This is a genomic window from Lentisphaera araneosa HTCC2155 (genome assembly GCF_000170755.1).
GTDB classification, from domain to species: domain Bacteria; phylum Verrucomicrobiota; class Lentisphaeria; order Lentisphaerales; family Lentisphaeraceae; genus Lentisphaera; species Lentisphaera araneosa.
This window is the reverse complement of the sequence record NZ_ABCK01000018.1, coordinates 1-115,343: the sequence shown is the minus strand read 5'-3', so window position 1 is coordinate 115,343 and position 115,343 is coordinate 1. Positions and strand designations below refer to the sequence as shown.

Annotated in this window: 100 protein-coding genes, 1 tRNA gene, 3 rRNA genes and 2 pseudogenes (1 of these 106 running past the window's edge); 60 read left to right on the top strand and 46 right to left on the bottom strand. The window is 42.6% G+C overall.

The features are described 5' to 3' along the window. The 8 genes and pseudogenes from plsX to LNTAR_RS26005 all read left to right on the top strand — a co-directional run. Positions 1-937, top strand: part of the annotated coding region (gene plsX, locus LNTAR_RS17120) for a phosphate acyltransferase PlsX (protein WP_007280002.1) (this coding region is incomplete at its 5' end). The annotated region extends 89 nt beyond the left edge of the window; 937 of its 1,026 annotated nt are in view. Between the two features lies 1 nt (position 938). After that, positions 939-1,921 (top strand): annotated as a pseudogene (locus LNTAR_RS17115) (beta-ketoacyl-ACP synthase III). 19 nt (positions 1,922-1,940) lie between these two features. After that, the gene (gene fabG / locus LNTAR_RS17110; RefSeq protein WP_007279999.1) at positions 1,941-2,684 is read left to right on the top strand and encodes a 3-oxoacyl-[acyl-carrier-protein] reductase; all 744 of its coding nucleotides are present in this window, start codon (positions 1,941-1,943) and stop codon (positions 2,682-2,684) included. Between the two features lie 75 nt (positions 2,685-2,759). Beyond that, a complete protein-coding gene (locus LNTAR_RS17105) occupies positions 2,760-2,993 on the top strand; it encodes an acyl carrier protein (protein ID WP_007279998.1) in 234 nt (77 codons plus the stop codon). 27 nt (positions 2,994-3,020) lie between these two features. Further along, the gene (fabF, locus tag LNTAR_RS17100; RefSeq protein WP_007279997.1) at positions 3,021-4,262 is read left to right on the top strand and encodes a beta-ketoacyl-ACP synthase II; all 1,242 of its coding nucleotides are present in this window, start codon (positions 3,021-3,023) and stop codon (positions 4,260-4,262) included. After that, complete coding sequence (locus LNTAR_RS27290; RefSeq protein ID WP_007279996.1) at positions 4,259-4,435, top strand: hypothetical protein; 177 nt, start codon at positions 4,259-4,261, stop codon at positions 4,433-4,435. Before fabF ends, LNTAR_RS27290 begins: the two co-directional genes overlap by 4 nt. Positions 4,436-4,465: 30 nt before the next feature. After that, positions 4,466-4,948 (top strand): rRNA maturation RNase YbeY, encoded by a 483-nt coding sequence (ybeY, locus tag LNTAR_RS17095; RefSeq protein ID WP_007279995.1) that lies wholly within the window; start codon positions 4,466-4,468, stop codon positions 4,946-4,948. After that, positions 4,948-6,204 carry a hemolysin family protein gene (locus LNTAR_RS26005; RefSeq protein ID WP_007279994.1) on the top strand — a complete coding sequence of 419 codons (1,257 nt, stop codon included), beginning with the start codon at positions 4,948-4,950 and terminating at the stop codon, positions 6,202-6,204. Before ybeY ends, LNTAR_RS26005 begins: the two co-directional genes overlap by 1 nt. Here LNTAR_RS26005 and LNTAR_RS17085 read toward each other — a convergent pair. Together LNTAR_RS17085 and fdhD are read right to left on the bottom strand one after the other, a co-directional pair. Then, positions 6,201-8,414, bottom strand: coding sequence for an FdhF/YdeP family oxidoreductase (locus LNTAR_RS17085; protein WP_007279993.1), 2,214 nt, complete (start codon positions 8,412-8,414; stop codon positions 6,201-6,203). The two genes, LNTAR_RS26005 and LNTAR_RS17085, sit on opposite strands and share 4 nt — an antisense overlap. A gap of 10 nt (positions 8,415-8,424) precedes the next feature. Next, on the bottom strand, positions 8,425-9,207 hold the full coding sequence (fdhD, locus tag LNTAR_RS17080) for a formate dehydrogenase accessory sulfurtransferase FdhD (protein ID WP_007279992.1): 783 nt from the start codon (positions 9,205-9,207) through the stop codon (positions 8,425-8,427). A 243-nt stretch (positions 9,208-9,450) separates the two neighbouring features. On the opposite strand from fdhD, the gene LNTAR_RS17070 reads away from it, so the two are divergent. Next, positions 9,451-10,845, top strand: a complete 1,395-nt coding sequence (locus tag LNTAR_RS17070) for a phosphohexomutase domain-containing protein (protein ID WP_007279991.1) — start codon at positions 9,451-9,453, stop codon at positions 10,843-10,845. 125 nt (positions 10,846-10,970) lie between these two features. Further along, positions 10,971-11,438: a hypothetical protein gene (locus tag LNTAR_RS17065; RefSeq protein ID WP_007279990.1), complete on the top strand. Its 468-nt coding sequence runs from the start codon at positions 10,971-10,973 to the stop codon at positions 11,436-11,438. Here LNTAR_RS17065 and LNTAR_RS17060 read toward each other — a convergent pair. Genes LNTAR_RS17060 through LNTAR_RS17050 form a run of 3 tightly spaced genes read right to left on the bottom strand, consistent with a single transcriptional unit; the run spans position 11,435 to position 14,171 of the window. Beyond that, the gene (locus LNTAR_RS17060) at positions 11,435-11,713 is read right to left on the bottom strand and encodes a peptidylprolyl isomerase (protein ID WP_007279989.1); all 279 of its coding nucleotides are present in this window, start codon (positions 11,711-11,713) and stop codon (positions 11,435-11,437) included. The two genes, LNTAR_RS17065 and LNTAR_RS17060, sit on opposite strands and share 4 nt — an antisense overlap. 2 nt (positions 11,714-11,715) lie before the next feature. Then, complete coding sequence (locus tag LNTAR_RS17055) at positions 11,716-12,150, bottom strand: hypothetical protein (RefSeq protein ID WP_007279988.1); 435 nt, start codon at positions 12,148-12,150, stop codon at positions 11,716-11,718. Then, the gene (locus tag LNTAR_RS17050) at positions 12,147-14,171 is read right to left on the bottom strand and encodes an ABC transporter ATP-binding protein (RefSeq protein WP_007279987.1); all 2,025 of its coding nucleotides are present in this window, start codon (positions 14,169-14,171) and stop codon (positions 12,147-12,149) included. The genes LNTAR_RS17055 and LNTAR_RS17050 overlap by 4 nt, the downstream gene beginning before the upstream one ends. An 89-nt stretch (positions 14,172-14,260) precedes the next feature. On the opposite strand from LNTAR_RS17050, the gene gshB reads away from it, so the two are divergent. The 7 genes from gshB to htpG all read left to right on the top strand — a co-directional run bounded on the left by gshB (position 14,261) and on the right by htpG (position 19,727). Further along, positions 14,261-15,250, top strand: coding sequence for a glutathione synthase (gshB, locus tag LNTAR_RS17045; RefSeq protein WP_007279986.1), 990 nt, complete (start codon positions 14,261-14,263; stop codon positions 15,248-15,250). Then, a complete protein-coding gene (locus tag LNTAR_RS17040) occupies positions 15,243-15,479 on the top strand; it encodes a glutaredoxin family protein (protein ID WP_007279985.1) in 237 nt (78 codons plus the stop codon). Before gshB ends, LNTAR_RS17040 begins: the two co-directional genes overlap by 8 nt. Then, a complete protein-coding gene (locus tag LNTAR_RS17035; RefSeq protein WP_007279984.1) occupies positions 15,479-15,733 on the top strand; it encodes a BolA family protein in 255 nt (84 codons plus the stop codon). Before LNTAR_RS17040 ends, LNTAR_RS17035 begins: the two co-directional genes overlap by 1 nt. 9 nt (positions 15,734-15,742) lie before the next feature. Next, positions 15,743-16,060, top strand: coding sequence for a Grx4 family monothiol glutaredoxin (grxD, locus tag LNTAR_RS17030; protein ID WP_007279983.1), 318 nt, complete (start codon positions 15,743-15,745; stop codon positions 16,058-16,060). After that, positions 16,060-16,455 carry a phosphoribosyl-AMP cyclohydrolase gene (gene hisI / locus LNTAR_RS17025; RefSeq protein ID WP_007279982.1) on the top strand — a complete coding sequence of 132 codons (396 nt, stop codon included), beginning with the start codon at positions 16,060-16,062 and terminating at the stop codon, positions 16,453-16,455. Before grxD ends, hisI begins: the two co-directional genes overlap by 1 nt. Positions 16,456-16,593: 138 nt before the next feature. Further along, a complete protein-coding gene (locus LNTAR_RS17020; RefSeq protein ID WP_007279981.1) occupies positions 16,594-17,685 on the top strand; it encodes a mechanosensitive ion channel family protein in 1,092 nt (363 codons plus the stop codon). 149 nt (positions 17,686-17,834) lie between these two features. Next, complete coding sequence (gene htpG, locus LNTAR_RS17015; protein ID WP_007279980.1) at positions 17,835-19,727, top strand: molecular chaperone HtpG; 1,893 nt, start codon at positions 17,835-17,837, stop codon at positions 19,725-19,727. A gap of 180 nt (positions 19,728-19,907) precedes the next feature. Here the strand turns inward: htpG and ltrA are convergent, their stop codons facing one another. From ltrA to LNTAR_RS17000, 4 genes are all read right to left on the bottom strand, one after another. After that, positions 19,908-21,248 (bottom strand): group II intron reverse transcriptase/maturase, encoded by a 1,341-nt coding sequence (gene ltrA / locus LNTAR_RS17010; RefSeq protein WP_007277055.1) that lies wholly within the window; start codon positions 21,246-21,248, stop codon positions 19,908-19,910. A gap of 2 nt (positions 21,249-21,250) precedes the next feature. After that, positions 21,251-21,427, bottom strand: coding sequence for a hypothetical protein (locus LNTAR_RS27285; RefSeq protein WP_007276686.1), 177 nt, complete (start codon positions 21,425-21,427; stop codon positions 21,251-21,253). Positions 21,428-21,967: 540 nt separating this feature from the next. After that, positions 21,968-22,327: a hypothetical protein gene (locus LNTAR_RS17005; RefSeq protein ID WP_007279979.1), complete on the bottom strand. Its 360-nt coding sequence runs from the start codon at positions 22,325-22,327 to the stop codon at positions 21,968-21,970. After that, positions 22,327-23,637, bottom strand: coding sequence for a hypothetical protein (locus tag LNTAR_RS17000; protein ID WP_007279978.1), 1,311 nt, complete (start codon positions 23,635-23,637; stop codon positions 22,327-22,329). The genes LNTAR_RS17005 and LNTAR_RS17000 overlap by 1 nt, the downstream gene beginning before the upstream one ends. A 267-nt stretch (positions 23,638-23,904) precedes the next feature. Here LNTAR_RS17000 and cmoB point away from each other — a divergent pair, with 267 nt between their 5' ends. Genes cmoB through tsaB form a run of 6 tightly spaced genes read left to right on the top strand, consistent with a single transcriptional unit; the run spans position 23,905 to position 30,893 of the window. Next, complete coding sequence (gene cmoB, locus LNTAR_RS16995) at positions 23,905-24,861, top strand: tRNA 5-methoxyuridine(34)/uridine 5-oxyacetic acid(34) synthase CmoB (RefSeq protein WP_007279977.1); 957 nt, start codon at positions 23,905-23,907, stop codon at positions 24,859-24,861. Then, entirely contained in the window at positions 24,862-27,441 is a 2,580-nt protein-coding gene (locus LNTAR_RS16990) for an O-antigen ligase family protein (RefSeq protein ID WP_007279976.1), read from the top strand. It abuts the gene before it with no gap. Positions 27,442-27,444: 3 nt separating this feature from the next. Continuing rightward, on the top strand, positions 27,445-28,908 hold the full coding sequence (locus LNTAR_RS16985) for a methylenetetrahydrofolate reductase (protein WP_007279975.1): 1,464 nt from the start codon (positions 27,445-27,447) through the stop codon (positions 28,906-28,908). Beyond that, positions 28,901-29,800 carry a thiamine-phosphate kinase gene (locus LNTAR_RS16980; protein WP_007279974.1) on the top strand — a complete coding sequence of 300 codons (900 nt, stop codon included), beginning with the start codon at positions 28,901-28,903 and terminating at the stop codon, positions 29,798-29,800. Before LNTAR_RS16985 ends, LNTAR_RS16980 begins: the two co-directional genes overlap by 8 nt. After that, positions 29,797-30,219 carry a tRNA (adenosine(37)-N6)-threonylcarbamoyltransferase complex ATPase subunit type 1 TsaE gene (gene tsaE / locus LNTAR_RS16975; RefSeq protein WP_007279973.1) on the top strand — a complete coding sequence of 141 codons (423 nt, stop codon included), beginning with the start codon at positions 29,797-29,799 and terminating at the stop codon, positions 30,217-30,219. The genes LNTAR_RS16980 and tsaE overlap by 4 nt, the downstream gene beginning before the upstream one ends. Then, positions 30,216-30,893, top strand: coding sequence for a tRNA (adenosine(37)-N6)-threonylcarbamoyltransferase complex dimerization subunit type 1 TsaB (gene tsaB, locus LNTAR_RS16970; protein ID WP_007279972.1), 678 nt, complete (start codon positions 30,216-30,218; stop codon positions 30,891-30,893). The genes tsaE and tsaB overlap by 4 nt, the downstream gene beginning before the upstream one ends. 50 nt (positions 30,894-30,943) lie before the next feature. Here the strand turns inward: tsaB and LNTAR_RS16965 are convergent, their stop codons facing one another. Continuing rightward, positions 30,944-31,444 (bottom strand): RDD family protein, encoded by a 501-nt coding sequence (locus LNTAR_RS16965; protein WP_007279971.1) that lies wholly within the window; start codon positions 31,442-31,444, stop codon positions 30,944-30,946. Positions 31,445-31,682: 238 nt separating this feature from the next. On the opposite strand from LNTAR_RS16965, the gene LNTAR_RS16960 reads away from it, so the two are divergent. Next, the gene (locus LNTAR_RS16960; protein WP_007279970.1) at positions 31,683-33,047 is read left to right on the top strand and encodes an AIM24 family protein; all 1,365 of its coding nucleotides are present in this window, start codon (positions 31,683-31,685) and stop codon (positions 33,045-33,047) included. 2 nt (positions 33,048-33,049) lie between these two features. Beyond that, complete coding sequence (locus tag LNTAR_RS16955) at positions 33,050-35,215, top strand: serine/threonine-protein kinase (protein ID WP_007279969.1); 2,166 nt, start codon at positions 33,050-33,052, stop codon at positions 35,213-35,215. Here the strand turns inward: LNTAR_RS16955 and LNTAR_RS16950 are convergent. Beyond that, entirely contained in the window at positions 35,196-35,783 is a 588-nt protein-coding gene (locus tag LNTAR_RS16950; RefSeq protein ID WP_007279968.1) for an RNA polymerase sigma factor, read from the bottom strand. The two genes, LNTAR_RS16955 and LNTAR_RS16950, sit on opposite strands and share 20 nt — an antisense overlap. Before the next feature lie 47 nt (positions 35,784-35,830). After that, complete coding sequence (locus LNTAR_RS16945; RefSeq protein ID WP_007279967.1) at positions 35,831-36,985, bottom strand: acyl-CoA desaturase; 1,155 nt, start codon at positions 36,983-36,985, stop codon at positions 35,831-35,833. Positions 36,986-37,260: 275 nt separating this feature from the next. On the opposite strand from LNTAR_RS16945, the gene LNTAR_RS16940 reads away from it, so the two are divergent. Next, positions 37,261-37,659, top strand: a complete 399-nt coding sequence (locus LNTAR_RS16940; protein WP_007279966.1) for a BLUF domain-containing protein — start codon at positions 37,261-37,263, stop codon at positions 37,657-37,659. Between the two features lie 10 nt (positions 37,660-37,669). Here LNTAR_RS16940 and LNTAR_RS16935 read toward each other — a convergent pair whose 3' ends face one another. From LNTAR_RS16935 to LNTAR_RS16920, 4 genes are read right to left on the bottom strand one after another with little or no spacing between them, the layout of a single operon-like run. Continuing rightward, positions 37,670-38,368 carry a hypothetical protein gene (locus tag LNTAR_RS16935; RefSeq protein WP_007279965.1) on the bottom strand — a complete coding sequence of 233 codons (699 nt, stop codon included), beginning with the start codon at positions 38,366-38,368 and terminating at the stop codon, positions 37,670-37,672. Further along, on the bottom strand, positions 38,365-40,257 hold the full coding sequence (locus LNTAR_RS16930) for a hypothetical protein (RefSeq protein WP_007279964.1): 1,893 nt from the start codon (positions 40,255-40,257) through the stop codon (positions 38,365-38,367). The genes LNTAR_RS16935 and LNTAR_RS16930 overlap by 4 nt, the downstream gene beginning before the upstream one ends. Continuing rightward, on the bottom strand, positions 40,254-41,384 hold the full coding sequence (locus LNTAR_RS16925) for a PQQ-dependent sugar dehydrogenase (RefSeq protein ID WP_052607334.1): 1,131 nt from the start codon (positions 41,382-41,384) through the stop codon (positions 40,254-40,256). Before LNTAR_RS16925 ends, LNTAR_RS16930 begins: the two co-directional genes overlap by 4 nt. Positions 41,385-41,393: 9 nt before the next feature. Continuing rightward, on the bottom strand, positions 41,394-42,116 hold the full coding sequence (locus LNTAR_RS16920; protein ID WP_007279962.1) for an RNA polymerase sigma factor: 723 nt from the start codon (positions 42,114-42,116) through the stop codon (positions 41,394-41,396). A 75-nt stretch (positions 42,117-42,191) separates the two neighbouring features. Between LNTAR_RS16920 and LNTAR_RS16915 the strand changes: the two genes are divergently transcribed. After that, positions 42,192-44,366 carry a serine/threonine-protein kinase gene (locus LNTAR_RS16915; RefSeq protein WP_007279961.1) on the top strand — a complete coding sequence of 725 codons (2,175 nt, stop codon included), beginning with the start codon at positions 42,192-42,194 and terminating at the stop codon, positions 44,364-44,366. A gap of 2 nt (positions 44,367-44,368) precedes the next feature. Here LNTAR_RS16915 and LNTAR_RS16910 read toward each other — a convergent pair whose 3' ends face one another. Beyond that, positions 44,369-44,725 carry a VOC family protein gene (locus tag LNTAR_RS16910; RefSeq protein ID WP_007279960.1) on the bottom strand — a complete coding sequence of 119 codons (357 nt, stop codon included), beginning with the start codon at positions 44,723-44,725 and terminating at the stop codon, positions 44,369-44,371. A gap of 94 nt (positions 44,726-44,819) precedes the next feature. Here LNTAR_RS16910 and LNTAR_RS16905 point away from each other — a divergent pair, with 94 nt between their 5' ends. The 4 genes from LNTAR_RS16905 (at position 44,820) to LNTAR_RS16890 (ending at position 47,755) form a co-directional block, all read left to right on the top strand. Continuing rightward, entirely contained in the window at positions 44,820-45,686 is an 867-nt protein-coding gene (locus LNTAR_RS16905) for a cell division protein FtsQ/DivIB (protein WP_007279959.1), read from the top strand. Beyond that, positions 45,683-46,081 carry a Fur family transcriptional regulator gene (locus tag LNTAR_RS16900; RefSeq protein ID WP_007279958.1) on the top strand — a complete coding sequence of 133 codons (399 nt, stop codon included), beginning with the start codon at positions 45,683-45,685 and terminating at the stop codon, positions 46,079-46,081. Before LNTAR_RS16905 ends, LNTAR_RS16900 begins: the two co-directional genes overlap by 4 nt. Before the next feature lie 78 nt (positions 46,082-46,159). Next, positions 46,160-46,927: a methylenetetrahydrofolate reductase gene (locus LNTAR_RS16895; protein ID WP_007279957.1), complete on the top strand. Its 768-nt coding sequence runs from the start codon at positions 46,160-46,162 to the stop codon at positions 46,925-46,927. A gap of 51 nt (positions 46,928-46,978) precedes the next feature. Beyond that, complete coding sequence (locus LNTAR_RS16890) at positions 46,979-47,755, top strand: hypothetical protein (protein ID WP_157473643.1); 777 nt, start codon at positions 46,979-46,981, stop codon at positions 47,753-47,755. Between the two features lie 11 nt (positions 47,756-47,766). Here the strand turns inward: LNTAR_RS16890 and LNTAR_RS16885 are convergent, their stop codons facing one another. Genes LNTAR_RS16885 through LNTAR_RS16875 form a run of 3 tightly spaced genes read right to left on the bottom strand, consistent with a single transcriptional unit; the run spans position 47,767 to position 52,051 of the window. After that, positions 47,767-48,750 carry a DUF4340 domain-containing protein gene (locus LNTAR_RS16885; RefSeq protein ID WP_007279955.1) on the bottom strand — a complete coding sequence of 328 codons (984 nt, stop codon included), beginning with the start codon at positions 48,748-48,750 and terminating at the stop codon, positions 47,767-47,769. Beyond that, positions 48,747-51,329 carry a Gldg family protein gene (locus LNTAR_RS27280; protein WP_007279954.1) on the bottom strand — a complete coding sequence of 861 codons (2,583 nt, stop codon included), beginning with the start codon at positions 51,327-51,329 and terminating at the stop codon, positions 48,747-48,749. The genes LNTAR_RS16885 and LNTAR_RS27280 overlap by 4 nt, the downstream gene beginning before the upstream one ends. Beyond that, positions 51,326-52,051, bottom strand: coding sequence for an ABC transporter ATP-binding protein (locus tag LNTAR_RS16875; protein ID WP_007279953.1), 726 nt, complete (start codon positions 52,049-52,051; stop codon positions 51,326-51,328). Before LNTAR_RS16875 ends, LNTAR_RS27280 begins: the two co-directional genes overlap by 4 nt. Before the next feature lie 119 nt (positions 52,052-52,170). Between LNTAR_RS16875 and LNTAR_RS16870 the strand changes: the two genes are divergently transcribed. Next, positions 52,171-53,784, top strand: coding sequence for a fumarate hydratase (locus tag LNTAR_RS16870; protein WP_007279952.1), 1,614 nt, complete (start codon positions 52,171-52,173; stop codon positions 53,782-53,784). A gap of 165 nt (positions 53,785-53,949) precedes the next feature. Continuing rightward, positions 53,950-54,468: a thioredoxin-like domain-containing protein gene (locus LNTAR_RS16865; RefSeq protein ID WP_007279951.1), complete on the top strand. Its 519-nt coding sequence runs from the start codon at positions 53,950-53,952 to the stop codon at positions 54,466-54,468. 403 nt (positions 54,469-54,871) lie between these two features. Here LNTAR_RS16865 and rrf read toward each other — a convergent pair. The 3 genes from rrf to LNTAR_RS16850 form a co-directional block, all read right to left on the bottom strand. Then, a 5S ribosomal RNA gene (gene rrf / locus LNTAR_RS16860) occupies positions 54,872-54,986 on the bottom strand. A 127-nt stretch (positions 54,987-55,113) separates the two neighbouring features. Continuing rightward, a 23S ribosomal RNA gene (locus tag LNTAR_RS16855) occupies positions 55,114-58,027 on the bottom strand. A 319-nt stretch (positions 58,028-58,346) separates the two neighbouring features. After that, a 16S ribosomal RNA gene (locus LNTAR_RS16850) occupies positions 58,347-59,863 on the bottom strand. The 16S, 23S and 5S rRNA genes sit together here, the layout of an rRNA operon. Before the next feature lie 462 nt (positions 59,864-60,325). Between LNTAR_RS16850 and LNTAR_RS16845 the strand changes: the two genes are divergently transcribed. Next, positions 60,326-60,775 (top strand): dihydrofolate reductase, encoded by a 450-nt coding sequence (locus tag LNTAR_RS16845; RefSeq protein ID WP_007279949.1) that lies wholly within the window; start codon positions 60,326-60,328, stop codon positions 60,773-60,775. Positions 60,776-60,837: 62 nt separating this feature from the next. Here LNTAR_RS16845 and LNTAR_RS16840 read toward each other — a convergent pair whose 3' ends face one another. The 5 genes from LNTAR_RS16840 to LNTAR_RS16820 are packed head-to-tail and all read right to left on the bottom strand — an operon-like array spanning position 60,838 to position 64,994. Next, a complete protein-coding gene (locus LNTAR_RS16840; RefSeq protein WP_007279948.1) occupies positions 60,838-61,308 on the bottom strand; it encodes a nuclear transport factor 2 family protein in 471 nt (156 codons plus the stop codon). Positions 61,309-61,351: 43 nt separating this feature from the next. Next, the gene (gene cynS, locus LNTAR_RS16835) at positions 61,352-61,792 is read right to left on the bottom strand and encodes a cyanase (RefSeq protein ID WP_007279947.1); all 441 of its coding nucleotides are present in this window, start codon (positions 61,790-61,792) and stop codon (positions 61,352-61,354) included. Positions 61,793-61,843: 51 nt separating this feature from the next. After that, positions 61,844-62,686, bottom strand: a complete 843-nt coding sequence (locus LNTAR_RS16830) for an ABC transporter ATP-binding protein (protein WP_007279946.1) — start codon at positions 62,684-62,686, stop codon at positions 61,844-61,846. 3 nt (positions 62,687-62,689) lie between these two features. Then, on the bottom strand, positions 62,690-63,517 hold the full coding sequence (gene ntrB, locus LNTAR_RS16825; protein WP_007279945.1) for a nitrate ABC transporter permease: 828 nt from the start codon (positions 63,515-63,517) through the stop codon (positions 62,690-62,692). 4 nt (positions 63,518-63,521) lie between these two features. Further along, positions 63,522-64,994, bottom strand: a complete 1,473-nt coding sequence (locus LNTAR_RS16820; protein ID WP_007279944.1) for a CmpA/NrtA family ABC transporter substrate-binding protein — start codon at positions 64,992-64,994, stop codon at positions 63,522-63,524. Between the two features lie 524 nt (positions 64,995-65,518). Between LNTAR_RS16820 and LNTAR_RS16815 the strand changes: the two genes are divergently transcribed. Next, entirely contained in the window at positions 65,519-66,697 is a 1,179-nt protein-coding gene (locus LNTAR_RS16815; protein WP_007279943.1) for a trans-sulfuration enzyme family protein, read from the top strand. An 80-nt stretch (positions 66,698-66,777) separates the two neighbouring features. Here the strand turns inward: LNTAR_RS16815 and LNTAR_RS16810 are convergent, their stop codons facing one another. Next, positions 66,778-68,238 (bottom strand): arylsulfatase, encoded by a 1,461-nt coding sequence (locus LNTAR_RS16810; protein WP_007279942.1) that lies wholly within the window; start codon positions 68,236-68,238, stop codon positions 66,778-66,780. Positions 68,239-68,329: 91 nt separating this feature from the next. After that, the gene (locus LNTAR_RS16805; RefSeq protein ID WP_040915193.1) at positions 68,330-69,337 is read right to left on the bottom strand and encodes a ribonuclease Z; all 1,008 of its coding nucleotides are present in this window, start codon (positions 69,335-69,337) and stop codon (positions 68,330-68,332) included. Positions 69,338-69,380: 43 nt separating this feature from the next. Between LNTAR_RS16805 and LNTAR_RS16800 the strand changes: the two genes are divergently transcribed. Together LNTAR_RS16800 and LNTAR_RS25995 are read left to right on the top strand one after the other, a co-directional pair. Next, positions 69,381-70,544 carry a MalY/PatB family protein gene (locus LNTAR_RS16800; RefSeq protein WP_083800073.1) on the top strand — a complete coding sequence of 388 codons (1,164 nt, stop codon included), beginning with the start codon at positions 69,381-69,383 and terminating at the stop codon, positions 70,542-70,544. Between the two features lie 69 nt (positions 70,545-70,613). Next, entirely contained in the window at positions 70,614-71,474 is an 861-nt protein-coding gene (locus LNTAR_RS25995; RefSeq protein WP_007279939.1) for an N-acetylmuramoyl-L-alanine amidase, read from the top strand. Between the two features lie 123 nt (positions 71,475-71,597). On the opposite strand, the gene LNTAR_RS16790 is transcribed toward LNTAR_RS25995, so the two are convergent. Together LNTAR_RS16790 and LNTAR_RS16785 are read right to left on the bottom strand one after the other, a co-directional pair. Continuing rightward, positions 71,598-72,494: a 50S ribosomal protein L11 methyltransferase gene (locus LNTAR_RS16790; protein ID WP_007279937.1), complete on the bottom strand. Its 897-nt coding sequence runs from the start codon at positions 72,492-72,494 to the stop codon at positions 71,598-71,600. Then, the gene (locus tag LNTAR_RS16785) at positions 72,491-73,192 is read right to left on the bottom strand and encodes a hypothetical protein (RefSeq protein WP_007279936.1); all 702 of its coding nucleotides are present in this window, start codon (positions 73,190-73,192) and stop codon (positions 72,491-72,493) included. Before LNTAR_RS16785 ends, LNTAR_RS16790 begins: the two co-directional genes overlap by 4 nt. Before the next feature lie 90 nt (positions 73,193-73,282). Here LNTAR_RS16785 and LNTAR_RS16780 point away from each other — a divergent pair. Together LNTAR_RS16780 and LNTAR_RS16775 are read left to right on the top strand one after the other, a co-directional pair. Next, positions 73,283-73,372, top strand: a tRNA-Ser gene (locus tag LNTAR_RS16780). Positions 73,373-73,432: 60 nt separating this feature from the next. Then, positions 73,433-74,287 carry a DMT family transporter gene (locus LNTAR_RS16775; RefSeq protein ID WP_007279935.1) on the top strand — a complete coding sequence of 285 codons (855 nt, stop codon included), beginning with the start codon at positions 73,433-73,435 and terminating at the stop codon, positions 74,285-74,287. Here the strand turns inward: LNTAR_RS16775 and LNTAR_RS16770 are convergent. Next, entirely contained in the window at positions 74,284-75,309 is a 1,026-nt protein-coding gene (locus LNTAR_RS16770) for an ankyrin repeat domain-containing protein (RefSeq protein WP_007279934.1), read from the bottom strand. The two genes, LNTAR_RS16775 and LNTAR_RS16770, sit on opposite strands and share 4 nt — an antisense overlap. 217 nt (positions 75,310-75,526) lie before the next feature. Between LNTAR_RS16770 and LNTAR_RS16765 the strand changes: the two genes are divergently transcribed. Then, entirely contained in the window at positions 75,527-77,035 is a 1,509-nt protein-coding gene (locus LNTAR_RS16765; RefSeq protein ID WP_083800072.1) for a phospholipase D family protein, read from the top strand. A gap of 2 nt (positions 77,036-77,037) precedes the next feature. On the opposite strand, the gene LNTAR_RS16760 is transcribed toward LNTAR_RS16765, so the two are convergent. Then, positions 77,038-78,888, bottom strand: a complete 1,851-nt coding sequence (locus LNTAR_RS16760) for an arylsulfatase (RefSeq protein ID WP_007279932.1) — start codon at positions 78,886-78,888, stop codon at positions 77,038-77,040. 242 nt (positions 78,889-79,130) lie between these two features. On the opposite strand from LNTAR_RS16760, the gene LNTAR_RS25990 reads away from it, so the two are divergent. The 3 genes from LNTAR_RS25990 to LNTAR_RS25985 all read left to right on the top strand — a co-directional run bounded on the left by LNTAR_RS25990 (position 79,131) and on the right by LNTAR_RS25985 (position 83,251). Next, positions 79,131-80,699 carry a 3-phosphoglycerate dehydrogenase family protein gene (locus tag LNTAR_RS25990; protein WP_007279931.1) on the top strand — a complete coding sequence of 523 codons (1,569 nt, stop codon included), beginning with the start codon at positions 79,131-79,133 and terminating at the stop codon, positions 80,697-80,699. Positions 80,700-80,852: 153 nt separating this feature from the next. Continuing rightward, positions 80,853-82,469, top strand: coding sequence for an ABC-F family ATP-binding cassette domain-containing protein (locus tag LNTAR_RS16750; protein ID WP_007279930.1), 1,617 nt, complete (start codon positions 80,853-80,855; stop codon positions 82,467-82,469). Then, complete coding sequence (locus LNTAR_RS25985) at positions 82,442-83,251, top strand: CPBP family intramembrane glutamic endopeptidase (protein ID WP_007279929.1); 810 nt, start codon at positions 82,442-82,444, stop codon at positions 83,249-83,251. Before LNTAR_RS16750 ends, LNTAR_RS25985 begins: the two co-directional genes overlap by 28 nt. A gap of 218 nt (positions 83,252-83,469) precedes the next feature. On the opposite strand, the gene LNTAR_RS16740 is transcribed toward LNTAR_RS25985, so the two are convergent. Together LNTAR_RS16740 and LNTAR_RS26715 are read right to left on the bottom strand one after the other, a co-directional pair. After that, positions 83,470-83,934, bottom strand: a complete 465-nt coding sequence (locus LNTAR_RS16740; protein ID WP_007279928.1) for a GxxExxY protein — start codon at positions 83,932-83,934, stop codon at positions 83,470-83,472. A 500-nt stretch (positions 83,935-84,434) separates the two neighbouring features. After that, positions 84,435-84,626 (bottom strand): annotated as a pseudogene (locus tag LNTAR_RS26715) (GxxExxY protein); the annotation flags it as partial. Positions 84,627-84,812: 186 nt separating this feature from the next. Here LNTAR_RS26715 and LNTAR_RS16735 point away from each other — a divergent pair. Both LNTAR_RS16735 and LNTAR_RS25980 read left to right on the top strand, forming a co-directional pair. After that, positions 84,813-85,694, top strand: a complete 882-nt coding sequence (locus LNTAR_RS16735) for an IS701 family transposase (RefSeq protein WP_420798222.1) — start codon at positions 84,813-84,815, stop codon at positions 85,692-85,694. 130 nt (positions 85,695-85,824) lie between these two features. Then, a complete protein-coding gene (locus LNTAR_RS25980) occupies positions 85,825-86,151 on the top strand; it encodes a hypothetical protein (protein ID WP_157473641.1) in 327 nt (108 codons plus the stop codon). 194 nt (positions 86,152-86,345) lie between these two features. Here LNTAR_RS25980 and LNTAR_RS25975 read toward each other — a convergent pair whose 3' ends face one another. Beyond that, on the bottom strand, positions 86,346-86,672 hold the full coding sequence (locus LNTAR_RS25975; RefSeq protein ID WP_007279925.1) for a GxxExxY protein: 327 nt from the start codon (positions 86,670-86,672) through the stop codon (positions 86,346-86,348). 806 nt (positions 86,673-87,478) lie between these two features. Here LNTAR_RS25975 and LNTAR_RS16720 point away from each other — a divergent pair. The 7 genes from LNTAR_RS16720 to LNTAR_RS16690 all read left to right on the top strand — a co-directional run bounded on the left by LNTAR_RS16720 (position 87,479) and on the right by LNTAR_RS16690 (position 95,335). Then, positions 87,479-88,846, top strand: a complete 1,368-nt coding sequence (locus tag LNTAR_RS16720; RefSeq protein ID WP_007279924.1) for a c-type cytochrome domain-containing protein — start codon at positions 87,479-87,481, stop codon at positions 88,844-88,846. 148 nt (positions 88,847-88,994) lie between these two features. Then, a complete protein-coding gene (locus LNTAR_RS16715) occupies positions 88,995-89,372 on the top strand; it encodes a hypothetical protein (protein WP_007279923.1) in 378 nt (125 codons plus the stop codon). A 21-nt stretch (positions 89,373-89,393) separates the two neighbouring features. Beyond that, positions 89,394-90,743, top strand: coding sequence for a phosphoglucosamine mutase (gene glmM / locus LNTAR_RS16710; RefSeq protein ID WP_007279922.1), 1,350 nt, complete (start codon positions 89,394-89,396; stop codon positions 90,741-90,743). Further along, on the top strand, positions 90,740-91,552 hold the full coding sequence (locus tag LNTAR_RS16705) for an acyltransferase (protein WP_007279921.1): 813 nt from the start codon (positions 90,740-90,742) through the stop codon (positions 91,550-91,552). The genes glmM and LNTAR_RS16705 overlap by 4 nt, the downstream gene beginning before the upstream one ends. Then, a complete protein-coding gene (locus LNTAR_RS16700) occupies positions 91,553-92,545 on the top strand; it encodes a tRNA dihydrouridine synthase (protein WP_007279920.1) in 993 nt (330 codons plus the stop codon). Next, positions 92,542-93,828, top strand: a complete 1,287-nt coding sequence (locus tag LNTAR_RS16695) for a beta/alpha barrel domain-containing protein (RefSeq protein ID WP_007279919.1) — start codon at positions 92,542-92,544, stop codon at positions 93,826-93,828. The genes LNTAR_RS16700 and LNTAR_RS16695 overlap by 4 nt, the downstream gene beginning before the upstream one ends. Positions 93,829-94,195: 367 nt before the next feature. Further along, on the top strand, positions 94,196-95,335 hold the full coding sequence (locus tag LNTAR_RS16690) for a Fic family protein (RefSeq protein WP_007279918.1): 1,140 nt from the start codon (positions 94,196-94,198) through the stop codon (positions 95,333-95,335). Between the two features lie 80 nt (positions 95,336-95,415). Here the strand turns inward: LNTAR_RS16690 and LNTAR_RS16685 are convergent, their stop codons facing one another. From LNTAR_RS16685 to LNTAR_RS16675, 3 genes are read right to left on the bottom strand one after another with little or no spacing between them, the layout of a single operon-like run. Continuing rightward, entirely contained in the window at positions 95,416-96,327 is a 912-nt protein-coding gene (locus tag LNTAR_RS16685) for an epimerase (RefSeq protein ID WP_007279917.1), read from the bottom strand. A gap of 10 nt (positions 96,328-96,337) precedes the next feature. Continuing rightward, entirely contained in the window at positions 96,338-97,030 is a 693-nt protein-coding gene (locus LNTAR_RS16680) for a hypothetical protein (RefSeq protein WP_007279916.1), read from the bottom strand. After that, positions 97,017-97,907, bottom strand: a complete 891-nt coding sequence (locus LNTAR_RS16675; RefSeq protein ID WP_007279915.1) for a methyltransferase domain-containing protein — start codon at positions 97,905-97,907, stop codon at positions 97,017-97,019. The genes LNTAR_RS16680 and LNTAR_RS16675 overlap by 14 nt, the downstream gene beginning before the upstream one ends. Before the next feature lie 131 nt (positions 97,908-98,038). Between LNTAR_RS16675 and LNTAR_RS16670 the strand changes: the two genes are divergently transcribed. Further along, the gene (locus tag LNTAR_RS16670; RefSeq protein ID WP_007279914.1) at positions 98,039-98,575 is read left to right on the top strand and encodes a GbsR/MarR family transcriptional regulator; all 537 of its coding nucleotides are present in this window, start codon (positions 98,039-98,041) and stop codon (positions 98,573-98,575) included. On the opposite strand, the gene LNTAR_RS16665 is transcribed toward LNTAR_RS16670, so the two are convergent. Then, positions 98,572-100,263 carry a transglutaminase-like domain-containing protein gene (locus tag LNTAR_RS16665; RefSeq protein ID WP_007279913.1) on the bottom strand — a complete coding sequence of 564 codons (1,692 nt, stop codon included), beginning with the start codon at positions 100,261-100,263 and terminating at the stop codon, positions 98,572-98,574. The genes LNTAR_RS16670 and LNTAR_RS16665 overlap by 4 nt on opposite strands. A 166-nt stretch (positions 100,264-100,429) precedes the next feature. Here LNTAR_RS16665 and LNTAR_RS16660 point away from each other — a divergent pair, with 166 nt between their 5' ends. After that, on the top strand, positions 100,430-101,179 hold the full coding sequence (locus LNTAR_RS16660) for a GDSL-type esterase/lipase family protein (RefSeq protein ID WP_007279912.1): 750 nt from the start codon (positions 100,430-100,432) through the stop codon (positions 101,177-101,179). Positions 101,180-101,367: 188 nt separating this feature from the next. Then, positions 101,368-103,170, top strand: coding sequence for a SulP family inorganic anion transporter (locus tag LNTAR_RS16655; RefSeq protein WP_007279911.1), 1,803 nt, complete (start codon positions 101,368-101,370; stop codon positions 103,168-103,170). Positions 103,171-103,249: 79 nt separating this feature from the next. On the opposite strand, the gene LNTAR_RS25970 is transcribed toward LNTAR_RS16655, so the two are convergent. From LNTAR_RS25970 to LNTAR_RS16640, 3 genes are all read right to left on the bottom strand, one after another. Then, positions 103,250-103,858 (bottom strand): hypothetical protein, encoded by a 609-nt coding sequence (locus LNTAR_RS25970; RefSeq protein ID WP_007279910.1) that lies wholly within the window; start codon positions 103,856-103,858, stop codon positions 103,250-103,252. A gap of 314 nt (positions 103,859-104,172) precedes the next feature. Further along, entirely contained in the window at positions 104,173-105,075 is a 903-nt protein-coding gene (locus tag LNTAR_RS16645) for a histone deacetylase family protein (RefSeq protein ID WP_007279909.1), read from the bottom strand. A gap of 35 nt (positions 105,076-105,110) precedes the next feature. Next, positions 105,111-106,829, bottom strand: coding sequence for an NERD domain-containing protein (locus LNTAR_RS16640; protein WP_007279908.1), 1,719 nt, complete (start codon positions 106,827-106,829; stop codon positions 105,111-105,113). Between the two features lie 178 nt (positions 106,830-107,007). Between LNTAR_RS16640 and nadB the strand changes: the two genes are divergently transcribed. From nadB to gpmI, 4 genes are all read left to right on the top strand, one after another. Then, positions 107,008-108,657: an L-aspartate oxidase gene (gene nadB, locus LNTAR_RS16635; protein WP_007279907.1), complete on the top strand. Its 1,650-nt coding sequence runs from the start codon at positions 107,008-107,010 to the stop codon at positions 108,655-108,657. Between the two features lies 1 nt (position 108,658). Beyond that, positions 108,659-109,252 (top strand): tRNA (guanine(46)-N(7))-methyltransferase TrmB, encoded by a 594-nt coding sequence (trmB, locus tag LNTAR_RS16630; protein WP_007279906.1) that lies wholly within the window; start codon positions 108,659-108,661, stop codon positions 109,250-109,252. Continuing rightward, entirely contained in the window at positions 109,252-109,596 is a 345-nt protein-coding gene (locus LNTAR_RS16625) for a hypothetical protein (protein WP_007279905.1), read from the top strand. The genes trmB and LNTAR_RS16625 overlap by 1 nt, the downstream gene beginning before the upstream one ends. A 125-nt stretch (positions 109,597-109,721) precedes the next feature. Continuing rightward, the gene (gene gpmI / locus LNTAR_RS16620) at positions 109,722-111,365 is read left to right on the top strand and encodes a 2,3-bisphosphoglycerate-independent phosphoglycerate mutase (RefSeq protein WP_007279904.1); all 1,644 of its coding nucleotides are present in this window, start codon (positions 109,722-109,724) and stop codon (positions 111,363-111,365) included. 61 nt (positions 111,366-111,426) lie between these two features. Here the strand turns inward: gpmI and LNTAR_RS16615 are convergent, their stop codons facing one another. Both LNTAR_RS16615 and LNTAR_RS16610 read right to left on the bottom strand, forming a co-directional pair. Then, positions 111,427-112,134 carry an SGNH/GDSL hydrolase family protein gene (locus tag LNTAR_RS16615; protein WP_007279903.1) on the bottom strand — a complete coding sequence of 236 codons (708 nt, stop codon included), beginning with the start codon at positions 112,132-112,134 and terminating at the stop codon, positions 111,427-111,429. An 81-nt stretch (positions 112,135-112,215) separates the two neighbouring features. Beyond that, positions 112,216-112,632 carry a DUF420 domain-containing protein gene (locus LNTAR_RS16610; protein ID WP_007279902.1) on the bottom strand — a complete coding sequence of 139 codons (417 nt, stop codon included), beginning with the start codon at positions 112,630-112,632 and terminating at the stop codon, positions 112,216-112,218. Between the two features lie 178 nt (positions 112,633-112,810). Between LNTAR_RS16610 and LNTAR_RS16605 the strand changes: the two genes are divergently transcribed. Beyond that, positions 112,811-115,150, top strand: a complete 2,340-nt coding sequence (locus tag LNTAR_RS16605) for a hypothetical protein (RefSeq protein ID WP_007279901.1) — start codon at positions 112,811-112,813, stop codon at positions 115,148-115,150. Positions 115,151-115,343: the final 193 nt, after the last annotated feature.

Here is a 115,343-nt window from a genome sequence, read left to right as displayed (position 1 = left end):
CATTCAGGCTCTCGAGGAAATCCCCGCCGACGTTTCATTCAAACTCGTCGGGGATGAATCCCTCATACAATCTGAGCTCGACAAATACCAAGTTGACCTCTCAAGATTTTCGATAGTCCACACTAGTGAAGTAGTCACTATGGACGATCCCCCCACCGCAGCTATTCGCGGTAAAAAAGACTCCTCCATCGCTATAGCCGTTAAATTGGTTAAAGAAGGCGAAGCTGACGCATTAGTTTCAGCTGGGAACACAGGCGCTTCAGTCGCTTGCTGCGTCCTCAAACTTGGTCGCTTACCAGGCATCGATCGTCCCGCAATTGCAACCGTCATCCCTGCCCCACACGGCAAATTTGTTTTACTCGACTCGGGCGCTAACGTGGACTCGAAACCCGAAATGCTGAATCAGTTCTCCATCATGGGAGAAATTTACGCAAAAGCTATTCTCGAACTCGAATCTCCACGTGTAGGTCTCTTTTCAAACGGTAGCGAAGATGGCAAGGGCAACGAAGTCACGAAAGCAACATTTAAGCTACTCAAAGAAAACGACTACAACTTCATCGGCAATGTTGAAGGCACTGACTTGTTTAAGGATAAAGTAGACGTAGTAGTTTGTGATGGCTTTATTGGTAACCTCGTTTTAAAAAGTTGTGAAGGTATTGCCAAGGGGATCTCTGGCATGCTTAAAGAAAACATTAAGAAGAGACAAGTTCGAAAAGTTGGCTACGCCCTCTCGAAAGGTGCTTTTGATGAACTCAAAGAAAAAACTGACTCGCGCGCCACTGGTGGAGCCCCACTCTTAGGCGTCAACGGAATTTTCATCAAAGCCCACGGCAGTTCAGATTCATACGCTCTGAAAAATGCACTGAAAGTAGCTCACGAACTCACTCAAAAACAAATCAATAAACAAATTATTGCAGGAATTGAACAGGAGGCTTAAGATGAAAGGTATTAAGATTATTGGCACAGGTAAATACGCCCCTGAAAATATCGTCACTAATGATGATTTAGCTGAGACGGTTGAAACTTCACACGATTGGATCGTCACTCGAACAGGTATCGAGCAGCGCCATATTGCTGCCGACGACAAGCCACGTCTGACCTCTGTGTACCCGCTGCACAAAATGCTCTTAGCGATGCTGGCATCACTGCTGATGATCTCGATCTTATCATCGTAGCAACTCTCTCTCCTGATAAACCTTTCCCTAATACAGCGACGATCTTACAAAGAAAAATCGGCGCCATGAATGCGGCGTGTTTTTCAATTGAAGCTGCCTGCACAGGTTTTGTCTATGCAATGGAAGTCGCCTCTTCAATGGTTCGCTGCGGCAATTATAAATACGCTTTAGTTATCGGCGCTGAAAAACTCAGTTCACAAGTCAACTGGTCGGATCGCAACACCTGCGTTCTCTTCGGCGATGGTGCTGGGGCTGCTGTCATTGAAAGTGTTGATGAAAAAGATAATTCTTTACTCAACTCTATACTCGCATCTGATGGCACCCACGAAGAATTACTTCACACCGCGATCGGTGGATCAGCGACTCCCGCAACTGCAGATAATCTAGAAGACCCAGGACGCTACCTGCAAATGCAAGGTCGCGAAGTCTTCAAACTCGCTGTCACCAACATGGCAAACTCAGTTAAGAAAGCTTTAGAAGAAGTTAACCTAAGCGTTGACGACATCGACTGGCTCATCCCCCACCAAGCTAACGTACGTATTATCAGTGCTGTGGGTGATAAAGTGGGCATTGCAAGTGAAAAAGTTTTTGTTAATGTTCAAAAATACGGCAACACCTCGGCCGCCACTATCCCCATCGCCCTCGACGAACTCGCTCGTAGCGGCGAACTCAAACGCGGCCAAATCCTCGTCTTTGTCGCCTTCGGTGGTGGCTTCACTTGGGGTGCAACGGTTTTAAAATACTAAATCCAAGAAAGGAAAAATCATGAGCGTAAAAGATAAAGTTTGTGTAGTAACTGGCGGTTCACGTGGAATCGGTCTCGAAATCTGTCGTCGTTTACTCGCTGACGGTGCAAAAGTCGCCCTCATTGGCACAAGAGAAGAAACAGCTCAAAATGCTGTAACTGAACTCGGCGCTCCTGCGGATCAAGTAAAAGGTTATGCACTCAACGTTGCTGATGGCACGGCTGTAAGTGAAGTTTTTACACAGATCCTTAGCGATTTTGGTCAAGTTGACGTTCTCGTTAACAACGCTGGCATCACTCGTGACACACTTATGATGCGCATGAAAGAAGACGATTGGGACCTCGTTATGGCGGTCAATCTCAAAGGTGCTTTCAACTGTACAAAAGCTGTTATGCGTCCCATGATGAAATTGCGCAAAGGTCGTATCATTAATATTTCCTCAGTTGTTGGCCTTACGGGCAACGCTGGCCAAGCTAACTACGCCGCCTCAAAAGCTGGCCTCATTGGCTTCACAAAATCAAGCGCCAAAGAACTTTCCAGCAGAAACATCACTGTTAATGCTGTAGCTCCTGGCTACATCGCAACTGAAATGACAGATGCCGTCTCTGACGCAGCACGCGAAGCTTTCCTCACAAACATCCCATTGGGACGTGCTGGTGAAGCCAAAGAAGTCGCTGCAATGATCGCCTTTTTAGCCTCAGACGAGTCTGCATATATCACTGGTCAAACATTTAATGTTGACGGTGGTTTGGTTATGCAATAGCGTTTGCATTTTTAATACATGCAATCATTTTAACACGTTCACAAAACAAACTAATACAAACTTAGGAGAAGAGTTATGTCTTCAACAGCCGATAAAGTTATCGAAGTAATCTGCGAAAAACTCAGCGTAACTGCTGACCAATGCCTTCCTGAGGCTAAATTCATCGACGATCTCGGTGCCGATTCACTCGACACAGTAGAACTCGTTATGGAACTCGAAGAGCAGTTCAACGTAACTATCCCAGACGAAGTAAGCGAAAACATCCTCACGGTTGGCGACGCGATTAAATTCGTTGAAGAAAACGCTTAATTAAATTTATTTACGGCAGCAAAAACTATGGAATTAAAACGCATCGTTATCACTGGCACAGGTGTAATCTCACCCGTCGGTAATACTACCCAGGACTTCTGGTCTGGACTTCTCTCCGGAAAAAGTGGCTTGGATACTATTAAAGGCTTCGATACTGAAGGTCACCGCTGTACTATCGCTGGCGAAGTTAATGACTTCGAACCGACGCAGTACATGGAACCTGCAGTAGCCAAAAAAATCGATCGTTTCTGCCAGTTTGCAATTGCTGCCTCAAACGAAGCTGTGGAAGAGGCGGGTCTCAAAGACTCGTCGATTCCTGCAGAACGCATCGGCGTTCTCATTGGTTCGGGTATTGGCGGTTTAGCTACTCTCGAAGAAGAAGTAGAAAAACTCGTCACTAAAGGCCCCCGCCGCGTTTCTCCTATGCTCATTCCCAAGATGATTGGTGACATGAGCTCGGGAATCGTTTCAATCCATCATGGATTTAAAGGCCCCAATTTCACTGCAGTCTCTGCCTGTGCATCCTCAACTCACTCGATCGGAGAATCTTTCTGGATCCTTCAACGCGGTGATGCTGACGTGATCATTACAGGTGGTGCCGAAGCTGCAATTACTCCCGTTGGCATGGCTGGTTTCGCTTCTATGCGTGCAATGTCAACTCGCAACGATGATCCCCAAGGTGCAAGTCGCCCATTCGATAAAGACCGTGACGGTTTTGTGATGGGTGAAGGTGCTGGTATCCTCGTTATGGAAACACTCGAAAGTGCTCAAGCTCGTGGAGCTAACATCATCGCTGAATTTATTGGTTATGGTGCAACTGCCGACGCTAATCACATCACTTCTCCTGCCGACGACGGTTCAGGTGCTGCTGCTGCGATCACAATGGCTATGAAGCACGCAAAAATTGATGCATCAGAAGTGAGCTACATCAACGCACACGGAACTTCAACCCCGATGAATGATAAGTTCGAAACACGTGCGATTAAATCTGTCTTTGGCGACAAAGCTCCAAACATTCCTATCTCTAGTACAAAATCAATGACTGGTCACGGTCTTGGTACTGCTGGCGCTTGGGAAACTATTGTTTGTGCCCTTGCTGTTAAAAACGATAAAATCCCTCCCACTATGAACTACACGACTCCAGACCCGGAATGTGACCTTGATTACGTTCCCAATAAGTCTCGTGAGTGCACTGTTGATGTTGCCCTCAATATCAACCTTGGTTTTGGTGGTCACAATGCAACTGGTTTAGTAAGGAAGTTCAAATGAAATCAAAAGCTCTTATCGCGACGTTCTTTTTAGCTGCACTTAGTTTTTCTTGTGCAAATGACCCACAAATTGCTAGCCATGGCCTCCCAGCTATGGAACAATCATGGGCTGAAGCCATTCAGGCGTCTTACCCTGACTGGAAAGCTCCTAGCTACGCACCGATCGACCAGTAAGGAGCTCGGCCGACTTGTTTCGGCCACATCATGAACATCTCTATACAGTCTGATACAGATAAATACACATTAGCTGAGACCAAGCACATAGAAGACATTGCGCTTTATTTATGTGATCACTGGGGTCTCAGTAAAAAACACTGCTCACTTAACATAAGCTTCACTGATGACGCGGGTATCGAACCCGTCAACGTTCAGTTCCTTCAACACGAGGGAGCTACGGATGTCATTAGCTTCGATTACCTCGATGATTACGAAGAAGAGTTTGCCGACGAAGACGACCCCTTTGTCCTCGGCGAATTACTCATTTCCCTAGAAACTGCACAAAGCCAGGCTCAGACTTACGACTCATCTTTTAATGATGAAGCCCTGCTTTATGTAGCCCATGGTATTCTTCACCTCTGCGGTTTCGACGATCATCAAGAAGATGATATTAAAGCTATGCGTGATGCAGAAGCCCAATCCATGAAACTCATTAAAGAGCACTTCCCGAATGCAAGGATTATTGCCTAATGGGAATGCTTATTTTAGTCGGCCTTTTGGCTCTCGCTTGCTGGACAGGCGCTTGTCGATCTTCATTGCGCAAGCTCACTGGTGGGATACTCCGTACACTAGAAGACAAGACGCAAAAAAACTGTCAATACATCAATGACAATCGCCCAAGATTTGGTTTTGTTTTACGTGCTTCTAGTTTCACCTTTACTACAAGTTACACACTTGTTGCCCACAAAATTTTCATTTTAGACGGCGCCAAAAATACCCGTACCGAAGATATCGCCTATTTTGCCTTAGTTATGGTACTCTATCTCCTCACGCGAGAAGTACTGGGATCTATTTGGACTCGAAACTTTGGCATAACGATCCTTAGCAACTCTTTAGACATCCTCAAAGTTCTAAACATCATTCTCCTGCCTTATATCACAGTTGTCCTTAGCTTGCACAATAAGCACGAGGCTCGTCTCGAAGAGAGCGATAACAACACAACCAAGGCCTCAGCGGAAGACGAAATTTTATCTCTCGTAGAAGAAGACGAAGAGAACGATGATGAAGACTCAATCGAAGATGAAGAAGCCCGTATGATCAAAGGTGTTTTTAATTTGGATGACACCAGTATTCGAGAAGTCATGACACCTCGAACTTCGATCACTGGAGTCGAAAAAGAAACTCCACTTGAGGAAATCAAAAAACTCTTCATCAGCAGTGGCTATAGTCGTCTCCCCGTTTACGATGAGAAACCCGACCAAATCATCGGCCTTGTCTACGCCAAAGATTTCTTGGACTACAGTAAAATTTGCCAATCCAAACTTAATGACTTACTTCGTCCTGTAGAATTCGTTCAAGAAACTGAAACCCTTGACCTCAGCCTTCCTAACTTTCGTAAAAAGAAAATTCATCTCGCTATTGTACAAGACGAGTTTGGCGGAACCGCTGGCTTAGTCACAATGGAAGACCTCTTAGAAGAAATTGTCGGTGAAATCCACGATGAATTTGACACTGAAGAAGTGAGCCAAATTCAAATTCAAAGGCCAGGCTTTGCGATCATTGATCCTCGGGCTACGATAGATGATATCAACCAAGCTTTAGACAGTGCAATCCCGGATGAAGAATACGACACAATTGGCGCTTACATCTTTAACCTTACGGGCGATATTCCCACAGCCAAAACTGAAGTAGACTGTGAATTTTTTACTGCCACGATTCTTGAAGCTGATGAAAGAAATATCATCAGCCTCAGCTTAGAAGTTAAAGCTAAAAGCGAAGATGACTAAAGCTTCTCTAATCGCACCACGATAAACTTCGACATCGGTGTAAAACTACGTTTCGCATGATCGCTTAAGCCCACCAAGGGATTTGTCTCTGGGAAGTAAGCACCCGCACAATTCTGCGGTATATCATATTTCACTGGACGGAAACCTTCCACAGATCTCTGAACTCCATCACTCGCGTAACTGGTGATTCTGACCGAGTCACTTTCTGTGAGGCCAAAATTTTTCATATCCGTCTCATTTAGAAAAATGACTTTACGCTCATTCTTGATCCCACGATAGCGATCATCCATGCCATAGATCGTCGTATTATATTGATCATGAGAGCGCATAGTCATTAGCCTTAACTGACCTTCTTCAAGGTTGTGTGCAGGAAGTTCATTTGAAATGAAACGTGCTTTATCTGTTGCCGTTTTCCATTCGCGAAGGCGTGCCGAATTGCGTAAGTGAAAACCACCTGGCACCTGAATCTTTTTGTTATATTGATCAAATCCAGGTATAACAGCCTCAATTTTATTACGTATATTTGCGTAGTTCGCAATCAATCCATCCCAGTCAACTTTCTCGCTACCAAACAAAGCTTTTGATATCCCCGCAACAATGGCAGGCTCAGATTTTAAAGATGTGGATGCCGGCTCATTACTACCTGTGGAAGCGTGTACCATGGACATCGAGTCCTCAACCGTCACACTCTGTAAGCCAGAAGCTTGAAGATCTTTTTCCGAACGGCCAATACAAGGCAATATTAAAGCTTTCTTCCCATGAATCACATGACTCCTATTGAGGTGAGTCGAAACATGCACCGTCAATTCACAAGATTGCATGGCTTTAAAAGTCTTTTCTGTATCGGGCGTAGCAGAGGCGAAATTACCGCCCATACCGACAAATACCTTAGCCTCACCTTTCTCCATTGCTTCGATAGCGTGTACCGCACTTAAACCGTGTTTACGTGGCGCAGTAAAATCGAACTCTTGCTCTAACTTCACTAAAAAATCTTCTTTGGGGAATTCTGTAATCCCTACTGTACGGTCGCCCTGAACATTACTATGGCCACGTACCGGGCAGGCGCCTGCTCCTTCTCTACCAATATTGCCCTTGAGCAACAATAAGTTGATTACTTCCTGAATATTGGCTACGCCATGACGGTGCTGAGTTAGCCCCATCGCCCAACAAGCAATGACACGATCAGAATTTGCATAGACTTCCGCAGCCTCGATGATTTGCGCCTTCGGCAAACCCGATTCACGTAAGATTTCCTCCCAAGAAACTGACTCAACGAGGGCCTTGTATTCATCAAAACCGGAGCAATGCTCCTCAATAAACGCCTCATCTAATTTCACTCCACTCTCAAAGAGGTGCTTAATCATTCCGCGAATCGCCGCTAAATCACCCCCAATGAGGGGCTGGTAATAATGACTCGAAATGGGACTCACTTTATTAAGTCCCATGCCAACGGGATCCTGAGGGTGAATAAAACCTTTAAGCCCCGCTTCAACGAGCGGATTAAAACTCAAAATCTTACAACCACGCTTGGCGGCAGTTTGCAGTTCTGCTAGCATTCTCGGGTGATTGGTGCCTGGATTCTGCCCAAAAACATAGATTGCATCAGCTTTTTCAAAATCGTCTAAAAGCACGGTACCTTTACCAATGCCAACACTTTCTCCCATACCCACGCCCGTCGACTCATGACACAAATTGGAGCAGTCGGGGAAGTTATTCGTCCCATACATACGCCCCATGAGCTGATATAGGAAGGCGGCTTCATTAGAAGTTCGACCAGAGGTATAAAAAAGAGCCTCGTCGGGATTATCTAAAGCCTTCAATTCTTTTGCGATGATCGCAAAGGCATCGTCCCAAGAAATGGGCTCATATTTGTCGCTTAAATCATTATACACAAAGGGCTCGGTCAAACGCCCTTGATCTTCGAGTTTAAAATCTGACCACGACTGCATTTCCGTCACGGTATGATTCATAAAAGTTGCGGAACTCGCGCGTTTTTTTGTCGTTTCGTAAGTCAGTGCTTTTACACCATTCTCACAAAACTCCGACATAGAAGTCTCTTTGGGGTCTGGCCAAGCACAACCCGGGCAATCAAAACCCTTGGGTTGATTCATTTTAAAAAGTGTTTTTGCGCTCTTTGCAAAAGCTTCCCTCTGCATAAATTTCATGGATGATTTTAAAGCACCCCAGCCACCTGCGTATTCTTTAGACATCTTATAATTCCTAAACGACTTCTCTAGCGCGTTCTAAAGAGGAGTAAAAAGTTACTCGATCTTCACGGCAAAATGCAGCTAGAGTCATATTTAAATTTTCCGCCCATTCCACTGCGAGTGAAGATGGAGCTGAGATCGAAGCTAATACGGGAATTCCTGCCCGATTGCATTTTTGTATTATTTCAAAAGAAACCCGGCCACTCACTGTGAGTAGCTTCGCTTGCATCAATAAATTGTTCTCCAGTAAAAAACCCACGACTTTATCAACGGCATTATGACGCCCAATATCCTCAAATAAGCAAAGAATTGATCCATCTTCAGCAAAGGCTGCAGCCGCGTGACTTCCCCCTGTTAAAGAAAAGAGTAATTGCTCTTTTGCGGACTTCGCAAAGGCAACTTGTAAAAATTCGTGGTCAATAAGAAAATTATCCTCTAAAGGGTCGAGCTTAGTAAACAAATTCTCCACATTGCGTTTCCCGCAAATCCCACATGAGGGGCTCGAACCAAATCGACGCCCTTCAATTTTGCCCTGAGTCTTTATTTTTGCCCGAGCCACTAAACCTTTTTCCCATTCTTCAACTGAAAAGCTTTCAAAACCCTCGGAACTAATGCCTTCACTATGCAATAAGCCGCGAACGAGATTTCTTTCATCACCAGGAGTCTGCATCGTTAAAGATAAATCTTCGCCATTCACGATGATTTGTAAAGGAGTTTCGACGAGCAGGCAGTCTTTTTGTTGCCGACTCGACCCCGCTTCATTCTTGAAACTGCTTACTGATTGAATTTTTTGCATAGGACATCCGATGAGTTTAATTGTACTTACAATAAGCTTCTTAGAAAGAAACTCTTGTACTTTTTTATCATTTTTTAGTTCAATTCAACTACTCGGTCTATCAATTCGCACTCAAGTCAGTCATACGGCACTGCAATCTTTAGTTTTCCTTGTTTTTTACGAATCGTATTATAGTTCATTAGATAAATCGATTTTCACAAGCAAAGTGAGCAACAATAATTTTGATCGCTAAAGGTTAACCCAATGAAATTCACTTTAAATAGCTTCACCCCCTATGACCTACGTGCCAAACTGGGTGAACAACTTAACCCTGAGGTTGCTTACGCAATTGGTCGAGCCTATGCGCTTACACAGAAAGCGAAAAAAGTCTGTGTTGGGGGAGACATCCGACTGAGTTCTGAGGAACTCAAAAATGCCCTCGCTCGTGGGCTTGCAGAAGCTGGTTGCGAAGTTCTTGACCTAGGCTTAACCGGCACAGAAGAAATCTACTTTGCCACCGTTCATTATAAACTTGATGGCGGCATTCAGGTAACCGCGAGCCATAATCCGATAAATTATAATGGTATGAAGTTTGTGGGCCCCAACTCCATCCCCATTGGTATGGCAAATGGCTTACAAGACATCAAAGAGTCCGCAGAACAATACCTTAATCATCCCAGTGAAAATTTATCCGGCACTCAGATCGCCGCTATCCGTAGTGAGTCATGCTTAGCAGAATATATTCAACATATTCTTAAATTTATCAGCCTCGATAAATTGCACCCCATGCGCTTATTGATGAATGCGGGCAATGGGGCTGCGGGTCATATAATTGATGCCATCGAAAAAGAGTTCCAAAACAAAAATGTCCCCGTAGAGTTTATAAAAATCAATAATGAACCCGATGGTAAGTTCCCGAAAGGCATTCCGAATCCCTTACTCCATTCTTGTCGTGCTGAAACTTCACAAGCGGTCATCGACAACAATTGTGACCTTGGCATTGCTTGGGACGGCGATTGTGATCGTTGTTTTTTCTTTGATAATAAAGGCGATTTTATAGAGGGTTACTTTATTGTCGGCCTATTAGCTGAAGCATTTTTAAAACATGATCCTAATCAAACTATCTTGCAGGACCCTCGCCTAACTTGGAACACCATTGATATAGTCAATGAAAATGGAGGCCAATGCTTCAAAAGTAAGACAGGCCATGCCTTCATAAAAAAAGACATGCGCGAACGCGATGCAGTCTATGGCGGTGAAATGTCCGCACACCATTACTTCAGAGACTTTTTTTATTGCGATAGTGGAATGATTCCTTGGTTGTTGATCATTGAATTACTCTCATCAAAAGAAGCCGACCTTCATGAACTCCTCCACCAACGTATTGCGCTATTCCCTAACCCCGGTGAACTCAACTTTACGATAAGTCACAAAGATGAAGCCATAAAATCTATCGAGCAATACTTCCGCGATCAAGGCGATGCTCTTATCATTGAATATTTCGATGGCCTCAATATTGAGTTCAAAGACTGGCGCTTTAGTTTGCGATGCTCAAATACTGAACCCTTAGTTAGGTTAAATATCGAAACGCGCGCCAATCAAGGTTTACTCAAGAATAAACTGGCTCTCATCCAAAGTTTACTAGATAAGTGGATTTAAAGAAGAGTATTCCGTTCCCATAGACAACAAATGTAGCAAGAATTGTTAAATTTTGATTAGCGCTGTCAAAAATCATCGCCCTAAGTTGATTCTTAGTTCAACTAAACAATTAAGGACAACATATTATGAAATATTTTTTACTTTTAACACTCTTCTCTTTAAGTGCTTTGGCTCTGGAAACACAGGACTACCAGAAATTGAAATCAGCTATCTATGAAAGCATGAAGGAAAACATGGACGTTCATCAGAACGAATGCTTAAAAGAAAGTCAAAAAGAGGTTTTTCCGGCTTATCACAAGCTCCTCAAAGCTGTAGCTAAAAACGACGAAAACTTCAGCGCACTTTACCAAGAACTCAAAGATAACAATCAATCCAGTGGCAAATACAAGGCTCAACGAACTGTCGAACTTTACCTTATCACCGAAGTAAAGGATCAAGAAAAGTATGCCGAACTCTATGAGACGTGGCACAAAGCTCGTGTCGCCTACGAAAATAAAAGAGGTGCTCTACTCAAGAAAGCGAATCACCAAGCTGGTCAAGGTTATGCGAAAAATATGAAAAAGATCCAAGACTTGCGTGCTCCGCAATCTTAATCCCTGTAGTAAACTTCCACCAAGTGAAAACCAAATTTACTTTTCACTGGCCCATGAATCACATTGAGCTCTTTCTTAAAGACAATCTGGTTGATGGCTGGAACGAGTTGCCCTGGGCGTAACTCTCCAAGATCTCCACCTCGTTTTGCTGAATTACAGGTGGAGTATTTTCTTGCGAACTTCGCAAAATCAGCCCCTGATTTCAGCTTTTCTAAAATCTCTTCAGCATCTCGTTTTTGCTTGACTAAAATGTGCCGCGCCATGGCTGTTTTCATGACTAGTTCTCAAGTTTTTTGAGTTTGGATTCAAGCTCAACTAACTTGGGGTCTTTCATGAGCTCAATGTAAATTTCTTCATTAAGCTTATTAATTTTCTCAATTATCTCTTTTTGCTCTTCGGCCAATAGAGCATCACTGGCGATTAATTTATCTTGTAAAGCATTGATTTTTTTTATCACTACCTGACGATCTTTGCCTAATTTCCCTTTGAGTGATGCGACAAGATTTTTCATTTCATCATTGCGCTTAAAGAGTTCATCCAACTTGATGTACAAACTTTTGACTCGGCGGTCCAAGCTCTTGAGCTTGATATCTTTATTAATCTTATCCAAGCTTAAACGATGGAACTCTAAACGAACGGTATTCCAGTCATCAATTTTATCCGCTTGGACACTCAAACATATAAGAAGGCTTATCACTAATTTTTTAATCATTGATCTTGCTCCTTAAATTGAGTATTCCAGAGTCGGGCATAAAGACCATTTTGTGCTAATAAATCTTCATGTGAACCGTACTCAGCCACATAACCTTTATCCATTACGTAAATACAGTCAGCATCTTTCACCGTACTCAAGCGGTGGGCAATCGCAATCACAGTCCTGTCAGTCATGAGCTCGTTAATCGCTTGTTGAACCAATTGTTCCGTCACATTATCCAAAGCACTCGTGGCTTCATCCAAAACTAAAATCGGCGGGTTCTTTAATATCGCTCGAGCAATAGCGACACGCTGACGTTGACCACCCGAAAGTTTCGTACCACCGGTTCCTACGTTAAACTTAAAACCTTCTTCTTTATCATTGATGAAACCAGTCACATCAGCTTGTTTGGATGCTTGATCAATAGCTTCATCACTTGCACCTTCGACACCATAGGCGATATTGTATTTCACCGAATCATTAAATAGCGTCGTCACCTGATCCACAAAGCCGATGAGATTTCTTAGAGAATCATTGCGAATATCGCGAATATCCACACCATCAATCGCGATTGACCCTTCATGGATATCATAAAAACGCGCCAACATATTAACGAGGGTCGTCTTACCTGAACCCGCTTCACCCACGAAGGCAACAAAGTTTCCTTTTGGAATGGTGATATTTACATTTTTTAAAGTTTGTTGGCCATCATAAGAGAAACATACATCCCTAAAGGTAATTTCCTTTTGGAAAGTCGGCAAAGCTTTGGCTTGAGGCTTTTCTTTGATTTCGTAGTCCATATCCAAGTACTCAAAAATTCTTTCGGCAGCCGCAACCGTTTTAATGATGTTAGCTTGGATTTTTGTTAAGGATTTGAAAGGCTTATAGGCTAAATTTGCCGCAATACCAAGGGCTGCGATTTTATCAAATGTCACACCTTCCACCACACTATAAATTAAAAAGATTACCGCAAAACATACTGCTGCAGCCTCTGTCATTGGTGCTAGTAAGAGTTCATAGCGCTTTGATTTCATGGTCAATTTGAAGAAACGATTATTGGAATTATCGAAGCGATCTTTTTCATATGTTTCCATATTGTAAGCTTTCACTAGTCTAACACAGGAGAGTGTTTCCTGCATACGCACCATCACATTACCAATTTGTTCCATAGTCTTTTTAGCGTACTTCTTTAAACGTCCGCCAAGGGCAAAGATTGGCAGTAAAAACACTGGCATACCTAAAAACAAAAATATTAAGATCCCCGTTAGATCGTTCTCGATCGAGAACCAGGTGATGAAGCCGACAACAGAAAGAATTTCTATCGGACTACGCGTTAATTGACCTATGTTTTCCGATATAGCCGACTGGATTGTCCCCGTATCATTCTGACAGCGACTCATCATTTCCCCAACTTCTTCAGAATTGTGGAATTCCATCGATTGATTCATTAACTTGCCAAACAGCTTAGCACGCAAGTCAGCTACGACGCGAAGGCCAACCCAACGCATGAAGTAACGATTGAAAAATGTCCCCGCACTCTTGAGCATAAGCGCAATCATGAGAAAGAATGCCCCAATGATCAAAATAGCTCCAGTTGGCTCTCCTGTGATTGGGTCTTGTAACTCAAGGCCACATTTTTGTTCTAAGAGATCTCTTAAAAAAGCTGGGATTTTCGCAACCTTTGCATCCCACTCTTTTCTCTTGCTTTGATCCACAGTCACTACTGAGATGACTTCTAGCTGTTCCCCTTGCGAAATTTGCTCTTCGTATTCATCATCGGCGTTTTTCCGATTCTCCACCATGATTTCCACATTGCTTTTGTCGGGTTTTTCAAGCGTGTAGCGACTCACAGACTGCACCTGTTTATCACTTCCAACCACTTGTCCCATCACGGAAGCTGTCTGAGTGAGCAAACCAAAAATCGACCCGCCAGTCACAAAGCCAAAAAAGATCCCTAAGATGAGCTTTCCTTTATATGGCTTTACGTAACTGAGTAAGCGCACATAAATCGCCCAATTGATCTTTTTCTTTTTACTCATATAATCTCGTTAAGTTTTTGATTTTGCAATATAGGGCAATAGCTTCAAAAGTATATACAGTATATTTAAAGAATCGCCGGAGTTTCACCATGCGTTTTGTTTTCCTTATGGACCCCATAGAATCAGTTAAAGCCAGAACTGATACTTCTTTCATTTTCATGATTGGTGCTCAACGCCAAGGCCATGAAATATGGTTTTGCGGCACTCGCAATATTTCTATCCTCGATGGGAAAGTCCACATGCAGGCCCAAAAGCTTCGTGCGATTGAACTCAAAGGCCTCTACGATTTAAATGGCACTGATAATCCGATCTCGCCCTTCGAAGTTCTCGAAGAGCGCACTTTGATTGACGATGAGATCGACGCCGTCTTCATTCGTACTGACCCGCCTTTTGATTCCGGCTACTTGATGAATACATGGATGCTCGACCATTTACCCACAACAACTGCAGTCATCAACTCGCCCCAAGCCATTCGTGATGTCAACGAAAAAGTCTGGTGCTCACGCTTTACAGAGTTCACACCGCGAACTTTAATTACTGCTAACATGGATCTTTATCTCAAGTTTCTCGATGAAGAACAACAAGTCATCGTTAAACCTTGCGATGGTTTTGGTGGCGCAGGAATTTTCCGCATTGAACAAGGCAAAGCCAATGCCCGCGTTGCCTTTGAAACACTTTCTAATCGTGGCCAAGAAGAAGTAATTGTTCAAGCCTACGTCAAAGAAGCTAGCCAAGGAGATAAACGAATCCTCTTGCTCAATGGCGAAATTTTGGGTGCTGTTTTACGTGTTCATGGTGCCGATGATCACCGCAACAATTTTTATGCGGGTGGCTCAGCCGTGGCCTGTGAAATCACTGATCGTGAAAAAGAAATCTGTGCCGCTCTCAAACCCTGGCTACAAGAAAAAGGCCTCTATTTTACAGGAATTGATTTCCTCGGCGACAAGCTCACCGAGGTCAATGTCACATCACCCACCTGCATGCAGGAAATGAACCGACTTTACGATTTAAAACTAGAGGATACTGTAATCGCCTTTGTAGAAAATTTAATTAAAAGTAAAAGGAACTCAAATGCTTGAGCTCAAACTATATTCATCGAATGGGTGCCCATTTTGTCGTAAGGTCACTAGCTTTATGTCTAGTAATGGTATCGAACTCGATGTTGAAGACCCCTACTCCAACAGAGACGCCATGTCGACCTTCAAAAAATTGACTGGAAAAACCCAAGTCCCTTGCCTCATGATCAATGGTAAGCCGATGCACGAATCTGATGATATTATTAACTGGTTACGTGGAGAATTCCTCTAATGAAAGAGCAAATCGAACAAGCCATCCTAGCTGTCCTTCCCGACGCACAAGTGCATATCGTCGATCCCGATGGCGCACACTTCCAAGGCCTCGTTATCAGCCCCAGCTTTGTAGGTGTGCCCTTACTGAAGCAACACAAGTTGGTCATGAACGCCCTCAAAGAAAAATTTGCGACGGATACTGTGCATGCACTTCAACTCAAAACTTTCACTCCCGAAAAATGGGAAGCTCAAAAATCTAATTATATTAACTAAGGAAAACTTATGTCTGACATAAACGCTACAATTAAAGCTGAGCTCGAAGCTCACCCAATTAAACTTTTCATGAAGGGTGTTCCTGCAATGCCACAATGCGGTTTCTCACAAACTGTTATTCAAATCCTCAGCTTCTACGATGTTGAATACTCATCTATGAACATCCTCGAAAACCCAGAATTCCGTCAAGGCTTAAAAGATTACTTCGAATGGCCGACTTTCCCACAACTCGTTGTGAACGGCGAACTCGTTGGTGGTTGCGACATCATCATGGAGCTTCACGAAAACGGTGAACTTCAGGAAGTTCTTGACTCAGCTAAAAAATAATGTCTAAGATCCCCGATATTATTCCAGACTTCAGTAAATCTGAAGAAGGACTCATTCCCGCTGTGGCACAAGATGCCGCAACGGGAGACATCCTCATGCTCGCCTACGTCAACCAAGCTGCATGGGATGAGACCCTCAAATCGGGTCGTGCCTGCTATTGGTCACGTTCTCGCTCAAAGCTTTGGAAAAAAGGTGAAGAGTCGGGAAACTGGCAAGAAATCAAAGAGATCCTCGTAGATTGTGATGGCGACTCGATCATCTACAAAATCGAGCAAATTGGTGGCATTGCCTGCCACACAGGCCGTCGCTCATGCTTCTACAACAAGTATGAAGATGGTGGTTTCAGTGTAAACTCTAAACCCCTCATTGACCCCGACGAACTCTACAAGAAATAGATTATTTTTTCTTCATGGTCATAAAGCTTTTTGCTTTATGACCTTTTTTTGTCTCCAGTTGACAAAAGTTTTTCACCTTTCAAAATTGCAAATAGCTGAAAAGTAGTATCTTAATCCCAATTAATTAGGAGAGATAACATGACTTTGCATAGCATCATTGCACAAGCCGAAGCCGCTGGAAGCTTTTGGGAAAAAACTTACTACAACAATACTGTATCACTTTGGTTAACAAGCCTCGGCTTTGTCTTGGGCAGCGTCATCCTTGGCAAAAGCATTTATTGGGTCTTCTCAAAACTCGTTAAAGCCCTTACGCAAAAAACAAAAAATACCTTGGACGATCTCATCGTCGACCTCATAGAGGAACCCATTGTCGCGGCATTTATTGCTTCTGGCATTTATTTCTCACTCAGCTTACTGCAACTCCCCGCCATGCTCGAACGAGTCATTGCCAAGTCCTACACCATGGTCGTCACCCTGCTAGCAGCTTGGTTGATCACGCGCTTTTTCGAAGCTTTTTATCAAAACATTGTTCAGCCCTGGGCAGAAAAAACTGAAAATGATCTCGATGACCAACTCCTTCCAGTTCTTCGTAAAGGCGTGCGCTCAATCATCTGGATTGTGGCGATCATCATTGGCTTAAATAATGCTGGCTACGATGTCGGCGCTATGATCGCTGGCTTAGGTATTGGTGGTTTAGCCCTTGCAATGGCCGCAAAAGATACTGTAGCAAACGTCTTTGGGGGCTTCACAATCTTTACTGATAAACCCTTCAAAATGGGTGATCGCATTCAAATCGACGGCGTCGATGGCACCGTAGTTGAAATCGGTGTGCGTAGTACGCGTATCAAAACTTTGGCAGGCCGCATCGTCACTATGCCGAACAATACTTTTGCGAGTTCCGCAGTCGAAAACGTCACTATTGAACCCAGCCGGAAAATTGTTCTAAACCTCGGACTCACCTACGATACAAAACCCGAACAAATCGAAGAAGCCATCGAGATCCTTAAAGATATCGTGGCAAAAAATAAATCTACTGAAGAAGACGTCATCACCTCATTTAATGGTTTTGGCGACTTCGCTCTCAATATCATGTTCATCTATTACATCACTAAAGATGAAGATATTGCTCAGACTCAAACGGATATGAATTTACAGGTCCTCAAGCGCTTCAACGAAAAGAAACTTGAGTTCGCCTTCCCCACTCAAACACTCTATAATATCCAAGGCTAAAGCAAGCTCTGTGCCTCATGCGTCAATTTGTGGTGACAAATTGGCGCAAATTTTGTCACAGCAAGTACTTAAAAACTCCTTGAGTCGACTTGCCCACCGCCTATATTCTCCCTGTTTTTAAAAAATAACAAACAGGAGAAAATCCACAAATGGAAAAACAATTCCAAACAGAAGTTAGTGAGCTCCTCAAGCTCGTTATCAACTCACTCTACTCAAATCGCGATATCTTCCTCCGCGAACTCGTTTCTAACTCTTCCGATGCCATCGACAAAGTGCGTTTCAACTCACTTTCCGATAAGTCACTTGCAGTTGAGAGCGACGAACTCAAAATCAAACTCATTGCCGACAAAGATAAAAAGACTTTCACAGTCATCGACAATGGCGTCGGTATGACTGAAGCCGAAGTTGAAGAAAACATCGGTACAATTGCTCACTCAGGAACAAAGTCTTTCGTTGAAAAACTCCAGAGTAGCAAAGAAGAAAACGCTCCTGACCTCATTGGTCAATTTGGTGTTGGTTTCTACTCAGCTTTCATGGTTGCCGACAAAGTTGACGTCTACACACGTAGCGCAGCTGTTGATGCTAGCGAAGGTGTTCACTGGCACTCAGAAGGAACGGGTTCCTACACAATCGAAAAAACTGATCTCGCGGAACACGGTACTAAGATCGTTCTTCACCTCAAAGAAGACGCAGAAGAATTCCTCGAAGAATGGAAAATTCGTAAAATCGTCAAAACTTATTCTGACTTCCTCTCTTACCCCATCACCATGGACGTAGAGAAAACTCTTCCAAAAGCTGATGAAGATTCTGAGCCAGAAGTAAAAATCGAAGAAGAAACTCTCAACTCAATGAAAGCTATTTGGACCAAGTCTAAATCTGACGTTACTGAAGAAGAGTACAGCGAATTCTATCGTCACGTTTCTCACGATCACCAAGAGCCTGCAGAAATCATTCACTACCGCGCCGAAGGTAACCTCGAGTTTGACTCACTCCTTTTCATTCCTGAGCGTGCGCCTTCCGACATGTTCATGCAGCAAGAAAATAAGGGTGTTTGCCTCTATGTGAAACGCGTTTTCATCATGGACAACTGCAAAGAGCTCGTTCCTGACTACCTCCGCTTTGTTAAGGGTGTCGTTGACTCAGCTGACCTCCCACTCAATGTCTCTCGTGAGATCCTCCAAGAAGACCGCGTTATTCGCACCATTCGCAAAAATATCGTCAAAAAAGTTATCTCCACTCTTAAGAAGACGAAAAATAAAGATTTCGATAAGTACAGCAAGTTCTGGGCTGAGTTTGGTAAAGTAATCAAAGAAGGCATCAGCAACGACTGGGAAAACAAAGACAAGCTCACTGAGCTCCTCGTTTTCGAATCTTCTTCTACGGAAGCAGGTAAATTCACAAGCCTCGACGACTACGTTAAGCGCATGCCTGAAGATCAAAAAGAGATTTACTACATCACTGGCTTAAGTCGTGCTGCAGTTCAAAACTCTCCTCAGCTCGAAGCTTTCAAAAAGAAAGGTTACGAAGTTCTCTTCTTCATCGATCCAATCGACGAATGGGTAACTCAGTCACTCACAGAGTTCGATGGCAAAGCACTCAAATCTGTAGCTAAAGGCGATCTTGATCTCGACGAGAAAGAAAAAGAAGAGCTCGAGAAAGAAAACGAAAACTTCAAAACTCCTCTCGAATCCATTCAAAAAGTTCTCGACGAAGACATCAAAGAAGTTCGTTTCTCTAGCCGTCTTACTGATTCTCCTTGCTGCTTAGTTGCTGACGAAAATGGCATGGGCGTTAACATGGAGAACATCTTCAAGGCCATGAACCAAGACATCCCTCATCAGAAGCGTACGCTTGAGCTCAATAAAGATCACGTCATTGTTCAGCACATGCTCAAGGAAGCTGACAAAGATGCGGGTTCTGAAGATCTCAAAGATTGTGCAACTCTGCTCTACGATCAAGCCCTTCTCAACGAAGGTTCTGCGATCAAGGACCCTGCACGCTTCACCGCCTTAATCACTAAGTTCATGTCAAAAGCTATCTAAGCTCTTCCGAACTTAACTAAAAAAGCCACCGCTTAAACCCGGTGGCTTTTTTTATTGCCTCTTACATCATTACCCCAAGGCTCACGCCTTTGGGCTAAGTATAAGGGTAGGGAAGACTCCTTGCGGAGTCTCCCCTCCTTCCGAACCGTACGTGCGGTTCTCCCGCATACGGCTCTCCAGTCAGTGCTTACTCCGAAGAGACTGAAATTCCAGTTTCCAAGCTTCTTCCAGTGAAAAGAAGCCTAGATCTGTAAAGTAGGCTTTATTGTATTTACGAGTATCAATCATGCGATGAGAACCTTTCTTGCGATTATATTTGGCTATAATGCTGCGCAGTCTTCTGCGTGTAAATTCATCTATACCTCGCATTGCATACACAGTGGAGTGCTTGAAGTATTGATACCATCCGACAAGATTTGGCCGAAGGTAAGCAATTATGTCCTCTATTGAGTCCTTATTGCTTCTCCTCGTTTTCTTGCGTATGGCATCTTTGCATTTCTTCAGGCTCTGCTTCCTTGGCCAACGTTTAATGCGATGTGTATTTCGCGTTCTCTCGAAATGGTATCCGAGAAACTCGAAGTACTCGCACTTCTCTGTCATGTCGGCAATTCGCGTTTTTTCTGGATGAAGTTTCAGCCCATTGGCTTTCATCCACCTTCGCGTTTTGCGCAATGCCCTTTTGGCTGATTCTTTACTTTTACACATGATCAGGAAATCGTCTGCATAGCGCACTATCTCGAATCCAGCCTCGGTCATCTTGTGATCAAAGGGATCAAGATAGATATTTGCTAACAGAGGACTGATAATTCCTCCCTGCGGTGTACCTTCTTCAGGTTCCCAATGCTTGAGACCATCAAAGATATTGGCTTTGAGGAATTGTTCGATCAGATCAAGAATTTTACCATCAATGATCTTTTCCTTGACTCGACTCATGAGTTTCTCATGTGGTATAGTATCGAAGTAGCTTTGGATGTCGGCATCCATAACATAGAGATAGCCCTGCTTTAACAATTCATTCACTCGTCTAAGTGCATCCTTGCAACCCAGCTTTGGACGAAATCCAAAACTGTAGGGCGAGAAGTCGATATCGAATATCGGCTCTATCACATGTTTCAGAGCTGTTTGAACTACTCGATCACGCACTGTGGGTATTCCCAGAGGTCTGGTCTTTCGACCATCACCTTTTGGGATTTCCACTCGGCGCACTGCACTGGGATCATACCTTCCATCTTGCAGTTCTTCGAGAAGCTTAGCATTATTATACTCCAGCTCTGATTCGTAGCGCTCGATTGATACCATGTCCACTCCATGTTTGCCCTTATTTGAACACACTTTCTCCCAAGCCTCCATAATATTATTCTTACGCATCAGCTTATCTGATAAGCTGTACCACTTGCCTCTTTCAACTCCTCTATGAAGAGTTTTCAGCATCTGATCCGTCCAGACAGAAGGTGACGCCCACGCTTGTATTTCAACAAAGCGTTCATCTCGTCCTAATATTTGTTTAGCCATTTCTGACATTCTTATATTCCTTCTATTCTTTTCTTCTCAGTTTCACCTTCCTGCCCCCCTTTGCTCCAGTGACTTTCACCACCTTCATCGCTACTATGAGGGCTCTGACTCCTGCGTGGCGGATTAATCCGTACTGCCCACACAGGTCTCCCTACTTGATCCACAACACCTTCACACCATTCCGTCACCAAACACCTGTCAGCGTCTATACACCGCTTTTCTTTCCGCCTTTCTTCAGCGTGTATAACTTGAGCAGTTGGCTTACTTCGCCCTCAGGCTACGCAGCTCTTCCTCCCACTCTCTGGTCTTCGCCATGATATAGCAGGCTCGACACCCTGACCGGCCGAAACGCGTTCGTCATCCTACGGACTGATATTTCGTCTAGGCCCTACTACCCACCCCGTTTCACAACGACGCAGTTGACTTCGACTACAGGGCTGACGGTCAACCCTGACGAGGTCTTTCACCTCGCTGATGTTGTGTACGCATAGGCGTACTATAACATGCCTTCGGCATTCAATGAGTGCCGAAGGCACGGCAGTGCTATGGAATCATGAATCCAAATTATCGTGAGTGCCGAAGGTACGGCATAGGGCTCTATACCATGCCCTTGGCATTCTCTTATTTTTTGGGGATTTATAAACCCAAGGCTCACGCCTTTGGGCTAAGTTATAACATGCCTTCGGCATTCAATTAGCACCGAAAACACCATATTCTAAGTTCAAAAATTATTTATTGAAGTCAGAGAAACTTCTAAGAAAATCTAGTTTCTTATTTAGACTCCAAACATTGACGATTTTGAGTGCTTCTGTTGTGAAATAACAAATATCTTCTTCGCTTAGATCATGAAATGTTGCGATGTCCGCAAATTCCCGACCTACTACTTGTTCACTTTGTAATGTGTATGTATGGCGAGAAAGGTCTAAAAACACTGCTGATTTCAGAAAAGATTTTGCTAGGTATAAGATTTCGTCAATATCGTGGTGAGCAAATTTTGTAAAGTTTGATAATTTCTCTAAAACATAATCATGATCAGCTTTACGATAAAAACTTAAAAGTTTTAACAAGGCGACATCGAGGTTATACATTATTTAAATTCCACTAAGTAGGACATGGAGTTACGGTATTCCGCTGTTTTATCTAAGTAATAACGATCAGCTTCTTTATCGTAACGTAAGTGAACTCCCTTTATTGTAAGCCATTCCTGGTCCTTGTTTCGCTTTTCTGTAGGCCAATCCGATTTTGGCATAAACAATACAAAATCGCCATTTTCAAATACGAAGTGATTACGAGCATCATTTTGAACCGTTTTTAGAGTTTTAATTAAAACCTCTAAAAAGTTTTGAGCTTCTAAATTTGACCAGTCTTTTAAAATCGCTTTTTTCATCTGTTGTTGAGCATTTGGATAATGGATACCATAACCAAAAAATAAAGCTGAAGCTATTTGATCTTTGTCACCTGACTCAAGAACTTGTTCTAAACGTTTTAATTCTTGCGCTATTCGTTGGCGATCAAGATCTGTACTAACTCTTTTAGGTTTATTTCTATCATCCTTACGAATTTGCAACTTACGCTTTTCAAACTCTTCTTTTTTCCAGTCAGAAGCTTTTTTAGCTTCAACAAGACTTTGTTTAATAACTATTTTTTCAAAGGGTTGAAGAAGAACACCTATTTTACTGTAAAGCTCAATAAACTCATCTTTTTTCAAACGGATTTTGTAATACTTTAGTAAACGACGAAGGTCAGCGTAAAACTCTTTAACAAACTTGTATTGTAACATATACTCAAGCTGAGCTTCATTATTCTCTTTAATCGCTTGTAAGTAAACTTGAGCATACTCCTGATATGAAAGTGACCTAAAGCCTGGTTCGTCTGGGTATAAACCAATCTCATGCAAAAGCTTATCTGCTACTGGTCTAATCCCCCGTGATTTTAGCGATACCAAATAATCTTTCTCGGCTTTTCTTCGAGCTTCAAATTCTTGCTCAGCTTTGAGCATCTCTTCAGTGGGAGGAGCTTTATAAAACAATCCATGTAATAGTTGAGGATCATTCCATGTTGACAGTGGCTTCCCAGTTGTTTCCACTACACGTTTTAATTTAAGCGCATAATTATCTAAAAACGAAAGGCCTTTTTGTCTTAATTCGTAATACTGATCTTTATTTTTTTTCCTATAATCTTTTATCTTTGTTTTATATCTCTCCATAATAAAAAATAATTTTTCTGCCGAAAAAAAGTCCTTCATATTTTCTAATTCAGTAGAGGTTAAAGTTTTTTTAGATAAGTAATTTTTTCTTAAATAAGAATAATAATCTTTATGCATTAATAAAAGATCTTCAGTAGTTTCAGCCACATCCATTTGTTGAATGACGCTATCAAAACTATTTATTTTTAACATTTTTGAATCTCCTAAAATGGTAAGTGACAAAAAACATATCGTAATAAAAATTTTCATTATTTAACAGGCTTTTTCATAAAGTATTTACCCTCAAAGCACCTAATCAACTTTTCTTTTCCCCAATCATATAAATAAACATTAGAATCCAATCGTGGGATGTACAAATTGCTACACATGAAAAGCTCTCGGAAAATATTATAGATGAAAAAAGTTTACTTTGTGGGCGCAGGGCTTAGAGTAGCGCAAACAAATTATTTAAGTTGAAACATGACTGATTATCTCGATTTATACAAAGACGAAATTGATAGCGAGGCGATTCGCGAACTTCGCAAAGAACCCACTCGCATACTGAATTCCAAGGGTAATAAACCCTTAGTCGATCTCATTGAGCAAATGCCCGATTATCAATTCACAAATAATGACTTCAGCCAAAAAGCAGTACGTTTTGGACAAGCCAATTCCCTTAGCGACGAGAAACGCGCTGAACTCAAAGAGCAACTCAAACAATTAATTCCCTGGCGCAAAGGCCCCTTCGATATTGCGGGCATCGAGATGGATACGGAATGGCGCAGTGATTACAAATGGGACATGCTCGAAGGCTATTTACCCAATATGAAAGGCCAGCGCATTTGTGATATTGGCGCCAATTCGGGTTATTATATGTACCGTATGCTCGCCGATGACCCCGAATTTATTTTGGGCATGGACCCCACCATCAAGTACTACTTACAGTTTCAGGCTTTGCAAAAATTAACCGCCCCTAACTGTTTACACTATGAAGCTATTGGCATGGAACACCTCGTACACTACCCAACGTTCTTCGACACCATTTTCTGCATGGGCATCCTCTATCATCACCCCGATCCCGTGGGTATGTTGCGCGTTATCAATCAGAGCATGAAGCCCGGTGGTGACCTCATCATCGAGAGCCAAGCCATTCCCGGCGATGATCACGTGGCACTTTTCCCCGACGAAACTTATGCCCTCGTCAAAGGAACTTATTTTGTGCCCACGGCCAACTGCCTGATTAACTGGCTCAAAAAGGCAAAATTTGTCGATATCGAATTTTTCAAATCTCATCCCATGAGCTCAAATGATCAGCGCAAAACTGAATGGATGCCCTTCCGTTCCTACGAAGATTTTGTCGATGAAGAAACGGGCTTAACTGTTGAGGGCTATCCCGCTCCCATACGTATCTATTTACGCGCCAAGAAAAAGGCCTGAATGACAAAAAATCCATCGGCATTTTTGACCATAGAAAGTCGCTTATTCTCTTGGATTTTTGCGCTTTTATTACTCTTGGGTTTTCCTCTGGCCTTACTCGCACCACAAGGCTTGGCCATGGAATCTCAATGGCTTTTAAAGTGGCTCGGCAACGAGAAGCTCGCCTATAATGCTTTTCAGTTTAAAATTCCCGCTATTGCCATTGCTTCCTACTTGAGTTTGGCCCTGATCATCAGTCGGATGAGTTTTAATAAGCTTAGACAACACGAGAAAAAAGGACTCATTTTTGCGGGGATCTTCACCCTATTAACTTTGATTTCTGCTTGGCTTCACAAGTCAGGTCCCTTTGAAACACTCACGGTTTTAGCCTTTGTTTTTATCCCTCTCGGCATTTCGCAATTAGCACAAAAACACACTCTTTTACCACGCTTCTTTGGGCTTTATTACTTCCTCAATCTCATTTATTATTACTTACTCAGTTCTCCCACGGGAATTGCTGCAAATAAAAACTGGTTAATTGCCAGCTTACTCGCCACTAGTCCTTGGGCCGTAACTTTCTTACGCCAAGCACTCTACCAAGCCTTTAGATTTCTTCCAAAACACTTCCGAAATTCGACTTCAACACTGCTATCCTTCCTCTTCGTCTGGACTTGCACACTCCTGAGTTTAAATCGCTTAAATTCACGCGCGGCTTGGCTTGCTTTCGGACTTGTTTTAGCCTATCTCATTTTTCGCGGATCTAGCAAAGCTTACAAAAAAATCTTAGTCTTTGCTTTTCTTGTCGCATCAATTGGAGGAGTGATTTACGCCAAAAAGAACTTTTCTACTTTGACTCACAACGAACTGCGTCCAACCCTCTGGAAAGGCACAGCTAAAATGATTGAGAGTGCACCATTACTGGGCCGCTCGGGTCCTGGGCAATTCAGCAATGCTTTCCCCAATTACCGCTTAGCTGAGCAATTGATGTTGCCGATTTCCGCTCCAAACTCAAGTCACCCTCATAATGAACTCTTGAAACTTGCCAGCGAAGTCGGACTTCCCGCTTGCCTCGCTCTTCTGTGCTTTTTTCTCCTTATTCTAAAAGTTCCGGGTCGAAAAAATGCCTCAGCACTGCATTGCGTTCTTGTTCTGAGTGTCTGTGCCATGTTTGATAAACTCTTGATTGAAAATGCCACTACATTGCTCTTTCTCTTCAGCATGGGCTTGCTCATCCCCGTGACCAAGCATAAGTCCACAGTGAAGAAGACTCTTGCCGTTCGCAAGGCTTTGGGATTCATCATCATCTTATTTGGTTCTTTTATTGCCATCAATCAAACTCAAGCTTCTTGGTTTCATCGCCATGGCTTTAATGATCAAAGTGCGGCACTGGTGAGTTTTGATGCTGAACAGAAAAAAACTTATTGGCAGAAATCGTTTGCGTCTTACGCAAAAGCCGTGACCAAGGACCCCAATAATACCCGCTACAATTACCATGCGCTCAACGCCGCACTCATGGGCTTGCAGGACGATGCTAAAGCCACTCCCTACCTGAGCACCATGCTGAAACGCGCCCCCAACTATATCAACACCAATCGCCTTCTCGCTTATTACCAAGAGTTACGCTATATCAAATCAAGCGATCCCGACAAAAAAGCTCACGCGCTCCAATTAGCTCTCAAGGCCAATGCCAAGGAACTGCAGATTAATGGAGCTCGCTTGAGCAATATTAGTGATGGCTTGTTATTCGCTCTTCGTCATCAAAACATCCCCCTCGCGATTCAGACTCAAAAACTTTACAAACAACAATCTCTGCGCTTAGCGCAATACCTCTTCCAAGACGAACTCAGCGAAACACTTCAGTCATGGCACAAAGCTATCGAACAAAATCAAGTTGAGCAAGCCCTGCAACTCGCCAACTCACTTCATCAAATCAAAGGGCTCAATTATATCGACCCCTTCTATATTGGAACGGCTCCTAAAGAGTTTAAGCAAAGACAAATCCTCGATCCCAAAAAATTTACTCAGGCTGATTTTATTTATTGGCGGGAATTGATTGCCTTACGCCAAGATATCGGCAAGGAAAATTCTCATTACTTGAGCTACTGCCAAAAGAAACTTAAAAGCATTCAAATCAAAGAAGATCTCGCATACTCATCTCCCCATGAAACTTTGCTCAAGGCTAAGGCAAGTCGTATCGCACTCCTAAGCTTTTTTGCGCAAAGCGCAACGGCACTCGGTCGTCCTCATCTCATTCTCGAAGATTCACAAGGGCAAGCTTTCATCATCATTCAAGATGGACTTAATTCGATCCTCATTAACGCCAAAAAAACCAGTGTTCGCAGTCTTCCTCACCAAGAGATTATCACGATGATTCGTAGCCAAAAGTTCAAAACGAGCTTTTTCTCTTCCCCACAAGCCTTTTTCTCGGCGAATACCTACCTCTTTTCCCTTTACAACTCTCAATTTAAGGAGCAAAGTATAAGTCTCAATACTCCTTCACTCAACTGGATGATAAGTAAACAGGTTTTAGGTAAAAGTAATTTCCCAAAAATTCGTACGGAAAGCTTCTTTCATTTAACTCTAAAATACAAAGATTTTTAGTTCATGACTCAAGACGATGATCAATTAAATATTAACTTTAACGAAAGCAACCCCTTCCAAGATGCATTAGCAGGAGGAAAATTTTCTGTTGTCGTTGAAGTCGCTCCTCCACTCGAAGGTGAAGGCGATAGCGATAATATGTTCAGTCTCGAAAAAATTGCCGAAGAATGCTCACGACACGAAGAAATTGTCGGTATAGCAGTGAATGACCGTATACAAGGCCCTACGCACATACCCGCTTGGAAATTAGCACAACGCTTGAGTAAAATTTCGACGAAGCCCGCCATATCACATATTAGTGGCCAAGGTCATGACCAAGAAAGTTTTGAAGAAGAAGTGGCGGCTGCTAGCTCTGCAGGCATAAACAACCTACTCCTGATCAGCGGAACGCTTCAGGAAGGTGAAGAAAAGTACTTTGAAAGCACTGAGCAACTACGGAATTGCACTGCAAAACACGAAAACATAAATACTGGCGCTGCGGTCAATCCCTTTAAATACTCAGTTAATAGTAGTTTTGCCCAATATTTGAAGATGATCCAAAAGATCAGCTCAGGCGCTAAATTCATCACCACGCAAGCGGGCCTCGATATGAGAAAGTATGATGAGCTCCTACGTTTTTGCACTCACCGCGAAATTACCGTTCCGCTCATTGCTCGCCTCAATTTAATTTCTCATGATTGCTTGCCGATGATCACCGACCTGCAAATGGAACCCGGCGTCCCCCTTTCTCGCGAAATTTCTTCCTTAGTTCTTCGCGAACTCAACGAAGCTCAAGATCATTCTTCCTTCATGAACATTCAATTGCGTCGCCTCTGTCTGCAAATCAATGCTTGCGCACTCATGGGCTATAGTGGAGTTCAAATTAAAGGCATTAAAAATGCTGTCGAACTGCACCAAGTGATGATTCGCATGCGTGCTTGCATGGAAGAAATTATTAGCTTAGAACAATTTTACCAAGAATGGGACGCGCTCAATCAATCCGTCTCCTTCTCCCCGGGAAGTAGCATTGTGCAATCTCTCCCCAATCAAGATTTAAAAAGCTCGAACCACGCTCAAACAGGCACTTATTACATCTACAAAAAATCAGAATTGCGTCCCGTTGATGAATCTTTGAGTAGCGATAATACCGACGACCTGATCTACGCCGACTTCAACCACCCTTCGGAATTTGAAGTTTTCCGTACTAAGCTCGCAAAAAAACTCAATCTCGATGAAAAAGATGGCTCTATTGCACGCCTCCTCAAAAAAACGATAACGGGGATTTCAGACGATAGTCCTGCGGACTTAGCAAAAACTCAATTCACCGACCTCAGTGCTTGCCCGAAAAAGCTCATTCATGGCTGCTGCGGTGGCACTAGGAGTGATGACCTTTGCGAAGACGGCAAAAGTAGCTGTATTCACTTAGCGCGAATTGGCATGGCCGCGAGCCTCAACCAACTCGATTTACTGGAGCAACCAAGTGACTGAGGATGATTTTTTAAAAGATCTCTTCAGTAAGCTTCCCTCTGGCGATGCCCAAATCACTGTGCCCAATGGCGATGATAGCGCCGCTTTCACTCCGACTCCCGGAATGCAAACTCTCATTGCTTGCGACCAACTTATTGAGGGACGCCATTATTTAGCCGAAACTCCTGCCGAAATCTGCGGTGCCAAATTATTGAAGCGCAATCTCAGTGACATCGCGGCCATGGGCGGCATCCCACGTTATGCTGTGCTCAGCTGCAATGTGAATTCAGCTTGCTCGGAACAGTGGCTCAAAGACTTTCATCACGGCCTGCTTAAATGTGGCGAAGAATTTTCAGTTCACCTCATCGGTGGCGACCTAGCTTCCAGTCCCGGGCCCAACGCCTTTAGCCTTACGATTACTGGGGAGAGTGCCAAGCCCATTCAACGTTGTGGCGCTGAAGACGGCGATCTACTTTTTTCCACAGGCGAATTTGGGCTCTCTTTCCCAAGTGAACATCATCTTCACTTCACCCCTCGTGTGGAAGAAGGGAAATTCCTCTCTAGCTACGCCAAAGCAATGATTGATGTGACTGATGGCTTGCTCTTGGACTCACAACGCCTGCTTAAAGCTTCTGCAAATACACTTGATTTAACTTTCTTGACTCAAGAAATTCCCGCTCGAAATTTTTTAGCGAAAGATGCCTCACTCAAAGAAAGCTTCTGTGATGGCGAGGATTACGAACTCATTTTTGCTGTAGGTCCCAAGCGAGTAAAAGAACTCATTGAGCGATGGCCCTTTAGCACAAAACTCAGTAAAATTGGCGAGTTTAAAAAAGGCACTGGAAAAATCCTTGATGACGAGCACATTCTTCTGAATTTTATTAACAAAGGTTTCGACCATTTTCAATCATGATTTCTCATTCTGAACAAGAAACAGCGACGATTGCTGCGGACTTCGCAAAACGTATCTCGGCCCCCAATGTGATCACTCTTTGTGGTGACCTTGGTGCTGGAAAAAGCTGTTTTGCTCGCGCCTTCTTGCAATCTTTAGGAGTCAAAGGTGCTATCACTAGCCCCACATTTAGCTTAGTGAACCTCTATCAAAGTGAAAGTGGTGTGCAACTCGCGCACATGGATCTTTATCGCCTCGAAGATGACGAAGAGGCCTACCAGGCTGGCATTGAAGAAATCTTGCACGATCCGAATACGATCTCTCTCGTCGAGTGGCCCGAGCGCCTTTCTTGGATGCTCCCAAAAGATGCACTCGCCATCAACATTTCGCATCAGGGAGAGACTGAGCGCAAAATCGACCTCCCGGACATGAACTCATGATTGCACTTCTCGACACCTCAACCGACACGGCAGTTTTTGCCCTTATAAAAGACGGCGAAACATTGTTTCACGCAGAAAAAACGGGACGTTTTGGCGCCTCAGTTATTTTGCCAAAAATGATTGAATCCGCTCGCGAACAAGGGCTCCATATTTCCGAGGTCCAATCTTGGCTCGTTGGCAAAGGTCCTGGCAGTTTTACTGGCACTCGAGTTGGCATTGCTTTTGCCCACGGCATTTCTACTGGTTTTGGAACCCTCATGAAAGGTTGTAATAGCGGCTTCTCTTTCCTTGAATATGCTATTAAAGAAAAACCCGATGTTCAAAGCATCGCCGTTCTTCACGATGGACGTCGAGACGAAGTCATCGCCAATACTTTTGAACTGCTTGAAGGCCAATGGACAGAAAAAGAAATTTTCATTTGCAAAATTGCGGAGATCGCAGAAAAATCATCTGAGTATGATGCGCTGGTCAGCCCCATGCCTGAAGAAAAACTCGCTGAAGTCAATTCCTCGATTCCTCTCATTTGCGATGTAAAACCGCATATCCAAGGCTTATGCCTCGATGGCCACGCCCATCCCAAAGATCCAAGTGAAGAAGCCCTAAGCCTACAGCCCATTTACGTGCGCCCCGCGGTATTTGTCGAACCACTTAAAACGCGCAATCCGCAAATATAAAAAGCCTGACGCAAAGCATCAGGCTCTTGAAATCACTTGAGTGTTAGCTCTTAAAGAGCAACGACTTTTGTATCTGCAAAATAATCATGGCCACAACGTTTCGCTGAACCGAAAATAAAAACTAAATTGACTAGTGACAAGACTTGTCCTATAACGGGGATCATTCCTAGAAAATTATATAAAGTATAGCGTTTAATGATATGACGACCAAAACTCGCTTGCTCGCCGTCATTCGTAACAATTTTAGTCTTCATCGCTTTCTTGCCTATGGTTTGAGCATCATTTTTTAGGAATTTATAATTAATTCCTAAAAAGATCACAAAGCCTACTAAACTCATCACTAATGTATAAACTAAGCTCGGCTGATGCCCTTCAGTTATACCATCAAAGCCACCTGTAAAATACATGAGTGGTATAGTAATTAGCCCAATTACCAAGCCATCTATAAAAGATCCTAGAAAACGCTGCCAACGTGATGCTAAATTATAATTTATATTGACCTCATCCAAGACTTCAGCCTCGGGTGCTGCGTAGATATTCTTCTCTTCCATTTTTTCCTTCTCCTTGTTCAATTTATTCCATTTAGGTTTTTCATTATGCTTGCTCTTTACGAAAAATCCGCCACATATGTGAAATTTTATTAGAAAAATTGCGAATTTTTACCCATTCCTCCCAAGCTCACTTTTTATAAACATTCCATTTTTCTATTCTTGACGCAAGGTATAGAAGTTACCTTATTAATTTTTTATCAATAAGTTCTAAAGGAAGATTTATTTCTACGAAATTTTTATGAAAATCGCTTTCGACATAGCCAAATTTCTTACGACAAAAGCTTTCAAGCTACTGATGATTGTCGTTTTTATACTCGTGGCGATACAAGTCAAAAAAAGCCTTGTGCAATGGTATGAAAAGCGCGATAAAAATATTGCCGATATTCACTCATTAAATTTAGCTCTTGAGGAAGTTGCTCAAAGTCAAAAAGATTTACTAACTTCGATGAAAGTTAATAAGCTTAAGATTCAACAAGAACTCGACCTGCAAAAGTCATTAAAAAAATCCATTGCTCAGCACAATGAGAACGAACCGCTCTTTTTTCTTATTGATGATCGCTTAAAATGGGAAGCCAAATTAAAGCTCTTAGAAGAAAGTTTAAAAAAATCCGAGGCACTACAAGAAAAGCTTTTTCTCATCAGTCGCGACAGTCGCAAAACCCAAGCCAAATTAAGGTCGGACACTCAAAAGTATAAGCTTGAACTTGAGCAGAAAGAAGCTGAACTCAAGAAGTATGATTGGTATGAAAGGCATGTCAAAAAAATTACTGGCACCATCCTTATCGTTGCTCTTTTTATTTTATTCGCCCCCTTAATTAACCGCCTGTTTTGGTATTATCTCCCTGGTGCTTGGGTCGAAAAACGTCCGCCTTATTTTCTCCAGGAAGAAGGTCTTGCTGAAGAAGTCAGTTTTTGGTCCGACACCAATAAACAGGTGAAAATTCAGCTCAAAGAAAATGAAAGTATCTCTGTGAAACAAAACTGTTACAATAGTTTTGATGAACCGCTTCAACGTAAAAACCGTTTCTTATGGGACAAAAAAGCCTGGATTATTTCTTACTCGGCAGAAATGATCAACATGACGGACTTTAGTAATGCCAATGAGCAGGGTCAGCAACTCACTCTTATCGCGCCACAAGCCGAGGATGAACTCTGCAAAATAACTTTAAATCAATGCCAGGGTATTATTCTCAAGCCAGGGCAAATCATCGCCATCAAGGGTGATATTCAATTAAGTACTCGTTGGAACTTCTTTAGCATCCACAATTGGCTGCGCTTGGTTTTCAGACACATCATTTTCTCTGGAAGTGGCGAAATTTATCTGTACCTCCACGGCGGTGGGGATCAAATTAACGGCGAGACCCTGCGCATCAAAGAAGATCACCTCGTGGGCTACCAAGCTTCGTGCCCCGTGGGGCTCGTTCGCAATGAAAATCTCTGGCATTATTTACTAGGTAAATGCAATCTCTTTGACTATCGCTTTAAGTCCGATAAGTTTATCCTTATGCAAAACCAATCTTCACCTATACAGAATAACAAAACTCCTGGCGAACGCTTCTTCGATACGATTTTAGGCGCCGTAGGAAAATTCCTCGGATTTTAAGAATGGCTAAAGATGACTTAGACCTTCAACGCGCCTTCGATAATTCTTCGGAACTCATTGCTAATTTTTATCACGAAGAAAAGAAAACACCTCCCTCGCGTATCCAAGAACTCAATATCCCACTATCGCCGATCAATAACGATAAGTTTGATAAAAAGCAGCAGATCGATACGGGTGGAATGAAGGATATTTACGAAGTTGTGGATCGCGACACTACACGACACCTCGCCATGGCCGTGCCTAAAAGTAATAATAAAGAGGATTGGAATGACTTTATTTTTGAGGCTCGTGTAACGGCTTTACTCGAGCACCCCAATATTGTCCCTGTTCACGATATCGGCCTCTTCGAAAATCGCCCCTGCTTCACAATGAAGTTAATTAATGGTGATACCTTAAGTCAAATCATCAAACGTTTCAGCCAACAAGAGAAACTTGCTCCTTCGACTCTCCACGATCTTATCAATATCTTTCTCAAAGTCTGTGATGCCATGGCTTATGCCCACTCTAAAGACGTTTTACACTTGGACTTAAAACCCGACAATATTCGTATCTCAGATTATGGTGAAGTTCAGGTTTTGGATTGGGGTTTAGCGCAATTTTATAAAACCAGTGATTTTCATACGCGTTCACATACTCAAGAACTCAGTATTATTCACCAAACTGACACCAAAAATCTCGATGGCATTGTTCTTGGAAGTCCAGCCTACATGTCCCCTGAACAAGCTTGTGCGGACTACGCAAATCCTCGTAGTGACATCTATTCATTAGGTGCCATCCTTTACTCAATCATTACCCTGCAACCACCCTTTCTCGATGATGATTACCGCAGAGTACTAAAGAAAACAATCAAGGGCGATTTCCCTAAACCAAGTGAACTTAAACTCAACTGGTCAGTTGATCCTGGATTAGAGGCCATATGCTTAAAAGCTATGGCATTAAAAAGCCGTTCTCGCTATAAGCTCGTAAGTGCCTTGGCGGATGATTTGCGTAAGTGGAATAGTGGTTATGCGCCTCTGGCACTAAATGCCCCACCCTTGCACTTAACCAAATTATTCCTCAGGAGAAATAAGTTTTTACTTAGCTTATGCCTCTGCTTTATTCTTTTTATTTCAATCCTCTCGATTGCTTCCTACAGCAACCTGAGTCAGAGTGAAGCTATTGCCAAACTTAATGCTACAAAAGCCGCTAGCGCTCTCGATGATTTAGAAGTCTCCCAAGAAAAAAGTCGCGAAAATTTTCGAAAGCTGATGAATAGTCGTGTGAAGATTCAGGAGACTATTGAGAAACTCAATGAAGTTTCCGAAGAAAAGGTCACTATCGCTCAAATCGCCGCGGATCAATTCATTCAAGATGCCTACTCAGCATTTAATCAGGGTAATTTTAGCCGCGCTAAAATGTATGCCGAACAAGCAAAGTCACTGGCCCCTAACTACAAATCCGTCATCGTATTATTTGGAAAAATCAGTCTTCTCGAACTTAATGTAGACGAAGCAAACAAGTACTTCCTGCAAATTGATCGAATCAAATACAAGTTCTTTGATCAAAAGAAAATTCTCAAAGGAAATACAGACGAAATCATTCGTTTAATTCAAACCATTCAAAAAGACCCGAGTTTCTCTAAGCATAAACATGCCATCTTTCTTGGTCTCAAACGCATTAAACTCTCCAACAAAAATAAAATTCGAATTTTCAAAGAAACTCTATTGCAAAAAGGAGATGAACTCAGCCCCACTAGATTTGTGACTTCTCAAGAGAGTTTTCCACTTTTCACCTTATCAATACTACCAATTAGAGAGCTGATCTGTAAGCGACATATAAAAACTCTCAATAAGCATGTTCACTTCTTAAAAAACATCTCATACTTAGAGTTACACAATCAAGTCAATGTTCCTCTTCGTCAACTGAGTCTCATCGACAATATTAAAACGATGCGCTTAGTCAACTGTCAGGTCAATCCCTTTATTTGGTCCGCTCATAAAAATCGTGAATCACTTGAGCATCTCATTTTAATCGAGACACCGCTCGCAGATTATGCGCCACTCGCAAAAATCACTTCTTTAAAAAAATTGAGCCTTTCTAAGCCATCAAATTTAAAGAAGAATTCTCAAGCTACTCTTCTACTCAAAGAAAGTGGGATAAAAATCGACTTTATCCAAACTCAGAATTGAGGTAGGCAATTTCTTCCTGTAGACGATCTTGGACTCGTTTTTTATAAACGTAGACAGAGCTCTCGCTAACGCCGATTTCCGCAGAAATTTTCTCCACTCCATGCCCCTCAATACTCATCAAAAATGCTCGGCACACACCTTCGCTAAAATGATTTATAACTTTCTCCCAGGCCATATTCGCGATATAAGTCTTCCATTCTTTTTCAGCAATCTCTTCTATTTCTGGAATGCTAATGGACTTCTCTAAATCCTTACTCGAATCGGGAATTTTGCTCAGAGATAGGTTTTTGCCTCTTAAAAAATCACGGACTTGATTGGCGGTGACGGTATAGAGCCAATTGCGGAATTTTCCGCGGTAATTATCATAGCTAAAGTCAGGGAGCTTTTTCCAAAGCTTAATGAGCACGAGTTGAACGATCTCGAGTGCATCATGATGATTGAGTTCCATACGTCGGATGACATTATAAATGTATTGCTTATAAGTCGCGACAAACTCTTCCCACGATTTTTCATCGTACTGATCCTTGAGACGGATCAGCATGGTTTTTCTCGTACTCCAATTATCCATAGACAAAAAAAAGGGAAGCGTTTAAGCTTCCCTTTTAAAATTCTTTCTTAACCGAGTGCGGGTGCTGAATGCGGATTCGCAAAAATTGAATTCACCGCCTCGCAGAACTCATCACGTTTTGTGAGTAATGCATTCTGTAAGTCTTTCACCTGCATTTTTGCATCTTGGCAAGTCTTGCTCTTACGACGGGCTGCAGACCAAGCTTCTAAAGCCGTCTTCCACTCTTCATAAGTCTTTTCAAGCTTAGCTTTAAGCTCAGGCATATCTTTCGTCTTAAGTTGTTCTAAAGCTCCTTCTAAAGACTGAACACCCCAGAACTCTTGCTTCTTGTGATTGATCTGCCATTTCTGCATGCGCTTAAGTTTCCAAGTCATACCTAATTTTGAGGCTGTCCAAATGATCCACTTCGATGGGTCAAACTGCCATGCTCTTACACCGTTACGGTAATCCGACTGGAAGGTATGGTGGAAGTTATGATAACCTTCACCGTATGTAACGAGTGCAAGAAAGAAGTTATCACGTGAAGTATCTTTCTTAGCGTAAGGCTGTGCACCCCAAATGTGCGCTAAAGAGTTAATGAAAAAAGTGAAGTGGTGGTTAAGAACAAAACGCAATAAACCCGCTACCAAGAACATAGCAATCATACTGTGAGCCAAACCATTAGCGTGAGGATTAATTGTGTGACCAATGTAACCAATAAGCGCAGGTAAAACAAAGTTACCGAAAATGAGCATCGGCATGTAGTACTTTTCTTGGAAAGTACAAATTTTGTTTGCTTGGAGGTCTTTTACATTACCATAATCTTTATCCGTACGAGTATCTTGGAATATCCATAGGATGTGAGAGAACCAGAAACCCTTCTTTGCAGAGTAAGGATCTTTTTCATTATTATCCACATATTTGTGGTGATCGCGGTGATCGCGACTCCAAGAGATAATTGAGTTCTGAGCTGCGACTGCACCCCAAAAAGCAAACCACGACTGAAAAACGGCATTCGCTTCATAAGTTTTGTGCGACCATAAGCGGTGATAACCAACTGTAATACCCGTACCAGTAAAGACCATAAAAAAGCCAAAAACTGCCCACTCAAAGCCAGTAAAGCCGTACTTGATCCCATACCATGGCACGAGTGTACAAGCAAGAATAAAGGTGAGACTGAGGCTGATAGTATTAAGCCAATTATATTTTTTGTCTTCTGTCATATATTTCTCCAAATCTTTTATATTGTTTTACGCCCTTTTCTTTTTATCCACATATAATCATTCTAGAAAAGGAAGCACTACAAATTAACATAAACTTCATTTTTTTCAACCTCTTCCGGCAAATACAATCGAGTTAAAGTAAGCAGGGAATTTCAAATTAAAGTAGTAAAATTATGCTCTCTTTACTAAATATCAAAGTTTTCATTAGATCTTAAGTCTATTAGACTTTGATTCAATACAAAGGCGATTACCTTTAGTAAAATTTGGGATTTTTCATGTTATACACAATCATTTATATCAGCGAATCAAGCAAAGACATTAGCGAAAAGGATCTAGAGCAAATACTTACATGCTCTAGAGCCAACAATTGTACAGTTGGCATAAGTGGCATGCTCATTTATAAAAATGGTGAATTCATGCAAGCACTCGAAGGCGATAAAGACGCTGTTGAAAAGTTAATGGCCCGTATTGACGGGGACGATCGACACGAAAACATCACCATTTTATCTCAAAAACCGATTCCCAATCGCCATTTTAAAAACTGGTCAATGGGCTTTGAAAATATTTCAGACGATCGCTCGAAAGGCCAAGTGGAACTCAGCTCTTTCTTAAGCTCATCTAATAAACAAAATGATACTGCTCACAACTTCCTAAAGAGTTTTTATAAACAGTAAATCCAGCTATTTACTCAAGAACTTTAAAGTTTACTCCATCCACAATCGACATCTGAAACCTACCCGATTTCCATTGATACCTACGGAACAATTCCCCTTCAGCTCGCTTTGACTTCACTCTGTCGTAATCCGATTTATGAGCTTGCCCCCATAAGTAAGTTTTCTCTTCAGTTAATTTTAAAGGTTTATCCACAGAGCTCTCACTCCAAGTCCCCTGTACATAGCCCGTTTGGATCTTCTCAAAAGCTCGCGCTAAAGACTTCCTATCATCGCCGTAGACCACCAAACTCTGACCTGGTATTCCTCGAACGGCGCCCAAAAAACGCGCCTTCAAAAACAGAGGATTGGGAGCTAAACCCAAATAGCTTAAAGATCCTTTGAAGGCTCCCTGCTCTGTAAAGGAGTTGAGGGGTGCGCTAAGCTTCACACCCTGCTTAGCCACATCTAACAATTGATTATTTTTACCGACAATGATAAGAAAATCATGAGTATAATAAGTGAAAAATTTCTTCGCATAGTCATCGGCAATCAACATATCTTCTACTAATGATGGACTACCTTTTGCGAAAAATCTTGCCATCTTGTTTAATAAGTCTAACTCTGAACTACTCGCTCCAGCGGGGTAAATGATTTTAATCTTCGCTTTATCGGGCCATTGAGCGCTAAGCGAACTAGTCAACAAAATCAAGGCCACAAAAAAGTATTTCATTTTTCCTCCTCTTCAAACTCAGCTTTTAAAGATGAGTAAATTTCATTTAAAGACGAAAATCGTGCCTCGTAAAATTCTGCTTCCAAACTCTGCCTTGTCGCCCCTTCCTCCGACTGCTTATCCATGGCCTCCAACCACTCATTAAACGCCCTCATTTCAAAACGATCACGAGGCTGCTTATTTTTTGCATTTTCAAACCAAGTCCAACGGAGCTCACGAGATTCTAAATTGGCTTTGATAACTTGATCTCGAAAATGAGGATAAAGATAAAGACCAAGGGCTTTGCCATCAGGCATCACAGTCAATAAATCTATAGGGCTCTCAGAGTTCCTGAGTTTGTCAAATTCCCTATAGGCTTCGTCTTCTTCACAAGCTAAAAAATAACTCAGCACCCCTTTTATAGAAGTCGTATCACTAAGATTGACCTGCTCATCTGGCGCCTTTTCATCCTGAAGTTTTAACACATACTCTTTCAACTCAGGCGCACCAACACTTACTTCTTTTAACCCCACTAAAGGCACCATAACTTCCGCTACTTGCCCTTTATCCAAAACGGAATCATGAAGCTTTTTATTATTCACATAAAGCTCACAAGCCTTCTCACCTTTTGAAGCTAAATCAATCTTAATTCCCTTGTCGCGTAAGGAAAATTGATAGGCATGTTGCGGCGCTCGCAAATCAAAACTCTGATTCTTTCCGAGCGACAAATAAGGCTTTAACATCTTACCACTCACTTGCATCTCGATGGTATTCTTACCTTCTTTTAAGTTCTTTAAAACAAGACCATCACGACCAAGTAATTCACTCTCCCCATTCACCATCACAAATGGTGGCACTAAAAAGGCTTCTGTTCGCCAATACGAATGAGGCAAAGTTTGTTCTTCGCGAAACAATAAGTTAACGCCTTCTTTTAAGTCCTTTTTGGAGCACGTGATCTCTGCTTTTAGGACTGTAGAATCGAGCGCTTCTCCACGAAAAATGAGTTTTTGTCCACTATCAGAAAAAGCGCCTAAGTAATAAGAACTTTCATAGGACCACAAATTATTTTTCGGATCGTACCACTGTAAGTCATCATCTGTCGCAGCAATCTTTTGCTCAAAGGCAATCAAGGCATGATCAGCTCCCATTCGCCAATTTTTAGACTCAAACACAAGCTCATTCTTACCTTCTTTTAAAACACCTTGACTAATCGCTTGGGGATACGGAATCTTCACTCCATTAAGCCATACATTTTCTACTTCTTGCGGAAAATGCAAAAGATAGGTTTGAGAAGTATCATCACATTGATAATAACGCTTATATCGAAAACCAGGCTCTTTGCTTAATTTCATTTGACTGAGGGAGTCAACTGACAACCATTTATCCTGTCCTTCTCCAATGGTTTGAACCCATTCGTACTCATTAAAATGTTGCGCCCACACTAAAGCTCGGTGCGGTATAGGAGATGAAAAGCGCAAAATGAGGTCTTCATAAAAGGCCGGTAAGTTCTCTAAATTAAAAACCAACTGTCCCTTGCCGACGGCTAAATGACGTCCCTCATTTAAAATTTCTATAATAACGTAATCGTCACTGAAAATTTCTAAATAGCCTCTTTCAGGTAAAGTTTCTACAGGCCATCGATAAAACACTTCGCCCTTAGGCAAAAACTCCCCATGCTCACTCCAAATTTTATAACCACTCGCACCGGACTGCATCTCTTTGGCAAAATTTCTGCTCCCAATCCACGACTCAAAACTCGCACCATAAGGAGCCGCTAAATGGTCAAAGAATAGAGCTTCCGCAGGGATCGGGTCAAAAATGGCCCTTTCTCGATGACTCCCCTCAGGAAGTAAAGAAATTTGAGCAAAAGCTGAAAAGACGCAAAGTACGAGTATTAAAAAACCTTTCACTGCACCCAATCCACTATTTTATAAATAGTGCCATTTTTAAAACTCATCATATACAGCTCACCATTTGCGTCTTCCGCAAAACTCGCAACTTGTAAAGCGGCGCCTTTGATCCTGTGATTCTCTACAATTTTATCGCCTTCTTTTCTCAAAAGCCAATAAGCTCCTGAAGCAAAATCACTCATCACATACCAACCACGCATTTTTTCGATTGATTGACCACGATAAACATAACCACCTGTAATCGACAAGCCTTCTTTTCTCGGATATACAAAGAGGGGGTCTTCAAATGGCCCCTCACTAGAAACGACCTTGCGCTGCACGACTTTTTTCTTTTTCTTTCTTTGCACAAATTGATAAGGTCCAAAACCTTCACGAACATTCCAGCCGTAATTCACCCCGGATTTAATTAAGTTCACTTCTTCAAACTTATTTTGTCCTACATCACCGCACCAAATCTCCCCCGATTCCCTATCAAAAGAAAAACGCCACGGGTTACGCAATCCCCACGCATAGATCTCTGCTTTCGAATCAGCCTTATTGACATAAGGATTATCTTTCGGTATCTCATAGGAACTCTTGCCTAAAACATCCAAGCGCAAGATACTGCCATGAACATTCGTCAAATCTTGACCATAGCCTTTCGGGTCACCAGCTGAACCACCATCACCGACTCCCACATAGAGCTTCTCATCTGGACCAAAAGCCAGTTGGCCACCATTGTGATTCCCGTAAGGCTCAGGCATGCTCAAAACTTCTTCTTCACTCTCTAAATCGAGTTTATGATTCTCCAATTTAAAGCGAGCCACAATGGATCTACGTGGTTGCTTTGCTGAATAGTAAATATAGACTTGATGATCATCTTCAAATCGAGGAGATTTTACCATGCAGAGAAGGCCTTCTTCGTTAGCCGTCCCTAAACGCTTTGAGATATCTGCCACTAAAGATTTCTTTTTGCCATCTTCGCAAAGCCAAATCTTTCCTCTTTGCTCCAAAACATACCAAGAATTACTGCCTAGGTCAATTAAACCAATAGGACGCTCGAAAGTCTTTTTCTTAAATAAAGGCTCTAACTTTAAGTCATTGCCAAACAGTGAAAAACTCACCATCATTAGTAATAATAATCTCATCGACACTCCTTATTTTTGCAAAAGAGAAATTAAAAAATGTAATTCTTCCTGAACTTCTGCCGGATCATTTAATGTATCCGCCACTAATTTACGAAGAACTTTCGAAAAGTCACGACGCAAACGATGAATCGCGACTGTAAAAGCATTTTCCGTCACACCTAGAATTTCAGCACCTTCACGCAAGCTCGCTTCACTATCACCATTGAGATAAGGCTTCATAACTTCCCAGCGATCTTGATCACCGCGCTCGATAAAACGTTGCTCTAGTTCTTTCATACTCTGTTCCAAAAGCGTCAAAGCCCAAGCGCGCTGATAAGCTTCGTCAGCACCTAACTCACTCATATCCTGCAAGGAGTATTCCGCGGCTTCATAATCAACTTTCACCTGATTACCACCGCGTTTTTGAGCTTGCCCACGCTGCCATTCATTTTGCATGAAGCGCTTAAATAAAGTGAGTAAAAAATTTCTGAAACGACCCTTTTCCGCATCGGCACGCTGTAAAACATCACGCTCGAGTAAGTAAGCAAAAAAACCTTGGCTTAAATCTTGCGCATCTTCCGCACTGCGTCCCGAACGCCTCGCGAAGGCATAAAGTGGATGCCAATAGCGCCGACAAAACTCTGCTAACTCGGTACTTCCTCCCGAGCTCGCCTTGAGAATAAGACTCCAACTCGTGGGATTGAAGCCACGACCAGCTGCATTAATATTTTCTTGATACTTTGTGTCAGACATGCTGTAAGGTTTTCAATTATTTTTGCAATTATGGGTATCTCGAACTAAACTTATCCAAATTATTAAGGATATACAATGAATAGAAACCCTCTTTCAAATTCCGACAAGTCCGCCGACTTGTTGAAAATGGGATTACTCGATGATGATGAACAGGAGCGTTATTTAATCTGTGACTCCATTGCATCAGGGGGCATGGGCATGATTTATCGTGCTTATGATAGCCATACTGAACGCTATGTAGCTTACAAAGTCATTCATCCTGAACTCCAAAAAAATAAAGCCATTTTCGAACGCTTCACTTATGAATCTGAAGTAGCTGCACGTCTTGAACACCCAAATATTATGCCCGTTTATGATGCGGGACACGACCCTGATGGACGCCCTTTCTATACAATGAAGTTACTCAAGGGGCAGACTTTAGCCAAATTCATTCATAAGCTAAAGAATAATCAAAGCACCTCAACTTTTGAAAACATGGTCGAGATCCTAATCAAGGTTTGCGATGCTATTTCCTGTGCCCATGAGCAAGAAATTATTCACCGAGACCTAAAACCAGACAATATCATGATCGGAGACTTTGGTGAAGTTCTTGTTTTAGATTGGGGCCTTGCTAAAATCCCTCAAACAAAAGATGCTCCCATTGATCATCTCTCTCCATCAACCCCAAGTGAATTCAGTCAAATGGGCGCCGTTATTGGCACTCCCGCATATATGGCACCCGAACAAGCGCAAGGAAAAGTGGTTGACCCCAGAGCTGATGTCTATTCTCTAGGCGCACTCTTGCAAACGATGCTCACTTTCAATCCTCCAATCGAAGGCGAAAATACCGAAGAAATCCTCTCTCGAGTTTCTACTGGGCAAATCCAATCTCCGGGAAATAACGACTTCCTCCCTGATAGCTTAGGTGAAAAAAATCAGCGTATCCCGCGTTCGGCCTTAGCCGTTATTAAAAAAGCGACTCAACTTAAACCCGAAAATCGTTATAAATCATCGGCAGAATTTGCACAAGAACTCAAACAAATCCTCGGTGGTTTTGCGGTAAATGCTGAAAATGCTGGCGCCATCCGACTCTCACTCTTGCTCATTCAGCGCCATAAAATCGTCTCCGCCATTACCGCTATTTTTACTTTATTATTCGTCGTTGTTGGGGCTAAATCTATAAATGCAATTCACCAAGAACGCAACTTTGCCTTAGAACAACACGAGATTGCTAAGCACAATTACAACGAAGCGCAAAATGCCCTAAATAAACTTAGAGAAAGTGCCGAAATCTATTTATCACGTGCGCGCTACAACATCAGTAAAGGTGAATTTGATGCCGCCCTCATGGATGTTCAAACCTACCTTAAACTCAACCAACACAATGCAGAAGCTTACCTATTATTAGGCCGAATTAACCAAGCTCATAAAAACTTTGCGGAAGCCGCAAAAGCCTTTAAGAAGGCACAGGCTCACGGCGACAAGAGTGAAAATGCTGTCAACAGCCTAAAAATTGCTTCCGCAGCTCAAACCTGTGTCGACGCTCATGGCCACCTCGCAAAGGATGAAATCTTTTCGATTTATTGCCAGTTGATTTCCAACTCACAAATTCCCGAAGCCTCACAATTCCTCGATGACCTTTTGAGTAATGAAGAATTTTCAAATCGCGTTTTTAATGAACTCTTTGCTCATACCAAACTAATTGGTAAATTAAAATTTTGTCCTAAAGGCATGCTCCACATGCGCTTAAGCCCCGAGAATAAGGACCTTACTCCTCTGCGCTATTTCCAGAAAGCCATTTTTGGAACTTTAGCCATGCCCAATACTATGATAAGTTCACTTCACCCCTTAAAGGGACTAGCGATTATCACCTTAGACATCCGTGGAACTCACGTATCTTCACTAAAGCCTCTTTATAATTCGACGGTCTATAACCTCTTAGTGGACGATACTCATATTGATGATTTCTCTGCACTCAAGGGCCATAAAATTAATATCCTTTCTATGCGAAACGTTCCAGTCAAATCCCTCGCTTCTCTAGAAATGGTTGATATAAGACATTTGGATATTGCCTCGAGCCCCATCCGCACGCCTAATTTGAAACACATTGCGCACATTCCTTCTTTGGTACTACCAATTACATGGAGAAACTATGTTCAAAAAGATACTTTCCCCAAGGGAACAAAGTTGATCTGGGCACAAAAAACCATAAGCTCAGAAGTCGATGCTCTACGCTTGCGCTTTAAACAAAAAGTATTTTTAGAATTATAAGTTTACTGAGGCTTCTGTGCCAAAGTAAATCTATTGCCTTCAGGGTCAGAAAAAATCTCTGCCTTCAGACCGACTGGAGGTGCGGCAATTTTTAAGGGAGCAAAGCCAGCATCAAGTAACTGTTCGCGGATATCACTGTAGTTCACAGAATAATAAACCCACATGGTATTACAACCCTTTTGAGCTGAAGCATTTGGCTGCTGACGAACACCTAAAACTAAACCATTACTCAATTGGAACTCAACCCAGTGATTCGAGTCAACTACAGGCGCACCGAGCAATAACGTATCACGGTAAAATTCACGCGCTCTATCTAAATCATCGACGCTGATGATGATACCATAATTTCTTTCGTACACTTAAGTGCTCCTTTATTTTTTCATTTTAGGACGAAAATCTTGAGTTAACGGCTACTTTAAAGCAACTTATTCAAATAACAATAAGGTTTTGTTAATGTCCCGTTCGAAATTGCTCGCTAAGCGTGAAGAGAAACTTCTAAAAATGCGCCAGCAGCTTATTACTGGTTTCACTTGGCTGCTCTGTTTAGCCATGGTTCTCGGTACTCTTTTACTCTTAGTTTCCGGATTGCGCCTGCTTTTATTGAGCTCAAATCCTCAATTTGTTTTGGAGAAAATCCAAATCAAGGGCAACACTCACATTACTCCTGACGACCTTATCTACTCACAGCTTCACGAATTAAATGTCATCGAAAGAAAAATTAACCTCTTCCAGGTCTCACCCTCTGACCTTAGAGAAAAGCTTGAGGCAAATCCTGCCATCCACGAAGTTAACGTCGAACGCATTTTACCTGATACTCTTTCAATCACGATCACAGAAAAGCAAGCTCGTGCTCAATTTGTAAAAGATGGTAAAATCTACCTCGTCAGTAACGACTCCACGCTACTCCCCTATGGAGAAGGAAAACAAGTCTACCTACCTTTAATTGCCGTGAAAGTGGAAGACGAACTCGAACTCGGAGAAAAAATCAATACTGAAGAAAATCAGCCCGTTTTTGATTTCCTAAACTATTACGACAGCTACGCCATTAGACGAAATGGTGAAACTTATTTCCCCTCACAAATCTTTAAAGTTGCTCGAATTAGGCAAGACCCAAAAGGGGATCTCGTGCTCTTTCTCAGGCAATCTGGCATTAGCGATAATTTTAAAATTGCTCGCAATAATGTCCTTATAAAACTCGATAGCTCCGAACTCGCTTTGAGTTTGGATCGCGCATGTATCTACTTAATTGAAAATCGCATCGATGGCAAAGCTATTGAAAAGTATATCGATGCACGTTCACATAGGGTTTTTGTCGAATGAAAAAAAATCAAATTGGTCTAAGAAAAACAAAGCAAAGAGAACTTATCCTAGAAATCATTAGCTCTGCTCAGGGGCCGGTTTCTGTCAATGAAATTGCCCTTCTTCTTGAACAGCGCGATCAAAGTATAGGTATCGCAACTATCTACAGAACCGTGAATTTACTTTTGGAAAACGAACTCATTCAATGCGTCCGCCTACAAGATGCGGTTCAACGTTATGAACAAACGAATATTCCACACCACCACCATTTTCACTGTAATGAATGTGATAAAGTCTACGACCTTGAAGGTTGCTACTTACATCTTCACGAGTCCACTTTAAAAGAGGGCCACTTAGTCAACTCTCACGAAATAACTTTTCGTGGCGTCTGCAAAGACTGTCAAGAAAGTTCTTAAGTCTATACTCTTTAACTTGAATATATAAAAATCTCACATAATATCTATTTATTCGAATAAACAGATATAAAGAACCTAATGACAAAAATTTCCATTGAACTCGTCCCTCACGCAGCTGAAGAAATCACTTGCGAACTCAAAGGGATCCAAGAAGCCTTTCCAAAAGTCAACACTGTAAACATTCCCGACATCGTCCGTTTACCGACTCGTAGCTGGGAAGCCTGTGGCTTTTGTGCCCCCATGCTCGAACGTGACATTCCCCATTTACGCGCTTGTGATTTTGATCTAAGCAAAGCACAACTGCTTCATGATATCATGGCTGAATACAAATTTGATGAAGTACTTCTAGTTGGAGGCGACTTCTTTGAAGGCAGAGAACACTTTGATACATCGACGGTTGACTTTATTAAATTTTTCAAAACAAACTACCCAGACGTCAAAGTTTATGGTGCGATCGACCCTTACAGAGCTGATTTTGAAACTGAAATGAAGTATCTCAAAGAAAAAATGGCGGTTGGTATAGATGGCTTTTTCACGCAACCTTTCTTCGACTTAGAACTATTAGCCAAGTGGATCGAAGCGCTCAAGGACCAAGTCGTTTACTGGGGCCTTAGTCCAGTCCTAAGCGCTAAGAGTCAAGCCTACTGGGAAAAACGCAATCTGGTTAATTTCCCTAAAGATTTTGTACCTGAACTCGAATGGAATGCTCAATTTGCCGCCGATGCGATTGAACTCATCGACAAGTATAATTCTTGCCTGTATTTCATGCCCATTCGCATCCCTGTAGTTGATTACCTCAACGCCATTATCCCAAAGAGTAAAATCTTAGGCTCACTCCTACGCTAGATCATGTTAAAATTTCTCTCACTGTTTTTGTGTCTGCTTGCTAGCTCCTGTATGACCCAAAAGCAAAGAGTTGAAATTGCCCATACCGAGCTTACTGCTTTCCTCGCCCTTGAACCGAGTATAAAAAAAGAACTCATTCTCGAGGATGCTCGCTTTACCCTACTTCATATTCCCCAATCACATTACTCAAAAATCTATTGCGATAAGCTTCTCGAAAAGTTTGAATTATGGCAAGGGAAAAGGGATTTATCCTCCATCGCTGAGGAACAAGACAAATACTCTCAGCTCATCCAAAAAATTGATTCTGAACAAAAATCTATTATCAATTTTTTGCGTAAACATCATAGTAGTTATGACTGCCTTTATGTGGAAGGTCTCGCCTACCCTGGCACCTACGCGACTAAAAAACCACTCCAGGAAATCGCCCAAATCAAAGACGAAGTTAATCGTGCGCTCCAGTTCGCTGATGGCACACATCGCGCTCCGCAACCAGCTTATTTTGCGGGAGCCTCTTTATTCCTTTACCAAGAAGATAAAACCCCAATGCTCGGGGTTGAACACCAAGCTTTGTTGCGTTTAACACACAAAGCTTATTCAAAAGAATATGACTCGAAAGTACCACGCAGTGCCTTTATTCAGGCCTGTCATGAGGAGCGAGAAACTCAAATGATCAAAAACATGAGCAAGAAATATGAAGCCAACAATCGCTATGACCGCTCAATAAAATTTCTTTTATGTGGCTCATTACACGATTTTAAAGACAATGTTTTGGAATGGAATAAACTCCATCCAGAGATGAAGTTTAATTTACTAATTTTAGAACCTTAGGTGAAGGTCGTTTACTGCTTCATTTGCAAGTAGGGAAGTAAACGGCTCGATAGCATAAAATGCCACTCGGTGAGTGTCTGCTTTACATCATCATAATCTTTCGAACCAGAAAGATCCGCCTCCGTATTTAAACGCATGCGACACTTAATAAATTTATCTACATTGGCGACCAACTCCAAAGTGTATCTTCTGCCCACGTGATCCACAAACTCTAAACGTTCCCCTTCAAAATCGACCTTACTGATAGGACGAGCCACTTCTACATCAAGATAACGCGATTGAAAAATCTGTGACATGAAACCATGAGTCTGTTGATCCGACATTTTGGCTAATTGTGTCGGGTACTTAAATTTAAAGGGCTTATTAATCTGGCTACGTCCAGCTTGCCAAATCAGGCGTTCGCGACTGAAATAGGAAGCCGAAAGTACAGATTTATAATCAGGTAAAAACTTTCTTAACCACACACGTGGGTCAGCTTGCGTATTTCGCAAAATTTGAGTCGAGATAAAGACCCCATTGCTATCGGGGTCCAAATAATAACGCCCAGCTGCTTTACCGCCTTGATTATGGGACTTACCCAAGAAAAGACTTTTCGCCGAGCCATCTTTATAATTTAAAGATAATTCTACGGGCCTTTCGTTCATGCGTTCCGATTTTTTGTCCAAAGCATAAAACTTCATATCTTGACTACGTGTGTCGACTGTCTGTGCGACTTTCATACCCTTCAAATCTTCGATAACATCATTGATTTGTTTTTGGTCCGCAATAAAATCAAAACGGTTCTTCACCACCCAATCGCCATCGACTTTGTGGAGGTCAGTTTTAAACGGACCTTGTTCAAGACTGATTGTATCAATCTCTTTAAAGTCTTTAAAAACGACATCTCCAGAACGAAAAGTACCTCGATTAACTTCTTCATCTTTTCGGGTTAGAAAAAATAAAACTAATAAACCTAAGCTAATCAGTAAAACTCTATATAAATGTTTTAGCTTCATGCCGCTCTCCTCTTATAACTTAAGCTCACAAGCCACCTTATTAATAAAATTAGCAACACCATCAGTGGTGGTAAATAGAGGTTCCAATAAAAGACTCTCTTTTCAAACGCCTGGGCGCTGGCTTTCAGTTCAGATTCGATTTCTTTGAGCCTCAAATCAGCTTTGTCTCGGCTTTCTTTCTTTTCTGCCAAAGCCTTCTTTTCATCAGGGTTCAAAATTAACTGACGCACCATTTTACTTTCCAATTGACTCACTGTGCGGCCAGACTTAGCATGCTCTAATTGCAAGCTTTCAATTTCGTCCAATTTCGCATCGTACTCATCAATTTGACGCTGGTAAACATAAGCAAAGTTACGGCGCTTAAAACGACGACCACGTAAACCTAAAAGACTCCCGTCATTGAGTGCTGTGTCGAGGACATTTAAAAAGAAAACCGTATTATCGCTAATCGACACGCGTTCACGACGGCCGTTAAACAAATGTTGGATATTCGTTTGGAAGCTATCGTGCAACATATCCGCATCACTAACTAAAATTACTTCAGCGGCTTTTGTCGCCTGCTTGACGTGCTTTTCTTTGTCGGCACCTGTGGGCAAATACTTCTGGAACGCACTCTTAAATTCTCCACTCACACGCATGGCGAGAATCTTTTCATCCGCTTCTTGAGTTATTTGCTGAAGAATGGAACGACTCTTTAAGGCATCCTGACGCTTCACACCCAGGTTATTGCGGCTACTCTTCATTAAGACTTCGTATTTTATGCCATCAATCGGGCGATAATCTAAGTAACCGGCATAAGGAATGTGAAGCTTTTCTACATTGGTAAAAAACGGTTCATCACTTTTCAAATTCTCAGGACTCAAGCTCAACATAAAGGGGTTTTCTTTCCCTTTTACTGGTGTCTTTAAATCTTTATCAGCGACTAATTCTTCAGGTACATAACGTACACCCCAAGCTTCTGAAAAGCCTAGTAAGGAACTCATTTGCGACATACGCCCTTTTTGACTCGTACCTTTATTAAACTTCCCTTCCACGAGCGAGAAGTTATCTAAGAAACACAAAATTTTACCGCCACGCATTAAGTACTGATCCAAAGCATACATACTTTCTTCTGACAATGTTTCAGGGTGAACTAACACAACCATTTCAACTTTATCGGGAATCACTTTCACTTTTGGACGCATTTGTAAGAGCGTGTAATCTATACGCATTTCCGTGATAATTGACCACTCGGGCTCATCTTTAATTCGACCTGAACTTGGATCGGCTTGTAAACCGGTAACTGGGAGAGAGGACTGAAAGATAATCATTGGCTTTTCTACTTTTTGTGCTGATGAAAGCAGTCGCGTCACGTTCAGTTCCATCTGATCTTCTTCATCCTTGGTAAAAGCAGGAATTGTCATCACTTTATCTTGATAAGTCACTGCTACACCGAGGTACATGATTCCCTGTTGGCCCATTTTGATTTCCTGAAGGCCATCAAATCGTGCCGAGGTTTCACCTGGACTTCCCGGTTGAGGATCGATAAGTTCTAACTTGAGTTTCCCATTTGATTCCTCGGCATACTCACGCAAGAGGTCTTCGACTCGACGAGCCAAAGCTTTTTGCTCCATACTCACACCTGGAGTACTACGTGAAAAGTAGAAGCGAATGCGAGCCGGACTTTCCAGTTGCTGAATGACTTTTTTACTGGCATCACTGAGGGTATAAAGCTTATCTGCCGATAAATCCACACGCACGGAAACATTTCTGAAAATCAAATTCACAATCACCACACTCACAAATACGAGTCCAATCACCACGGCTGTAATCGGGCGATTGAATTTGTGTGACGCTTTGCGGCAACGTAAAATCGCTACGGTACTACCTAAGCCGAAAAGCATAATGCTGAAGAAGTAAATGAAGTCACGTAGATCAAAAACGCCACGTGCTAAACTCGCAATATGTGGGATGATACTGAAGAAAATCAACGTCTCCACCACATCGCTAGGTAAGACACTATTGAGTAGGGCTTCGATACCTAACTGCTGCATGCCTGCCACCATAAAGATTAACATCAACAGGAAACTACATATATAACTCGTCACTTGATTCTGAGTTAAGGACGAGCACACGCCGCAAAGAGCCAGACACATGCCACCGAGTAATAAACTACCACCATAACCAGCAATAATTCGCCCCGTGTCGGGATCGCCAAGGTAATAACAAGTGACTACCATGGGGAAAGTGAGTAAAAGAGCTGTCGCTAAAAAAGCCCACGCAGCTATAAACTTACCTATCACCGCCTGCCAAACCGTCACAGGCATCGTCAAGAGAAGTTCTAAACTTCCCACACGATCTTCTTCTGACCACATGCGCATGCCCACGGCAGGAATGAAAAATAAATAGAGGTAGGGATGAAAGTCAAAAAGAACTCGCATACTCGCTTCGTTGAGCTTGTACCAATCGGCAATCTTAAAACTAAAAATTGCTGACGTCACCAAGAAAGCGATCAAAAACACATAGGCTAAAGACGAGCTAAAGTACGATTTATATTCGCGCTTGCTAATCGCTTTAACTGAACGGAAAAAACTACTCACCAGTCAGCTCCTCCGTTAGGTAAAGTTAAATCACGGAAGTTATCTGCGAGCTTATCACCTCGAGATTTAAAGTCACTCACACTCTCGTTAGCGACTACTTCACCACGTCTCATAACGACGACACGGGTACAAAGTGCCTCGACCTCTTCTAAAATATGTGTAGAAATCATCACCGCTTTTTCTTTTCCGAATCCTTCAATAATTTTACGAATCTCAAACTTTTGATTGGGATCCATACCATCCGTTGGTTCATCCAAAATCAAAATGGGGGGATCATGTAAGACTGACTGAGCAAAACACGTCCGTTGGCGATAACCTTTTGATAAAGTTCCAATATTTTGATACGCCACGCGCTCGAGAAAACATTTTTGAATAACGGCATCAACCGCAGTTTTTCTATCTCCACCATCAATCCCTCGCAACTCAGCAGTAAAAGCCAAGAATGACTTCACTGACATATCGTGATACAGCGGGGCTGTTTCAGGTAAATAGCCGATTTGAGATTTACAGAACATTTCATTATCCGCCATGCTCTTGCCACAAATTTTAACTTCGCCAGAACTTGGGCTCAAATACCCTGTAATCATCCTGATAGTTGTTGACTTCCCTGCTCCATTGGGTCCAATAAATCCTAAAATGTCACCTTTTTCTACTGAAAGGCTGACTTGATTTACCGCACGGATATCTCCAAAATAGCGCACTAAATTATTAACTTCTATCATTATTATCCTACCTAGGTATTGTGCATTTTTTTAACTCCGCTAAAATAACACCTAATAACAATTTTGAACTCATTTTGCGTACAATTTTTTGCGCTTATAGCAAATAACAAGGAAATATCATGGCAGACTTCAGCTACAGTCCCATCTTCCAGTTTGGGAAAGATGAAACCCAGTACAAATTTATCGGCAAAGAAGGCGTCAGCTCCGTTTCATGCGGCGATCAAGAATTTCTCAAAGTAGAACCTGAAGCTCTTCAAAAAATGGCTTGCGAAGCTTTCTATGACGTCAGTCATTTTCTAAGAGCGAAACACCTCGACTCACTCTCATCTATTCTCCGTGATCCAGAAGCCTCTGAAAATGATAAATTCGTTGCTAGCCAACTTCTAAAAAATGCTGTGATTGCCGCACAAAAAGTTTTACCTTCTTGCCAAGATACGGGAACGGCGATCATCATGGGTAAAAAGGGCGAGCGCGTCATCACTGGTTTTGACGATGCTGAAGCACTTTCACGCGGTGTCCACGAAATTTACACCAAAGCTAATTTGCGCTTTTCGCAAGTTGCTCCCCTCGATATGTATACAGAGAAAAACACTGGCACTAATCTCCCTGCCCAAATTGATATTTACTCGACTCAAGGCGATGAATACAAATTCCTCATGCTGGCTAAAGGTGGCGGTTCAGCCAACAAAACTTACCTCTACCAAAAAACTAAGGCGCTTCTCAACGAAGTCTCAATGCTCGAGTTTGTTAAAACCCATATTACTGACCTTGGTACAGCTGCCTGTCCTCCTTACCACTTAGCACTCGTTATTGGTGGAACTTCAGCAGAAATGAATCTCAAAACAGTAAAACTTGCTTCTGCTGGTTACCTCGACACACTCCCTACTGAAGGTGACATGACTGGTCGCGCTTTCCGTGATACTAAACTCGAAGAACAAATCCTCCAAATCTCACGTGAGTGTGGCTTGGGTGCTCAATTCGGTGGCAAGTATTTCTGTCACGATGTGCGCGTCATTCGTCTTCCACGTCACGGTGCTTCTTGCCCCGTTGGCATGGGTGTCTCATGTTCTGCGGACCGTAATATAAAAGGTAAAATCACTAAAGAAGGTGTCTTCATCGAGCAACTCGAAGAACACCCAGAAAAACACCTCCCAGATACAGCGAATAACCCCGCCGAAAGAGTTGAAGTTATTGATCTGAATCTCGATGATCCCATGGCTGACAACTTAGCTAAACTCAAAGACTCTCCAGTCATGACCCGTGTCAATCTATCAGGAACAATCATTGTTGCCCGTGATATTGCTCACGCTAAACTCAAAGAGCGTTTAGATGCGGGTGAAGACATGCCGGATTACATGAAACAATACCCTGTTTATTATGCGGGCCCCGCAAAAACACCAGAAGGCCTTGCCTCGGGTTCATTTGGCCCCACCACTGCTCAGCGCATGGATCCCTACGTCGACCCTTTCCAAGAAGCTGGTGGCAGCATGATTATGCTTGCAAAAGGTAATCGTTCCAAACAAGTACGTGAAGCTTGCGGTAAATATGGCGGCTTCTATCTTGGCTCCATCGGTGGCCCAGCCGCAATCCTCGGTAAAGACGTCATCACTAAAGTTGAAGTTCAAGAATACGAAGAACTCGGCATGGAAGCGATTTGGAAAATCCAAGTAAAAGATTTCCCTGCTTTTGTTATCATCAACAATAAGGGTGAAGACTTCTTCGCAGGAATTTAAGCCCTTCACTTAAGTTCCACTTCATCAGCCACTGAGTTCTCTCAGTGGCTTTTTTTGTCTTTAAATTTTAATTAATTAAAAGGGCTATTTGAAAATGAATTTGGATTCCCAGTATTTATTAGCATAGTAATAACTTAACTCAGTTAATATATGGAAAGTGAGTCTATGAAAAAACTAGCATTTATCATGTTATTATTATGCTTCTGCGTCAATGCAAAAGATAAAAAAGTCGATTACACAAAGGCAGAATCTTGGAAAAGTTTAGAAAAGTATCTTGTTAACGAAGATGGTCGTAAAATTAAAGGGCTTGACTTAAGTAAAAAAGATTATGTTATGATCTATTTCTCAGCTAGTTGGTGCCCACCGTGTCGTAAATTCACACCTTCTTTAGTTGAGTACTACAATAAATACGCAGAAAAGGATAAATTTGAGCTCATTTTTTACACCAGTGATAGAAGTGAAAAAGCCTCTGAGAAATACATGCAAGATTACAAGATGCCTTGGCCGACAGTTAAGTTCAGTAAGATGAAGTATGTGGACCTAAAAAAATACGGTGGCAATGGCATCCCCTGCTTAGTCTTAATTGATAAAGAAGGTAAAGTTCTTGCTCATAGCTATGAAGGTAAAAAATACCGAGGCCCTTCGGTTGCCCTTAAAAAGATGGATGAATTAATGGGGCGCTAAACCCAATTTTTTATCAACATTCTCAATCCACAGTTTCACAACTGTGGATTTTTTTGTGTAAATTTCCTAGGAGCACCGCATTCAATGCGGAATCCTAACTTACCTGGGAGCGCGGGCATCCCTGCCCGCTTAAGTGCTGAACTCAAGCGAGTCCCATAAGTCCCATAAGTCCTAGAAGTCCTATTGCTTAGACTCTATCTAGGCACAAAAAAAAGCGCATATCCTAAGATATGCGCTCTAAAAATTTCGGCTTGAAGCCTGAACTACCTGTGTGGTAGCACTTCCGGACTTAGCCAGATCTACCTCTAGGGCAGGATGATTTCTATCTAATAGACTCATCCGCCTTTGTGGTAATACTACAAAAAAAAAGCGCATATCCTAAGATATGCGCTTCGAAAAAAAAGGCTGGCAACGACCTGCTCTCCCACAGTCTTAACTGCAGTACCATCGGCGCTGGAGGTCTTAACTACCGAGTTCGGGATGGGATCGGGTGTGGCTCCTCCGCTGTGGTTACCAGCCGGAAAATGTTGGGAAGAAAACTTAGTGATGAAAGATAAGATCGCAAGACCTAACTTAGTATGAGTTAGTGTGTGTGTGCTTATTATCTTTTTTAGGTGACATCGAGTGATGACAACTAAAAAAGAGGTGGACAAGCCTCACGGCTGATTAGTACTGGTCAACTGAACATATTGCTATGCTTACATCTCCAGCCTATCGAACAGGTAGTCTTCCTGTAGCCTTTAGAGGATAAATCCTGGGATATCTCATCTTTAGGGGGGCTTGGCGCTTAGATGCTTTCAGCGCTTATCCTTTCGCGACTTAGCTACCCAGCAATGCACCTGGCGGTACAACTGGAACACCAGAGGTCACTCATTCCCGGTCCTCTCGTACTAGGGAATGCTCCTATCAAATATCCTACGCCCGCAGAGGATAAGGACCGAACTGTCTCACGACGTTCTGAACCCAGCTCGCGTACCACTTTAACCGGCGAACAGCCGGACCCTTGGGACCTTCTTCAGCCCCAGGATGTGATGAGCCGACATCGAGGTGCCAAACCGCACCGTCGCTATGGACGCTTGGGTGCGATAAGCCTGTTATCCCCAGAGTACCTTTTATCCGATGAGCAACGGCGATACCACTTTCCACCGCTGGATCACTAGGTCCTGCTTTCGCAACTGCTCCACCTGTCGGTGTTACAGTAAAGCCTACTTCTACCCTTACGCTCTACGCATGATTGCTGACCATGCTGAGTAGACCTTCGAGCTCCTCCGTTACATTTTAGGAGGAAACCGCCCCAGTCAAACTGACCCTCTGAAACTGTCCCCCATCCGGATTCACGGACGTGGGGTTAGATGCCCAAACTAATAAGGGTGGTATTTCACTGACGACTCACAAACGCCTGACGACGCAAGTTCACAGTCTCCCACTTATGCTACACATATTAGTCCGAACAACAATATCAGATTACAGTAAAGGTTCATGGGGTCTTTCCGTCCATCTGCGGGTATCCGGCATTTTCACCGGAACTACAATTTCACCGAGATCCACGTTGAGACAGTGTCTGGATCGTTACACGATTCGTGCAGGTCGGAACTTACCCGACAAGGAATTTCGCTACCTTAGGACCGTTATAGTTACGGCCGACATTCACCAGGGCTTCATTTCGAAGCTTCGCCCGAAGGCTAACCTCTCCATTTGACCTTTTGGCATTGGTCACGTGTCACACCCTATACTTCCTCTTTCGAGTTTGCAGAGTGCTATGTTTTTGCTAAACAGTCGCCCAGACCTCTTAACTGCGGCCCCCCTGAGGGGGCACCCCTTCTCCCGAAGTTACGGGGCTAATTTGCCGAGTTCCTTAACGTGGTTTCTCTCGCGCACCTTAGTCTACTCGACCTTCCTACCTGTGTCGGTTTTAGTACGGATAACTAAGCATCAGACGCTTAGAAGCTTTTCTTGGCAGCATGGTTCCATGTTAGACGGTTCCACCCGAGGGTTTCTTCGCCCCATCACAGTTGGTTCTTATGTAAAGCGGATTTTCCTACTCTACGAATTGCCTGCTTGGTATGACTAATCCATCAGTCATTAACATTTTCCTTCCGCGTCCCTTCATCACTACACTTAGCTAGTACAGGAATATTAACCTGTTGTCCATCGACTACGCCGTTGGGCCTCGCCTTAGGGTCCGACTAACCCTGGGGGGACGAACCTTGCCCAGGAAACCTTCGGATTTCGGTGACCGGGATTCACACCCGGTTTTTCGTTACTTATGTCTGCATTCTCACTTCTATGCGGTCCACCTGTTGTTTCCATCAAGCTTCACTCCTGCATAGAACGCTCTCCTACCCCCAGCAAGCTGGGTCGCGTCTTCGGCAATGGGCTTTAGTCCCGATTATTTTCGGCGCAGAATCACTCGATCAGTGAGCTATTACGCACTCTTTAAATGGTGGCTGCCTCTAAGCCAACATCCTGATTGTCCAAGCAACTCCACATCCTTAATTCCACTTAGCCCATCTTGGGGGCCTTAGACGGCGATCTGGGCTGTTTCCCTTTTGTCTATGCGGCTTGTCCCACATAGACTGACTCCTGAGCTCATAAATTTACGGTATTCGGAGTTTGATATTTGTTGGTACCCCGGTAAGGGCCCGCGAAAAATCAGTAGCTCTACCCCCGTAAAGAAGCACTCAAGGCTAGCCCTAAAGCTATTTCGGAGAGAACCAGCTATCACTGAGTTTGATTGGCCTTTCACCCCTATCCACAAGTCATCCAAGCGTTTTTCAGCACGCAATGGTTCGGTCCTCCACCCGATGTTACTCGGGCTTCAACCTGCTCATGGATAGATCACTCAGTTTCGGGTCTACTGCATACGACTAAATCGCACTATTCGTACTCGCTTCGCTCGGCTCCGTTTAATAACTTAACCTTGCCGTATACAGTAAGTCGCAGACTCATTATGCAAAAGGCATGCGGTACATCATATAAAGATGACCCACACTTTGTAGATGTATGATTTCAGGTTCTATTTCACTCCCCTTACGGGGTTCTTTTCGCCTTTCCCTCACGGTACTGGTTCACTATCGGTCACTAACGAGTATTTAGCCTTGGAAGGTGGCCCTCCCTGATTCAGACCGGGTTTCACGTGTCCGGCCCTACTTGGGATACCCGCTATATATTAAAGAAATTTCGCTTACGGGACTATCACCCTCTGTGGTTGGATTTTCCAAACTATTCAGCTATCTCTTCAATACAATGTTGCAGGTCCCGCAACCCCTAAAAGCATGCTTTTAGGTTTAGGCTCTTGCGCGTTCGCTCGCCGCTACTAGCGCAATCTCGGTTGATTTCTTTTCCTCTAGGTACTGAGATGTTTCACTTCCCTAGGTTCGCTTCCCTAACCTATTTATTCAGTTAGGGATAACTGGACATAACTCCAGTTGGGTTTCCCCATTCGGATACCCCCGGATCAAAGCTCTTTTGCAGCTCCCCGAGGATTTTCGCAGCTTAACGCGTCCTTCATCGCCTGTTAGTGCCAAGGCATCCATCATACACCCTTACTAGCTTGTCCACCAAAAATATTAAAAATAATATCTTCAGCGACACACCTAATCTCTACTAAGTCTTTCTTTGTCTTGTATTCTTTTGGTTTGCGATCTTGGTATAAATTGTTTTTTGGTTGGTTCCTTTAACTTATAAAAGTTAAAAGACCTCAATTATACTTTGACTCTTTCATTCTATTGTTTTCTTCCTTTCAAAGATCTTATATCGAAGTGCTGTTCTCAGCGCTTGATATTTGAATTATACGATAGTAACGGGGTAATAAGTCTTGTAAAAAGCACTCTATAAAGACCGAAGTCTTAAAGAGGTTAGTCTTTTTCATTCCTTAAAAAGGAGGTGATCCAGCCGCTGGTTCCCCAACGGCTACCTTGTTACGACTTCATCCCAGTCACTAAGCCCACCTTCGGCGTCTGCCTCCTGCAAGCAGGTTGGCGCAACGACTTCGGGTGAACTCAGCTCCCATGATGTGACGGGCGGTGTGTACAAGGCCCGGGAACGTATTCAATGAGCCGTAGCTGATGCCCATTTACTAGCGATTCCATCTTCATGGAGTCGAGTTGCAGACTCCAATCCGTACTGAGACCGGTTTTGGGGATTCGCTCCATATCACTATGTCGCTGCCCTTTGTACCGGCCATTGTAGCACGTGTGCAGCCCCGGGTGTAAGGGCCATACTGACTTGACGTCGTCCACACCTTCCTCCCGCTTAACACGGGCAGTCTCCTTAAGGTTCTCAGCATTACCTGTTAGCAAGTAAGGATATGGGTTGCGCTCGTTGCCGGACTTAACCGAACACTTCACAGCACGAGCTGACGACAGCCATGCAGCACCTGTTTTTGCGCCCCGAAGGGAATTCGACTTTCACCGAACGTCGCTCAATGTCAAACCCGGGTAAGGTTCTTCGCGTTGCCTCGAATTAAGCCACATGCTCCACCGCTTGTGCGGGCCCCCGTCAATTCCTTTGAGTTTTAGTCTTGCGACCGTACTTCCCAGGCGGTACACTTATCGCGTTAGCTTAGACACTGATCCGACTAACCAGACCAACATCGAGTGTACAACGTTTACTGCTAAAGACTACAAGGGTATCTAATCCTTTTCGCTACCTTAGCCTTCGTCCATGAGTGTCAGTATTGTGCCAGTAAGCTGCCTTCGCCTTTGGTCTTCCTTGTGATATCTACGCATTCCACCGCTACACCACAAATTCCGCTTACCTCTCACATACTCTAGTCTACCAGTTTCAAATGCAGGTTCAGTGTTAAGCACTGAAATTTCACATCTGACTTAGTAAACCACCTGCGGACCCTTTACGCCCAGTAATTCCGAATAATGCTCGCCACCTACGTATTACCGCGGCTGCTGGCACGTAGTTAGCCGTGGCTTCCTCTGGGGGTACCATCATCGTTTTTCCCCCCTGACAGATCTTTACAACCCGAAGGCCGTCTTCGATCACGCGGCATTGCTCCGTCACGCTTTCGCGCATTGCGGAAGATTCTCGACTGCAGCCTCCCGCAGGAGTCTGGGCAGTGTCTCAGTCCCAGTGTGGGTGATCGTCCTCTCAGACCACCTAGCCGTCATAGCCTTGGTAAGCCGTTACCTTACCAACTAGCATAATGGCACGCGAACTCATCCCTAAGCGTAACCTTTAAATATCAAAACATGCGTCTTGATAGTCACATCCGGTATTAGCAGTCGTTTCCAACTGTTGTTCCAAACTTAGGGGCAGATTATTCACGCGTTACTCACCCTTTCGCCACTTTCCATTCACCGAAGTGAACTTCTCGTTCAACTTGCATGCCTAATCCATGCCGCCAGCATTCATTCTGAGCCAGGATCAAACTCTCCAATCAATTGATTGTGTTTGTATCCGACTTAATTACTTATATTTTTATATTGAGTTTTCTCTCGAAAAAATTAACTCTTAAATCATTTAAATGATTTAGGAGCCCGTTACTATCATATAATTCAACTATCAAACATCTTCTTTTTTCTTACTCGATTAGCACGCTTTCGGCTTCGTTTTGTTCCCGTCGTTTCTGACGAGGCCCTTAGGTTATCGCCAGTTCTTTTTTCCGCAACCCGCTTTTTAATCTTTTCTTGACTTTTTCTTAATTAATCCCCTAACACATGGACGCCTTGTGCTTCGTTTTGTTGATTAATAAGCACTTAGGTAAAATTGACTTTTTCCATTTTTTTCAAAATTTTGAGCTCTTTCTACCAAACCACACTGAATCAACACAATTTTCCCACCCAATTTGATTATCTTTAGCTCATAAATATATTCAGATTTAAATTCATTAGGATCAATACACATGCTTTCACTCATTAGTGCCATGGATAAAAACGGCCTCATCGGCACGGGCAAAGCTTTGCCTTGGAAAGTAGAAGAGGAATACCAACGCTACTTAGATACTGTAAAGGGAAAGAAAATCATCGTGGGTCGCAAAACCTTCGAGATATCTGGTTTAGATCTAAAAGATGAACAAGTCCATATATTATCGAGTAGATCACAGGGAACGAATTACTATAATAATATAGAAGACGCCATCAAGGCCTGTGGTGAGAACGATATTTTTGTTACTGGTGGCGCTGAAGTTTATAAGCTCGCGATGCCCCATGCCGACAGACTATATATAAGTGTGATTAAAGGCGACTATGAAGGAAGTATCTATTTCCCTAATATTGACGCTAATATCTGGGAAGTTCAGCACCACGAAGAACTGCCCGAATATGATTATTATATATATAGAAAAAAAGGCTAAAGAAGTATTACTTCTTTAGCCTTTGCATGGGCGATTAGAATAGATTATTTCAAATAAGTAAATTAAAAACCTAAATCAGATAAACTTGGATGCTCTTCCGGTCTTATACCTGAATCCCAATGCATGAGTCGTTCATCTTCACTTATTGCTAAGTCATTAATACTAGCCATCCTTGTTTTCATTAATCCTTCATTGTTAAATTCCCAATTTTCATTCCCATAAGACCTAAACCAATTATTATTCTCATCGTGCCATTCATAGGCAAATCTTACGGCTATGCGATTACCATCGAATGCCCACAGCTCTTTTATTAAACGATAATCAGTTTCTTTATCCCATTTATCCTTTAGAAATGCAACGATACTATCGCGTCCATTGATAAACTCGGATCTATTTCTCCACTTACTATCTTTTGTATACGCCATGGCGACAGCTTCAGGGTTTTTCCCATTCCAAGCATTCTCGGCCATGCGGACTTTTAATACCGCAGTTTCATGAGTAAAAGGTGGAAAAGGTGCTTTTGCTTCAATCATTATTGATTCTCATTATATTATAAATACTTGAGAGAGAAGCTAATTACCACGCTTTATAGGGAAGGAATTTACCGTTAAGGATTATTTTAACTCTATCGCCTTTTGGATCTTCCTCTCTCTCAATATCAAGTTTGAAGTCAATTGCACTCATAATCCCATCGCCAAATTCTTCTTGTACTACTTGCCTAACACTTTCACCATATACGCCAGCGATCTCATAAAAACGATAGATTAAAGGATCTGTAGCTACAGTTTGATCCCATATCTTTGGTGGGAACTCCGAGAGTGCTTTGGTCACATCATCCTCTAAACCGAGGAACGCCGCCAACACACTTGCTTTTTCTGGCACTATACTATTCATCCCTAAACAAACTGAAGCTAGATATACTGGGGCAACCCCTACTTCACTTGCTATTGTTTCCCATGTGAAACCTTTACTTTCCTTGGCTGCAATTATTTTTTCTGTCATGAGTGATTTATTCATTGTTATCTCCAGTTTTTATTGATTCTTTAGCCTATACTAAAGATTATTTGTTTATTTTTCTTTTGTTGGATCTACTATCAAAGGAGTTTTTCGCCTCTTGTCTCCTTTGAAATCAGAGGACCTTTCCACCAAAAATTTGATGAGGTGTTTACGTATTTTATAATACCCCTCCTCATCAATAATTTTGCCACGTTCACGCGGTCTAGGTAGATTGACAATAACTTCTTCAGCAATGCACGCTTTAGGTCCATTGGACATAAGAATTATTTTATCGGCTAATAAAATAGCTTCATCTACATCATGAGTAATCATGAAGACGGTTTGCTTTGTTTCTCCCCAAATCTTTATAAGCTCATCCTGAATATTACCTCTTGTCAAGGCATCTAATGCTCCGAAAGGTTCATCAAGCAAAAGTAATTTTGGATGTGTTGCAAAGGCTCTTGCAATACTAACTCTTTGGCGCATCCCTCCCGACAATTCAGATGGTTTTTTATTAACATTTTCTGCTAATCCGACCATCTTAAGGTATTTCAAACTGTGCTCTTTAATTTCGATTTTACTTTTATTTGGAAAGCGTGCTTTGACGCCAAAAACAACATTTTGTAGAGCTGTTAGCCACGGCAAAAGACTATAGTTTTGAAACACGACTCCTCTATCGAGACTTGAGCCTATGACTTCTTTCCCATCCATTGATATATACCCCGTAGATGGCTTATCTAAACCAGCCAAGACATTGAGTATTGTTGATTTACCGCAGCCAGAGTGACCTATAATACAGACAAACTCTCCTTTATCTATTGTGTAACTCACGTCTTCAAAAACGATGTATTCTGGTTCTTTTTTTCTCGCTGGGAATGTTTTTGTTAAACACTCTAATGTTAAAAAACTCTTCATTTACTATTCCTCATATACCACGAGACGCGATAACGCATTCAAAATTAGATCCAGGGTCATTCCCACTAAGCCAATCATTATAATCGAGAAGATTACACTATTCAGATCTAAATTATTCCATTCATTCCAAACGTAATAACCAATACCGGTGCCACCAACAAGCATCTCGGCAGCAACAATCACTAACCATGCAATCCCTATGGAAATACGCATACCCGTAAATATGGTTGGTGCAGAGGCAGGAAGAATGACACTAAACGCCGTTTTAAGCTTACTAAGTTCATGTGTTTGAGCTACTTTTACCCAGTCTTTCCTAACATTAGCGACTCCAAAAGCAGTATTTAATAACATTGGCCATATAGAGCAAATGAAAATTACAAAAATTGCCGACTTTTCAGAATCTTTAATTACGAATAATGCTAAGGGCATCCACGCTAAGGGTGATATCGGCTTGAGTATTTGAATAAATGGATTCAAAGCTTTATACATCAATTCAGACATACCCACAACAAAGCCAAGTGGTATGGCTATTGCGGCAGCCGCAAAAAAACCTAGTAAGACACGAACTAAGGAATAAAATAGCTGTATCCCTATGCCTTTGTCATTGGGTCCTGCATCATAAAAGGGATCCTTAAGTTCATCATAAGCGTGTTTAAAAACTTTTGATGGCGGAGGAACTCTAGCTTCTTGATCAGCTCCCCCCATTAACAAAGCAAATTCATCAAGTGCTTCACTTGCTTCGGGAGGTTGATTGAGTACCTCCCAAAGGGCGAGCCCCACTAACAGTATAACTACTGATAGAAAGGCTGCCTTTAGGTTAATCGAGCTCAATTCATCACCTCTTTATGGCAAAACTTTTGACATATTCATCTGGTTTGGTATAGTCAAACTCCTTACCCATAATGGTATGATTCTTATAGGTTTTCTTAGGCGCTGGATAGCCCAATTCTTCCATGATTTTTGCCGTATCAGTTGCAATATAAACTTGCTCAGCAATACCCTTGTAATCAATATCCCCTTTAACATAACCCCAACGTTTCATCTGAGTAAGTATCCATACTGCCATTGAATGCCATGGGAATGGATCGAAATCGATCCTATCTGGTTCATTAAATACTTTGCGTTCTAAACCATCGACATAACGCCCCGTCAAGACTTGATTAACCACAATCTCAGGTTGGTTTAGATAATTCTTAGGAGATATGGCTTTGGCAATCTCAGCTCTATTTTCAGCTTTAGCCGAAAACTCCGTAGCGTCTACAATTGAACGAAATAATGCACCAAAAGTATTAGGCATTTCTTTTGCAAACTTAGCTGGGCAAGCGAAGGCACAACATGGGTGACCTTCCCAAATATCTTTAGTTAGCATATGGAGGAAACCAACTTTTTCATACACAGCTCGCTGATTAAATGGATCAGGTGACAAATAACCATCAAGATTACCCGCACGTAAGTTGGCAACCATCTCTGGGGGTGGAACTACCCTGATCTGAATATCTTTATCAGGATCTAAACCATGCTCGGCTACATAGTACCTAAGCAATAAATTGTGCATAGAATAATCGAAAGGAACGCCAAATTTAAAGCCTTTCCAGTCTTTCGGGTTACGTTTATTTTTATGCTTAGTATGCAATACAATCGCTTGACCATTTATATTTTCTACGGTGGGCATAATGTAAGGCTCGGCCACTGAACCTGCTCCCATTGACATCGCCAGAGGCATCGGAGTGAGCATGTGAGAAGCATCATACTCACCGTTTAGTGATTTATCCCTTGCAACCGCCCAACCAGCGGTCTTAATCACATCAACATCTAATCCGTATTTTGCGTAAAAACCCATGGGCTTAGCCATGATGATAGGCGTTGCGCAGGTAATAGGCACAAAACCAATCTTAAGCTTCTTTTTTTCTAATTTAGCAATAGATTCTTTAGCTTGAGCTTTGAGGTCATTTAATGGAAACATGGTACCAAGAACTGAAGCAAATGTACCTGTACCAACAAGCTTTAAAAAGCTTCGTCGACTGGCATCATTATGACCAAAGATTCCCCTTATGAAAGCACTCTCAATTGCGCGATCAAAATAGTCATCAGAAGTTTTAAGTTCACTGTCTTGAGGACTCTCTTTAATGTCATGAGAACTAACAGTTTCCATACTCTCTGCTTGTTTCTCAAGAATTTTAGTTCTTTCTTTATCTGTTAATGGTTGCCTTGCAGACTTCTCTGCACAACATGATTTACAATTACAGTTTACAGTGTGTGTTAAACTTGCATCTTTATCGTAGGGGTCACCTAAACTTTTGATACTCATTTTGAATCCCTTGGTACTAGATTTTAATAATAATTTATTAAATCAAAACTCTTGGTATCTATTGATAAGTATGAAGAACCACGAGTACTGAATAATATCTAAACGTATAAAACTCTTCTTTGAATTCGCCAGCAATTTTTACATTATCGTAATAATAAACTAATTAATTACATAAAACGAAATGTGATGAAACAATATTACCACTCACACGCAAAAACAAGTCTGTTTTGAAATAAATTTATGATTTTCAAGACTTAATGCTTTACTGAGCACAAATTTAAGCCTTCTGAGAACTTTAAGTATTTTCATGAACAAGGACGGATTTATAATACTAGAAAGCACACTTAGCTTGATGTGATTTTAAATTTAATTACTACACAAGGCAGAATTTATTAATTGCCCATCAGCTTGGTCTCTATACAAATCAACACTGCCACGCACTCCATATATTATATTGATAGAACTTTGCCCTCGTGCATTTATCGTGTATTATAGCGCACTTTTAAAATCATCTGGAACATATTATGTCTGATAAAAAATTTGAAACCAATGCGATTCGCACACAATGTGAACGCTCACCTCATCGCGAACATAGCGCCCCGATCTACATGACTTCGAGCTTCACTTTTGATGATGCCGAACAAGCGCGCGCCCTCTTTGCGGATGAAATTCCAGGGAATATTTACACACGCTTTTCTAATCCCAATAATAATGAGTTTATCGAAAAGCTCTGCCAAATGGAAAATTGCGAAGATGGCTTAGCCACGGCTTCTGGCATGGCAGCTATGTTTGTTACACTCGCTGGACTTTGTAAATCTGGCGATCATATCCTCGCTTCGCGTTCACTTTTTGGATCAACTCACCAAATCCTCACACAGATTCTTCCTCGCTGGGGCATCACCCACACTTATGTGGACATCATGGATTCTGCTGAGAATTGGGAAGCTGCGATTCAAGAGAACACAAAAATGATCTTTGTGGAAACTCCTTCAAACCCCGCGCTTGATCTCATTGATCTCGAGTGGCTCGGTGGCTTAGCAAAGAAACACGACGTTCTTTTCACTGTAGATAACTGCTTTGCGACACCTTACCTGCAGCGTCCCGCTGATTTTGGCGCCGATATTGTTACGCACTCAGCAACAAAATTCATCGATGGCCAAGGTCGTACCATTGCGGGTGCTATCCTTGGGTCAAAAGACGTGATTCAAGAATTGCGTTTCTTTGCGCGCCATAGCGGACCTTCACTCTCTCCCATGAATGCTTGGATTCTCTCAAAGAGTCTCGAAACTCTTGCAGTTCGCATGGAGCGTCACAGTTCTAATGCTCTTGAGCTAGCTAAATTTTTAGAGAACAGTGATCACACTGAATTTGCCAAGTATCCTTTCTTACCGTCACATCCACAGTACGAACTAGCTAAAAAGCAGATGGATTTTGGTGGTGGCATTGTCACTTTTGAAATTAAAGGCGGCATTAATCGCGGACGTAAATTCCTCAATGCTCTCAAAATGTGCTCTTTCACCGCAAACCTCGGTGACACCCGTACTATCGCGACTCACCCTGCATCAACGACTCACTCCAAGCTCAGTGAAGAAGACCGTCTGGCGGTTGGTATTAGTCCTGGTTTAGTTCGTATCTCAGTTGGACTCGAGCATATCGATGACATCAAAGCCGATATTCAACAAGCTTTCGAGGCTTCACTCTAAGCTAATTGAAGATAACAGAATGACTTAAAAGGGGAAAAGCTTTGGCCTTTCCCCTTTTTTACATCTATACGAATGGCTTCCTATAAAACTGGCTCCTGCCAATTAGGAATACCGCCTGAGGCTTTTTGTTTCTCGTAGAGTTCGATGAAAGGCTTACCTGTATCTAAAGAGGCATCTTCGTTGACAAATAGTGGGCGAACTTCATCCCACCATTTATCGAATGCTTTCAACATTTCCGCTGCAACTTCGGGATGTTGAGCACTCACATCTTTAGTCTCACCTGGGTCAGCTTCTATATCATATAAAGCTTTGCCCACTAAACGCCACTTTTCATTGCGCACGGCAAATTTTTTATATTTAGAACCCTCTGGAGTAGTATCGCCTTTACCCCAACGACCTTCCACACCTTTTTTATTCCAACGCCCTACATGAAAAAATGTATTGCGATCTTTCCATTCAGCATCTGGATTTTCAATGAGCGATACTAAACTACGACCATCTCTTTCACTTGGGTACTTTCCTCCGGCCAATTCAACAAGCGTGGGAACCATATCATAATGGCGAGCCATCTTATCCACATCAACTCCAGCATCAATTTTTCCCGGCAAACGCATAAACAAAGGAACTCGTGAACCGCCTTCGCTAGTACTTCCCTTACCGCCTTTCATGCCAGCGTTAAAAATTCTCGACCCCACTGCACTACCATTATCCGTCATATAAATGACTAAAGTATTTTTGGCGATATCCCATTCATCGAGCTTTTTCATAAGCAAGCCCATGTTTTCATCGATATTGGTAATCATGCCAAAGAACGCACGCTGCTTATCGACTTTACAGTGCTCGGCATACATTTCTTTATAATTGTCTGCCACAATGAAAGGTCCATGTGGAGCATTTGTTGCGATGTACGCAAAAAAGGGCTTATCATTCTGCTCTTTCATCCATCCCAAAGCCTGCTGAAAAAAGACGTCTGTACAGTAACCTTTCGTCTTTACGATTTTTCCATTGTGTTTAATGAAGGGATCAAAATAACTCGTACCGGGAACGGCACCTTGAGTACCTGGAAAATTTTGACCAATGCCCCCAGCTCCGTGAACAAAAACTTCATCAAAGCCACGGTTATCGGGCTGATATTCATCGTCATCACCCAAATGCCATTTACCAAAAATACCCGTTGTGTAACCCGCATCTTTAAGCATCTCAGCAACTGTCGTTGTTTTTAAAGTCATGCGCTCACGCTCTAAAATTGTGTGCGTAATGCCATTCTTAAAAGGCGCATTGCCCGACATCAAGGCAGCTCGAGTCGGAGCACATGTGGGACTTGCGTGGAAATCTGTAAAGCGAGTACTCTGAGTATAGAGTTTATCTAAATTAGGCGTTTTCAGAAAAGGATGACCATGACAAGCGAGATCGCCATAACCTTGGTCATCGGTCATTACCAAAATAATATTTGGACGAGAATTTTTTAAACTTTCAGCCGCGACCGAAATTGGATAAGCTGAGGCCAAAAAAGACATGGCCACTAGAAACTTATTTAACATAATAACTCCTAATTTATTTAAGTTAGTTAATCAATAAGTACTCGTGAGAATAACCAGATTGGATGGCCAAAGCAAGTTTTTGTCAAAAAACTTACTTATTTAAAGATTTGTGATCCTTGCGGTAGCGACTATCAATGAGTTTAAGTTTCGATTCACGATCCAATTCATAAACATCGTAATCACGCGCCATATGTAAGTCTTGATGAAAAAACTCTTTTGCTTCATCTTCTATTTCGTCGACGCATTTCATGCCTTTGCGTTTCTTGGTGATAAAGCGTGGGCTAAAATGAGTTAAGACTAAATTTTTGACTTGATTTTCTTCTGCGACTTCCGCAACACGCTTGGCAGTGGAATGACGACTACGAAAACTTAGGCCTGCCATCGCTTCTTCAGTATGAGTCGCTTCGTGAATCATGACTGCAGCACCTTTGAGTGCGTCACCAAATAATTGGGGACGATCATTATCTCCTCCAATTAAGGCCACACGTCCTTTTTGTGTTTCCCCGACATAATCCGCACCATTGACTTCACGACCATCTTCTAAAGTCACCATTTCGGCATTCTTTAATTTGGAATAAATGGGGCCAGGTTTAATGCCATCACGGATTGCTTTAGCCGAATCAAAAGAACCCGGACGATCCTTTTCCTTCACCACATAACCCCAAGAGGGAACGTCATGCGAGAGTCGCACATTTGATACAATGAATTCATCGTCCTCAAATAAATCACCCGCTTCATCGAACTCCGTAAAAGTCAAAGGTGCCGATAAATTCACATAAGATAATTTGAGCACAGTTTTGATCATTTCTTTGATGCCTTTGGGGCCAAAAATATGTACTGCTTCTTCACCACCACTCATTAAACCACGACTCGTCAGTAAACCAAAAAGACCATAACAATGATCGCCATGCATATGAGTAATAAAGATTTTATTGAGTTTCGGCAATGAGAGGCTCGAACGCAAAAGGCGTTGCTGAGTTCCTTCTCCACAGTCAAAGAGCCACCAATTTTTCCGACCCCTAGGCATAAAACCTAGCGCGGTAACGTTGCGCTCAACTGTTGGACTTCCCGCAGAAGTCCCCAAGAAATGAAATTGCAAAATAAAACCTCTGCTTGTATACTTTTCTTCCACAATAAACACCATGAGCATCTTTACAAACACCCGAGTTCAATGCATGACAAATTTTGACCACCTTCCCAATCGCCACAATACCGGATCCTATAAATGGGATAAATATAAAAATACTGACATCATTCCTCTTTGGGTCGCCGATATGGATTTCGTATCGCCCCCCTGTATCAGCGAGGCTATGATTGAATCCGCGCAGTTTGGCGTTTTTGGTTATTCCGAAGCTACCGAAAGCTGTGAACAAGCCTTCATCAATTACGTCAGCGAACACCATAATATAAAACCCAAAGCTCAAGAACTTTTCTGGCTCCCAGGACTCGTATGTGCTCTGCATGCCGTTTGTCGCGCCTACACGCAACCCGGCGACGAAGTCATCACTTTCACTCCGATTTATCCTCCCTTTCTCTATGCGCCTGGCAACTCAGGGGCCAAAACAGTCGAAGTCCCCCTCGACCCCGAAACTCATCGCCCCAACATGGCTTGGCTCCGCAATGCCATAAATGAGCAAACAAAAGTCCTCCTACTCTGCAATCCCCATAATCCCGTTGGGATTTGCTTTTCAAAAGAAGAACTTGCGGAGATCGCAACAATTTGCCTTGAGAATAATATCGTGCTTTGCTCTGATGAAGTGCATTGCGATCTCATTTTGGATCCCGAAAGTCAACATCATAGTATTGCGACAATTTCGCCGGAAATTGCTCAGCAGAGCGTGACCTTAATGGCGCCGAGCAAAACTTGGAATATCGCTGGCTTGGGTTGCTCGATTGCCTATATCCCCAACGATTCTTTACGTCGCAAGTTTATCCGTGAATGTCGAGGAAAAATCCCAGAGACCAATATTGCTGGGCTCGTTGCAGGTGAGGCCGCTTATCGCGATGGTGAATCATGGCGATTAGAAGTCATCGACTACCTTCGCGGCAACCTCGACCTTATCGAAAAATTTGTCGCTGAAAGCAATGGAAAAATTCGCATGCAACGCCCTTCTGCGACTTACCTCGCCTGGCTCGATTTTCGCGAAAGTGGTTTAGCGAATCCCGCAAAAGAACTCGAAGCCGCTGGTGTCGGACTCTCTGATGGCAAGGACTTTGGGCTTGCAGGCTACATGCGCTTAAATTTTGGCTGCCCAAGGAGCCTTTTGGAAGAAGCTTTGAAACGAATTAAGTCTTGCTTGACTTAATGCCAGTTTTTGCATTTGTGAATCTGCGTAACTCTGTTAAGTTCAGTCCACTAAATTAATGGGATTTGAATGAAATATATAAAACATATTTGTTTACTTGGAGTGATTTGCCTATTCTATGCCTGCTCAAACTCCTACCGTCAAAATCCCAATGTACGTAAGCCCTACACTCCCCCTACGCAGAAAAACACACCCGCAACTCTACCTGATGCGCCGGATCCCACTCCTTCTAAACCCACGCAAACGACCCCCAACTACTTTATACATATTGTGAAAAAGGGTGAAACCTTAACAGCTATTGCCAAGCGCTACCAAACAAGCGTTAATTCAATTGCCAAAACAAATAGGCTAAAGACTTCCGCTATCAAAGTCGGCCAAAAACTGTACATCAACGGCTCTCACAACCCCAACAAAACAAGTCGACGCAAGCACAGCCTACCCAATCAAGTTCGCATTGTCCCCAGAACTTCATGGTGTAAGATGCAAATGAAGAGCAACGTCAACCCCATGGGCCACATCGCAAAAATCACTGTACACCACACCACTGCACCAAAAAACTTAGCCAAAATGAGTGATATTCAATACCTCAATATTATTGAAAAATCTCACCAAGAACGTGGCTATGCCTCCATTGGCTATCACTATGTCATTGGTCGCGATGGAACGATTTATCAGGGTCGCCCCGTAAAATATCAAGGTGCCCATGTGAGTGGTGCTAACTCAAATAATATTGGCGTCTCCCTCATCGGTGACTTCAATAAAAAACTCCCTAACAGCTCCCAACTAAAAGCTTTAGAAACCATGTTAGGCTACCTTCGTAAGAAGTATCAACTCCCCGCGACAAAAGTCTACGGCCACAAACACCTCGGCAAATCACAATGCCCAGGCATTCAGCTAGAAAAATGGCTCATTAAGTACAGAAAGAAGTAGTTAATTGATGAAAGACGAGGGAGCTCTGCCCCTCGAACTCCCCGTAAGGACTTGCCAGCCCTTAACCCGGCAAATTGAGTACTACGTACTCAGTCAACAAAATCAAATGAATCGTTTTCGTCTTTAGAATTTGAAGACTCCGCTAGTCCATTCATCGATTTGCGCTGAGCGCAATTCTTTGAGCCCAAGTAATTCAAAGTGAGTTTTGATCTCGGGGTATTGCTCAGTGAGGATACCCGCTAAAATCAAACGTGAATTTTCGCCTTTTTTTAGGTGATTCATCAATTTATCTGACGCGCCTAATAAAACGGGTGCCAAGATATTCGCTGCAATAATATCGTATTGCTTGCCCAAATCCAAAGTCGTTAAATCAGCCTGAAATACATCGATGCGATCGAGGGCATCAATATCATCAAAGTGACGCTTGGTGCAGTCCACGGCTTCGGGATCATAATCAAATGCTTCGACAGGAGAACAGCCCAAACGGTCCGCCGCCAAAGATAAAATACCCGAACCACAGCCCGCATCTAAAAATGACATTCCTGACTCAAGCGCAGAAGCTTCGTCAATGAATTGTAAGCAAGCTTTTGTGGTTCCGTGATTTCCCGTGCCAAAACTCATGCCCGGATCAATTTCTAGCACCACTTCATCGGCTTCTTGAATTTCGTAGTCTTCCCAAGAGGGCTTAATCACAATGCGATCAGAAACTTTTACCGTATGAAAAAACTTCTTCCAGGTTTCCGACCAATCTTCGCGGAGAACTTCTTGCGCAATCACATCCACTTCATCAGTATCAATAAAGCTCGACCAATTTTCTAAAGCTGCCTCTATACGCCCTTGAACTTCATCGCGCTCTTCTTCTGTTTCGTAATAGAGCGACATGCGAGCAATGTCATCATCCTTGTCAAAATACGATGTGGGGTAGAGTTCTTCGATGGGCAACATCTCGTCTAACATTTCGCCAACAGCTGAGTTGGTTAAAAGACTTACTACGTATAAAATTTCTTGGGGCTTGGTCATATCAGATCCTCGTCACTAAGCTGTTTCTCTAATCCATCCGCAACTTGAGCCAAGCGCTTTAAGATTTTTTCCTGTTCAGCTGGCGAAGATTCCCGTTTTATGGAGTAATGCAAGCTTAAAGCCGCAGGCCCACCTTCATTACTTTCAATTTTTAATTCACCCAAATCCAAGCTTTCATTTAGAGCACTTAATTGCTCCACTACTTCATCATCTGCAGGACCACACTGAGTATAAATATGATAGAAATCGCCCTCTTCCATTAAAATCATTTCGTGCTTGCGTGTTAAATCTGTTTTGATCACAAAGGAGAAAAAGCTACCCTTATCACTAAAGGTCACGAGGTCGATCCCCAATAGTGTTCGCAATTCAGAAAAGGGATTCACATTATCATCAAATTCATCGACTAAAGACGGCGTATCCTCGCCCCCAATTGTTTTTTGCGTCTCGCGTATATCCCAAGATAAGCTCGGGTAATATTCGAGTAGTTGGGGGAGCAAGTCCAAGACACCCGCATAACTGAACTTCTTCATAATCTGCAAAGCCGCCCAAATGCCATTCTCATGAGCATCTTCACGACGCAGGTAATTCATCAGCAAGGGACACACCTCATCTGCTTTCATTGAGCAGAGTTCTCGCCTCGCTTCGGAACGTGAATTATAATCTTCTAACGCATTAATTAATCGCTCTACTTTACCCATGATATTCGTCCTCTACAAAAGCTATTTATTTAACTTGCAATACACTAAAGCTACATTACTATCTGTTCAGCTTATTTCTAAGCCCCACGCGGAGAGATGACAGAGTCCGGCTTATTGTGCTCGCCTGGAAAGCGTGTGTACCGCAAGGTACCGAGGGTTCGAATCCCTCTCTCTCCGCCATTTTTCATCCCCCGCAATACAATCCTCCAGTGATCCGATCACATATTTTATTGGTTCTCCATGCCACCTATCGTCAAAGTTATTCTAGCCTCAATTCTGTGGGGTGCCTCAGGCGTCTACGTTAAAGAGGCTGATAATATGCCCGTTCTGGCGATGGCGTTTTTTCGTTCCTTGATCCCTAGTCTTTTTATCTACATATTTTTAAAGACACGCAAAGCTCCCCAAAAGATCCTACGAAAAAATCATAAATGGATGCTTTTATCCTCCAGTCTCAATAGTGCGAGGACCGTGCTTTTCTTTATTAGCTTTGCTTACACGACCATTGGCAATGCCCAAATCACTTTATATAGCTGGCCAATTTGGGCCGCTATTTTGGCTTACTTCTTTATGAAAGAGCAACTTTCCTTAACACAAGTGAGCCTGCTCTGCCTCACCTTCATTGGGCTCATCTTTATTTTTATTCAAAACGAATTGAGCTTCGATGACCATAACTTCATTGGTATTGCCGCCATGGCTCTGAGTGCTTTTTTACATAGCTGTTCGGTAATCATTTTTAAAAAATATGGCGAGGAATACAGGAGTGAGGAAATTGTCTTCTACCAAAATGCCATGACGCCCCTATTACTTTTTGCCTTCTGCATTCCCCTCTTTCCAGAACTCAGCACTAAGCAAGTCATCATTGCCTCGTCATTTGGTTTCATAAATGGAATTATTGCGTTTTCGCTTTTCTTTTCTGCGCTCAAACAAATGAAAACTGCAAGTGCCGCTCAAATCACTTATATTGAGCCACTCTGTGGTTTATTATGGGGATACTTTCTCTATCAAGAGCAAATCAATCTCATGCAAATTATTGGGGGCTCACTAATCTTGGGCTCCACTTTTGCTCTTTCTTCTCTCCAGAAGAAAGAGGCTTAAGGCGCGTTTTTATCTCTTAGGGCACTTAAGGCAACTGAATGAAGTGGGGTGTATCCGCGAATATTCGCAATATCTGGATTTGAGCCATGCTCTAATAGAACTTCCACTACTTTCAGGTCGCCTTTAAGGGTGGCAAAATGAAGGGGAGTATCGCCATGGTGATTCTGCATTGACGAGTCAGCTCCAGCTTCTAATAAGATTTTCACTGACTCAAAGCACAATTCTTGAACTGCCACATGCAAAGGTGATTCGCCATAAAAGTCTTTGGCGTCAATTTCCGCTTCTTGCTTCACTAAAAACTCCATCACTCTGGGGTAGTGAATCGCCACGTGTATCGCACGCCGACCATCAAAGTCATGGGATTTGATATTAACTCCACAAGCAATGAGTTGCTCAACAGCTTCAAGTGCACCTTTCTTCGACGCCAGATGAATCGGCATTGCACCAACTAAATTAGCATACTCAGTGTTGGCTCCCGCCATAATTAACATCTTCACCATCTTCGGCATTGTCCAAGCAATATGCAGAGGGGTGTTGCCTTCCTCGTTGGGAATCTCAATATTAGCACCACAAGACATCAAGCATTCTAATGTACGAATGCGACCACTATGAACAGCCACATGAACAGGTGTATCTCCCGTATGACTGCGAGTATTCAGCGGCATACCAAGCGCTGATAGATATTCAATAATATTATCGGAGCCAGCTTCCGCTGCCAAATGCATCAAACCATAGCCATTTTTTTGTCTATAGTTGATCAACTGTGGTGTTTTCTTAAGTAAATTTTTCAAGCTCGTTAAATTTCCCGAACGCATACTCGATTTTACTGCGCTATGAAGCTCAGCTGAATATTGTTGGTGAACGACTTGAGCTCCTCCTCCTAAAAGATATCTTACACTATCAAGGTCGCCTGCAGATACTGAAATATCTAAAGGCGTCTGACCCGCATCATTGACTTTATTGGGGTCAGCTCCCGCGACGAGAAGCGAGGCCATGATGTCTTGTCTTTTTAAGGCTTTCATTTTGATCTCCGAATGAGTGATTATAAAAATAAAAACTTGCTGAGCCCCAAACACAAATTATTTGGCAATTAAGTTTCATCTTTTTTAAATATCTGTTAAATAGTCAACAGCTTTAAAGGACAAAAAACCTTATTCCAAAGGCATAAGTAGGATGACAAACTTTTTATTGTGTCTTTTTAATGATACAGTTAGGTAATTCAATCGAGTCACAATCCACATGCACAAGTTTAACAAATCCTTTCTACGTCTCTGCTTAATTCTGTTCGCGTTAAGTTCACTCATGTCGTGTCGTGGCCTCAAAGCAACTCACAACGAGTTTGAAGCGGCACTCAAACCCACAAAAGGTGGCATTTGGACTGAGCTAAATTTTAAACGTGACCATAGCTACTTCATGCCTCTCAATAATCACTTTGAGTCTTTAAAGTGGCGTTTACGAGCTTTAGCCTCCGCCGAATCATCTATTGATCTGCAAATCTTTTTATGGAAAAAAGATCATTCCGGAAAACTCTTCATGTCAGAAGTTCTCGCTGCAGCTGATCGCGGTGTCAAAGTTCGCATGCTCATTGACGACACCTTCACGATCAAGCAAGATCAGGTCCTTAGTGACATCAACCACCACCCCAATATTGAGGTGCGCATCTACAATCCCTTCAAACGACGTTACAACAGCTTTAGTATGCGCTTTTTGATGAATGTCACCGAGTTTTCCCGCATAGATCATCGTATGCACAATAAGGTCCTGATTGTCGATAATCACGTCACCATCATGGGTGGGCGCAACCTTGGAGATGAATACTTTGGCTTACATGCTGAAGCCAATTTTCGAGATATGGATTTGTTAGCTAACGGTAATATCAGCCCCTTTCTCAGTACAGTCTTTGACATCTATTGGGCCAACCCTTGGTCATTCCCAGTCGAAAAAATACTACGGAAAAACCCTAAACAGCGCGAAATTGAAACCCATCCGCAAACGCCTTTTTTTCCTTTAAAAGAGAATCACCAAGAGCGAGTCATCGCATGGAGACGATTTAAAGAGCTGGCCACTCCAGCTGAATACACTGTACTCTATGATTTACCCATGGAAGCCAATAAAAAAAATCGCATGGATGACAACATGACTCTCGACATTTATAAACTTATTTCCGATGCAAAAGAGCGAGTAGATATCATCAGTCCATACTTCATTCCCACTCCTGATCTCGAGGACGCGATTTTTGATGCCGAGCAGCGGGGTGTTGAAGTTCGTATCCTGACAAATTCCTTACAGTCAAATAACCATACTATTGCTCATAGTTTTTATAGAAAACACATGGAACGCTACGTCAATAGTGGTGCCGATCTCCACGAATATCGCGCTTGGGCAAGGGATCGCAATCTATTTATGTACCCACCAAGCGAAAACAAAATCTTGGGCCTTCACGCAAAAATACTTTTGATTGATGATGATTTAAGCTTGATTGGTAGTGCCAACCTCGACCCGCGCTCACTCAACATAAATGCTGAGCTTGGCATTTTATTAAAGAGTGAAGAACTCTGCTCTCAACTACGCCAATTATTAGAAGTGGATTTCAGCACCCGCAATTCATGGAAAGTCGAATACAACCAAGAAGGAAAGCTTATCTGGCAGGGCAATGATAAGACGCTTCACCAACAACCTCGAAACTCGAGACTTCAACTTTTTGAAGCCTGGTTTCTCGGTTTACTCCCCGTAGAGGATAAGATTTAAGCTTAGTTCTTTTTCGGGTATCTAATCTTATCAAAAATTAAATTTTGTTCTGGGAAGTCAATAGTAATCGGAGCGGCTAAAGGCAAACCTAAGCCTTCACGCGTCTGCCAGCCTTTGGTCTCACCTGCTGCAATTGTTTTATTCAAAACATAAGCGTAAAAGCTTGATTGACGTTTGCCTTTGGCATCCACAAAGCCGGTGAAAAGTTCTTTTTGTCCCGCTTTTAACTTCACTTTAAAAGTGACTTCTTTAGCGCCGTCAGGAATCACTTTTTCAAGATCAATATCATCAACTTTAATAAAGGCTTTTACCACACCCATTGCTTTATTAGCTTCATACTTTTCGTTAATGCCTTTGTCTGCTTCAGCAGCCCAACGACGAACAGAAATTTCGTAAACACCCGCGCTATCAACACGAACAACCCATGGTGCCAAATGATTGCTGTTGCCTTTTACACTCGGTTGATTCCATTTTGGTAAGCCCTTTTCGACCATTTGGTCATGAGACGTTAAAGTTACAGGATTCTCTTCTTTGGCGCCGATCACTAAGGGACTGAAAATATGGTGTTCAGAAGAAAGGTCTTCCCAACGTTTATCATAGGCCGCTAAGAGGCGCTGCTTCACTTCGGGGTGCTGACTAGAAACGTCATTCTTTTGTGCTGGATCTTTTCGAATGTTATAAAGCTGCTTGGCATTTAATAAACGCCATTGATCGCTCATTACTGCAGTATTGCGCCATTTCTCTGGATCTTTCACGCGTTGTGACTCAACGAGAAGTACGCGATCACGTAAGGCCGTTTGATCACCCTTGATGATTTTCTCTAAACTCGTTCCATCAAAATCAATTTTTGGTGCTTTCAGGCCAAACATCTCAATAAAACTAGGGAGAATATCCATGTGCGCAGTTAGTTGATCGATATCACGTCCGCCCATTAAATTTCCTTTAGGCCAAGTAAAAATGAAAGGAACTCTGTGGCCGCCATCAAAGTTACTATTTTTGGCGCCTGTCATTCCCGCGTTGTAAACGCCTATGCCAGATGAAGATCCGTTATCTGTGGTAAAAATCAATAAAGTATTATCTGCGACGCCTTCATCCTTTAAGAATTCGCGGAGTTCGCCAAAGTTATCATCGATATTTGTGATCATACCGAAAAACGCTTCGAGCTTAGTGCCTTTCACTTTCGTCTGATTATACATATCCAAGTATTTTTGCGGAGCGCGCATGGGGCCATGGGGAGCGTTGGGAGTGATAAAAGTAAAAAATGGCTTTTTCTTAGATATCTGAGTTTTCATGAATTTCTTAGCTTCGTCGAACCAAACGTCGGTACAGAAACCTTCAAATTTAACGAACTCACCATTCACATAATAAGTATCATTAAAGTAATCATTGCCCCAGTAATCGGGAACTTGACCCACACCACCAGCACCGTGAGTCACCACATGAGTAAAACCACGATCTTCTGGGCGATAGGGGTAAGCATCACCCAAATGCCATTTACCAAAAATGCCCGTCGCATAACCGTTGTCTTTCAAAATATTGGCCATTGTGATTTCACGCTCACGCATTAAATGACGACCTTGAACCGTGTGCCAAACGCCCACTCGAGCAGAATAACGACCAGTCATTAAAGCTGAACGGGTCGGCGCACAGGTGGGATCGACGTGATAATTTGTTAAACGTAGAGCGTCTTTGTAAAACTCGTCAATTTGCGGGGTTTTCAAAATGGGGTTGCCGTGACAACTCAAATCACCATAACCTTGGTCATCAGTCATCACAATGATGATATTGGGTTTAGCTTGTGCAAGCAAGAAAGGGCTTAAGGCAAAAATACATAAGAAAACGAGTTTGTTCATTGGAGCTCCTGTTTTTTAGTCATACAAAATTACTATACCCATAATAAACGACAAAACTTACCCTAAGCTACACTCCAACTGCTTTGTAAGTACAAAAGTAGATTATTTTACCATTGAATTCTACAAGTTTAATGTAAATGATTACATATGTTACAGAAAAGAAAGTCATATAAGATTGCGAAAAAGAGAGATGGATTAATATTGGGTGACCTAAATAATAGCCATTAATTATGGAGACAAAAATGTCACAAAAAGTTTTAATCCCTACTAAGCTTTCTACAGCTGCAAAGGATATCCTCGAAGGCAACGGTTTTACCGTTGTACAAGAAGCTGGCGTCGATCTCGTTGAACTAGCAAAAGCTCACCCTGATACTGAAGGCATGATCGTTCGTTCTGAGAAGCTCACTCCTGAAGTCATCGACCTTTTCCCAAATCTTAAAGCTGTTGTACGTGCTGGTGCTGGTTACAACACAATTGATATCCAGTACGCTCGCAGTAAAGACATCACTGTCATGAACACTCCTGGTGCTAACTCAAACGCTGTGGCTGAAGAAGCAGTTGGCATGATGATTTCTTGCGCTCGATTCTTCATCGAAGGTGACCGTTCAACTCGCGCTGGCGAATGGAAGAAAGCTCAACTCCAAGGTTTCGAACTTACAGGCAAGACTGTTGGTATCGCTGGTTTTGGTAACATTGGTCAACTCCTCGCAAAACGTCTTAGTGGTTTCGAAGTCGACATCCTAGTTTATGACCCCTTCGTATCTGAAGATAAGCTTGCTGAATTCGGCGCTAAAAATGTCAGCCTCGAAGAACTCTTCGCTGGTTCTGACTTCATCTCTCTCCACATGCCTGCAACTAAAGAAACGGCTAACGTTATTAGCACGGATCTTCTTACGAGCATGAAAGACGGTGCGGTTCTCGTTAACTGTGCACGTTACGAAATTCTTGACGAAGCGGCTCTCCGTGAAGTTAAGAAAACAAAAACTATCTACTACGCAAACGATGTTTATCCTAAAGATGCGGCTGGCGACAAAACAATTGCCGACGTTTCAGACATCATGCTTCCTCACTTGGGTGCTTCTTCAATCGAAGCTAACACCAACGCAGCTGTTATGGCCGCTAACCAAGTTTCTAACTACCTCGGTAAAGGCATCAGCGTTTTTGCAGTGAACAAAGTTCTTCCAGACGGTCTCTCTCCCGAGTACCAAGAACTCGCTTACTCAGTGGCTAAAGTTGCTAAAGCTTGGATGGGTGATAGCCAACCATACGAAATCAACATCTCTCTCTATGGTGAGCTCAAGCAATTCGATAAGTTCCTCGTTCCTGCCATTGTTGCGGGTGCTTCTGCTAACGACAAAGTTGTTAACGCTGAAAAAGCTTCAGAAATCCTCGAATCTCACGGCATTAAACTCGACGTTCGCGAAGTTGATGACTCAAAAAATTACGGCGAGTCAATCACTGTTGACCTCATCAAAAGCACTAACGGTAAGCTCGAACGCCTAAGTGTTCGCGGTACTGTTGCAGAAGGTAACATCATCATTTCTCGTATCGATGACTTCGACAAACTTTACTATGCAGCTGATGGTTTCAGCACTGTGTTCATCTACAATGACCGCCCCGGCGTTCTTGCAGACATCACACAAATCCTTGCTAGTGAATCTATCAACATCGAAGATTTGCGTTCACCGCACAATACTGAAAAGAAACGTTCAATTGCCATTGTTAAAACAAATAGCGAAGTGAGCAATGAAGTTATCAATAAAATCAACAGTAAAATCGACAGCGAAGCAGCTTTCCAAGTTAGCCTCTAAAACGATTCTTCATTGATTTAAAAAAGCCTCCTCAACGGGAGGCTTTTTTGTTTTCTTATCCTACACAAAACCATGCAATAAAATGACTTGAATTTGCGTTTCCTGCTTTTACTTTAAGCGCCAAATTTTAATCTTATCTTTTAGGTCCCATTTATGATCGCTGTATCCAACCTTTCTATCCGCTTCGGGAAGCGCACACTTTTCGAAGAAGTGTCCGTCAAATTTTCACCTGGCTGCCGTTATGGTCTAATTGGTGCCAATGGTGTAGGTAAATCTACTTTTATGAAAATCCTCGCGGGCGAACTCGATTCCTCTACGGGTCAAGTCTCAATTGACTCGGGTTGCCGTATGTCTTTCCTCCGTCAGGATCACTACAAATACGATGACTTTAAAGTGCTCGACACAGTTTTCACTGGTAATGATGAGCTTTGGCAACTTCACCAAAAACGCGATAATCTCTATGACCAAAGTGATAATGGCACAATTAGTGACGAAGATGCCGACTACCTCTACGGTGACCTAGAAGCCGAGTACGGCGAAAAAGGCGGTTACACCATGGAAGGTGATGCATCCAAACTTCTCTCTGGTCTCGGTATCCCCGCAGAAGAACACCACCGTAAGATGAACGAGATTTCTGGTGGCCTCAAACTTCGTGTTCTCCTAGCTCAAGCACTTTTCGGTGATCCCGATATCCTCTTACTGGATGAACCGACCAACCACCTTGATATGGATACCATCGAATGGCTCGAGAACTTCCTCAAGCGTCATGAAGGTACAGTCATTGTTATCTCTCACGACCGTCACTTCCTTAATAGTGTTTGTACCAATATTGCCGACTTGGACTACCAAGCCATGCGCCTGTTCACGGGTAACTACGACGATTTCATGATTGCTAACCAAATCCAACTGGATCGTCAGCAAAGAGAAAACGACAAGAAAGAGAAACGCGCCGACGAACTCAAAACATTTATTTCGCGCTTCGGTGCCAATGCTTCAAAAGCAAAGCAAGCAACTGCTCGTCAGAAAGAACTAGATCGTCTCCAAATCGAAAAATTTAAGCCTTCGAGCCGCGTCGCTCCCTACATCCGTTTCGAAGCTAAAACCAAGATCGGTGCCAAAGTTATTCACGCTGAAAAACTCTGTAAGAGCTACGACAAACCACTTTTCACAGATTTTAACATCCACATGAATAACGATGAAAAAATCGCTATCATTGGTACCAACGGCGTCGGTAAAACAACTTTACTCAGAACACTTTTAGGCAAAGAACAAGCCGACTCTGGAAACCTTGAAATTGGTCAAACGATTGAACTTTCTTACTTCCCTCAGGATTCCCAAGAAGTTCTCGATGAAAATATGAAAGCCATTGACTGGCTCGGTAAATTTGCTCCGGAAGAAGGTATTACCGAGACTGAACTACGCTCGGCAATGGGTCGCATGCTTTTCAAAGGCGAAGACTCACTCAAACCAATCAATGTTCTCTCTGGTGGCGAACGCGCCCGTTTGATCGTTGCTTCTATGTTGCTCGAAGGCGGTAACTTCATCGTTCTGGATGAACCGACTAACCACCTCGACCTCGAAGCCATTGAATCTCTCAACTATGCTTTAACACTCATTTCTGATCCTGTCATTTTCGTCAGTCATGACCGTGAGTTCGTTAATTCTTTAGCTACGCGTATCATTGAATTGCACGGCGATGGCACTTACACCGATTACCCGGGCAACTTCGAGGAGTACGAAGCGTGGAAGAACAGCCAAAAGAAGAAATAGACTCACTCGAGAATATTCCTCGCAAAGAATTTGTTCCCAATTTTGGGAACAATGATGCCCCCATCAAAAAAGATGATCGCGACATGGGTCCTAAGCTCCCACAAGAGAGCTTAGATGCCACACCGCTATTAAACTCCAAGCAGTTAACTATTTGGGGCATCATTGAGGCTTTTGCCATTATCCTTTTACAGCAGGCGCTCATGGTGATCTTTACCAAGATTTTTGGGATCGGCCTCATCGTATCTGCTTCCTACTCAGCCACTGTGGTTTTGCTTTACTACATCTTTCGCACTAACCTCATGCAGAAAGCCTTTAAAATTGTCCCCAAAGGCCAAAGCCTCAAAGATAATCTTATCTTGATCATTCAAGGAACTCTGCTCTGCTTACTTGTCGCCCTTGCCTATGATTTCATCCTCAAACTTTTGGATTACACTCCCAAAGCTCAACAAGTTGAAGTCCTGCTCCAGCAAAAAGATTTCACTCTCACTGCCGCTTATTTCATGCTGGTTTATTCCGCCCCCGTTTGGGAAGAAATTGTTTTCCGCGGCATTCTCCAGGATGGTTTAGAAAAGAGCTTCTCACCCGTAACTTCCATTATCGCTACCGGCACAATTTTTGGCCTCATCCATTTTGACCCCGATCAAATGATCCCCCTCATTTTACTCGGCTGTATCTTTGGTTGGATGTACCACAAAAGCCAATCTATTTTCCCATGTATTATTGCCCATAGCTTTGTGAATACCCTCGGCGCCGTCAACCTCTTCGGCGGATTTGAGAAATAAAAAAGGGTTCTCGCCAAGACGCTAAGACAACTAAGTTTTTTCTCTGAAATTGATTTGGTTTAGGTATACGACAATAAAGTTTTGACTCTCAACTTCTTTATTAAACTTCGCGTCTTTGCGCCTTCGCGAGAAATTATATACCGAAAAGTAGACATTCTTTCACCTAAATAAATACGCTCAATTTAGTAGCTTGATTACTTCGCGAGACAAATTTCACTTCATTCACGATAATTATTGACAATTCGGGTAATACCATTTTTTATAAGTACCTCACCAAAGTTAATCAAAAAACCTAAATTCTTATCGGTTAATTTTAAGTAGGTCAACAACTGCTTTTTATACACGAGATGAACTTTCTCAACTGATTTCAACTCAATGATCACCAAGTCATTGACAATTAAATCGGCTCTAAAGCCTTCATCAAAATAGATGTCTTCATATTTAATTTTCATGGGCACCTGCCTCTGAACTTTGCGACCACGTTTCGCTAGTTCATAAGCTAAACTCACTTCATAAACCGACTCTAATAAACCCGGCCCTAGTTCAGTGTGAACTTTGTACGCCGAATCAACAATCTCTTTGCCTAAAATCTCTAAGTCCATATTTCTCTCCAAAAATTCTTCCTTCTTAAACTTGGCGTCTTTGCGCCTTCGCGAGAAATATTTTCCTAAATAACTAGACATTTTTTTCCCCATTGCTTACGACTCTGGCAATACTCTTGGAGCTGAAGTTCTCGACATATAGCGTTTAGCTCTCGCCAAGACGCTAAGGCAACTAAGTTTTTTCTCTGAAATTGCTTTAGTTTAATCAGACAACAATAAAGTGTTTACTCACAAACTTCTCTTTAACTTCGCGTCTTTGCGCCTTCGCGAGAAATTATATCCTGAAAAGTAGACATTCTTTCACCTAAAAATACGCTCAGTTTTGGGGCACTCTCGGAACCACCAACCTTTTTGAGAAATAAATAATAGTAGCTCTCGCCAAGACGCTAAGACAACTAAGTTTTTTCTCTGAAATTGATTTGGTTTAGGTATACGACAATAAAGTTTTGACTCTCAACTTCTTTATTAAACTTCGCGTCTTTGCGCCTTCGCGAGAAATTATATCCTGAAAACTAGACATTATTTCACCTAAAAATACGCTCAATTTAGTAGCTTGGTTTCTTCGCAAGACAAATTTTACTTCATTCCCGATAATTATTGACAATTCGGGTAATACCATTTTTTATAAGTACCTCACCAAAGTTAATCAAAAAACCTAAATTCTTATCGGTTAATTTTAAGTAGGTCAACAACTGCTTTTTATACACGAGATGAACTTTCTCAACTGATTTCAACTCAATGATCACCAAGTCATTGACAATTAAATCGGCTCTAATACTACTTTGGGGAGTTTAAAAAGGCACTCAAAAGAGGTCGAAATTTCAAGGTTGTGAAGTATAGTAAAATCATGAAAAAGAAACACTTACAACAAAAAAAAGGATCGAAAATGACCCCAAGCCCCACCTGCTAATGAGCATAAAGACAATATAGCATTATTAAGTCAAATCCCCAATAGATTATTGGGTTTTCTAGATAATTTCAAAGCTGTATTTAAGACACAAACTCATGATTCAAATGAACTTGCGTCTATGTATACAGGAGGTTTATTTACCTCCGAGAAAGGTAATATAGAGCGTATCGAAGAAAGCGTCCCCGCCGTAAATTATGAACAACTTCGTCAATTCATCTCTAAATCACCGTGGTGTCACAATCAGCTCATGACTGAAATAGCTTTGAGGGCTAATCGTAAACTGAAGGACTACTCCAACAAAAGCGAACTGCCAATAGGTTTTTATATCGACGAAAGTTCATTCGTCAAAAAAGGTATGCACTCTGTTGGCGTATCACGTCAATGGCTCGGGTGTCGGGGTAAAGTAGACAATGGACAAGTTGCGGTTTTTTCATCCTTGGGGTGCGGAGCATATAACAGTTTGATTGACTGCCGGTTATTCCTCCCTGAGTGCTGGACCGAAGATAAAGAACGCTGTAATCGTGCTGGGATTCCCGAAGATGAACAAGAATTCAAAACGAAAATTGAACTCGCAATAGAAAGCGTTATGGAAGCCCGAACGCAAGGTATTGTATATGATTTCATTGCAGTTGATGCACTTTATGGGAGTAGCTTTAAATTCATCAATAGACTCGATCAATTAGGGGAAGTTGTCATGGGGCGAATGCGTAATAGTATTCACGTTTATCTTGAGGAGCCTTTGTTTCAACTCCCTGAGCGAGAGTCTAATAAGGGACGTAAGCCCACAAAACTACGGGCACAAACTTTGAGTGTGACAGTAAAAAGTATCGCCGAATCCATTAAAGAAAATCTTTGGGAAGATATTGACATTAGAAGTACAACCAAAGGCATATTAAAGGTTCAGGCATTCCAAAAAAAGTGTGCTGCATGATGACGAATCGGGCGAAGTAAAACAGTGGGATTTAATAATTTGTAGAGATAATCAAACTACTTCATTGAAGGATTACACTTATACAATAAGCAACACAGCAAGCTCAAAAACGCTTCAGGAGATGATTCAAATGGATCGGCAACGCTACTGGATCGAGCGTTCATTCCAGGACAATAAAAATGAAGTGGCTATGGATGAATACCAAGTCAGGAAATATCGTGGTTTTTATCACCATATGAGCCTTTGCATGCTCGCTACCTTATTTTTAATGGAAGAGCGTATGGATTGTAAAGACACCTTGCCTCTTTTATCTTGTGCCGACATTAGAAGAGCTATGGAGTTTCTTATGCCCAAGAAAGTAACGAACTTGGAAGAATTCTGTGTTCAAATGGAGGTAAGGCATATAAAACGGCAAAAAAGTATAGATCATGCCAGTCGGGATGCTATTCCACATTAATAATTAAAATTCAAGCGGTCTCAATCTTACAAAAATTCTTCTATCAAGATAGAGGAAGGCTTCCTGCTGTTTAAATCAGATGATTTTTGTGGCTTTTTTAGTCGAATCAGACCACCACTTCATCACAAAATCGAAATGTACCCTGTCTACCATCTATTGATGGCGGGGGTAATCTGGGGTTATATATTTTATGATCACGCCGCGTTTGAATCTGAGCAATATGATTCTAAACGCCCCAAAGTAGTACTAAAGCCTTCATCAAAATAGATGTCTTCATATTTAATTTTCATGGGCACCTGCCTCTGAACTTTGCGACCACGTTTCGCTAGTTCATAAGCTAAACTCACTTCATAAACCGACTCTAATAAACCCGGCCCTAGTTCAGTGTGAACTTTGTACGCCGAATCAACAATCTCTTTGCCTAAAATCTCTAAGTCCATATTTCTCTCCAAAAATTCTTCCTTCTTAAACTTGGCGTCTTTGCGCCTTCGCGAGAAATATTTTCCTAAATAACTAGACATTTTTTTCCCCATTGCTTACGACTCTGGCAATACTCTTGGAGCTGAAGTTCTCGACATATAGCGTTTAGCTCTCGCCAAGACGCTAAGGCAACTAAGTTTTTTCTCTGAAATTGCTTTAGTTTAATCAGACAACAATAAAGTGTTTACTCACAAACTTCTCTTTAACTTTGCGTCTTTGCGCCTTCGCGAGAAATTATACACTGAAAGTAGACATTATGTTTACCCATCACTACCCATGGCCTTGTGAACAGATATTAATACCTCAATATCTTCGGTGAGCTCGATTGATAGGGTTTTGCTCTCGCCAAGTCGCTATGGCAATTAAGTTTTTTCTCTGAGATTGCTTTAGCCTAGATATAAATATAATAGAAAGCCCTCTCAACTTCTTTATTAAACTTGGCGGCTTGGCGCCTTCGCGAGAAATATTTATTAAATCGTTTTAGACTAAGTTCTTCTTCATCATATTCTTAAACATGGAGTCTTAGCACCTTCTCGAGAAATATTTTCGGCAAATCCCCATAAATTTACACCCGTTCATGTAACAAAGTGACTTGAGCGGGAACTTAATAAATAGAGACATCATTTTCTTAAACTTCAGCTTTTTTGTCATTTTATAAGTCCAATCCTGTTAACATTTGTAGTAATAATACATAAACTTTAATAAGGCTAGACAGATTTACCCTTCTTACGACGAATTATATTTATAGGGAAACTCAACTCTAGATAATCACATGCTTGATAAACAGTTATTTTCCCGTATGATTAAGACATTAAAAAACTCAACCATCTAGAATACAAAGGTTCCTATGAGACATAATAAAATTTATCTCTTTATTTCTACGCTCTTTTTTAGTTTTACGACTTTCGCAGCTGAAGCCGCTGCACCCGTGAATCCCGAAGCTCAACAAACTCTCTTTATGAAGTTTATTCGCGCCATTACTTTTACCACCGATGGCAATATACCCGACTTTTTAATTTTCCTCGGCCGTCATCACCCACTCATTCTTCACCTCCCTGTAGGTCTTCTCGCTGTTATTGCTTTCCTCGAAATTTTTTCTTGGTGGCGTAAAGTCGAAATTTACGACGAAGCCATGTATATCCTATGCTGGTTAGCTGCACTCACTTCTGTTGGTGCCACTTTCTTTGGTATCCTGCTCGCTCTCCCTGGCGGATATAACCCAGAACTCCTTTCACGTCACGGTTGGTTAGGTATGGCGGTTGCGGTTGCCGCAATTATTGCTCTCTACCTCAAACATCACTACCGCAAAGACAAGGTTTTAGCGAAACGTCACCGTTTTCGCGTCGCCATTTTTGTAGCTTGTGTGATCATGGGTTTTGCAGGTCACGATGGCGGTTCACTCACTCACGGTACTGAATACCTTTTTGAATACGCTCCCGATCCCCTTCGTAAAATGACGGGTCGAAAAGCTAAAAAACCAAAAGATGCTGAGGAAGCTAAAAAACCTCGTAAACTTCCTTATTTCGAAGCCAAAGTTCTCCCAATTTTCGAAGCCAAATGTGTATCTTGCCACGGCGAAGAAAAAATGAAGGGCAAACTCAAGCTCAATAATATCCTCGGTATCATGCGTCGCTATGACAAAATTATAAGTCCCGGTCATGCGATGGATTCCGAATTATATTATGTTTTAGTTAGTGATGACCCTGACGAAATTATGCCTCCTGAAGGTAACGAAGCGATGACGAAAGAAGAAATCAAGATCATCGAAGATTGGATCAATGCTGGCGCCTCTTTCAGCGATGTGGAACTCAAGCCCATGGCATCACCTGCTGCGGAAGCCGCAAAAGTTGAGCCCACAGTTGAAAAAGCTACGGAAGCCGCAAAACCCGCACTCGACCTCGCCAACATGACAGCTGATCAAAAATTTGTTCACGAAACCGTCATCCCTTTCTTCGAAGCCAAGTGCACGAAATGTCATGGTGAAGAAAAAGATAAAGGCGATGTGCGTCTCCACACTGTCGAAGTGATTAAAGCGACTTTTGAAGATGAACTCATCGTTCCTGGCAAGCCTGAAGATTCTTGGCTCTACGACTCACTCGTGACTGATGATGAAGACGCGCTCATGCCTCCACCCAAGGAAAAGAACCCTGCGACGAAAGAAGAAATCGCCATGATCAAAAAATGGATCGCAGATGGTGCAAAAGGCCTCGATTAAGCCAGAGCTCGACTCAGACTTACTAAGTCCCACTAGGACACACTAAATACATTCAAAAATACCGCCTCCCTAGGCGGTATTTTATTTTATTATCATCAGCTCATGCTAAAGTAGCGAAAATTGTAAAAATGTACTGGAGTCCAAGCCAATGGATAAAATGACTGCCTTAGTCGACTTTCTCTGTCTCGACGAAGAATGTGGCAAGACCATCAACTTTAACGTCATGGAACTTAAGGAAAAAGAAGGGCTCTTAACATGCCCGCACTGCTACCGTCAGTATTCCTTTTCTGATAGCACCTTCATCGAAAAATTAGAAAAACTACGCAACCTACTCATCGCTGTTAAAGACGCTGAAGATATTTTGGGCGACGTCAATGTCGGCGTCAACACGGTTGCGGGATCCGCAAAAATCCCTTACCGCCTTTTACTTACGCGTATGAATACCGTGATCACTCTTGAAGTGGGCGGTTACAAGATTGATTTTAACTTTAGAGTCGAGCCTGCAAAATCAGGCGACTTCCACTAAATAGTATTTGAGGAGATAGCCATGGGAAAATTATTCGGAACAGACGGAATTCGCGGGCGTGCTAATGAATACCCCATCACGCCAGAGATGGCCATGCGCATGGGTAAGGCTATTGCCGCCGTGTTTGGCGAAATGAACATAGGTAGAAACCGTGTGGTTATAGGTAAAGACACTCGCCTTTCAGGCTACATGCTAGAAACGGCTTTAACCTCAGGGCTCATCTCCATGGGCATGGATGTTTACTTGGTTGGCCCGATGCCAACACCTGCAGTTGCCTTACTTTCTCGATCCATGTTAACATCAGCGGGCATCATGATTACTGCATCACACAACCCTGCAGAAGATAATGGCATTAAAATTTTTGCTAATGATGGCTACAAGCTCACTGATGCCATCGAGAATAAAATCGAAAAACTCATCCTCTCCGATGAAGAAATCATTCCTAAAAATGGTGCCAATGTCGGTAAAGCCTACCGTATTGACGATGCTGGTGGACGCTACATTGAGTATGTCAAAGGTTCAGTTAATGATATGGATCTCAATGGTTTAAGAGTCGTCTTAGACTGCGCTAATGGTGCTGCCTATCACCTTTCCCCCATTGTTCTCAAGGAATTGGGCTGTGAAGTCATCAAAGAATTTGTTGATCCAGATGGCCTCAATATCAACGATAACTGTGGCGCCACTTACGCCGAACGCTTAGCAGGCTCAGTTAAAAAATATCGCGCCGATTGTGGTATTGCCCTCGATGGTGATGCCGACCGCGTCATTTTCTCTGACGCTGATGGCACAGTCGTTGACGGCGATCGCATCATTGCGATTTGCGCTCTCGCCATGAAAGAAGCGGGAACTTTGACCGGCAACAAAATTGCCATTACCACCATGTCCAACATGGGTTTAATCAAACTCATGGAAGAAAATGGCATTGAATGCGTCGTCACTGATGTGGGTGACCGCCATGTGATCGCTGCCATGCGCAAAGATAATATTAAGCTCGGTGGCGAGCAATCAGGTCACATCATCTTCGGTAATTACTCCACCACGGGCGATGGTACACTCGGCGCCCTCCGCGTCCTCGAACTCATGAAACAATCTGGCAAGAGTATTAAAGAACTCGCTTCTGTAATGGAAATCTTTCCTCAAAAGCTTGCGGGCGTCATGGTCAAAAGTAAACCTGCACTCAATACCCTCCCTGGTCTCACGGCTCTCATTGAAGAATGTGAGAAAGAACTTGGCAAAACGGGTCGCTGCATATTACGTTATTCTGGAACAGAAAAGAAACTCCGCATCTTAGTTGAAGCTCAAAGCAACAAAGTTGTGGACAAATGGATTAAGAAATTCCTTAAGCAAGCTGAAGAGGAGATCGGTGCATGAAATTTGACTTTATCCCAGGTGAGAACCCCAGTTATTTTGAATCATTGCGTCGCGACGCTTCCATAAGCGAACTCCCCGTCGCCGGTACCACCGTGCGACAAGCGCAAATTGATTTTCTCGAAGCCACTGATCACGAGTTTTCAAAAGAAGCTCCTGAGGTCTTACTCGCAGATAACTTCTGGTATGCTCCTGAGGATTTAGAAAACTTTTCACGCGGTGAAGACCTCTCCGAAAATAGCTTTGCTTTACGCTTCCCCTGGGATTTACTCAGGCTCAACGAAATTTTAGTCGCACATATCGATACTGATTTTATTGAAGCTCACGTATATGATGGTGCTCAAAACGAAGGTTTCCTCTACGCGGGAAAAGGCACTAAAATCCTTCCCGGTGTTTTTATCGAGGGTAATGTCATCATCGGCGACAACTGTAAAATCGGCCCCAATTGCTACATCCGTGGCAATACTTTTATCGGCGACAACTGCCACATCGGTCAATCCGTCGAAATCAAAAATTCTCTGATCATGAACAATACCAACGTCGGCCACCTCTCCTATATAGGCGACTCGGTGCTTGGTGAAAAAGTTAACCTCGGTGCCGGTACTGTGAGTTCCAACTTACGCCACGATGGTTCCAATCACCGCTCAGAGTTCCATGGGGAACTCATTGATACAGGACGTCGTAAATTTGGCGTCATTATTGGCGATGGCGTTCACACGGGCATCAACACCTCCTTTTACCCAGGCCGTAAGCTCTACCCGGAAACCACTACTCTACCCGGCCAGATTGTCCAAAAAGATCTAAAAGCGTGAATGACCTCAAGCTTTCCCTTTAAACTCAGCCTTGCCCCCATGGAGGGTGTCACTCACCCCCTCATGCGACATCAGATCGCCCAACACGGTGGTTTAGATCTCTTGTGCACTGAATTCATTCGCATCTCGAGCCACAAACCCTCGATGCGTTCTCTCAAAAAACAGATTGTTAAGTCAGGGGATATTCCCCTCTCAGTGCAAATCATGGGCAATAATGCTGAACTGATGGCGGAGTCCGCAAAACTCGTCGTGGATTGCGGTGCCGATGCAGTGGATGTCAATATGGGCTGCCCCACCAAGCGCGCCGTTAAAGGCGGTGTTGGTTCCGCTATGCTCAAAGACCCCAAGCTCTGCTACCAAGTTTTGGCCTCCATGCGCGAGCAAGTGCCTTGTGCGCTTTCCGCAAAAATTCGCGCGGGCTTCGATAATAAGGAAGGCGTTTTTGAAATCCTCCAGGCCATCGTCGATTCAGGCGCCGATTATTTAGCCGTTCACCCGCGCCGCCGCGTCGATCATTACGAAGGTCATTCAGATTGGCGCATTATTAGTGCTCTCAAAGAAAAATCCCCCATTCCCGTCATTGGCAATGGCGATGTCCGCACTGCCGCAGATGCCGTGCGCATGTTCAAAGAAACCCAATGCGATGGGGTGATGATTGGTCGTGGTGCTCTCTCCAACCCATGGATATTTTTACAGACTTCGCAAGTGCTCTCTGATCAGGAAGTCTTCATCCCAAATTGGGAAGACATCTATCACTTTTACCATGGCATTGCCCAAGCTTTCTCGGACTTCTGCGACAACGAACAGGGCACTTTGAACAAGACTAAAGAAATGTTAATGTACTTTTCCGTCAATTTACCTGAGCCTGCCCCCTTTCGCAAAGCTATTGGTCGCAGTCAGTCAATTGATGAAATGATGAATAAACTCCATAGCTTTCTCAAAGAAAAACGAGAGCTCTGTGGCAAAGAAATATGTGCAATAGGAAAGATATGATTTTTCATTTACCAGATGTCTACGAGGCTTACCAACGCTGGAAGTTGGCCCCCACCGACAAATTAATTTGCTCACAATTTCTGATTGCTAAGCTTCCCAATCATTGGGGTTACGTCATTAGTGCTGGAATTCGCGTCCTTGCTGAACAGCTGCAAAATTTTGAAGCCGACGAAGCTTTTTTAAATGAATTAGAAGAAGCCCTCAAAGATTGTATCGACGAAGACGTCAACGACTTCCTCACCATGATCCACAACGTCAAACCCTCTTGGCGAGTTGATGCAGTCCATGATGGAACTTTTCTCTTTGGCAGCCAACCCTGCCTCTGTATTCAAGGCAATACTTTTTTAACGCTCATCCTACTCAAGCATTTTCAGCAGATTATCGAAGAGTCCATTAATACCGCTACTCGCGTTTCTCGACTCAAAACTGCTCTTGGAGAAGCTCCCGTTGCGCTTATCAGTAAAACTCAAGTCAGTGCTCGTGCAGGCCTTATTGGGGGTGCTGAGGTCGTTCTAAATCATGGTGACACCTCAAAAACGACTCTGCTCTTGGAATACGATGCCTTTGTCCTCGAGCATAATCCTCACGCTCTTTTACTCTTGAGTGCCAGCGCGCCGAGCGAAAAGAATTTCGAACTCTTGCGCGCTTTGCCCTACCCCCCCAAAGGAATTATCATTCCTTTTAATGCCGTCGAGACTGAACTCGAAAAATACCGTACTATCCTCAACGATCGCACCTGGCTACAATCAAAAATTTACTGCGCCGCTCCCAGTAGCGAAGCCGTGCTCAAAAAGCAAAAAGCTACGGGCGTTCAACCCGACTTCTGGTTACTCAACTTCAAGCGCGAACAAGGTTCTTTGGGTTATGTGAAAATCCACGCACTCAAAAGCGCCATCTGCAACGCCGAATCTAAGTGGCAATGGTTGCATTCATTTGCTGACGACTGCGCTTTCCCAAGGCTCCCGGGCTTCCTCAATATTCGCCGCTATGGCAAACGTCGCCCCTCAGGCGATATGATTGTCAATGAGCACATCAAAGCCAGTTCGAATATCATTAACGATCGCGAATTCCTCAATCGTAGCTTCCGAGGCGATTTCCACATCTTACTTGAGCCCGTGTTCATGGGCCGTCATTTCACCCTGCTTCAAGACGAAGCCGCCGATGCCAAACACGCCGAAGTCCAAAAAGAATACTTCGGCAAAAACTACACCGCCCTCGACTTCCCCGCCTCCTACCCCAGCGGTCTCGAAGAAAGCTTCTTCAACAGCATCATTTCTTCTTAATCATAAAGTATGAAGACCATTACCTCGAGACGTATTAAACAATCACTCCAAGGTCGCTTCTATCAAGCTTTTCATTGTATAAATAAAGCACTCTAAGAATCTAAACTAAGTAAACATTGTTATTTTAATAATATCTATTTTGTTACTTTACTTAAGGATATATTGTTATTTTAATGAAGATAGTTTTTACGACACTAAACACTACATATAGTGTTTTATATGAAATAATAACTATATCTAGTGTCAATTTAACTATGTTGTTATTTTTATAATTTTGATTTTGTTACTTTTTTTAGGTGAAACTTGTTACTTTTTTATATTGCAGGCCTATATTTATACGGAATTATAAATATTGCTGAGGAACCGCGTGGAACTTAAATTATTAGAGCCTGAATTTGCTTCGCCGTTAACTGACCTAATTATTGACTTAGATCACTTGCGACGAAAACAATTAAGCGGAACAACTCACGAAGAAGTGTTCTTTCAGTTAAAACAGCTTTTTCACATGCTAGAGAGTATCGGATCCGCACGTATAGAAGGCAATAATACAACTGTTGCGTCCTTTGTTGAAACAAGAATTGAAGATCGACCCTACATTGATGAAAACATCAAAGAGATTCGTAATATTGAAGAGACTATGGAGTTTATCGATAACTCTATTCGTGAACGAGGTCTTACAAAAAGCTACCTAAAAGAACTTCATTATGGAATCGTTAAAGGATTAACTCCCCCTCCTAAGGGTGAAGGTGATGCCAACCCTGGTGCTTTCCGAAATCATGGGGTTGAAATCACTGGATCAGATCATATTCCTCCTGAAACCGCTCATGAAGTTGAAGCGTATATCGATGAATTAATTGAATTTATTAATAAAGACCACCCCGCTAAATATGATTTATTAAAAGTCGCCATTGCCCACCACCGTTTCATGTGGATCCACCCCTTTGGCAATGGCAATGGTCGAACAGGCCGACTCCTAACTTATGCAATGCTTGTATCTCAAGGCTTTAGGGTTGGTGAAGGTCGAATACTCAATCCAACAGCTGTTTTTTGTATTAATCGTGACATCTATAACGAACAGTTAGCTAAAGCGGATTCTAATACTTCTGAAGGTATAGAATCCTGGTGTTGCTATGTCCTAGATGGACTAAAAGAAGAAATTGCAAAAATCGATCGCTTAACAGATTATTCTTATTTAGTGAGATATATTCTCAAACCTTCATTAGATTTTTCTTTGAAACAAAAATTAGTGAATGAAGATGAGTACGCGATATTACTGGAAACCGTCAAAAAACAATCCATTCAAAATAGTGATATACAGGCGCTTTTTCCAAAAGAACAATCAACCTCAATTTCAAGACGTTTACGCCACCTAAAAGAAAAGAAAATGCTTGCGAATGACATAGGTAATACCCGTCGCTATCACATTTCATTTACCAACAGTTTTTTAATTCGCGGTATCATTCCACAATTAGCTCGTAATGGCTTTATCCCCATCCGTGATGACTAATAAAACTACACCGCCCTCGATTTCCCAGCCGCCTACCCCAGCGGCCTCGAAGAAAGTTTCTTCAATAGCATCATTTCCTCTTAATCATAAAGGTTCACAAGTGCTTGCTTTAGCTTGGGGCAATTAAACTCAAAGCCTTCGTTTAGGAGTTTTTGTGGTCGACAGTACCGGCCATATAAAGCGAGTTCGGGGTCAGTTTTCATGATGAGCGGTGCCGCTAACTTAACGAGAGGGCTCATGCCTGGCAAGCCAAAAGGAACTCGCAAGGCTTTGCGCAATTCCCGCATAAATTCTGCATTGGATACGGGCTCAGGTGATGAAGCAATATACGTCCCCTGCATTGCGTCATCTTCGATCGCTCTTAAAAAGATTCGATTCATATCATCTTCATGAAGCCAACTAATGCCTTGGCGACCATGACTCACTTTTCCTCCCAAGCCCCATTTGACAATTTTTGCTAAACGAGGCAAGGCACCACCATTTTTTCCTAAAACAAAACTCGTTCTCAAAACAACTTTACGCATACCTTCTAATACGGAGTCATGAAAAGCTTGTTCCCAAGCTTGTCCCACAAAAGGGGCAAGCCCATAACCGTATGGCGAATCCTCTGTACAAACAATGTCTTCGGGATCTCCGTAGATATGCGCCGTCGACATTTGAATCCAAGTTTTTGGCGGTGTTCGCAATTTTTTCAGTGCCTTACCTATCAACTCGGTACTTTGAACTCGAGATCTCAAAATCGCATCGCAATTTTCAGCTGATTTGATGCAATCGACGCTACGGCCCACTAAATTGACCAATGCATCAGCACCCTCGAGTTCCTTTACCCACGGACCCAAATTCTGTGCATCCCATTGACAAAACTTACCAAGCCCTTCGAGCCCTGAGGAATGACGTGAGATCAGAATTACTTTATAATTCTGCTTGTTTAAAAACTTCGCTAAGTTGCTTCCAATAAAGCCAGAAGCTCCAAATATAATAACTTTTTTCATTGCTTTTCCCTCAATAAAATTTCCAAGTGTAGAGGCTGCCTTCACTCTCTCTGAGATCACCTATAAAAACCTGCTTGCCGATCTTTAACTTTGATGTGAGCTTTTTGTGGACGCGAAAAACTGAAGGCTTCTCTTTAATCAAATCGGCACGTTTTGCGAGCGTCTTATTCTTGCCCCAACTATAGCTAATCACCCCATCTGCAATGAGCTGATCAAATGCTTGATCCTCCATGATTTCACCATCAAATTCCTGTATAATTTCTTCAAATCCCCACTCTGGGGTTTTGAGTTTTTTCTGTGCCACTTTTAAATCTGTAGAAAAACCATGTAAGCCAAAAAACTTACTCGCACCCACCAAAAAATTATCGCTGTAACGCGTATCAACCCACACACAATCTTCGCCCGTTTGGCGATCAACGCAGGATAAACGTAAAGCACAATTAAAACTCTGCGGTAGGATATCTAAAGGCATCCAATCAGGTGCAACGGAATCCATCCAAATCATACATAAACTGAGCAGAACTTGACCCTCTTCATCTTGCCAAAGTCGCAAATGTTCTGGCAAATCAAAAAGATCTTCAGCCTCCACTAAACTGAGTTTAAAATTGGCCAATTGTCTTTTTGTGACTCGCGCTCGAATAGCATTGACGGCGCGGTACTCAAAGGTCCACTTCTTTTTAGTGTCTGGATCAATGAGCTGCATGGTCCACCTTGCTTGCACTTATGATGCTATAAGTAAATTTATGTGCCTGAATGGCGAGGGGAATACAGAGCAAACAGGATTGCATATGTTCCCAGCGTGACTTATTGCATTTGCCTTTCAAAATGAGTAGCGCTAAATGAATCACCACTAAGAAGGGCACTTGAAGTAAAGAAGGAATAAGGTTTTTGGAAATATTTTTAACTTCTATATTTTCGAAGCCATTTTCTTCCAAGGCATGCTGTACTTTATCCAAGCGCCCGATTTCGACAATACCCCAGTTGTCCCCCCATTTCTTTAAAAGGTTCACTGTATTTTGTCCCAATTTCGCATCCGCTTTAATGAAAAAATCGGCAATCACTAAACGTCCATTAGGCTTGAGAACTTTTGCGGCTTGAGCAATCAAGTCTTTTTTTGACTCGCCCTGAGCATAGCAAGAGCTCTCCATTGCAGTACAAGCATGCATCGATTCTTCTCGATACGGCAAAGAGCTAAAATTTCCTAGACGATACTCAATTTGGGGAAGGCCAAATTTTCGGGCCTTTTCGATTTGTTCCTCGACAATGCTTATCCCATGGAGCTTAAGGTTTTCATTTCTTTCATAAGCACTGCGTAATAAGCCGCCTAAGCCACAACCCAGATCCAACAAATGATTATCCTCTTTTAAATTGCAGGCATTTAAAACTTGGTGATTCATTTCTTGTATTTGCTGATCACGATTAAAAAAGCCGAGCCCACCATGCCAGTAACCAAAATGCATATTGCCCGAAGGACTCCAAAAGAGGTAGTCTTCTAAATTTTCACGGTAATGATCTTTAATCATCTCTTCTTGGCTTCTGAGCAATTTCACATCGTCTTTCACTTGTTCACATACTGGCATCTCGACCTCTTTTTATTTATTTCAGTAACTTCTGTCTATACAGAAATAACCGTAATTTCACTAATTAGTCAAGCTAGGCTTTGAAAAAAATTCAAATTTGTTCATAATTAAGTAAGAACTAAAGGATCATTATGGATACAGAGAATTTTAAAATCACTCCTTCGATGGAAGCTTATATCCTCCATTGGGGTGAAATGGGCCCTCAATGGGGCGTCAATCGTACCGTTGCACAAATTCACGCACTCTTGTATTTGGCTGACGAAGCCCTCGATGCCGACTCAATTACTAAGCTATTGGGCATTGCGCGCTCAAATGTTTCAAATTCCCTTAAAGAACTTAAAGATTGGAGGCTGATTAAAAGCGCCCCCATTTTAGGTAGACGCAAAGAACATTTCACCACGGATAAAGATCCCTGGAAAGTTTTTCAGATCGTTTTAGAAGAACGTCGCAAGCGAGAGCTCGACCCCACCATTTCAGCGGTGAAAGATTTTATTGAAATGGCTGATGAGGAAGAACTCCCCGAAAATACGCGCAAGGCCATGAAAGAGCTGAGTCAGCTCATGGAAGATTTAGCCATCCTCCACGACTCTTTTTCCAAACTGCCCCTACCCATTTTGAAAAAATTAGTGAAAGGCGGCTCCCTGCTTAAGTTGTTTACTAAATCTTAATCCAGTAGTTTTTTTGCATTTCTCTCATCGCCTACGTCCATGTAGGCTTTGTAGAGATAATCCTGAACAACTGCTTGGCGATCACGACTGCCTTTCATCATATCTTTGAGGAATCTCACCGTATATTTGAGCTGATCATGTTCTTTAGTTAAATCATAATACAGCTTTAAATCTGAGTTCAGGGTATTATAAAAATCAGGTTGATCATCGATGTAACGTTCAAAGGCTCGACGGCCTTCTTTTGCTTTGCCATTTTCATATAGGCTTTTGACCATATTCTGGGTGGCACTTTCGGCCAAATCATAACGATCTTCCACTTTGCGCACTAGAGATTTTTGGAGACTTTTAGCTTCGCTAGCTTTTCCTGCTTTATTCAAAGTATCGACTAATGCAGTTCCTAATTCATAGACAAAGTCATCATATTTTTTAAAGGCCGTCATCTCCAGTTTCATGACTTGGATCAGTTGAGATGGACTTTCTTTTTTGCTATAAATCGTCTTCAGTCCGGCATAGGTTTTTAAATTCATTTTTGAATAACTTAGCGATTTCTTATAGAGATATTCAGCGCAATCTTCTTTGCCCATCTTTAAAAAGTATTTCGCTAAACTCGTTATTTTCAGAGACTGCTTATATTTATCTGATGTAAATAAAGGGTTGCTCTTAAAATCTAATTGATGATCCGTGAGGCGTTGATTCGTCTGCGGGTCACGAGCTTTTCCCACACCATAGTTTCCTTGTGAATAACGACCTATTTCTAAATCCCAAGCTTTACCATCTTTCATGACTCCCGCCCACGCATGCCCCGTGGTCGTACTACCTCGCCCCATGCCACTAAAGTACATAGCAGGTATACCGTTGGCTCTCGCGGAAATAACCGTATAATAGGCCTGGTCAACACAAATCCCCCCTAGCTCTTTAATATTAGCTAGACTATAGATTCCTTGGTCCCAACGATAGCGACTGGCATTCAAGCGAACGTGATTGTATTTAATTTCAAAGTATCGTTTCGCCCAAGATTTTGCCGAGCCGGAGCAATTTTTTCTCGCCCAATGAAGTTCTTCTAAGGGCACATTAACACCAACGACGAAGACCAAGTCTTGAATTGACAGTTTTGAATAGGAAACTTTTGCTCCACGAGTGTACAGTTCTTTAAAATAATCATACAATTCTACAATCTGCCAAGAATAGGGTAGCAAATCTTTGCCCATTTGATGATGCATTAATTTCTTCTCATCATCCCAAACTAAACTCATGGCTAAAGCTAATTTCCAAAATTTTGTAATTTCTTTGGGATCATGTTTATGGAGCTTTGTTAAAATAGCTAACACTTCTCCTAGATTATCATTAGGCGTAATTGAGTAAATTAAATCTGTTCGACGAGTGCTCTCAGAAAGCCATAAAATAAATTCTGGTGATACTTCATCTGATAGAGACATTACTTTTAAAAATTTTGCTAGGTCCGCAAATATTAACATCTTTGGCATGGCACGCATCGTTGATAAATTTTGTGCCTGAAGATATTTCTCTATACTCCGAATAGATGATTTATGATCGTCATTAACAATAATCTCCTTAACAATCTTATTGACATCCGTCATATTTTTTGACTTTTGTATTTGTGTCAACACGAGGTCTTCATCTGCACCCCAAGCACAAAAACTCAGTGCTAAAAATAAATACTTAATCATGATTAAATCTCCCCAAATTATTTTGCTGTTTCATTTTTCCTCCAAGATACCAAAAGCTTCTAAAATAAAATTCATTTTTTATATAAATCGTAGGATTATACACTAAACTAAGAATTCGCGAAAGGGCGCGGAGCCCGACTTAACTTTAGTTTATAGGATAATATTTATGAAAAAAGTACTTTTCACACTCTGCCTTGCTGTATTTTTATTCACGACTTCTTGCGCAAGTAATAATCTCGGTGAATCCGTTAAAAATACGGGTCGCTCAACGACTCCTGTTCAACAAGATGCCAAATGGGCGGTAAAATGGTGGATGCCACGACACAAAGAAAAGTTGGCTCAAAAAGAAAAGTTAGGTGATGTCCAAGTCGTTTTTCTCGGTGACTCGATTACGCACGCTTGGGATAGACAGAAAAAAACTTGGGAGAAGTACTACGCTAAACGCAAGGCTCTCAACATTGGTTTTAGCGGAGACCGCACAGAGCATGTGCTTTGGCGCTTAGATAATGGGGCTGTTGATGGCATCAATCCAAAAGCTCTCGTTTTAATGATTGGTACCAATAATGCTGGCCACCATCAGGAAGCTTCTGCGGAAACCGCAAAAGGCATCAAAGCTATTCTCCAAGAACTTAGAGTGAAGCTACCCGAAACAAAAATTCTCATGCTGGCTATTTTCCCCAGAGGAAAGGATGACAACGATAAATTGCGCAAGCTCACCATGGGCACTAATGAGATTATAAAAACCTACGCCGATAACAAAGATATTTTCTATATGAATATCAACGATATCTTCCTGGATGATAAAAGAGTCCTCCACAAAAACGTTATGCGTGACCTGCTTCACCCCAATAATGAGATGTACCCAAAATGGGCCGAGGCGATTGAACCCAAGCTCGCAGAGCTCATGGAAGAGTAAAAACTCCCATTCCTAGGCATCATTGATTCCTGTCATAGAGGGCTGAAACTTTCACAAAATAAAGTTTTAGCCCTTTACATTTTTATTCGAGACTTCATTGTCTGAGCTTTTTAGCGAAGTATACAGAGCAATAAGGGCTTATAACTCCACTCACCCCCGCTCTCATTAGAATTTTATTAGGAATTAACATGTTTGATATTTTATTAAAGCATTCAGGAAACCTGAAAAATGACGTCCTAGCTGGCCTAACTGCCGTGCTGACACTCATTCCTGAAGCTGTAGCTTTTACTTTTGTCGCGGGTATTGACCCGATGATGGGCCTCTATGGTTCTTTCTTTATTGGTTTTATTACTGCTGTTTTTGGTGGTCGCCCAGCCATGATTTCTGGTGCCGCAGGTTCAATGGCGGTTGTGACTACTGCTTTTATCATCATGTTCGGTATCGAATACTTATTAGCTGCCGTGGTTCTTACAGGTATTTTACAGGTGCTATTTGGTGCCTTTAAAATGGGCAAATTCATACGCCTGCTACCTCATCCAGTTATGCTCGGTTTCGTCAATGGTCTTGCCATTGTCATTGGTATGGCGCAATTTGGTCAGTTCAAAGAAAACACTCGCGTCGTTTACGATAAGCAAAACGATATGTTCACTTATGCGGGTGACTGGATGGCTCTCACGAGTCCTGCGATGCTCACTATGATGGGCATGATTGTGCTCACTATGTTAATCGTTCACTTCCTCCCCAAATTCACAAAAGCTATTCCAGCCCCCCTCGCTGCTATTGTTGTGTGCACGCTCTTAGCAACTTTTACACCTTTAAAAGATCACTCCAAGCGCGTTTCTGACGTGGTTTTTGGTCAGCGTACTTCGATGACTGAAAAAGAAATCATCACCGATAATTTTGATGCGAAAAAAGAAACGGTACTGCACCGCGAATATGTTAATGCCGCCGAAGCTACTGTTGTTACAGGTACGACACCTGAACAAGTTCAACAACGCTGGGAACAAAATCAAACTAAGCTTATTGCCGAAGGTAAAAAAGTTGAAGCCGATGCCCTCGACGGTAGCCTGAAGGGACGCCTTCCAAGTTTCCATCTCCCAAATATCGGCTGGGATATGAGCAATCCTGAGAACCGTGATAAAGCAGTCAAAGTTTTTATCCTCGCACTCATCCTCGCTTCTGTTGGTCTCATCGAAACACTTATGACCATGTCTTTGATTGACGAAATTACTGAGACTCGCGGCCAGGGTAATAGAGAATCCGTGGCTCAGGGTTCGGGTAATATCGTCAGTGGCCTCTTTGGCGGCATGTGTGGTTGCGCAATGATTGGACAGAGTGTGATTTGCTTAAACTCTGGTGGTCGCGGTCGTGCTTCTGGTATTGCTACAGCGATCTTTATGCTCATCTTCATTTTATTTGCCCCACAACTCATCGAAATGATCCCCGTTGCTTCATTGATTGGCGTGATGTTCATGGTTGTGATTGCGACTTTCGAATGGTCTTCACTGCGTCTCTTCGGTAAGATCCCAAAATCAGAAATCCTCATTATCATCATTGTTTCGGCCGTCACGGTTTTCTTGGACCTCGCTGTTGCCGTTGGTATTGGTATCATTATCTCTGCGCTTATTTACGCTTGGAACTCTGCAAAAGAAATTAAGATCAAAGTTGCAGCACAAAGCGATGATGAAAAAACTTATTCGGTAAGTGGCAACATCTTCTTCGGCTCAATTACTTCTTTCAAAGAACTCTTCGATCCAAGTAATGATCCTAAAGATGTCTACATCGATTTTGCTGATTCAAAAGTTTGTGACCACTCGGGCATCGAAGCCGTTCACGGTCTCAGTGAGCGTTACAAAGCTGCAGGCAAAGTTCTTCACTTGCGTCACTTGAGTCCTGAATGTGCCAAATTGCTTAAGAAAGCTGGTGACATCGTAGAAGTCAATATTCTCGAAGACCCCAAGTACCACGTTGCGGATGACGCACTTGCATAGGACCTAAAAGGGCTTATCGACATAAAAAAAGGGATGCCATTTCAGCATCCCTTTTTTATTGTGCTAAATTAAACAGACTTTAACGATGGGCACCTACCATTGTAATAGCGAGCGCAATACCACCAATCATTAAAACCATTAATGTGATCAAAACTGCTAATAAAATCTTACCTGTTTTATCCAAAGTTTTGTGATCTGCATAGCCCTCAGGGCAACAAGCAAAGCGGAAACTTACGAGAATATTATAAAAAGGTATAAATAATGCCCAGCCATACCAAAGGCTATATCCTAGATTACGACAACGCTCACGAACGATGTAAACTGAGCCTGCGATCAAGGCAATAAAACCAAGAATTGGAATGAGGCTGACAAAATTCAAGCCAAAGTTCCACCCCCAATAAGGGCCACGACTCATGCCACCATAGCCATAAAATTCTTCGTCTGGGTTTTCAGAGAGTGTTTCACTCGTACTTGGTACGGCATAGGGATTAACGGATACTTGAGCATCGTCGCTCGCGGCAACTTCCTGAGGAGCTTGAAGAGGTTCAGGCGCTTGAAGTGGCTCAGGGGCTTGAGTTTGATCCAAAATTACGAAATCATTTTCACAAGAAGGACATTCCGCCGCTTGGTTGGCAAAAGAATCCTCTACTTCATCACTCCATGCACAATGGGGGCATGCTGCTATCATATATTCTCCATATCTTTTTTTGTTGAAGATAAAATACTAATAAAAGATAGTTTTGAACACAAGATCTTGATTTTTAAATTTTCATTAAGGCATATTTATCAATTCGTAACCCATATGAATTAAAAAATATCAATTTTAATGCGGTCGGCATGATATAAAATAGCCTAAGAGTGTAAGCCTTGGGAGGAATGACAAAAGTCCATTATGCGAATGCTGTAAGCATGACATAGAGCTCTATACCATTCCTTCAGAATTCTAAGTTCATTTAATTACTTACTGGATTAATAGATAAAGACTTACTCAATTAATCAGAACTAATCAAATAGCTGTGATGCCAAATAAAATGTTTGACTATGAGCATCAATAATTCGAGCTAAGGATTTACTGTAACCACCTCCCATGGTCACCACCACAGGTATATTCAACTTTTGACATATGGACAAGACATACTCATCGCGTTGATAAGCTCCTTGCATGGACAAGGCTAAGCGACCAAAACGATCCCCTGCAAGGACGTCGGCTCCTGCTAAATAAAAGATAATGTCAGGCTTTTCAGTTTCGATCAATTTCGGTAAAGTATTGTGCAAGACATCCATGTACTCAGCATCTTCAATGCCGTCAGCTAAGGCTATATCCAAATCGGATTTTTCTTTCTTTGTGGGGTAGTTGCGTTCACCGTGAATAGATAGTGTAAACACACTTGCGTCATTGGCAAATATTTCTGCACTACCATTACCTTGGTGAACGTCGAGGTCAACAATGAGAGCACGCTTGATTAGTCGACGATTTTGCAAAGCTCGAATAGCGATGGCATGGTCATTTAGTAGGCAATAACCCTCTCCATGATCGCTAAAGGCGTGATGAGTTCCACCCGCGATATTTAATCCACAAGCGTTCTCCAAGGCCCATAAACTCAACTCCAGGGTTCCACCTGTAATATCTAATTCACGATTGACTAAATCACGACTGAGGGGAAAACCAATTTTCTTAACTTCTTTGTCGCTAAGTTGAAGTTGATTGAGTTTATTCCAATACTCACTGGAATGACAGAGTAAAATATCTTCCTCGGAAATGGCCTTAGGCTCAAAGTACTGATCTTTCTCAATGATTCCTTGGTAGAGGATTTGCCTCCACAGAAGCTCATACTTCTCCATGGGGAAAGGGTGGTTTTCCCAGAGACTATGAGAATAATTTTCTTTGTAGGCAACTTTAATCATCTCAAAATAAATGCGCTATGCTCTTTAAAAAAAGTTTATTTTGTAAAGACTACATGCAAAATTTGACGGGCACGGCTCGCGCCTATGAAGAGACTCTGACATTGCTGTTCATCATTAACATAATCCGCATCATATCCCACCAAAAAGGCGACTTTTGTTTCGAGACCTTTGACTTTGTTGGCAGAGATATAGAGAATTTTGTTGCGTTCGGGAAACAGACCATTATTGATTTTTGCTCCCCCCATTGTTCCGCTGGGAAGTAGACGACGATTCTTACTAAATGAATTGGCAATAATCATGATTTCCTCTGGGTAACAAACTTTGCGTTTGAGTAAATCAGCAATGGTGTCGTCGAGGTATTTTGGAATCAGATGATGTTTAAGGACTTTTTCTACCACTGGTTCACCTGCAGGCAAGTCGGATGCCGGCGTTAAGTTCATGGTTCTGATTTTTGAGGAAGTCGCTTTTATTTTTATGAGGTAGTTAAAAATATTCATCGTGTAACGATAGCTCTCGTATAGGTTCAAACGCACCGGATTCGCCTGCAAGGTCGAATAGAGCTTTTCCACATCAAAGCCATTCATACCACCACGTCGAAAACTGGGACGTTGATCCGAATCATAAAGAATCGCAATTCGTGATGAGGCGCCTTCTTTAAGCATGGAGAAATAGATCGACCACCAACCGGGACCATTAGTTCCGTGAATAGGGAATTCTGTATCGTGGTCTTGAGCTTCATCCACAATCAGGCAATCATACTCTGGAAGAATTTTGCCTTGGGCAACCATGCCCTCGAGCGTCAGAGGTAATTGTGACTCATAAAACTGGTTGCGCGCTTCTTGCTCATCGGGCACTACATAGTCAAGACCATTTTTATTGTAGAGGTCACGTGCAATATCTTCCCACAGTTTTACCGTGATCTTCCCCTTGCGCGCTTGTCCACCCTGCTCCATTTTCTCGGCAATCACTTTTAGCTTATTGCGTAGAGCGCGATTGTAACAAATCACTAAAACGGAACCACCACGTTCGCGACGGCGTCCAGCCCAAATACGAGCCAAACCGAGTGCCATCCACGACTTACCACTACCAGGTGCTCCTTTGACCACAAATTGTCGATTGTGAATTAAGTGATTGAGCACACGAGTGACTTTAGAGTTAATCAGCTTTGTGAGGTACTTATCCGTTTCCTTAACAGATTTAGGATCCACAGATATTTCCTCATCACTCACAAAAGCTTTGCGAAAGAGCTTTTCTGCTTCTGCTGCGCCCAACTTCATGATGTGACCTAAGTTCTTTTCCATCTTAGGTTCGAAGTTTTCCAAATCCTTACGATCCATAATGAGTTCGCGCGGAAGTCCTTGATACTCGTTATAATCGCCGCGAATAAATAAATCGGGACAAGCTAAAACTCCCTTAACCACCATTTTGTAGGCTCCGCCAGCACGGGCAAAAATGTCTCTTACGCCCTGAATTTCACGAAAAAGTTGCGCATCAGGAGCGGTGCGATTATAGGTATTCCATTCCCCAGTCTTTTTATTCCGACGTAGCACTCCACCTTTGGCTTCGAGCACCAAAACTCCCGCATCGGGATTAAAAACTAAAAAATCACCCTCACGAGCTACCCCACGTGGGCCTTTGTAGTAATAACCCCAAACCACTATCCAGTGATCGGGCAAGCGCTCGAGTAGTGTCGCTACTTTCTGTTCTGATTCATGACATTTGTACTCGGGGCGCAATCTAATGAACTGGGGCATTTTCCTTCCTAATCTAAGTCTATCAACACATCACCAATGTATGCTTGAGCCCCGTGAATAAAAAGCTTCCCTAGGGAGAAAAAGCTTTTTTCGAAGCATAAATGACACAAAAGATCAACTCAGCTTGCCAGTATCACGCCTTCGTGTAATTTAAGCAAATTTTTTAGGAAACTCATATATGAATAAAGTCGAGCACGATTTCTTGATCATCGGCAGTGGTTTAGCGGGCATGTATTGCGCCTTGCAAGCTGCTGAGCATGGCTCTGTAGCCTTGATCTCCAAGCGAGAACTCAGCGAATGTAACAGTAAATACGCTCAGGGGGGCATCTCCTGTGTGATGACTGACATCAATGATCAAGATAGCTTCGAGCTCCACGTCTCAGACACTTTAAAAGCAGGCGCAGGCCTCTGCAATGAAGAAGTGGTTTCCGATATTGTCTCCGCAGGTCCAAAGGCGATCAAAAAACTGATTGACCTCGGGGTGAAATTTACCCGTCGTTCAGAAGTCGATGAAAGCGATGATGATGAAGCGGGCCAGTACAACTTGGGCCGTGAAGGTGGACATAGTCAACGACGTGTTCTGCACGCAGGAGATATCACCGGCACCGAAGTGATTCGAGCCCTAGAGAAAGCTTGTCGCTTAGAGAGTCGTATCGAAATTTTTGAGAATTATCACTCTATTGACCTCATCACCACAGGTAAACTCGGCTGGGGACTCGACAAAAATAATTGCCTCGGCGCCTATATCCTCGATAAAGATAATGATCGCGTCACTACCTTTTTAGCTAAGTCAACCATTCTCGCCACAGGCGGTGCCGGCAAAGTTTATACTTACACAACCAATCCAGATATTGCCACTGGCGATGGTATTGCCATGGCTTACCGAGCAAATGCGGATATCGCAAATATGGAATTTTTTCAATTCCATCCCACTTGCCTCTACGATCACCGCATCAATAGCTTCCTGATTTCTGAAGCCGTTCGTGGCGAAGGTGCCATCCTAAAAGTTCGCCGCAAAAAGCAACTTGTGGACTTCATGGAAAAGTATCACCCCCTCAAAAGCTTGGCACCACGTGACGTTGTGGCGCGCGCTATTGACCGCGAGCTCAAGGAAACCGGTGAAAAATGTGTCTACCTCGATATCACTCACCACGACGAAGAATTCCTTCGCAAACGCTTCCCAAAAATCTTTAAAACTTGTGAATCTATTGGCCTCAACATGGCTGAAGATCCCATCCCAGTAGTTCCGGCTGCACATTATTGCTGTGGCGGAGTAAAAACCGATATCTGTGGCACCACAAATATCACCCGCCTCTATGCGATCGGTGAGACTGCCTGTACGGGACTCCACGGCGCCAACCGCCTCGCCAGTAATAGCTTGCTCGAAGCAGTTGTTATGGGTGGTAAATCAGCGAAATGCGCTGCCGAGATGAATGCGAGCCTCTCCAATTCCATTTTAGAAACACAAATGAATGCCGTCCCCAGTTGGTCCAGTGGCAATGCAACTGACTCCGATGAACAAGTGGTGATCACTCACAACTGGCAAGAAATCCGTTCCTTCATGTGGGACTTCGTCGGCATTTTTAGAACCAACAAGCGTCTGCAACGCGCCAAACGACGCATTCGCAATATTCAGCACGAGATCACTCACTATTACTGGGACTTTAATATCACTCCCGACTTAATTGAGTTGCGTAACCTCGCCTGTTTAGCTGAACTCATTATTGATTGTGCTCTTTCGCGCCAAGAAAGCCGCGGTTTGCACTTTAACCTCGACTACCCCGAAAAATTAGATCAGGCCATTGAGAGCCACCTTAGGAAATTTTAATATGTTAGAAGTAAAAAAGCCCCTTGAACTCATTGGTGAATTCAAGACTTTAGACACCATCATTGACTTTAATCACCCGCGTATCGAATTGGATATGGGCTGTGGAAAAGGTCGCTTTACAACTGAGTTGGCCAAGCGCCACCCCGATGCCCTAGTTATGGGCGCCGACATCAAACTCGACCGTTTGCGCAAACTCAATGGTAAAGCCGCGCGTGCTGGTTGTGAAAAAGTGGAAGCACTTCATTGCCTCGGCTGGGAACTCTTTGGCTTTCAACTTCCCGATCATTCGATTGATCGCGTCCATATTCTCTGCCCTGACCCCTGGCCAAAAAAAGCACACCGTCGCAATCGCATGCTCTCGAGTGAATTCATGTATCGCGTCACTCGCAAAATCAAAAAGGGTGGAAGTCTGCACTTATCGACTGATGACCTCCCCTACCTCGAATGGATGAAGACCGTGACTTCTCAACTTCCCTGTCTCGAACCCGATCAAGAGGTTCTTGCCGATATCGCAGATGTCCAAACTGAATTTGAAATGAACTTCGCTTCACAAGATAAACCCGTGACTCATTTGGGTTTCCGCGTCCTCGCCTAATGTCGAATTTACTGGAAGAAGTCAACAAGCAATTTGCCCTTTGGGTGACTGAAGAAGCCAAACAATTGCGCACAATTGAAGAATCTGCGGCTAACTTAGTCGCAGCTGCCAAGACGCACCCAGCACGAAAACCCCACCTCAAACGTTTGCGAACAGCGCAAAAAGCCCTCGAGATCGCTAGCGAACAATGCGTTCACTTCACTGACTTAGCTGACTTGATCAACTCGGATGAACAATACAAAAACTTGGATTACTCAAGCGATATTCGTACAAGTTTCGCGAGTGTTGAGGAGAACTCTGAGCTAAAAGAACTTGTTGATTCCCTACAATACCTCGAAAAATAAGCTTCCGATTTTTTCTTCGTAAAGTTAAGTATCTCACAATTTAAGACATGCTTTATAAAGCCCTTCACTTGATGGGTTTTGGAGCTGTGGTATTTTCGCTGAGATAAAAAACAAGGAAAAACACCATGATCTTAGATAAACACCCCTTCATAACTCAGCGCCCTGGACCGGTTGTCCTCTGTATTCTCGATGGCGTGGGTTATTCCGACCACACGGAAGGCGATGCTTATAAAGCCGCTCACACACCCAATTTAGATTGGCTCCACACAAACTGCCAAAATCGTCCTCTCAATGCTCACGGAACTCACGTGGGTCTTCCTTCTGATGCCGATATGGGTAATTCTGAAGTGGGTCACAACGCCATTGGTGGCGGACGTATTGTTGCGCAAGGCGCAAAACTCGTTAATACCGCACTCTCAACTGGAGCACTCTTTGAAGGCGAGATCTGGCGTAAACTCTCTGGCAATGTTCGCGAAAAGAGTTCAACTCTTCACTTCATCGGACTTTTCTCTGATGGCGGTGTTCACTCTCACCTCGACCACCTCAAAGCAATGGTTGAGCAAGCTCGCAAAGAGGGCATCAAAAGCATTCGTTTCCACATCCTTCTCGATGGTCGTGACGTAAGCGAAACTTCTGCTCTCGACTACGTACTTCCTTTCGAAGATTATCTCACGAGCCTCAATGCCGAAGGCGTGTCCGCTAAAATTGCTTCTGGTGGCGGACGCATGACAATCACTATGGACCGTTACGGTGCTGAGTGGGACATGGTTGAACGCGGCTGGAATACACACGTACACGGCGAAGGTCGTCAGTTTGCTTCCGCTGAAGAGGCAATCAAAACTTTCCGTGAAGAAGATGGTTTTATTGACCAATACCTCCCGGCATTTGTCGTGGCTGAAAATGGTCAACCTGTAGGTCGTATTTGCAGTGGTGACTCGGTAATTTTCTATAACTTCCGAGGTGACCGTTCCATCGAAATTTCTCAAGCCTTCGAAGATGATGAGTTCCCCAACTTTGACCGTGGCGATCGCCCCGACGTTGAGTACTCAGGTATGATGGAATACGATGGTGATGATCACATTCCTAAACAATACCTCGTTGCGCCTCCCGCAATCGACCAACCCATGTGTGAGTTCCTTTCCGCTAATGGCGTCGGTCAACTTGCGATCTCTGAAACTCAAAAATACGGTCACGTCACTTTCTTCTTCAATGGTAACCGCAGTGGTAAATTCGACGACAAAGTCGAAGACTTCATTGAAATCCCTTCAGATGTCGGCGGATATGACTTACGTCCTTGGATGAAAGCCGTAGAAATCACTGACTACCTCGTTCCTGCCATTTGCGAAAACCGCCAACCTTTCGTTCGCGTCAACTATGCGAATGGTGACATGGTTGGCCACACAGGTAACTTTAACGCAGCTCGTATGGCTGTTGAAGTTGTGGACGTACAAGTTGGCCGCCTCATGGCTGCCGTCAAAAAAGCGAATGGCGTTTTACTCGTGACTTCTGACCACGGTAACTGTGATGAAATGTTTGAGTTCGACAAAAAAGGCGAAGTTAAACGCGGTGAGAATGGCAAAGCTAAAGCTAAGACAAGTCACACGCTCAATAAAGTACCCTTTATAGTTTACGATCCCGCAAGTCGCAATGAATTCTCTTTGAGCGAAGTACAAGACGCTGGCCTCAGCCACATTGCTGGCACCGTGTTTAACTTACTCGGTTTCCAAGCACCAGATGTATTTAACCGTACCTTGCTTGAGAAAAAATAAGCACTCATAAAGTTCAATAAAAAAGCCTCGCAAACGCGGGGCTTTTTTTATTTTTTGAAACTTACTTAAAGACTTTTTGTGCCAAAGATTTTACCAATTTATGTTCACTAGAACTCAAGTCACCTGAGAAGCTGACTTTATCTGGGGAAAGGTTTTCCAAAGTGCAATAAAGACTTAGTGCAACAAGATACGCACCTTTTGAACTGGGGTGACTCCCATCATTTTTGTACAGAGCTTTACCTAAATCTTGGTCTTTCTCCATGATAGCGCGCCAAAGTTTATTTGTTGGTAAAGGAGTCATTTTATATTTTTTTGCGCCCTCCGCAAAAGCTTCGTCTAACATGCTCTGCATTTTCTCGTAAGTGGGAGCGACTTTGATATTCTTCTTGTCACCATCTCGGCGTCCCCATGAAGTAAATAGGTAAAGCGGTATTTTATCTTTTTTGCAGAGTTCTTGAATTTGCTTTAAGCTCGCATAATAAGCCTTTCTCAAAGTGCCATAGGCCGGTGTTTGACTCTGATCTTGTAAGATGATCGCGTCCCATTTCTTCGATTTGATCAGCTCAATATTTTTGCTATCCTGCAAATGCTTTGCTAGAGTGAAGCCACCCTTGGTCACAAACGTCATTTTCCATTCACATTTCTCTGCTTTCAATAATTGCTGAAGTGTTTGACGACTTTGAGCCGTGTAAGAATTTCCAATAAATAAGATCTCTTTTGCTGATAGGCTGATGCTGAGACAGAAAAATAAAACAATAAATAAACGCATATAAACTCCTTGTGTGTTCCATTACACTACAAGAAGTCAAAAAAAAAATAAGGTGAAAATTTAAAAAAGAGGTTCTTCTAATTAAAAGAAAAGCAAAGCTGAAATCAACGTTCCCAGCCAAAAGAAAAGTGTGATTTTACCCATTTTCCTGTGTAAACCGTACTTTTTAACCGCCCCACTAAAAGTAGTAATAAGTAAGGAAACAAAAAGTAAATTAGAAAAGCTTCTATGGATAGTGAGTCGTGTTTTCATCTCAGCTGGACCTATATTAATCAATGCCTCCTCAGTGGAAATACTTGAGTAATCAAATCCAAAGCCAAATGTACTAACAACCAGTCCAACAACGGCAATCATGACAACAACAAAAATGGCGCCATTGATGCGCTTGTGTAATTTCAAATTGCCCTTGGCTGCCTGCATGATACCGTAAATCAAAAGCGGTGTCATTAAGGAAACAGAAATTTGCAGAAAGCGCAAATACATTATTTCTTTACTCATTTTTAAGTCCTTCTTAATTCGCCGCTACACTTCCACCATGTCATTAAAAGTCAAGAGGTGAAACGCAGCTAAATGACAAGTGCTTTTTCAAGTAACAATCCACTAATTATACAAAGCTAAAGATTTGTATTAATTCCTTCGTATGGGCATATTTATACTAAATCAATTGGAGTACCACATGAAAACTTTGAGCCAACGACTCATTCTTTGCTTTTGCCTAAGATATTTTTTATATATTCCGCTTTTAGCTGAAGTCAAAGAGTCGCCACCGATTGAATGGCCAAGAACTTACGAAAAAGGTGGCCATGAACTCATCGTCTACCAACCGCAAGTGGAAGCTTGGGAAAATCATAAGATCCTCAAATTTAAAGCCGCCATAAGCCTCACACCTAAAAATGAAAAAGCTCCCATGTTTGGCGCGCTTTATTTTCAGACGCGAACACTCACGCACAAAACTAAGCGATTGATCTTGCTGAAAGATCTGCAGATCTTAGAAACTCACTTCCCACAAGTGGATGAAAAACTCGCCCCCAAACTCACTTCCTTAATTAATGCAATTTTGCCCAAAGGTAAAAAAATGATCATGTCCTTGGATCGCGTTAATGCAATGGTAGACGAAGAACAAAAGATTGAAAAAGAAATAAAAGTTAACCTCGAGCCACCACCCATTTATTATAGCAATGGTGATGCCACATTAGTTATTTTCCTAGGAGAAGAAAAATTTGAAGAAATCAAAGGGACCAACCTGCTCTTTGCGGTGAATACCAACTGGGATATTTTCCTCGATAAAACGAGCTCGGAATACTTTATGCTTCACGGCGATTCTTGGCTCAAAACAAAAGACTTAAAAAAGGGGCCTTGGTCTGTCGCCAGCCAACTGCCTGCCGACCTTAATAAACTCCCCGACGATGCCAACTGGAGCGAAGTTAAAAAACGTCTCCAACCCAAGCCTCTCAATAAAGTCCCCACCATCTTTGTCAGTAATAAACCTTCCGAGTTGCTCGTTACAGATGGGGAAGCCTCATTCACTCCTATTGCTGGAACTCGCTTACTCTATGTGAATAATAGCGACGCCGACCTTTTCCTTCACTCAGCTGAAAACCTTTACTACTATTTAGTGGCGGGACGTTGGTTTAAAGCACAAAGTCTTAAGGGTCCCTGGCAAGTCGCCTCAGGAAAACTTCCTGTGGACTTCGCAAAAATCCCCGAAGATCACGAAAAATCATTTGTTCTCGCTTCCGTTCCTGGTACAGAAGATGCCAAGGCTGCAGTACTCCTAGCCAATGTACCTCAAAAAGCCACCGTCAAAAAAAGTGATGTGAATTTTGAGGCTATTTATGATGGTGAACCCATTTTCGAAGAAATAAAAGGAACTGACTCACCCTTGTATTACGCCGTTAATACCGAAAAGGCAGTCTTGCGCGTCGAAAATACCTATTATGCTTGCGATCGGGCCATTTGGTTTGTGGCTCCAAGCCCCAAAGGTGATTGGGCCGTAGCTACTCAAATCCCCGACGTCATTTATTCCATCCCCTATGATCACCCCCTACACTATGTCACCTATGTTGAAATCTATGAAGATAATGACAAGGAAGTTGTGGTTGGTTACACATCTGGTTATAACGGTAACTATGTCTACAATGACGTTGTTTATTTTGGCGTCGGCTATTGGTGGGGCCATTGTCACCACCATCATCACTGCCACTGCTATCGCCATGTCCATCATTACTCCTATGGCTGCGGTGCTCGCTACGATTATTACAAAGGTGTTTATTACCGCGGAGCCAAATATTACGGACCCTATGGTGGTGCAGGTCGACTTGCTGTCTATAATCCGTCAACAGGTACTTACGCACGTGGAGCCTATCGCTATGGCCCCTATGGCAGTTCTTACGCTATGGCCGCCTACAATCCTTACACGGATCGCTATGTCGCCCGTGCAGGAGGAAACACTCCTTATGGTTCTTGGGGGAAAGGCGTCGCCGTGGATGGCAACGATTGGGTCAAAGGCGGCTACAAATCTAATTATCAAAAATCCACTATCGGCCTCAAAAATTCTGAGGGTGCAGGCATCATTGCTGGAAAAAATAAAATCACTGGAGAAAAAGGTTTCCTTGGCAAAGATAAAAATGGCGATATTTACGTCGGTAAAGACGGCAACATTTACAAACGCGAAGATGGTGTTTGGAAAAAGCGTGAGAATGGTTCTTGGCAGAATTTCAAAAAGCCCACTACTCGACCTTCCAATGCTGTACAACGCCCCGTTACTCGTCCCAGCACGCCCGTTCAAAGACCAACAACGCGTCCCACGACACCAACACAGCGCCCCTCGACTTCTCCTGGTTTAACTCCCGTCGAACAAGACCGCCAAAGTCGAATTCGCCAATATCAATCAAGTCAACGTTCACAAATCTATAATTCTCTACAAAATTCCTCGCGCTCACGATCTATTGGCAATAGTCGAGCTAGAACTTACCAGCGTTCAAGCCGTTCAAGTCGAAGTGTAAGACGAAGATAAAAAAATTGAAGACTAGCCATATTCATGGCTAGTCACTCATGTAGCGGTCCCATAAATGGGAGAGTTCTTCGATCATTTTTTCGCCACTAATGAAGCCCCAAATTGTGAAGCCAAATGTGTGAACTCAGTCACCTTTGATACTGAACTTGAAAGAATATGTGAAAGTCATTTTTTGTGAGTATAAACTCAGCAC

Coding starts and splice junctions, on each gene's coding strand:
- fabG (WP_007279999.1), top strand. CDS start 1,941: ATGAGCGTAAAAGATAAAGTTTGTGTAGTAACTGGCGGTTCACGTGGA.
- LNTAR_RS17105 (WP_007279998.1), top strand. CDS start 2,760: ATGTCTTCAACAGCCGATAAAGTTATCGAAGTAATCTGCGAAAAACTC.
- fabF (WP_007279997.1), top strand. CDS start 3,021: ATGGAATTAAAACGCATCGTTATCACTGGCACAGGTGTAATCTCACCC.
- LNTAR_RS27290 (WP_007279996.1), top strand. CDS start 4,259: ATGAAATCAAAAGCTCTTATCGCGACGTTCTTTTTAGCTGCACTTAGT.
- ybeY (WP_007279995.1), top strand. CDS start 4,466: ATGAACATCTCTATACAGTCTGATACAGATAAATACACATTAGCTGAG.
- LNTAR_RS26005 (WP_007279994.1), top strand. CDS start 4,948: ATGGGAATGCTTATTTTAGTCGGCCTTTTGGCTCTCGCTTGCTGGACA.
- LNTAR_RS17085 (WP_007279993.1), bottom strand. CDS start 8,414: ATGTCTAAAGAATACGCAGGTGGCTGGGGTGCTTTAAAATCATCCATG.
- fdhD (WP_007279992.1), bottom strand. CDS start 9,207: ATGCAAAAAATTCAATCAGTAAGCAGTTTCAAGAATGAAGCGGGGTCG.
- LNTAR_RS17070 (WP_007279991.1), top strand. CDS start 9,451: ATGAAATTCACTTTAAATAGCTTCACCCCCTATGACCTACGTGCCAAA.
- LNTAR_RS17065 (WP_007279990.1), top strand. CDS start 10,971: ATGAAATATTTTTTACTTTTAACACTCTTCTCTTTAAGTGCTTTGGCT.
- LNTAR_RS17060 (WP_007279989.1), bottom strand. CDS start 11,713: ATGAAAACAGCCATGGCGCGGCACATTTTAGTCAAGCAAAAACGAGAT.
- LNTAR_RS17055 (WP_007279988.1), bottom strand. CDS start 12,150: ATGATTAAAAAATTAGTGATAAGCCTTCTTATATGTTTGAGTGTCCAA.
- LNTAR_RS17050 (WP_007279987.1), bottom strand. CDS start 14,171: ATGAGTAAAAAGAAAAAGATCAATTGGGCGATTTATGTGCGCTTACTC.
- gshB (WP_007279986.1), top strand. CDS start 14,261: ATGCGTTTTGTTTTCCTTATGGACCCCATAGAATCAGTTAAAGCCAGA.
- LNTAR_RS17040 (WP_007279985.1), top strand. CDS start 15,243: ATGCTTGAGCTCAAACTATATTCATCGAATGGGTGCCCATTTTGTCGT.
- LNTAR_RS17035 (WP_007279984.1), top strand. CDS start 15,479: ATGAAAGAGCAAATCGAACAAGCCATCCTAGCTGTCCTTCCCGACGCA.
- grxD (WP_007279983.1), top strand. CDS start 15,743: ATGTCTGACATAAACGCTACAATTAAAGCTGAGCTCGAAGCTCACCCA.
- hisI (WP_007279982.1), top strand. CDS start 16,060: ATGTCTAAGATCCCCGATATTATTCCAGACTTCAGTAAATCTGAAGAA.
- LNTAR_RS17020 (WP_007279981.1), top strand. CDS start 16,594: ATGACTTTGCATAGCATCATTGCACAAGCCGAAGCCGCTGGAAGCTTT.
- htpG (WP_007279980.1), top strand. CDS start 17,835: ATGGAAAAACAATTCCAAACAGAAGTTAGTGAGCTCCTCAAGCTCGTT.
- ltrA (WP_007277055.1), bottom strand. CDS start 21,248: ATGTCAGAAATGGCTAAACAAATATTAGGACGAGATGAACGCTTTGTT.
- LNTAR_RS17005 (WP_007279979.1), bottom strand. CDS start 22,327: ATGTATAACCTCGATGTCGCCTTGTTAAAACTTTTAAGTTTTTATCGT.
- LNTAR_RS17000 (WP_007279978.1), bottom strand. CDS start 23,637: ATGTTAAAAATAAATAGTTTTGATAGCGTCATTCAACAAATGGATGTG.
- cmoB (WP_007279977.1), top strand. CDS start 23,905: ATGACTGATTATCTCGATTTATACAAAGACGAAATTGATAGCGAGGCG.
- LNTAR_RS16990 (WP_007279976.1), top strand. CDS start 24,862: ATGACAAAAAATCCATCGGCATTTTTGACCATAGAAAGTCGCTTATTC.
- LNTAR_RS16985 (WP_007279975.1), top strand. CDS start 27,445: ATGACTCAAGACGATGATCAATTAAATATTAACTTTAACGAAAGCAAC.
- tsaE (WP_007279973.1), top strand. CDS start 29,797: ATGATTTCTCATTCTGAACAAGAAACAGCGACGATTGCTGCGGACTTC.
- tsaB (WP_007279972.1), top strand. CDS start 30,216: ATGATTGCACTTCTCGACACCTCAACCGACACGGCAGTTTTTGCCCTT.
- LNTAR_RS16965 (WP_007279971.1), bottom strand. CDS start 31,444: ATGGAAGAGAAGAATATCTACGCAGCACCCGAGGCTGAAGTCTTGGAT.
- LNTAR_RS16960 (WP_007279970.1), top strand. CDS start 31,683: ATGAAAATCGCTTTCGACATAGCCAAATTTCTTACGACAAAAGCTTTC.
- LNTAR_RS16955 (WP_007279969.1), top strand. CDS start 33,050: ATGGCTAAAGATGACTTAGACCTTCAACGCGCCTTCGATAATTCTTCG.
- LNTAR_RS16950 (WP_007279968.1), bottom strand. CDS start 35,783: ATGGATAATTGGAGTACGAGAAAAACCATGCTGATCCGTCTCAAGGAT.
- LNTAR_RS16945 (WP_007279967.1), bottom strand. CDS start 36,985: ATGACAGAAGACAAAAAATATAATTGGCTTAATACTATCAGCCTCAGT.
- LNTAR_RS16940 (WP_007279966.1), top strand. CDS start 37,261: ATGTTATACACAATCATTTATATCAGCGAATCAAGCAAAGACATTAGC.
- LNTAR_RS16935 (WP_007279965.1), bottom strand. CDS start 38,368: ATGAAATACTTTTTTGTGGCCTTGATTTTGTTGACTAGTTCGCTTAGC.
- LNTAR_RS16925 (WP_052607334.1), bottom strand. CDS start 41,384: ATGAGATTATTATTACTAATGATGGTGAGTTTTTCACTGTTTGGCAAT.
- LNTAR_RS16920 (WP_007279962.1), bottom strand. CDS start 42,116: ATGTCTGACACAAAGTATCAAGAAAATATTAATGCAGCTGGTCGTGGC.
- LNTAR_RS16915 (WP_007279961.1), top strand. CDS start 42,192: ATGAATAGAAACCCTCTTTCAAATTCCGACAAGTCCGCCGACTTGTTG.
- LNTAR_RS16905 (WP_007279959.1), top strand. CDS start 44,820: ATGTCCCGTTCGAAATTGCTCGCTAAGCGTGAAGAGAAACTTCTAAAA.
- LNTAR_RS16900 (WP_007279958.1), top strand. CDS start 45,683: ATGAAAAAAAATCAAATTGGTCTAAGAAAAACAAAGCAAAGAGAACTT.
- LNTAR_RS16895 (WP_007279957.1), top strand. CDS start 46,160: ATGACAAAAATTTCCATTGAACTCGTCCCTCACGCAGCTGAAGAAATC.
- LNTAR_RS16890 (WP_157473643.1), top strand. CDS start 46,979: ATGACCCAAAAGCAAAGAGTTGAAATTGCCCATACCGAGCTTACTGCT.
- LNTAR_RS16885 (WP_007279955.1), bottom strand. CDS start 48,750: ATGAAGCTAAAACATTTATATAGAGTTTTACTGATTAGCTTAGGTTTA.
- LNTAR_RS16875 (WP_007279953.1), bottom strand. CDS start 52,051: ATGATAGAAGTTAATAATTTAGTGCGCTATTTTGGAGATATCCGTGCG.
- LNTAR_RS16870 (WP_007279952.1), top strand. CDS start 52,171: ATGGCAGACTTCAGCTACAGTCCCATCTTCCAGTTTGGGAAAGATGAA.
- LNTAR_RS16865 (WP_007279951.1), top strand. CDS start 53,950: ATGAAAAAACTAGCATTTATCATGTTATTATTATGCTTCTGCGTCAAT.
- LNTAR_RS16845 (WP_007279949.1), top strand. CDS start 60,326: ATGCTTTCACTCATTAGTGCCATGGATAAAAACGGCCTCATCGGCACG.
- LNTAR_RS16840 (WP_007279948.1), bottom strand. CDS start 61,308: ATGATTGAAGCAAAAGCACCTTTTCCACCTTTTACTCATGAAACTGCG.
- cynS (WP_007279947.1), bottom strand. CDS start 61,792: ATGAATAAATCACTCATGACAGAAAAAATAATTGCAGCCAAGGAAAGT.
- LNTAR_RS16830 (WP_007279946.1), bottom strand. CDS start 62,686: ATGAAGAGTTTTTTAACATTAGAGTGTTTAACAAAAACATTCCCAGCG.
- LNTAR_RS16820 (WP_007279944.1), bottom strand. CDS start 64,994: ATGAGTATCAAAAGTTTAGGTGACCCCTACGATAAAGATGCAAGTTTA.
- LNTAR_RS16815 (WP_007279943.1), top strand. CDS start 65,519: ATGTCTGATAAAAAATTTGAAACCAATGCGATTCGCACACAATGTGAA.
- LNTAR_RS16810 (WP_007279942.1), bottom strand. CDS start 68,238: ATGTTAAATAAGTTTCTAGTGGCCATGTCTTTTTTGGCCTCAGCTTAT.
- LNTAR_RS16800 (WP_083800073.1), top strand. CDS start 69,381: ATGAGCATCTTTACAAACACCCGAGTTCAATGCATGACAAATTTTGAC.
- LNTAR_RS25995 (WP_007279939.1), top strand. CDS start 70,614: ATGAAATATATAAAACATATTTGTTTACTTGGAGTGATTTGCCTATTC.
- LNTAR_RS16790 (WP_007279937.1), bottom strand. CDS start 72,494: ATGACCAAGCCCCAAGAAATTTTATACGTAGTAAGTCTTTTAACCAAC.
- LNTAR_RS16785 (WP_007279936.1), bottom strand. CDS start 73,192: ATGGGTAAAGTAGAGCGATTAATTAATGCGTTAGAAGATTATAATTCA.
- LNTAR_RS16775 (WP_007279935.1), top strand. CDS start 73,433: ATGCCACCTATCGTCAAAGTTATTCTAGCCTCAATTCTGTGGGGTGCC.
- LNTAR_RS16770 (WP_007279934.1), bottom strand. CDS start 75,309: ATGAAAGCCTTAAAAAGACAAGACATCATGGCCTCGCTTCTCGTCGCG.
- LNTAR_RS16765 (WP_083800072.1), top strand. CDS start 75,527: ATGCACAAGTTTAACAAATCCTTTCTACGTCTCTGCTTAATTCTGTTC.
- LNTAR_RS16760 (WP_007279932.1), bottom strand. CDS start 78,888: ATGAACAAACTCGTTTTCTTATGTATTTTTGCCTTAAGCCCTTTCTTG.
- LNTAR_RS25990 (WP_007279931.1), top strand. CDS start 79,131: ATGTCACAAAAAGTTTTAATCCCTACTAAGCTTTCTACAGCTGCAAAG.
- LNTAR_RS16750 (WP_007279930.1), top strand. CDS start 80,853: ATGATCGCTGTATCCAACCTTTCTATCCGCTTCGGGAAGCGCACACTT.
- LNTAR_RS16740 (WP_007279928.1), bottom strand. CDS start 83,934: ATGTCTAGTTATTTAGGAAAATATTTCTCGCGAAGGCGCAAAGACGCC.
- LNTAR_RS25980 (WP_157473641.1), top strand. CDS start 85,825: ATGGATCGGCAACGCTACTGGATCGAGCGTTCATTCCAGGACAATAAA.
- LNTAR_RS25975 (WP_007279925.1), bottom strand. CDS start 86,672: ATGTCTAGTTATTTAGGAAAATATTTCTCGCGAAGGCGCAAAGACGCC.
- LNTAR_RS16720 (WP_007279924.1), top strand. CDS start 87,479: ATGAGACATAATAAAATTTATCTCTTTATTTCTACGCTCTTTTTTAGT.
- LNTAR_RS16715 (WP_007279923.1), top strand. CDS start 88,995: ATGGATAAAATGACTGCCTTAGTCGACTTTCTCTGTCTCGACGAAGAA.
- glmM (WP_007279922.1), top strand. CDS start 89,394: ATGGGAAAATTATTCGGAACAGACGGAATTCGCGGGCGTGCTAATGAA.
- LNTAR_RS16705 (WP_007279921.1), top strand. CDS start 90,740: ATGAAATTTGACTTTATCCCAGGTGAGAACCCCAGTTATTTTGAATCA.
- LNTAR_RS16700 (WP_007279920.1), top strand. CDS start 91,553: ATGACCTCAAGCTTTCCCTTTAAACTCAGCCTTGCCCCCATGGAGGGT.
- LNTAR_RS16695 (WP_007279919.1), top strand. CDS start 92,542: ATGATTTTTCATTTACCAGATGTCTACGAGGCTTACCAACGCTGGAAG.
- LNTAR_RS16685 (WP_007279917.1), bottom strand. CDS start 96,327: ATGAAAAAAGTTATTATATTTGGAGCTTCTGGCTTTATTGGAAGCAAC.
- LNTAR_RS16680 (WP_007279916.1), bottom strand. CDS start 97,030: ATGCAGCTCATTGATCCAGACACTAAAAAGAAGTGGACCTTTGAGTAC.
- LNTAR_RS16675 (WP_007279915.1), bottom strand. CDS start 97,907: ATGCCAGTATGTGAACAAGTGAAAGACGATGTGAAATTGCTCAGAAGC.
- LNTAR_RS16670 (WP_007279914.1), top strand. CDS start 98,039: ATGGATACAGAGAATTTTAAAATCACTCCTTCGATGGAAGCTTATATC.
- LNTAR_RS16665 (WP_007279913.1), bottom strand. CDS start 100,263: ATGATTAAGTATTTATTTTTAGCACTGAGTTTTTGTGCTTGGGGTGCA.
- LNTAR_RS16660 (WP_007279912.1), top strand. CDS start 100,430: ATGAAAAAAGTACTTTTCACACTCTGCCTTGCTGTATTTTTATTCACG.
- LNTAR_RS16655 (WP_007279911.1), top strand. CDS start 101,368: ATGTTTGATATTTTATTAAAGCATTCAGGAAACCTGAAAAATGACGTC.
- LNTAR_RS25970 (WP_007279910.1), bottom strand. CDS start 103,858: ATGATAGCAGCATGCCCCCATTGTGCATGGAGTGATGAAGTAGAGGAT.
- LNTAR_RS16645 (WP_007279909.1), bottom strand. CDS start 105,075: ATGATTAAAGTTGCCTACAAAGAAAATTATTCTCATAGTCTCTGGGAA.
- LNTAR_RS16640 (WP_007279908.1), bottom strand. CDS start 106,829: ATGCCCCAGTTCATTAGATTGCGCCCCGAGTACAAATGTCATGAATCA.
- nadB (WP_007279907.1), top strand. CDS start 107,008: ATGAATAAAGTCGAGCACGATTTCTTGATCATCGGCAGTGGTTTAGCG.
- trmB (WP_007279906.1), top strand. CDS start 108,659: ATGTTAGAAGTAAAAAAGCCCCTTGAACTCATTGGTGAATTCAAGACT.
- LNTAR_RS16625 (WP_007279905.1), top strand. CDS start 109,252: ATGTCGAATTTACTGGAAGAAGTCAACAAGCAATTTGCCCTTTGGGTG.
- gpmI (WP_007279904.1), top strand. CDS start 109,722: ATGATCTTAGATAAACACCCCTTCATAACTCAGCGCCCTGGACCGGTT.
- LNTAR_RS16615 (WP_007279903.1), bottom strand. CDS start 112,134: ATGCGTTTATTTATTGTTTTATTTTTCTGTCTCAGCATCAGCCTATCA.
- LNTAR_RS16610 (WP_007279902.1), bottom strand. CDS start 112,632: ATGAGTAAAGAAATAATGTATTTGCGCTTTCTGCAAATTTCTGTTTCC.
- LNTAR_RS16605 (WP_007279901.1), top strand. CDS start 112,811: ATGAAAACTTTGAGCCAACGACTCATTCTTTGCTTTTGCCTAAGATAT.